At 68.4% G+C, this 110919-nt stretch carries 117 protein-coding genes and 2 tRNA genes (2 of these 119 only partly in view); 65 read left to right on the top strand and 54 right to left on the bottom strand.

Annotation, left to right across the window (positions count from 1 at the left end):
- Positions 1–1871, top strand: partial view of an ABC transporter ATP-binding protein gene (locus C438_RS00960; protein WP_004967349.1) — the 3' portion only. Its footprint begins 28 nt before the window's first position; only the last 1871 of its 1899 coding nucleotides appear in the window; its start codon lies off the left edge, out of view; its stop codon occupies positions 1869–1871.
- A gap of 96 nt (positions 1872–1967) precedes the next feature.
- Here the strand turns inward: C438_RS00960 and C438_RS00965 are convergent, their stop codons facing one another.
- From C438_RS00965 to C438_RS00980, 4 genes are all read right to left on the bottom strand, one after another.
- Positions 1968–3023, bottom strand: a complete 1056-nt coding sequence (locus C438_RS00965; RefSeq protein ID WP_004967350.1) for a DUF4350 domain-containing protein — start codon at positions 3021–3023, stop codon at positions 1968–1970.
- Positions 3010–3909, bottom strand: a complete 900-nt coding sequence (locus tag C438_RS00970; RefSeq protein WP_004967351.1) for a S49 family peptidase — start codon at positions 3907–3909, stop codon at positions 3010–3012. Before C438_RS00970 ends, C438_RS00965 begins: the two co-directional genes overlap by 14 nt.
- Before the next feature lie 161 nt (positions 3910–4070).
- Positions 4071–4856: an ABC transporter permease gene (locus tag C438_RS00975; protein ID WP_004967352.1), complete on the bottom strand. Its 786-nt coding sequence runs from the start codon at positions 4854–4856 to the stop codon at positions 4071–4073.
- Positions 4853–5806, bottom strand: a complete 954-nt coding sequence (locus tag C438_RS00980; protein WP_004967353.1) for an ABC transporter ATP-binding protein — start codon at positions 5804–5806, stop codon at positions 4853–4855. Before C438_RS00980 ends, C438_RS00975 begins: the two co-directional genes overlap by 4 nt.
- A 347-nt stretch (positions 5807–6153) precedes the next feature.
- Here C438_RS00980 and C438_RS00985 point away from each other — a divergent pair, with 347 nt between their 5' ends.
- The 5 genes from C438_RS00985 to C438_RS01005 all read left to right on the top strand — a co-directional run bounded on the left by C438_RS00985 (position 6154) and on the right by C438_RS01005 (position 10232).
- The gene (locus tag C438_RS00985; protein ID WP_004967354.1) at positions 6154–6408 is read left to right on the top strand and encodes a hypothetical protein; all 255 of its coding nucleotides are present in this window, start codon (positions 6154–6156) and stop codon (positions 6406–6408) included.
- Positions 6405–7442 carry an isocitrate lyase gene (gene aceA, locus C438_RS00990; RefSeq protein WP_004967355.1) on the top strand — a complete coding sequence of 346 codons (1038 nt, stop codon included), beginning with the start codon at positions 6405–6407 and terminating at the stop codon, positions 7440–7442. Before C438_RS00985 ends, aceA begins: the two co-directional genes overlap by 4 nt.
- Complete coding sequence (gene aceB, locus C438_RS00995) at positions 7435–8736, top strand: malate synthase AceB (protein ID WP_004967356.1); 1302 nt, start codon at positions 7435–7437, stop codon at positions 8734–8736. The genes aceA and aceB overlap by 8 nt, the downstream gene beginning before the upstream one ends.
- Before the next feature lie 175 nt (positions 8737–8911).
- Positions 8912–9499 (top strand): DUF4112 domain-containing protein, encoded by a 588-nt coding sequence (locus C438_RS01000; RefSeq protein ID WP_004967357.1) that lies wholly within the window; start codon positions 8912–8914, stop codon positions 9497–9499.
- A gap of 100 nt (positions 9500–9599) precedes the next feature.
- On the top strand, positions 9600–10232 hold the full coding sequence (locus tag C438_RS01005; RefSeq protein WP_004967358.1) for a twin-arginine translocation signal domain-containing protein: 633 nt from the start codon (positions 9600–9602) through the stop codon (positions 10230–10232).
- A gap of 140 nt (positions 10233–10372) precedes the next feature.
- On the opposite strand, the gene C438_RS01010 is transcribed toward C438_RS01005, so the two are convergent.
- The gene (locus C438_RS01010; RefSeq protein ID WP_004967359.1) at positions 10373–11350 is read right to left on the bottom strand and encodes a DMT family transporter; all 978 of its coding nucleotides are present in this window, start codon (positions 11348–11350) and stop codon (positions 10373–10375) included.
- Positions 11351–11598: 248 nt separating this feature from the next.
- Here C438_RS01010 and C438_RS01015 point away from each other — a divergent pair, with 248 nt between their 5' ends.
- Positions 11599–12882 (top strand): tRNA pseudouridine(54/55) synthase Pus10, encoded by a 1284-nt coding sequence (locus C438_RS01015; RefSeq protein ID WP_004967360.1) that lies wholly within the window; start codon positions 11599–11601, stop codon positions 12880–12882.
- A 108-nt stretch (positions 12883–12990) separates the two neighbouring features.
- Entirely contained in the window at positions 12991–13638 is a 648-nt protein-coding gene (rnhB, locus tag C438_RS01020; protein ID WP_004967361.1) for a ribonuclease HII, read from the top strand.
- A gap of 69 nt (positions 13639–13707) precedes the next feature.
- Here rnhB and C438_RS01025 read toward each other — a convergent pair whose 3' ends face one another.
- The 3 genes from C438_RS01025 to secF form a co-directional block, all read right to left on the bottom strand.
- Positions 13708–13938: a DUF7511 domain-containing protein gene (locus C438_RS01025; RefSeq protein ID WP_004967362.1), complete on the bottom strand. Its 231-nt coding sequence runs from the start codon at positions 13936–13938 to the stop codon at positions 13708–13710.
- 291 nt (positions 13939–14229) lie between these two features.
- On the bottom strand, positions 14230–15804 hold the full coding sequence (secD, locus tag C438_RS01030; RefSeq protein ID WP_004967363.1) for a preprotein translocase subunit SecD: 1575 nt from the start codon (positions 15802–15804) through the stop codon (positions 14230–14232).
- The gene (secF, locus tag C438_RS01035) at positions 15801–16664 is read right to left on the bottom strand and encodes a protein translocase subunit SecF (RefSeq protein WP_004967364.1); all 864 of its coding nucleotides are present in this window, start codon (positions 16662–16664) and stop codon (positions 15801–15803) included. Before secF ends, secD begins: the two co-directional genes overlap by 4 nt.
- Before the next feature lie 127 nt (positions 16665–16791).
- On the opposite strand from secF, the gene C438_RS01040 reads away from it, so the two are divergent.
- Positions 16792–17133 carry a hypothetical protein gene (locus C438_RS01040; RefSeq protein ID WP_004967365.1) on the top strand — a complete coding sequence of 114 codons (342 nt, stop codon included), beginning with the start codon at positions 16792–16794 and terminating at the stop codon, positions 17131–17133.
- A gap of 37 nt (positions 17134–17170) precedes the next feature.
- On the opposite strand, the gene C438_RS01045 is transcribed toward C438_RS01040, so the two are convergent.
- Complete coding sequence (locus C438_RS01045; protein ID WP_004967366.1) at positions 17171–17662, bottom strand: DUF5812 family protein; 492 nt, start codon at positions 17660–17662, stop codon at positions 17171–17173.
- Between the two features lie 114 nt (positions 17663–17776).
- Between C438_RS01045 and C438_RS01050 the strand changes: the two genes are divergently transcribed.
- The 4 genes from C438_RS01050 to C438_RS01065 all read left to right on the top strand — a co-directional run bounded on the left by C438_RS01050 (position 17777) and on the right by C438_RS01065 (position 20610).
- Positions 17777–18403: a GNAT family N-acetyltransferase gene (locus tag C438_RS01050; protein ID WP_049917629.1), complete on the top strand. Its 627-nt coding sequence runs from the start codon at positions 17777–17779 to the stop codon at positions 18401–18403.
- Between the two features lie 127 nt (positions 18404–18530).
- On the top strand, positions 18531–19229 hold the full coding sequence (locus C438_RS01055; protein ID WP_004967368.1) for a CDP-alcohol phosphatidyltransferase family protein: 699 nt from the start codon (positions 18531–18533) through the stop codon (positions 19227–19229).
- Entirely contained in the window at positions 19226–19930 is a 705-nt protein-coding gene (locus C438_RS01060) for a CehA/McbA family metallohydrolase (protein WP_004967369.1), read from the top strand. Before C438_RS01055 ends, C438_RS01060 begins: the two co-directional genes overlap by 4 nt.
- Positions 19927–20610, top strand: coding sequence for a TVP38/TMEM64 family protein (locus C438_RS01065; protein ID WP_004967370.1), 684 nt, complete (start codon positions 19927–19929; stop codon positions 20608–20610). Before C438_RS01060 ends, C438_RS01065 begins: the two co-directional genes overlap by 4 nt.
- 31 nt (positions 20611–20641) lie before the next feature.
- Here C438_RS01065 and C438_RS01070 read toward each other — a convergent pair whose 3' ends face one another.
- The gene (locus tag C438_RS01070) at positions 20642–21175 is read right to left on the bottom strand and encodes a hypothetical protein (protein WP_004967371.1); all 534 of its coding nucleotides are present in this window, start codon (positions 21173–21175) and stop codon (positions 20642–20644) included.
- Positions 21176–21247: 72 nt separating this feature from the next.
- Between C438_RS01070 and C438_RS01075 the strand changes: the two genes are divergently transcribed.
- Together C438_RS01075 and C438_RS01080 are read left to right on the top strand one after the other, a co-directional pair.
- On the top strand, positions 21248–22540 hold the full coding sequence (locus C438_RS01075; protein WP_004967372.1) for a hypothetical protein: 1293 nt from the start codon (positions 21248–21250) through the stop codon (positions 22538–22540).
- Positions 22541–22876: 336 nt separating this feature from the next.
- Positions 22877–23614: a CPBP family intramembrane glutamic endopeptidase gene (locus tag C438_RS01080; RefSeq protein ID WP_004967373.1), complete on the top strand. Its 738-nt coding sequence runs from the start codon at positions 22877–22879 to the stop codon at positions 23612–23614.
- Positions 23615–23655: 41 nt separating this feature from the next.
- On the opposite strand, the gene C438_RS01085 is transcribed toward C438_RS01080, so the two are convergent.
- Positions 23656–24114 (bottom strand): NOB1 family endonuclease, encoded by a 459-nt coding sequence (locus C438_RS01085; RefSeq protein ID WP_004967374.1) that lies wholly within the window; start codon positions 24112–24114, stop codon positions 23656–23658.
- A gap of 18 nt (positions 24115–24132) precedes the next feature.
- The gene (locus C438_RS01090; RefSeq protein WP_004967375.1) at positions 24133–24378 is read right to left on the bottom strand and encodes a PRC-barrel domain-containing protein; all 246 of its coding nucleotides are present in this window, start codon (positions 24376–24378) and stop codon (positions 24133–24135) included.
- Positions 24379–24575: 197 nt separating this feature from the next.
- Here C438_RS01090 and infB point away from each other — a divergent pair, with 197 nt between their 5' ends.
- Together infB and C438_RS01100 are read left to right on the top strand one after the other, a co-directional pair.
- Positions 24576–26378, top strand: a complete 1803-nt coding sequence (infB, locus tag C438_RS01095) for a translation initiation factor IF-2 (protein ID WP_049917630.1) — start codon at positions 24576–24578, stop codon at positions 26376–26378.
- Positions 26379–26494: 116 nt separating this feature from the next.
- A complete protein-coding gene (locus C438_RS01100) occupies positions 26495–26818 on the top strand; it encodes a hypothetical protein (protein ID WP_004967377.1) in 324 nt (107 codons plus the stop codon).
- Positions 26819–26843: 25 nt separating this feature from the next.
- On the opposite strand, the gene C438_RS19565 is transcribed toward C438_RS01100, so the two are convergent.
- The 6 genes from C438_RS19565 to C438_RS01125 all read right to left on the bottom strand — a co-directional run bounded on the left by C438_RS19565 (position 26844) and on the right by C438_RS01125 (position 31321).
- The gene (locus C438_RS19565; protein ID WP_004062940.1) at positions 26844–27005 is read right to left on the bottom strand and encodes a hypothetical protein; all 162 of its coding nucleotides are present in this window, start codon (positions 27003–27005) and stop codon (positions 26844–26846) included.
- A gap of 170 nt (positions 27006–27175) precedes the next feature.
- On the bottom strand, positions 27176–27559 hold the full coding sequence (locus C438_RS01105; RefSeq protein ID WP_004967378.1) for a DUF5811 family protein: 384 nt from the start codon (positions 27557–27559) through the stop codon (positions 27176–27178).
- Positions 27560–27657: 98 nt separating this feature from the next.
- Complete coding sequence (locus C438_RS01110; RefSeq protein WP_004967381.1) at positions 27658–28506, bottom strand: sensor histidine kinase; 849 nt, start codon at positions 28504–28506, stop codon at positions 27658–27660.
- Positions 28507–28596: 90 nt separating this feature from the next.
- Complete coding sequence (locus tag C438_RS01115; protein ID WP_004967383.1) at positions 28597–29070, bottom strand: pyruvoyl-dependent arginine decarboxylase; 474 nt, start codon at positions 29068–29070, stop codon at positions 28597–28599.
- A gap of 96 nt (positions 29071–29166) precedes the next feature.
- On the bottom strand, positions 29167–30405 hold the full coding sequence (pan2, locus tag C438_RS01120) for a proteasome-activating nucleotidase Pan2 (RefSeq protein WP_004967385.1): 1239 nt from the start codon (positions 30403–30405) through the stop codon (positions 29167–29169).
- A 442-nt stretch (positions 30406–30847) separates the two neighbouring features.
- Positions 30848–31321 carry a deoxyuridine 5'-triphosphate nucleotidohydrolase gene (locus C438_RS01125; RefSeq protein ID WP_004967387.1) on the bottom strand — a complete coding sequence of 158 codons (474 nt, stop codon included), beginning with the start codon at positions 31319–31321 and terminating at the stop codon, positions 30848–30850.
- A 272-nt stretch (positions 31322–31593) separates the two neighbouring features.
- Here C438_RS01125 and C438_RS01130 point away from each other — a divergent pair, with 272 nt between their 5' ends.
- From C438_RS01130 to C438_RS01165, 8 genes are all read left to right on the top strand, one after another.
- Positions 31594–33561, top strand: a complete 1968-nt coding sequence (locus C438_RS01130; protein WP_004967390.1) for an aconitate hydratase — start codon at positions 31594–31596, stop codon at positions 33559–33561.
- Between the two features lie 163 nt (positions 33562–33724).
- On the top strand, positions 33725–34213 hold the full coding sequence (gene rimI / locus C438_RS01135; protein ID WP_004967391.1) for a ribosomal protein S18-alanine N-acetyltransferase: 489 nt from the start codon (positions 33725–33727) through the stop codon (positions 34211–34213).
- 82 nt (positions 34214–34295) lie between these two features.
- Positions 34296–37505 carry a GAF domain-containing protein gene (locus C438_RS01140; RefSeq protein WP_004967394.1) on the top strand — a complete coding sequence of 1070 codons (3210 nt, stop codon included), beginning with the start codon at positions 34296–34298 and terminating at the stop codon, positions 37503–37505.
- A 161-nt stretch (positions 37506–37666) separates the two neighbouring features.
- Positions 37667–38014, top strand: coding sequence for a HalOD1 output domain-containing protein (locus tag C438_RS01145; protein WP_004967396.1), 348 nt, complete (start codon positions 37667–37669; stop codon positions 38012–38014).
- Positions 38015–38248: 234 nt separating this feature from the next.
- Positions 38249–38785 (top strand): DUF5810 domain-containing protein, encoded by a 537-nt coding sequence (locus C438_RS01150; RefSeq protein WP_004967398.1) that lies wholly within the window; start codon positions 38249–38251, stop codon positions 38783–38785.
- Positions 38786–38809: 24 nt separating this feature from the next.
- A complete protein-coding gene (locus C438_RS01155) occupies positions 38810–39295 on the top strand; it encodes a DUF5809 family protein (RefSeq protein ID WP_004967400.1) in 486 nt (161 codons plus the stop codon).
- Complete coding sequence (locus C438_RS01160) at positions 39292–39855, top strand: NUDIX hydrolase (protein ID WP_004967401.1); 564 nt, start codon at positions 39292–39294, stop codon at positions 39853–39855. Before C438_RS01155 ends, C438_RS01160 begins: the two co-directional genes overlap by 4 nt.
- A gap of 1 nt (position 39856) precedes the next feature.
- Positions 39857–40207: a rhodanese-like domain-containing protein gene (locus tag C438_RS01165; protein WP_004967402.1), complete on the top strand. Its 351-nt coding sequence runs from the start codon at positions 39857–39859 to the stop codon at positions 40205–40207.
- 120 nt (positions 40208–40327) lie between these two features.
- Here the strand turns inward: C438_RS01165 and yciH are convergent, their stop codons facing one another.
- The 6 genes from yciH to C438_RS01195 all read right to left on the bottom strand — a co-directional run bounded on the left by yciH (position 40328) and on the right by C438_RS01195 (position 47549).
- Entirely contained in the window at positions 40328–40621 is a 294-nt protein-coding gene (gene yciH / locus C438_RS01170; RefSeq protein WP_004041826.1) for a stress response translation initiation inhibitor YciH, read from the bottom strand.
- Positions 40622–40687: 66 nt separating this feature from the next.
- Positions 40688–41812: a DUF7096 domain-containing protein gene (locus tag C438_RS01175; RefSeq protein WP_239640623.1), complete on the bottom strand. Its 1125-nt coding sequence runs from the start codon at positions 41810–41812 to the stop codon at positions 40688–40690.
- Between the two features lie 147 nt (positions 41813–41959).
- A complete protein-coding gene (locus C438_RS01180; RefSeq protein ID WP_004967404.1) occupies positions 41960–43258 on the bottom strand; it encodes a helix-turn-helix transcriptional regulator in 1299 nt (432 codons plus the stop codon).
- Positions 43259–43309: 51 nt separating this feature from the next.
- Positions 43310–45562 carry a transglutaminase TgpA family protein gene (locus C438_RS01185; protein ID WP_004967405.1) on the bottom strand — a complete coding sequence of 751 codons (2253 nt, stop codon included), beginning with the start codon at positions 45560–45562 and terminating at the stop codon, positions 43310–43312.
- Positions 45559–46587 carry a DUF58 domain-containing protein gene (locus tag C438_RS01190; RefSeq protein WP_004967406.1) on the bottom strand — a complete coding sequence of 343 codons (1029 nt, stop codon included), beginning with the start codon at positions 46585–46587 and terminating at the stop codon, positions 45559–45561. Before C438_RS01190 ends, C438_RS01185 begins: the two co-directional genes overlap by 4 nt.
- A gap of 5 nt (positions 46588–46592) precedes the next feature.
- Positions 46593–47549, bottom strand: coding sequence for an AAA family ATPase (locus tag C438_RS01195; protein ID WP_004967407.1), 957 nt, complete (start codon positions 47547–47549; stop codon positions 46593–46595).
- Positions 47550–47733: 184 nt separating this feature from the next.
- Between C438_RS01195 and mutS the strand changes: the two genes are divergently transcribed.
- Together mutS and mutL are read left to right on the top strand one after the other, a co-directional pair.
- Entirely contained in the window at positions 47734–50562 is a 2829-nt protein-coding gene (gene mutS, locus C438_RS01200) for a DNA mismatch repair protein MutS (RefSeq protein ID WP_004967408.1), read from the top strand.
- Positions 50559–52262 carry a DNA mismatch repair endonuclease MutL gene (gene mutL, locus C438_RS01205; protein ID WP_004967409.1) on the top strand — a complete coding sequence of 568 codons (1704 nt, stop codon included), beginning with the start codon at positions 50559–50561 and terminating at the stop codon, positions 52260–52262. Before mutS ends, mutL begins: the two co-directional genes overlap by 4 nt.
- Positions 52263–52382: 120 nt before the next feature.
- On the opposite strand, the gene C438_RS01210 is transcribed toward mutL, so the two are convergent.
- On the bottom strand, positions 52383–52637 hold the full coding sequence (locus C438_RS01210) for a DUF7573 domain-containing protein (protein ID WP_004967411.1): 255 nt from the start codon (positions 52635–52637) through the stop codon (positions 52383–52385).
- 140 nt (positions 52638–52777) lie between these two features.
- Between C438_RS01210 and C438_RS01215 the strand changes: the two genes are divergently transcribed.
- Entirely contained in the window at positions 52778–53014 is a 237-nt protein-coding gene (locus tag C438_RS01215) for a hypothetical protein (RefSeq protein WP_004967412.1), read from the top strand.
- Here C438_RS01215 and C438_RS01220 read toward each other — a convergent pair.
- The 3 genes from C438_RS01220 to C438_RS01230 all read right to left on the bottom strand — a co-directional run bounded on the left by C438_RS01220 (position 52968) and on the right by C438_RS01230 (position 55411).
- Positions 52968–53954, bottom strand: coding sequence for a 5,10-methylenetetrahydromethanopterin reductase (locus C438_RS01220; RefSeq protein ID WP_004967413.1), 987 nt, complete (start codon positions 53952–53954; stop codon positions 52968–52970). The genes C438_RS01215 and C438_RS01220 overlap by 47 nt on opposite strands.
- Before the next feature lie 74 nt (positions 53955–54028).
- Positions 54029–54784 (bottom strand): coenzyme F420-0:L-glutamate ligase, encoded by a 756-nt coding sequence (locus C438_RS01225; RefSeq protein ID WP_004967414.1) that lies wholly within the window; start codon positions 54782–54784, stop codon positions 54029–54031.
- Between the two features lie 132 nt (positions 54785–54916).
- The gene (locus C438_RS01230) at positions 54917–55411 is read right to left on the bottom strand and encodes a metallophosphoesterase family protein (RefSeq protein ID WP_004967415.1); all 495 of its coding nucleotides are present in this window, start codon (positions 55409–55411) and stop codon (positions 54917–54919) included.
- Positions 55412–55471: 60 nt separating this feature from the next.
- Here C438_RS01230 and C438_RS01235 point away from each other — a divergent pair, with 60 nt between their 5' ends.
- Positions 55472–56713 carry an NUDIX domain-containing protein gene (locus C438_RS01235; RefSeq protein ID WP_004967416.1) on the top strand — a complete coding sequence of 414 codons (1242 nt, stop codon included), beginning with the start codon at positions 55472–55474 and terminating at the stop codon, positions 56711–56713.
- A 235-nt stretch (positions 56714–56948) separates the two neighbouring features.
- On the opposite strand, the gene C438_RS01240 is transcribed toward C438_RS01235, so the two are convergent.
- Both C438_RS01240 and C438_RS19230 read right to left on the bottom strand, forming a co-directional pair.
- Positions 56949–57413, bottom strand: coding sequence for a hypothetical protein (locus C438_RS01240; protein ID WP_004967417.1), 465 nt, complete (start codon positions 57411–57413; stop codon positions 56949–56951).
- Positions 57391–58884, bottom strand: a complete 1494-nt coding sequence (locus C438_RS19230; protein ID WP_152421726.1) for an EVE domain-containing protein — start codon at positions 58882–58884, stop codon at positions 57391–57393. Before C438_RS19230 ends, C438_RS01240 begins: the two co-directional genes overlap by 23 nt.
- A 232-nt stretch (positions 58885–59116) precedes the next feature.
- On the opposite strand from C438_RS19230, the gene C438_RS01250 reads away from it, so the two are divergent.
- Both C438_RS01250 and ddh read left to right on the top strand, forming a co-directional pair.
- On the top strand, positions 59117–59887 hold the full coding sequence (locus C438_RS01250) for a DUF3179 domain-containing (seleno)protein (RefSeq protein ID WP_004967419.1): 771 nt from the start codon (positions 59117–59119) through the stop codon (positions 59885–59887).
- A gap of 84 nt (positions 59888–59971) precedes the next feature.
- Complete coding sequence (ddh, locus tag C438_RS01255) at positions 59972–60898, top strand: D-2-hydroxyacid dehydrogenase (protein ID WP_004967420.1); 927 nt, start codon at positions 59972–59974, stop codon at positions 60896–60898.
- A 36-nt stretch (positions 60899–60934) separates the two neighbouring features.
- Here ddh and engB read toward each other — a convergent pair whose 3' ends face one another.
- Positions 60935–61552 (bottom strand): GTP-binding protein EngB, encoded by a 618-nt coding sequence (engB, locus tag C438_RS01260; protein WP_004967421.1) that lies wholly within the window; start codon positions 61550–61552, stop codon positions 60935–60937.
- Between the two features lie 137 nt (positions 61553–61689).
- Complete coding sequence (locus C438_RS01265) at positions 61690–62022, bottom strand: DUF7344 domain-containing protein (RefSeq protein ID WP_004967422.1); 333 nt, start codon at positions 62020–62022, stop codon at positions 61690–61692.
- Positions 62023–62501: 479 nt separating this feature from the next.
- Here C438_RS01265 and C438_RS01270 point away from each other — a divergent pair, with 479 nt between their 5' ends.
- From C438_RS01270 to C438_RS01285, 4 genes are all read left to right on the top strand, one after another.
- Entirely contained in the window at positions 62502–63164 is a 663-nt protein-coding gene (locus tag C438_RS01270; protein ID WP_004967423.1) for a helix-turn-helix domain-containing protein, read from the top strand.
- An 85-nt stretch (positions 63165–63249) separates the two neighbouring features.
- Positions 63250–63981, top strand: coding sequence for a 5-formyltetrahydrofolate cyclo-ligase (locus C438_RS01275; protein ID WP_004967424.1), 732 nt, complete (start codon positions 63250–63252; stop codon positions 63979–63981).
- Positions 63982–64023: 42 nt separating this feature from the next.
- A complete protein-coding gene (locus C438_RS01280; protein ID WP_004967425.1) occupies positions 64024–65328 on the top strand; it encodes a TIGR00341 family protein in 1305 nt (434 codons plus the stop codon).
- 90 nt (positions 65329–65418) lie between these two features.
- Positions 65419–66162, top strand: coding sequence for an SIMPL domain-containing protein (locus C438_RS01285; RefSeq protein WP_004967426.1), 744 nt, complete (start codon positions 65419–65421; stop codon positions 66160–66162).
- A gap of 138 nt (positions 66163–66300) precedes the next feature.
- On the opposite strand, the gene C438_RS01290 is transcribed toward C438_RS01285, so the two are convergent.
- Entirely contained in the window at positions 66301–67278 is a 978-nt protein-coding gene (locus C438_RS01290; protein WP_004967427.1) for an NOG1 family protein, read from the bottom strand.
- Between the two features lie 225 nt (positions 67279–67503).
- Here C438_RS01290 and C438_RS01295 point away from each other — a divergent pair, with 225 nt between their 5' ends.
- On the top strand, positions 67504–67866 hold the full coding sequence (locus tag C438_RS01295; RefSeq protein WP_004967428.1) for a DUF5518 domain-containing protein: 363 nt from the start codon (positions 67504–67506) through the stop codon (positions 67864–67866).
- A gap of 45 nt (positions 67867–67911) precedes the next feature.
- On the opposite strand, the gene C438_RS01300 is transcribed toward C438_RS01295, so the two are convergent.
- Positions 67912–68409 carry a DUF367 family protein gene (locus C438_RS01300; RefSeq protein ID WP_004967429.1) on the bottom strand — a complete coding sequence of 166 codons (498 nt, stop codon included), beginning with the start codon at positions 68407–68409 and terminating at the stop codon, positions 67912–67914.
- A 120-nt stretch (positions 68410–68529) separates the two neighbouring features.
- Here C438_RS01300 and C438_RS01305 point away from each other — a divergent pair, with 120 nt between their 5' ends.
- On the top strand, positions 68530–68883 hold the full coding sequence (locus tag C438_RS01305) for a nuclear transport factor 2 family protein (RefSeq protein ID WP_004967430.1): 354 nt from the start codon (positions 68530–68532) through the stop codon (positions 68881–68883).
- Positions 68884–68966: 83 nt separating this feature from the next.
- Here C438_RS01305 and serS read toward each other — a convergent pair whose 3' ends face one another.
- The 3 genes from serS to C438_RS01320 form a co-directional block, all read right to left on the bottom strand.
- The gene (serS, locus tag C438_RS01310; RefSeq protein ID WP_004967431.1) at positions 68967–70352 is read right to left on the bottom strand and encodes a serine--tRNA ligase; all 1386 of its coding nucleotides are present in this window, start codon (positions 70350–70352) and stop codon (positions 68967–68969) included.
- A 177-nt stretch (positions 70353–70529) separates the two neighbouring features.
- On the bottom strand, positions 70530–72098 hold the full coding sequence (locus C438_RS01315) for an SLC13 family permease (protein WP_004967432.1): 1569 nt from the start codon (positions 72096–72098) through the stop codon (positions 70530–70532).
- A gap of 140 nt (positions 72099–72238) precedes the next feature.
- Positions 72239–72499 (bottom strand): hypothetical protein, encoded by a 261-nt coding sequence (locus tag C438_RS01320; protein ID WP_004967433.1) that lies wholly within the window; start codon positions 72497–72499, stop codon positions 72239–72241.
- An 84-nt stretch (positions 72500–72583) separates the two neighbouring features.
- Here C438_RS01320 and C438_RS01325 point away from each other — a divergent pair, with 84 nt between their 5' ends.
- The 3 genes from C438_RS01325 to C438_RS01335 all read left to right on the top strand — a co-directional run bounded on the left by C438_RS01325 (position 72584) and on the right by C438_RS01335 (position 77635).
- Positions 72584–73492: an MBL fold metallo-hydrolase gene (locus tag C438_RS01325; RefSeq protein ID WP_004967434.1), complete on the top strand. Its 909-nt coding sequence runs from the start codon at positions 72584–72586 to the stop codon at positions 73490–73492.
- Positions 73493–73591: 99 nt separating this feature from the next.
- On the top strand, positions 73592–75598 hold the full coding sequence (locus C438_RS01330) for an AMP-dependent synthetase/ligase (RefSeq protein ID WP_004967435.1): 2007 nt from the start codon (positions 73592–73594) through the stop codon (positions 75596–75598).
- A gap of 129 nt (positions 75599–75727) precedes the next feature.
- Entirely contained in the window at positions 75728–77635 is a 1908-nt protein-coding gene (locus C438_RS01335; protein WP_004967436.1) for a cation:proton antiporter domain-containing protein, read from the top strand.
- Between the two features lie 52 nt (positions 77636–77687).
- Here C438_RS01335 and C438_RS19570 read toward each other — a convergent pair whose 3' ends face one another.
- The 6 genes from C438_RS19570 to nasA all read right to left on the bottom strand — a co-directional run bounded on the left by C438_RS19570 (position 77688) and on the right by nasA (position 84313).
- Positions 77688–77858, bottom strand: a complete 171-nt coding sequence (locus C438_RS19570; RefSeq protein WP_004967437.1) for a hypothetical protein — start codon at positions 77856–77858, stop codon at positions 77688–77690.
- A gap of 159 nt (positions 77859–78017) precedes the next feature.
- Positions 78018–79151: a thiolase family protein gene (locus C438_RS01340; RefSeq protein ID WP_049917633.1), complete on the bottom strand. Its 1134-nt coding sequence runs from the start codon at positions 79149–79151 to the stop codon at positions 78018–78020.
- A gap of 130 nt (positions 79152–79281) precedes the next feature.
- Complete coding sequence (locus C438_RS01345) at positions 79282–79461, bottom strand: hypothetical protein (RefSeq protein ID WP_004967439.1); 180 nt, start codon at positions 79459–79461, stop codon at positions 79282–79284.
- 2 nt (positions 79462–79463) lie between these two features.
- Positions 79464–81218 (bottom strand): nitrite/sulfite reductase, encoded by a 1755-nt coding sequence (locus C438_RS01350; RefSeq protein WP_004967440.1) that lies wholly within the window; start codon positions 81216–81218, stop codon positions 79464–79466.
- A 265-nt stretch (positions 81219–81483) separates the two neighbouring features.
- Positions 81484–82116, bottom strand: a complete 633-nt coding sequence (locus C438_RS01355; protein ID WP_004967441.1) for a molybdenum cofactor guanylyltransferase — start codon at positions 82114–82116, stop codon at positions 81484–81486.
- 58 nt (positions 82117–82174) lie between these two features.
- Entirely contained in the window at positions 82175–84313 is a 2139-nt protein-coding gene (nasA, locus tag C438_RS01360; RefSeq protein WP_049917634.1) for an assimilatory nitrate reductase NasA, read from the bottom strand.
- 322 nt (positions 84314–84635) lie between these two features.
- Here nasA and C438_RS01365 point away from each other — a divergent pair, with 322 nt between their 5' ends.
- The 4 genes from C438_RS01365 to C438_RS01380 all read left to right on the top strand — a co-directional run bounded on the left by C438_RS01365 (position 84636) and on the right by C438_RS01380 (position 87404).
- Positions 84636–86060: an ATP-binding protein gene (locus C438_RS01365; protein WP_004967443.1), complete on the top strand. Its 1425-nt coding sequence runs from the start codon at positions 84636–84638 to the stop codon at positions 86058–86060.
- A gap of 66 nt (positions 86061–86126) precedes the next feature.
- On the top strand, positions 86127–86951 hold the full coding sequence (locus tag C438_RS01370) for an MBL fold metallo-hydrolase (RefSeq protein ID WP_004967444.1): 825 nt from the start codon (positions 86127–86129) through the stop codon (positions 86949–86951).
- The gene (locus tag C438_RS01375; protein ID WP_004967445.1) at positions 86948–87160 is read left to right on the top strand and encodes a hypothetical protein; all 213 of its coding nucleotides are present in this window, start codon (positions 86948–86950) and stop codon (positions 87158–87160) included. The genes C438_RS01370 and C438_RS01375 overlap by 4 nt, the downstream gene beginning before the upstream one ends.
- Before the next feature lie 61 nt (positions 87161–87221).
- On the top strand, positions 87222–87404 hold the full coding sequence (locus tag C438_RS01380) for a hypothetical protein (protein WP_239640624.1): 183 nt from the start codon (positions 87222–87224) through the stop codon (positions 87402–87404).
- 47 nt (positions 87405–87451) lie between these two features.
- Here the strand turns inward: C438_RS01380 and C438_RS01385 are convergent, their stop codons facing one another.
- On the bottom strand, positions 87452–88435 hold the full coding sequence (locus tag C438_RS01385) for a DUF5787 family protein (RefSeq protein ID WP_193363620.1): 984 nt from the start codon (positions 88433–88435) through the stop codon (positions 87452–87454).
- A 225-nt stretch (positions 88436–88660) separates the two neighbouring features.
- On the opposite strand from C438_RS01385, the gene C438_RS01390 reads away from it, so the two are divergent.
- The 12 genes from C438_RS01390 to C438_RS19575 all read left to right on the top strand — a co-directional run bounded on the left by C438_RS01390 (position 88661) and on the right by C438_RS19575 (position 96593).
- Positions 88661–89368: a DUF6517 family protein gene (locus C438_RS01390; RefSeq protein WP_083899912.1), complete on the top strand. Its 708-nt coding sequence runs from the start codon at positions 88661–88663 to the stop codon at positions 89366–89368.
- A gap of 237 nt (positions 89369–89605) precedes the next feature.
- Positions 89606–90841 (top strand): translation initiation factor IF-2 subunit gamma, encoded by a 1236-nt coding sequence (locus C438_RS01395; RefSeq protein WP_049917635.1) that lies wholly within the window; start codon positions 89606–89608, stop codon positions 90839–90841.
- Between the two features lie 22 nt (positions 90842–90863).
- Positions 90864–91232 carry a hypothetical protein gene (locus C438_RS01400; RefSeq protein ID WP_004062994.1) on the top strand — a complete coding sequence of 123 codons (369 nt, stop codon included), beginning with the start codon at positions 90864–90866 and terminating at the stop codon, positions 91230–91232.
- A 7-nt stretch (positions 91233–91239) separates the two neighbouring features.
- Complete coding sequence (locus C438_RS01405; RefSeq protein ID WP_004041780.1) at positions 91240–91812, top strand: DNA-directed RNA polymerase; 573 nt, start codon at positions 91240–91242, stop codon at positions 91810–91812.
- Complete coding sequence (gene spt4, locus C438_RS01410; RefSeq protein ID WP_004967450.1) at positions 91812–92009, top strand: transcription elongation factor subunit Spt4; 198 nt, start codon at positions 91812–91814, stop codon at positions 92007–92009. The genes C438_RS01405 and spt4 overlap by 1 nt, the downstream gene beginning before the upstream one ends.
- A gap of 2 nt (positions 92010–92011) precedes the next feature.
- Positions 92012–92551 (top strand): GTP-dependent dephospho-CoA kinase family protein, encoded by a 540-nt coding sequence (locus C438_RS01415; RefSeq protein ID WP_004967451.1) that lies wholly within the window; start codon positions 92012–92014, stop codon positions 92549–92551.
- Between the two features lie 68 nt (positions 92552–92619).
- Complete coding sequence (locus C438_RS01420) at positions 92620–92931, top strand: 30S ribosomal protein S24e (RefSeq protein WP_004967452.1); 312 nt, start codon at positions 92620–92622, stop codon at positions 92929–92931.
- Positions 92932–92964: 33 nt separating this feature from the next.
- Positions 92965–94623, top strand: a complete 1659-nt coding sequence (locus tag C438_RS01425) for a bifunctional N(6)-L-threonylcarbamoyladenine synthase/serine/threonine protein kinase (RefSeq protein WP_004967453.1) — start codon at positions 92965–92967, stop codon at positions 94621–94623.
- Positions 94624–94688: 65 nt separating this feature from the next.
- Positions 94689–94967, top strand: a complete 279-nt coding sequence (locus C438_RS01430; RefSeq protein WP_004967454.1) for a DUF5808 domain-containing protein — start codon at positions 94689–94691, stop codon at positions 94965–94967.
- A 54-nt stretch (positions 94968–95021) separates the two neighbouring features.
- On the top strand, positions 95022–95654 hold the full coding sequence (locus C438_RS01435; protein WP_004967455.1) for a non-canonical purine NTP pyrophosphatase: 633 nt from the start codon (positions 95022–95024) through the stop codon (positions 95652–95654).
- A gap of 151 nt (positions 95655–95805) precedes the next feature.
- Positions 95806–96213, top strand: coding sequence for an ACT domain-containing protein (locus C438_RS01440; protein WP_004967456.1), 408 nt, complete (start codon positions 95806–95808; stop codon positions 96211–96213).
- Positions 96214–96419: 206 nt separating this feature from the next.
- Positions 96420–96593 carry a hypothetical protein gene (locus tag C438_RS19575; RefSeq protein WP_004967457.1) on the top strand — a complete coding sequence of 58 codons (174 nt, stop codon included), beginning with the start codon at positions 96420–96422 and terminating at the stop codon, positions 96591–96593.
- A 24-nt stretch (positions 96594–96617) separates the two neighbouring features.
- On the opposite strand, the gene C438_RS01445 is transcribed toward C438_RS19575, so the two are convergent.
- Complete coding sequence (locus C438_RS01445; protein ID WP_004967458.1) at positions 96618–97094, bottom strand: PIN domain-containing protein; 477 nt, start codon at positions 97092–97094, stop codon at positions 96618–96620.
- Between the two features lie 231 nt (positions 97095–97325).
- Here C438_RS01445 and C438_RS01450 point away from each other — a divergent pair, with 231 nt between their 5' ends.
- The 3 genes from C438_RS01450 to C438_RS01460 are packed head-to-tail and all read left to right on the top strand — an operon-like array spanning position 97326 to position 99934.
- Positions 97326–98363, top strand: coding sequence for a substrate-binding domain-containing protein (locus C438_RS01450; protein ID WP_004967459.1), 1038 nt, complete (start codon positions 97326–97328; stop codon positions 98361–98363).
- Between the two features lie 24 nt (positions 98364–98387).
- Positions 98388–99086, top strand: coding sequence for an ABC transporter permease (locus C438_RS01455; RefSeq protein WP_004967460.1), 699 nt, complete (start codon positions 98388–98390; stop codon positions 99084–99086).
- Entirely contained in the window at positions 99083–99934 is an 852-nt protein-coding gene (locus tag C438_RS01460) for an ABC transporter ATP-binding protein (RefSeq protein ID WP_004967461.1), read from the top strand. Before C438_RS01455 ends, C438_RS01460 begins: the two co-directional genes overlap by 4 nt.
- A gap of 292 nt (positions 99935–100226) precedes the next feature.
- Here the strand turns inward: C438_RS01460 and C438_RS01465 are convergent, their stop codons facing one another.
- Positions 100227–100880: a potassium channel family protein gene (locus C438_RS01465; protein ID WP_004967462.1), complete on the bottom strand. Its 654-nt coding sequence runs from the start codon at positions 100878–100880 to the stop codon at positions 100227–100229.
- A 42-nt stretch (positions 100881–100922) separates the two neighbouring features.
- Positions 100923–101540 carry a hypothetical protein gene (locus tag C438_RS01470; protein ID WP_004967463.1) on the bottom strand — a complete coding sequence of 206 codons (618 nt, stop codon included), beginning with the start codon at positions 101538–101540 and terminating at the stop codon, positions 100923–100925.
- A gap of 98 nt (positions 101541–101638) precedes the next feature.
- On the opposite strand from C438_RS01470, the gene C438_RS01475 reads away from it, so the two are divergent.
- Positions 101639–102250: a hypothetical protein gene (locus C438_RS01475; protein ID WP_004967464.1), complete on the top strand. Its 612-nt coding sequence runs from the start codon at positions 101639–101641 to the stop codon at positions 102248–102250.
- Positions 102251–102395: 145 nt separating this feature from the next.
- The gene (locus tag C438_RS01480; protein WP_004967465.1) at positions 102396–103019 is read left to right on the top strand and encodes a class I SAM-dependent methyltransferase; all 624 of its coding nucleotides are present in this window, start codon (positions 102396–102398) and stop codon (positions 103017–103019) included.
- A 20-nt stretch (positions 103020–103039) separates the two neighbouring features.
- Here the strand turns inward: C438_RS01480 and C438_RS01485 are convergent, their stop codons facing one another.
- Entirely contained in the window at positions 103040–104365 is a 1326-nt protein-coding gene (locus tag C438_RS01485; protein ID WP_004967466.1) for an MFS transporter, read from the bottom strand.
- A gap of 153 nt (positions 104366–104518) precedes the next feature.
- Here C438_RS01485 and C438_RS01490 point away from each other — a divergent pair, with 153 nt between their 5' ends.
- Positions 104519–105568 (top strand): pectinesterase family protein, encoded by a 1050-nt coding sequence (locus tag C438_RS01490; RefSeq protein ID WP_004967467.1) that lies wholly within the window; start codon positions 104519–104521, stop codon positions 105566–105568.
- 88 nt (positions 105569–105656) lie between these two features.
- Here the strand turns inward: C438_RS01490 and C438_RS01495 are convergent.
- Positions 105657–105728: transfer RNA gene (locus C438_RS01495), tRNA-Thr, on the bottom strand.
- Positions 105729–105806: 78 nt separating this feature from the next.
- Positions 105807–106484, bottom strand: coding sequence for a DUF7114 family protein (locus C438_RS01500; protein WP_004967468.1), 678 nt, complete (start codon positions 106482–106484; stop codon positions 105807–105809).
- 60 nt (positions 106485–106544) lie between these two features.
- On the opposite strand from C438_RS01500, the gene C438_RS01505 reads away from it, so the two are divergent.
- Entirely contained in the window at positions 106545–107240 is a 696-nt protein-coding gene (locus C438_RS01505) for an enoyl-CoA hydratase/isomerase family protein (RefSeq protein WP_004967469.1), read from the top strand.
- A 36-nt stretch (positions 107241–107276) separates the two neighbouring features.
- On the opposite strand, the gene C438_RS01510 is transcribed toward C438_RS01505, so the two are convergent.
- Complete coding sequence (locus C438_RS01510; protein WP_004967470.1) at positions 107277–108107, bottom strand: NAD+ synthase; 831 nt, start codon at positions 108105–108107, stop codon at positions 107277–107279.
- A 324-nt stretch (positions 108108–108431) separates the two neighbouring features.
- Between C438_RS01510 and C438_RS01515 the strand changes: the two genes are divergently transcribed.
- Positions 108432–108502 (top strand) — tRNA-Gly (locus C438_RS01515).
- A gap of 196 nt (positions 108503–108698) precedes the next feature.
- Here C438_RS01515 and C438_RS01520 read toward each other — a convergent pair.
- From C438_RS01520 to C438_RS01530, 3 genes are all read right to left on the bottom strand, one after another.
- Positions 108699–108878, bottom strand: coding sequence for a hypothetical protein (locus C438_RS01520; protein WP_004967471.1), 180 nt, complete (start codon positions 108876–108878; stop codon positions 108699–108701).
- Positions 108879–108928: 50 nt separating this feature from the next.
- Positions 108929–109225, bottom strand: a complete 297-nt coding sequence (locus C438_RS01525; protein ID WP_004967472.1) for a DUF7577 domain-containing protein — start codon at positions 109223–109225, stop codon at positions 108929–108931.
- Between the two features lie 114 nt (positions 109226–109339).
- Positions 109340–110257, bottom strand: a complete 918-nt coding sequence (locus C438_RS01530; RefSeq protein ID WP_004967473.1) for an acyltransferase — start codon at positions 110255–110257, stop codon at positions 109340–109342.
- 190 nt (positions 110258–110447) lie between these two features.
- Between C438_RS01530 and C438_RS01535 the strand changes: the two genes are divergently transcribed.
- A protein-coding gene (locus C438_RS01535) for an aldo/keto reductase (RefSeq protein ID WP_004967474.1) crosses the window boundary here: on the top strand, positions 110448–110919 show its 5' end (the start). Its footprint extends 602 nt past the window's final position; 472 of the gene's 1074 nt are visible here — the first part of the coding sequence; it begins with the start codon at positions 110448–110450; the stop codon falls past the right edge of the window.

Genomic DNA, 110919 nt, shown 5'->3' on the forward strand with positions numbered 1-110919 from the left:
GCGAGAACCTCGCGTGGTTCGTCGTCGGGCTACTGGCGAGCGTCCTCGGGCGGCTCGTCGCCATCGTGCCGGCGCTCGTCCTCGGGGTCGCCATCGACGCGGTGTTCTTCCGAAACACGGCGTACGCACTCCCGTTGGTCCCGTCGGCGTGGCTCCCGACGACCGTCTCCGGGCAGTTCTGGCTGAGTTTCTGGCTCGTCATCGGGGCGTTCGTCGGCGGCGTCGCGCTCTCGTGGGTGCAGGGTCTCGGCCTCGCCGTCTACTCGAATCGCGTTCAGCACGCCGTCCGCGTGGATACCTACGACGCGCTCCAGCGCCTCGACATGGCCTTTTTCGACGACAAACAGACCGGGCAGGTGCTGTCGATTCTCGACGGCGACGTGCGCAACCTCCGGACGTTCCTCGACAGCACGCTCTCGGGCGGCCTCCAGTTGGTCGTCGCCGTCGTCGGCATCGCGGGCGTGCTGTTCTACCTGAACGCCCAGCTCGCGGTCGTCACGCTCGTGGCCGTCCCCCTACTCGCGGTCTTCACCGTCTGGTTCATGCGGACGATTCGGCCGCTGTACCGCGCGCTCCGCGAGAGCGTCGGCGCGCTCAACACCCGCATCGAGAACAACGTCTCGGGGATGGAGGTCATCAAGGCCTCGGCGACCGAGGACTACGAGACCGACCGCGTCGCCGACGCCTCCATGGACTACTACCGGCGCGCCCTCGCGGTCGTCAGGCTCGACTACCTCTACCAGCCGTCGATGGAACTCCTCGCGGGCGTCGCGTTCGCGGCCACGTTCGCCATCGGCGGCGTCTGGCTCATCTTCGGCCCGCCCGCGCCCTTCACCGGCGACCTGCTGGTCGGCGAGTTCGTCACGTTCCTGTTCATGACCCAGCGGTTCATCGACCCCTTGTCCGGCGCGGGGCGCATCGTCAACTCCTACGAGAACGCCCGCGCCTCGGGCGAGCGCATCTTCGGACTGGCCGACCGCGAGGCCGTCGTCCGCGACGCGCCCGACGCCGCCGCCCTCGACGCGGTCGCCGGCCGCGTGGAGTTCGACCGCGTATCGTTCGCCTACGCGACCGGCCGCGAGGTGCTCCGCGAGGTCTCGTTCGCGGCCGAACCGGGCGGCACCGTCGCGCTCGTCGGCCCCACGGGCGCGGGGAAATCCACCGTCGCGAAGCTCCTCCTCAGGCTCTACGAACCCACGGACGGGGCGGTCCGCGTGGACAGCCACGACGTGCGCAACGTACGCATCAGAGACCTCCGCGAGGCCATCGGCTACGTGAGCCAGGACGTGTACCTCTTCGACGGCACGGTCAGGGAAAACCTCCTGTACGGGGCGTTCGACGCGACCGAAGCCGAGATGGTCGCGGCCGCGGGGGCCGCCGAGGCCCACGAGTTCGTCTCGCGGCTCCCCGACGGCTACGACACCCGCATCGGCGAGCGCGGCGTGAAGCTCTCGGGCGGCCAGCGCCAGCGGCTCTCCATCGCCCGCGCGATGCTCCAAGACCCGCGGATTCTCGTCCTCGACGAGGCGACGAGCGCCGTCGACACCGAGACGGAACTGCTCATCCAGCGCGCGCTCGACCGCCTCTCGGCGGGTCGGACGACGCTCGTCATCGCCCACCGGCTCTCGACGGTCCGCCGCGCCGACGCCATCGTCGTCCTCGACGAGGGCGAAGTCGTCGAGTCGGGCACCCACGACGAACTGGTCGAACTCGGCGGCCTCTACGCGACGCTGTGGGGTATTCAGGCAGGCGACGTCTCCGGCGTCTCGGCGGACATCCTCGCGCGGCTGGTCGAGCGAAGCCGCGCGGCCGACGAGGGCGACGCCGACCGCATCGCCGACAGGGTCGCTGACGGCGGCGACGACGCCTGACGGCGGCTCAGCGGTCGCTCGGAGGCGAGTGACGAAAAAGTCGAGTTCGAGACGGGAACGCCGGCGGCCGGCTTCGGTCGCGTCGGGGCGACGCAGTTACGCCGGCGTGGGCGTGGTTCCTCGGGTGGGTGCCGAGCCGGTTGTCGAACCCGGTGCCGGACCGGGCGCTGAACCGCCCGGACCGCCGGCTTCGGGCGTGGCCGGTTCGGGCGCGCCGGACTCCTTGTCGCCGGAGACGAGGAAGTCCGCGAGGTTGCCCACGAGCACCTCGTTGTCGGCCTCGTAGGCCGACTCGGGCGCGAGGAAGTCGGCGTCGCCGATGGCGACGACCGTCTCGCTCTGGGCGGCGACCGTGTACGGACCGGTCTTGCGAACCGACTCGACGCGGGTCTCGCCGCCGGAGACGAGCGCGGGCGAGACGCTGTCGTCCGAAATCGAAAGCGGCGCGGCGTCGCGGAACACGACCTCGTCGACGCCCTCGGTCAGGGCGGTGTCGCCCTCGGGCGCGGCGTAGACGTTCTCGTAGTTGAGGTAGTAGTCGTGCATGTTGTACAGCGACGAGGAGCCGAACGAGACCCCGTAGTCGGAGGTCAGGCCGGCGTCGCCGCCGGTGGTCCCGGACGACACCGAGACGGTGATGAGACCGAGGATGCTCGTCGTGCCCGCGGACTGCGGGTCGCCGAGGAGGGCAACGCGACCGCCGGCGTCTTCGAACGACCGGAGGCCGTCGAGCTGGTCGCTGGTGTACGGCCGTTCGGGGTTGACGACGACGAAGGCGTCGGCCCGCCGGAGCGAGGCGTTGAAGTCCCGCTGGGCGTCCTCGCGGGTGAGGTACTTCACCTGATGGCCGTTGGCGACGAGAGCGTCGACGAGCGGTTGCACGTCGGACTCGCTCACGTCGTTCTCGTGGGCCACGTCGATGAGGACGGTCTTCGGCGCGGCGTTCGAGTCCATCGTCACCTCGCCCGATTCGGGGCCGGGCGTGGCGACGAGTTCGTCCGCGTCGAACGCCTGTTTCGCGGCGTTTTGGGTGTCTGCCGAGTCGTTACCGCCGAGTTGGACGGCGTAGGGTGCCACCGCGGCCCCGACCAAGATGAGGGCGAGCGCGACCGCGAAGACGGCCGCCCCGCGGAGTAGGTTACGCTGAGACATTGCCGATCACCTCGTCTTCGTACTGCACCTGTCCGTACACCATCAGGAACTGCGGGGCGCGAACGCCGTCGTAGCCGATGGGACTCTCGTCGATGACGACCGTCGAGTTACCGCGCTCGGAGCTGAGAAGGATGATACCGGAGCGGGTCGGCGGCTCCTTCTCGACGACCTCGTAGTTTTCGAGGCCGGCCTCGGAGGCGGCGCGGTCGATGGCCGTCTGGAGCGTGCCGATATCGTCTGCGTAGCCGTTCTGCGTGGCGCGAGCGCCCGTGTAGACTTTCGCGTAGGCGACCTCCTCGCGCGACAGCGAGAGGTCGTCGCCGCGGTGCTCCATGACGCTACCGACGAAGGCGTGTTTCAGCGTCTCAATCTGGGCTTCGCGTTGGTCGACGGTCATCGAGGCCTTGTCCGGCCCGGTGCGAATCTCGTTGGACGAGCCACCGTACGGTGCCGAGCCGCGGACGCCGACGCTCCCGACTACCGAGGAGGGCGTCACGTAGATGCTCTCGGAGGGGAGCATCGTGTAGTACGCGCCCGACGCGCCCGCGCCTTGGACGCTCGAAACGACGGGCATCTCTTGGGCGGTCCGATTGACCGCCATGTACATCCGCTCGGAGGCGGCCGCGGAGCCGCCGGGGCTGTCGACCTGCAGGACGACCGCCTTTACCGATTCGTTCTCTCGCGCTTCGTGGAGGTCCTCTTCCAGCTGGTCAGCTGTGTAGGAGGTGATGGTCCCGTCGACCGAGATGACCGCGACCCTGTCTGGGGTGGGCGCGGCCGCGTCGTAGACGACGGGGGCGAGGAATGCTCCAACCAGGACGGCCGCGACGAGGGCGAGGACCGAGACGGTCCGCGTCGACGCCGCGGAGGAGGGTTTTGATACCATACTGCGGACGAGAGTTCTAGAGCCGGTGTCAAAATAGTTGTCATTGGAAAAGACAGTTCTGCAGACAAGACCGTCGGCACGCGTCGGGTCGTGAGTGAAGCCGCGACGGAGAGACGCCAGACGCCGCGACGCTGAGACACCGGAAACGGGAGTCGAGCGGTTCAGTCGGTCAGTCCGTAGCCGCGCCGGAACAGCACGACGTTGAGACCGACGACGCCGAGCGTGAGCGCCGTCAGCACGCCGAGAGAGAGGTTCGGGTCGACCTCGGTGACGCCGAGGAAGCCGTAGCGGACGCCGTTGACCATGTACACCATCGGGTTGAGGAGCGACGCCTGCTGGAAGGTCTCGGGAATCTCGTTGAGCGAGTAGAAGACGCCGCCGAAGAACACCAGCGGGCGGAGGATGAACTGGTTCATCATCGTCAGGTCGTCGAAGTCGTCGGCCCAGAGGCCGCCGACCACGCCGAGGCCCGCGAAAAGCAGGGTGATGACGAGCATAAAGGCGACGAGGTAGAACGGTCGGGCGACGCCGACGGACGTGAAGAACGCGCCGATGAGGGCGACGAGCGCGCCGACGAGTACCCCGCGGGTCGCACTGGAGAGGACGTACGCGCCGACCATCGAGGAGTACGAAAGCGGCGAGGTGAGCGCCTCCTCGATGTAGCGGTTCCAGCGGCCGTGGAAGATAGAGAAAGAGGCGTTCTCGAAGGCGTTCGAGACGGCCCCGAGGACGATGAGGCCGGGGAGGATAAACAGGATGTACGGGACGCCCGCGATTTCGTCGATGCGCTCGCCGAGGATGACGCCGAACACGGAGAAGTACAGCACGTTCGTGATAAACGGCGGGACGAACGTGTTGCGCGGGCGGCGGACGAACCGGAGGACCTCGCGGCGAAGCAGGGCGTAAAAGCCGGTCACGTCGAGGCTCGTGAGGCTCGTGAGGCTCATTGGTCGACCTCCGCGGTGGCGCGGCCCTCGCCCCGTCTCGTCATCTCGACGAACACCTCTTCGAGCGACGTGCGGGAGATTTCGAGGTCGACGATTTCGTGGCCCTGCCGGTCGAGCGCCTGCACCACGTCGGGGGCGACGAGGCCGCCCTGCTGGGCCGTCACGACGAGGCGAGTGCCGTCCAGTTCGACGGCCTCGACGCGGTCGTCGTCGGCCGCGAAGTCCGGAACCGCAGTCGGCGGGTCGCGGAGTTGGACGACGATGTCGTCGGTGCCGCGGTCCATCAGTTCCTCGGGGCTGGCGACCTCGATGACGGAGCCGGAGTCGAGGATGGCGACCTCGTCGCAGAGGCGTTCGGCCTCCTCGATGTAGTGGGTCGTAAGGAGGATGGTCGTCCCGCTGTCGTTGAGGTCGACGATGGTCTCCCAGAGTTCGTGGCGCAGTTGCACGTCGACCCCGGCGGTCGGCTCGTCGAGGATGAGCAGGTCGGGGTCGGTGATGAGCGCCCGCGCGAGCATGAACCGCCGTTTCATCCCGCCGGAGAGCCAGTCGAAGCGGGTGTCGCGCTTGTCGTAGATGCCGACGCGCTTGAGCACCTCGTCGGCGCGCTCGCGGGCCTCGTCGTGCGGAATCCCGTGGTAGCCCGCCTTGTGTTCGAGCACTTCGCGGATGGGGAAAAAGCGGTCCACGTTGAACTCCTGCGGCGCGAGACCGATGCGGTCGCGGGCCTCGCGGTAGTCGTCTTCGACGTCGTAGCCGAAGACGCTCGCCTCGCCGCCGGTCTTGCGGACGAGGCCGACGAGGATGTTGATGAACGTCGTCTTGCCCGCCCCGTTCGGTCCCAACAGCCCGAAGAACGAGCCCTCCGGAACGTCGAGGTCGACGCCGTCGAGGGCGCGGACGTCGCCGTAGGACTTCGTCAGGTCGCGTATCTCAATCGCGGATGCCATTCGTTGGTGCGTCGTCGGGCGTGGACGCGATTAAGCGTAGTGTCCGCGGAACGCCCCGTCACGGCGTGGCACGGCCGGTCGCCGACTGGACCCGATAACGCTCTGACCCTGCGCGACGGGATAGGTGTGTTACCACGTGTCAAATTAGGGCCTAATATGCGTCTGTACAGAACTAAGTCATTAACTAATATTATCATTATCAATCATTAACTATTAGTAGTTCTCGGCAGTCGAACCGGGTGAGGAGACATCCGATGGTAGTATCCGAAGCACACCACGCACCCGACCGCTCGACGACCGCGACCCGCACCGACCGCTACCGACCGCCGACCCCACCGACGTAACCGATGACAGACCGCGACAACACGACCCGAACCGACACGACGACCCGCACGCCGACCACCCCTCGCTCGACGGCGACCCGTCCCCGCGCCACGCGGCGCTACCCCAACAACGAGGAGAACATGGACGCGCCGCTCGTCCCCTTCATCCAACGGCCGGACGAGGACGACGGGATGACGACCATCCGGCGCGAACTCGCCGCGCTCCGCGCCCAACTGAACCGCATCGAGCGAACGATGCAGACCACCGACACCCAATGAACCCGACCGAACTCGACAGCGACGTCTTCGCACAGGATGTTGACAACCAGAAGGCCCGCGAACTGCGGGAGATGCTGAACACGCAGGACTTCGTGTTCGCCCCCGGCATGTACCACGCGCTGGACGCCCGCCTCGCCGAGATGACGGGCCACGACGCCGCCTACATGTCCGGCTACTCGACGGTCCTCGGGCAGTTCGGCTTCCCCGACTTGGAGATGGTCACGATGACCGAGATGGTCGAGAACGCAAAGCGCATGGTTGAGGCGACGAACCTGCCGGTCATCGCCGACTGCGACACGGGCTACGGCGGCATCCACAACGTCCGCCGCGCCGTCCGCGAGTACGAGAAGGCCGGCGTCGCCGCCGTCCACATCGAAGACCAGACGACGCCCAAGCGCTGTGGCCACATCGCGGGCAAGCAAATCGTCTCCCGCGAGAAGGCCCGCGCCCGCTTCGAGGCGGCGGTCGACGCCAAGCAGTCGGAGGACACGGTCGTCATCGCCCGCACCGACGCCTACGGCTCCTCGAACGGCGACTGGGACGAACACGTCGAACGCGGCCGCATCTACGCCGACGCCGGCGTCGACATCGTCTGGCCCGAGATGCCGAACCCCTCCCGGGAGGACGCCGTCGCCTACGCCGAGGAGATTCACGAGACCCACCCGGACCTGAAGCTCGCGTTCAACTACTCGTCGTCGTTCGCGTGGTCCGAAGAGGAGGACCCGCTGACGTTCCAGGAGCTGGGCGACCTCGGCTACAAGTACATCTTCATCACGCTGTTCGGCCTCCACTCGGGCGCGCACTCCGTCTACGAGGACTTCAAGAAGCTCGCCGAACAGGACGAGGAAGGCCAGTTCGACCTCGAACAGCGCTACCTCGACCACCCGACCGAGAGCCACCACGAGCTGTCGTTCGTCTCGCGGTATCAGGACATCGAGACGCAGTTCGACCCCGAGGCGCGCCGGCGCATCGAGGAGTCCGAAGGGTTCAGCGAGGAGCAGGCCGACCCCATCACGAGCAACGACGATGACTGAGCGAAGACACGACCGCGAGTTCGTGCGGACGTTCTTCACCTCGCCGACGGCCGTCGAGGGCGAAGACGACTCCGCGAAGATGCTCCGACGGGCGGCCGGCCTCCGCGGGATGCAAGCGCCCGACGTGTGGGTCCCCGACAACGAGGACGCCACCGCGCCGTCGATGCGCGACGAGGGAGCCGAGAACATCGTCAAAGTCATCTCCGAACACGGCGCGGAGTTCCCCGGGGAGATTCACCCGCGGATGGTCTGGCACCGCGACAGCCCCGAGACCCGGTATCAGGGCTTCCAGCACATGCTCGCCATCACCGACCCCGAGCGGGGCGCGGTCGAGCACATCGACGGCTTCGTCATCCCCGAGGTCGGCGGCATCGACGACTGGAAGAAGGCCGACGAGTTCTTCACCATCGTCGAGAACGAACACGGCCTCGACGAGGGGAGCCTCGCCATGTCGGTCATCATCGAGAGCGGTGAAGCCGAACTCGCTATGGGCGACCTCCGCGACGAGATGGGCAAGCCGACGAACAACCTCGAACGGCTGTTCCTCCTCGTCGACGGCGAGGTCGACTACACGAAGGACATGCGGGCCATGACGCCGACGGGCGAACTGCCGGCGTGGCCGGAGCTTCGACACAACACCTCGCGGGGGGCCAGCGCCGCCGGCTGTATCGCCGTGGACGGCCCCTACGACGACATCCGCGACGTGGAGGGCTACCACGAGCGCATGACCGAAAATCAGGCGAAGGGGATGCTCGGCATCTGGTCGCTCACCCCCGGGCAGGTCGTCGAGGCCAACACCTCGCCGCTCCCGCCGAAGACCGGCAGTTGGCTCCTCGACGCGGACGGCGAGGAGGTCGAACTCGCGTCCGAGGACGGCGTCGAGGCGTACGACGGCGACCGCCTCTCGCTCGAACCCACCGACGGCGGCTACGAACTCCGCGTCGGCGGCGACGCGCGGGAACTCACCGATGACGAACTCCGCGAGGAACTGCTGGGCCTGACCTCGTACGTCCCGAGCATGGACGACATCGTCGACTCCATGGAGGAGTTCGAGGCGGCCAAGGAGGCCGGCCGCGGCGCGATTGCCATGACCCAGTCGGCGACGCTCCGCATCGGCGGCACCGAAATCGACATCGCCAAGGACCGCATGTGGGACGAGGCGACCTATCAGGCCGCGATGACGCCCATCAGTCTGTTCCAAGACGTGTACGAGAACCGCCCGGACCAACACGAAGAGCTGGAAGACCGCTACGGCGCGGGCGTCGTCGAGCGCGCGATGGAGGTGGGACTCTAAACTCGGCCGCCGACCACAGGGGGTCCGCCGTCGGCCCCGCGTCCGGCTTGGTCAGACGACGGCGTCCGGTTTCGTAGCTCTGCGACGCGCTCGCCCGAACCGTGGGGGCGACGCGTCGCGCTCGTTTTTCTCACTCGACGCTATCCTCAAGTTCCGCCCGCGCGACTCGCCGGGTGTGGACGATTCGACGAACTCCTCGGCGACGCCCGCGGCGACGAGCGATGGCGACGGCGTCGGCGTCGGCGACGAACCGTTAGAACCCGACGCAGTCGTCGACTTCGAGTCGGCGGGCGTCGCGGACGAGGAGACCCTCGCGCGACTCCGCGCGGTGAGCTTCTACCTCGACGAGGCGTTCGAGATTCCGGGGACGAACTACCGCGTCGGCCTCGACCCGATACTGGGGCTCGTGCCGGGAATCGGCGACGCGACGGCCTCGGCGCTCTCGGCGTACATCCTCGTCGAGGCCGCCATGCTCGGCGTGCCGCGGACGACGCTCGCGCGAATGCTCGGCAACGTCGTCCTCGACGCGACCGTCGGGTCGCTCCCGGTCGTGGGCGACGTGTTCGACGCGGCGTGGAAGGCCAACGCCCGGAACGTCCGACTGTTGGAGGCCCGGTACGACGACGCCTCCCCCGCGGCCGCGGCGGCCGACCGGCGCTTCCTCTTGGCCGCGGTCGTCGCTATCACCCTGCTTCTCGTCGCACTCGGCGTGGCCACGGCGCTCGTCGCTCTCTGGGTGCTCGGACAGGTCGGATTATTGTAATTACTCGATATACAAACTACGAGAACCCGTTGTGTGCGTCGTTATCTAGCCCCAAACTGTAAACTACAAGACATATATAGTAGCTTGCAAATCGTGGCGTATGGAACGACGTACCTTCCTGAAGAGCGTCGCCGCGACGGGAGCCCTCCTCACCACCGCCGGTTGTATGGGCGGTGGCTCCGAGTCACAGCCGACCTCGGGTAACGAGACGGGTAACGGCACCGCCGGGGAAACGACGACCGAGGCCGAGCCGGCCGAGGTTCCCGACCCCGAGCTCGCCTTCCGCACGAACGGCGGCGTCCTCCGCGTCGTCCACATGGGCGGCGAGAAAATCACCGACGAGTCGACGAGCGAGGTCTACGTCACCGTCGACGACGAGCGCACCGCGACGTGGGTCGCCGACGACGAGGAGAGTCAGGAGTACCCCGTCTCGGTCGGTAACTTCCTCGAAATCGAGTCCGCCGAGAGCGACTCGACGGTCGAGGTCGTTTGGGTCGGTCGCGCGGGAACCGAGGAAGTCCTCGCGACCCGCGAGCCGACCGAGGGGACCGCGACCACCACCGCGACCGAGGAGACGACCACGACCACGACGTCCAACGAGACGGTCACCGAGACGACCACGACGACTGCGAACGAGACGACCACGACGTCCAACGAAACCGCGACCGCGACGGCTACCGAGACGACGACCAACGAGACGACCACGTCGTCCGGCAACGAGACCAGCAACTAACCACGACGGCCGACGCGGACGCCGGCGTCGGACGCGCCGGGACTTTTTTCGACTGGAGGCGGTTCGTATTCGCGCTGTCGCACTCGGAGCGACGCGGATGTGGGACCGACCACCCCTGCGGAGTCGGCGGCGGAGCCGGCTCAGTCGTCGGCCGGGAGGGTGTCGGGGTCGGTCGCCGGGTCGGACGTGTCGAGGCCGGCGCGGACGCCGAGGCGGCGACCCAGCGGGCCGAGCGCGTCGCGCTTCATGAACGCGAAGCCGAGGAGGATAAGCGCGAAGCCGGCGACGGTGACGGGGCCGAGGCGCTCGCCGAGGAACGCCCAGCCGGAGACGGCGGCGACGACCGGCGTGACGTAGTTGACGAGGCTGATTTCGACCGCGCCGATGCGGTCGAGCAAGACGAAGTAGGCGATGAAGCCGACGGCGCTACACAGCACGGCCAAAAACAGGAGCGCGGCGACGACAAGCGGCGACCACGCCACGCTCGCGAGGCCGGATTCGCCGAGGACGGGACTCGTGACGTGGAGCATGCCCGCGCCGAGGAGCATCATCCACGCCTGCATGGGGACGACCGGCGGGTTCCCGGGCAGTCGCTTGACGAGCACCGAGCCGAACGCCCACGCCGCGGCGGCGAGAAACAGCAGGACGACGCCGAGCAGTTGGCCGCCAACCGACCCCGAGGCGAGGGCGATGAGTACCGTTCCGGCCAACCCCAGCAGGACGCCGAGGAAGCCGAACGCGTCGAGGCGCTCGTCGGGGAGCATCGGCCACGCGAAAAGCGGCGTGAGGACGGGTGCGAGGCTGATGACGATGGCCGAGACGCCGCTCGTCACGTACCGCTGGCCGGAGAACAGAAGCGAGAAGTGCGCGCCGATGAGGAGCGCGCCGCCGACGAAGACGACGACCCACTCGTCGCGGCCGCGGGGCCGCCAGTCCTCCGCCGCGAGCAGGCCGTAGACGAACAGCACGACGCCGGCGACGTCGTACCGGAGGGCGGCGAACAGCACGGGCGGGAGGGCGTCGAGGCCGACCTCGATAGCCATGAAGGAGGTCCCCCAGAGGACCGCGATGGTCGCGAACAGTGCGAGCGTCCGATTCGTTTGCGTATTGATAGACACGAGATATCGACCGTAAACCCAGGTGTTGAAGCGGCTACCACGCCGCCGTACATCAAATTTCTCGGAGCCGAGATAGCACTCCACTCGGGTCGTGTTGACAAACGTCTCAGTTCGACTGAACGTCGGCGAGACCGTCGAGGACGACGGGTCGCCGCGGCGGCGACGCGACGACTGCGGCGGCGAGTCGGTGAGCCGGCGACCCGGCGAACAAAGTAAGCTAGTTACGCGCGCCCCGATAGAGACCGACCATGAGCATCCTTGAGGACGCGCGAGCGCTCGCGGAGAGCGGGCCGGTCTGCGACGCCTGTCTGGGCCGGGCCTTCGCCGAGCGCAGTTTCGGGCTGACGAACGCCGAGCGGGGCAAGTCGCTCCGGGTCGCCGCCGCCCTCGACGACGACGAACCGTACGAGGCCGTCGACACCGAGGACTGCTGGGTCTGCGAGGGGGCCTGCGCCGAGTTCGACGACTGGGCGGAACGCTGTGCAGAGGCCATCGAGGACGTCGAGGTCGAGACGTATCAGGTCGGCACCCGCGCGCCGCCGCTCGTCGAGGAGAACGAACTGCTCCTCCGCGAGGGCGCGGGCCTGCCCGAGGACGCCGGCGAACTGTTCAAATCCGAGTTCAACCGCGAGGTCGGAAAGCGCGTGGGGCGACTCACCGGCACCGAGGTCGACTTCACCCGACCCGACGTGCAGTTCCTCCTCGACATCGAGGCCGACACCGTCGAGGCGCAACTCAACTCCGCGTTCGTCTACGGGCGCTACCGGAAGCTCGCCCGCGACATCCCGCAGACCGAGTGGCCCTGCCGCGAGTGCGACGGCTCGGGCTACAAGGGCAAAGAGCCGTGCGACTACTGCGGCGGTTCCGGCTACCTCTACGAGGACAGCGTCGAGGGCTTCGTCGCCCCCGTCGTGACGGACGTGATGGACGGGGTCGACGCGAAGTTCCACGGCGCGGGCCGCGAGGACGTGGACGCCCTCATGCTCGGGACGGGCCGGCCGTTCGTGGTCGAAATCATGGAACCGCGTCGCCGCACCATCGACGTCGAACAGCTCGAAGGCGACATCAACGCGATGGCCGACGGCGAAATCGAAGTCGAGGGGCTTCGACTCGCCACCTACGACATGGTCGAGCGCGTGAAGAAACTCGACGCGAGCAAGGAGTACCGCGCCGCCGTCGAGTTCGACGACGACGTGACCGACGGGGAGTTGCAGGCCGCGCTGGACGAACTCACCGGCGCGACCATCGAGCAGTACACCCCCCACCGCGTCGACCACCGCCGCGCGAGCATCACCCGCACCCGCCACGTCTACGACGCCACCGGCGACCTCGAAGACGCGCGCCACGCGACCGTCGAAATCCACGGCGAGGGCGGCCTCTACATCAAGGAACTCATCTCCGGTGACGAGGGCCGAACCAACCCGAGCCTCGCCGGCATCCTCGACACGGGCGCGGTCGTCACCGCGCTCGACGTCATCGCGGTCGAAGGCGAGGACGAACCGTTCGAGGACGACGAGTTCTTCAAGGACTGAGTCGAGACCCCGGCGAGCGTCGGCCGGCGTCGGCCGGCGTCGGCCGGCGTCGGCTGGCGTCATCGCGGACCGCAACCTCTAATTCTCCGCCCCAAGACCCGACCAGATATGCACGTCGGCGTCGACGAAGCCGGAAAGGGACCCGTGTTGGGTCCGATGGTCGCCGCGGCGGTCCGGGCGGACCCCGACGCCCTCCCGGAGGGAATCGCCGATTCGAAGCGACTCAGCCCCGAGCGGCGCGCGGAACTCGCCGCGAAACTCCGGGAGCGCGACGACGTCGAAGTCGGCGTCGCGTTCGTCGAACCAGAGACCATCGACGACCCCGAGACGGACATGAACCTCCTGACCGTCCGTGCGCAGGTCGAAGCGGCCGCCGAAGTCGCCGTCGACGCCGACGAACTCGTCTGCGACGCGGGCGACGTGAGCGAGTCCAGATTCGGCCGTCGCGTCCGCGAGGGAGTCGCTGAGGCGGGCGTCTCGGTCGAGGTCCACGCCCAGCACCGCGCGGACGACGAACACGCCATCGTCGGCGCGGCGAGCATCGTGGCGAAGGTCGAACGCGACCGGCGGGTCGAAGCGCTCGCCGCGGAGTACGGCGAGGTGGGGAGCGGCTACCCGAGCGACGGGACGACCCGGAAATTCCTGCGGGAGTACGTCCGCGAACACGGCATCCTCCCGGACTGCGCGCGGAAGTCGTGGTCGACCTGCGCCGACCTCATGGCCGCGCACGAACAGTCGTCGCTGGGGGATTTCTGAGGCGTCGCGGGACCGGCGCTCGAAAAAGTGGAGGGTCGGAGCGGTTCGAAAGCGAGTCGCGAGCGGGACCTACCGCATCTCGGCGAGCGCGACGTACCCGCCTTCCTGCGCGGAGAGCCACGTCGTCAGCAACTCGTCTTCGGAGAGTCCTGCGGGGAAGATGGTGCACTCGTCAGGTGCGTCGTCGTACGGGGCGACGATGGCGACGAACTCCTCGTCGTCGCCGGCGGACCGCCGCGAGGCGTCCGGCCGGGTCGTCGTCGCGTCCGTGTCATCGTGTCGAAGTGGCGTGTCGTCCATGAGTGGAGTGCGTGCACCGTGATTACCGACGGGCGGCGGTTGCTTGGTTGCCGCTTCAAGCAGTATTTTATAGGCAGTCTATATGATTCTATCGGCGAATTCCCCCCGGTGGGGACGAGCGAAATCGCCGCAGTCTGTCGATTCTGAAATAGGGAACGTCCGAGAGCGTCGGAGTGCTATCAACTGCGAGAATCGCGTGAACGGGCCGAGCGGCGAGCGCGCCGACTCGTGAGACACGAATCGGAGCGGCGAACGAAAAGGGAACGCGCGTCGGCCGAAGCGGGGTCGGCCTCAGCGGTCCTCGGTCAGGAGGAGTCGGAGGATGTCACCGTACGCCGGGCGGGTGACGAGCACGCCGACGATGACGCCGAGGATGGTGAAGATGGCGAAGCCCTGGAGGTCGCCGAGCGAGAGCACGGCGAGCGGACTCATGGCGATGATGGTCGTCGCGGCGGCCGCGCCGATGACCCAGAAGGCCCGGCGGAACCGCGACTGGAAGACCTTCCGCGAGGTCACGGAGCCTTCGGCCATCACCTCGTCGGCGATGATGATGAGGTCGTCCACCCCGGTCCCGATGACGGCGATGAAGCCGGCGATGACCGAGAGGTCGAGCGGATAGCCGATTGCGGCGGCGAACCCGAGGAGGATGTACACCTCGGAGAGGCCGGTGACGACCATCGGCAGGGCGACCTGCGGTTTGCCGTAGCGGACGAAGACGACGCCGGCGACCGCGAGGACCGCGATGATACCCGTGATGAGCGAGTCGAACTTGAAGCTCTCACCCTGACTCGGGGAGATGTACGACGAGGTGCCGCTGTCCTCGCCCGAGAGGTCGAGGCTGGCCGGGAGCGCGCCGGCGCGGAGGTTGATGGCGATTTCCTGTGCCTCGGAGGTGTTGCGCGTCTGGAGCTGGAAGCTCGGCGCGTCGGCCCACTCGCCGGCCCGCATGGTGTCTGCGAGCCCGCCGCTCATGCCGAAGGCGTTGACGACCTCGCCGTTGACGACGAGCAGGAGACAGCCCTCGGTCGTGTTCCGGCCGCCGTCTTCCATGTAGGTACACCGCGTCCCGCCGGGTTGGGCGAGGCCGGTGTCCTGAACCGCCGTCTGGAACTCCGACGCGGGCTCGTCGCGGACGGAGACGGGGACGAACGCCCCGCTTCCCGTCTGGGACTCCTGTGCGGTCCCGATGGAGGTGAAGTCGGCCTGCGTCAGGACGGCCTCGCGCGTCTCGTAGGTCCGCGACCCGTTGTCCGTGCCGGTCGGGTAGTAGATGTCTATCTGGACCGTCCCGCGCTCGCCGACGAGGTCGACGACGTCGGACTGGTCGCGGTTCGGGACCTCGACGAGGATGAAGTGCTCGCCCGTCGCCGTGGTCACCTGCTGGACCGTCCCGCCGGAGAGACCGGCCTCGTTGATTTTCGACTGGAGGACGCGGACCGTCTCCTCGCGGGTCGTCGCGGTGACGCCGTCTCTGACCTCGCCGTGGCCGTAGCCAGCGGCGTCGAGCGCGGCGCTCAGGTCGTCGGTCGTGACGTTCTCGATGGTCGCTTCGACCGTGTTGGACTCCGCGCCCGTGCGGGCGATGACGTCCGCGGCGTCGGCGCCCGCTATCTGGGCGGCGACCTGCCGTTCGACGACGCGCTCGGAGTCGCCGTTGAACTGGACGTCCTCAGCCGTGACGCCGACGAGCGGCGCGCGGATGCGCGTCCCGCCGTCGAGTTGGAGGCCGAACTGGAGGTTCGTCGCGCTGTTGTCCTCGCCGATTGCGGACTGGTTCCCCATCGTCGGCGAGAAGAGGGCGAACGTCGAAAACAGGATGGCCACGACGAGGAAGATGACCCGCCAGTTGTCGCGGAGCGTGCTCATCGGGCCACCCCCTCGAACTTGTACCAGCGAAGGAGGGTCACGTTCAGCATGTAGGTGTTCATCAGGTCGGCGGTGAGGCCGAACACGAGGACCGTGCCGATGGCGGCGAGCAGTTGGATTCCGAACAGCGTCGCCGTGATGGTCATGACGATCATCGCCGCGATGGACGTGAGCGTCATGGTCACGCCGGTCCGCATGGCGCGCGCGGTCGACTCGTAGAAGTCACCGGAGCGCCGGAGGACGTGGTTGTTCAGGAGGATGTCCGAGTCCACCGAGTACCCGATGAGCATCAGGAGGGCCGCGACGGTCCCCAGCGACAGTTCGATGCCGAAGAGGTTCATCAGCGCCACCGGGATGACGATGTCGGAGAACGCCGAGAGGACGACCGCGATGGAGGGGACAAAGGAGCGGAACATGGCGAACACGAGGACGCTCATGCCCGCGAAGGCGACCGCGAGGCCGCCGAGCGCGAGCAGTTGCGTCTCGCCGCCGAAGTTGGCCGACACGGCGTCGATAGACCGGACTTCGAAGCCGGCGTCCTCGGCCTGCGTCTGGAGTTCGGTCGACGTCGCGCTCCCCGACTGGAACGTCACGACGTAGGTTCCGTCGGCCGCGACGGAGCGAATCGACTCGGGCTGGCTGTCGAAGGCCGCCGTGACCTCGCTTTGCGGGGCATCCGTTGCGATGCGGAGTTCGGTACCGCCGGTGAAGTCGACGCCCGGATTCACCGGCGCACCAGTCGCGACGTACCACCCTCCGATGACCAGTAGGGCCACCGCGAGGACCGCGAGGGGGACGGCCGCGAGTTGGCGATTCGTGTACCGGGTGTAGTCTACCTCCGGTACCGTAAACTCAACCATGGGTTGCGGTCCTGAGCGGTGCGGAATAAGGTTTCTTATCCGCGGACGGTCTCGGCCGCGGCGCGGTCTGGCGAGCGCCCGGCGAACCCGCGACAGGCCCATAGTCGTTGGCCGACAATCGTGAACTATGACGACCGAACCGACGGCGACCCGCGTGGTCGTCTCCTTCCCCGACGAACTCAGCGCGTGGGGCCGCGACCAGCTGACCACGGACCATTTCGTGACCTACCTGCGGCGGGTCCACGAGGACGCCGCGCCGGGCGACGAGTGGGAGGAGTTCCTCGACGTGGGCTGTTGCGGCGACGCGCTGACGCTGACGCTCCGCGTGGAGGAACTCGACCCGGCGGACGCGACCCACGTCGGCGAGGGGACGGCAGTCGAGTTCGTCGAGCGCGAGGGGAGCGTCCACGGCGGGTGGTGCGTCCAGAGCGCGGACGGGCCCGTCTCCTCGACCGGAAAACAGCGGTAGGAACGCGAGACGGAAGCCGGGGTGAAAAAGCGCCCTGTCAGGGCATGTAGCGGACCGCGACGACGCCCGGTTGCGAGCGGATTTCGACGCGGTTCACGTCGAGTCTGGCGGCCCGCGAGAGCAGGCCCTCTCTGTCGTCGAGGATGTCGTCGACGGCCTGTTCGGTCATGTCGTCGGGGACCGACAGGACGTGAATCTCGCCGGTCCCGGCGCGTTCCTCGCGGACGAGTTCGCCGTCGGGGTTGTCGGCGGCGATGTCGCGGGAGTTCGTCGTCGGCGACTCGGTGGAGCGCTCGACGGAGACGGTCCAGCGCGACTCGACGTCGACGAGTTGCCACGAGACGTTCATCGGCGGGTCGGGCGCGACGGTCCCGCGGACGGCTTCGTCCTCGGAGACGCCGGGGTTCGACGAGAGCGCGTGGACCTGCCCGGAGTGAACGTCCTTCAGGACGGCCGACTCCTCGTCGGCGGCGGTGACGAGAAACGTTCCCGTTCGCTCGGACTCGGTCTCGGACTCGGACTCGGTCATCACCCGCTGTAAGCCACCGGGCCTTTTCCCCGTTTCGGGCGCTCACGACGGCGTGTGCCACCGACACTCACGGCGACGGTGGGCTTTTCTCGCGGCGCGCCGACGCGACTGACGATGCCCGCGCTCTGGCGGTTGACCCGGACCGAGACGGCCCGCCGCGTCTACGACGCGCTCAAGGCCCGCGGCCTCACGGCGACGCAGATGGACGAGTACGTCGCGGACGCCGACGCGGCGGACGCCGACCGCGACCCCCCGGCTGGCGTCGAGATTCGCGCGCTCGACCCCGAGGACGCCCGCCGGTTCGAGGCACGCGACGACGCGTTTTCCGAGCTTCGAGACGACGAGACGGCGGTGTGCGCGTTCGACGCCGGAAGCGACGAGAGCGACGAGACGAACGGCGAAGCCGCGGACGCCGACCCCGTCGGCTACCTCTTTCTCGGCGACCCCGGCCTGACGTACCACATCCACCCGCTGGAGGCCGACGTGACCGTCCCCGGCGGCTACGTCCGCCGGGTGTTCGTCGCGCCCGAGGCGCGGAACCGCGGCATCGCCACCGCGCTCGTCTCGCGGGCCGTCGCCGTCGCCGGCGAGCGCGGGGCCGAGACGGTCCACGCGCTCGTCGCCCGCGACAACCGACCCTCGCAGTGGACCTTCGAGAGCGTCGGCTTCCGAGTCGCCCGGACCCGGGCGTACTACCGGGTCGGACCGTGGCGACGCCGACGCGTCAAACCGCGTTCATAGCGGTACAGAGCGCTCAGTTCCGTCCCGAGCGCTCCGTTCGGGAACTTAGGTATATAGATATTTGTTTTATATATACTATAGCGGTTAAATTTATACTCAATCGGTCGAGTGTGTCGGACAGACAGGCATGACGGACGAACTCAGGTCAGCAGTTCGCGGGAGGCTGGACGCGGTCGACGCGCGGGCGAGCGAGGTCGTGCGCTCATCGACGGGGGAGAACATGATTTCGCGGCTCGGGACCGCGGACTGGTTGAGTCTGGGCGCGCTCTTCTGGGCGTGGGTCGGCGCGGTACTGTTCGTGTCGGGCGAGCCGAACTGGGCCATCGTGGCCGTCCTCGCCGGCTTCGCCTTCGACAAGGCCGACGGCTACTACGCCCGCAGGACCGGGACCGCCTCGGCGTTCGGCCGACAGATAGACTCCTTTATCGACATCTTCGCGTACCTCGTGTCGGCGGCGCTCCTGTACCACGTCGCGCTCGCGCCCAACCCGGTCGTGAGCGCCGTCGTCGGCTTCGTCGTCCTCACCTTCGGCGGCCTGCGACTCATCCGCCACAACAGCGAGGGGTTCGGCGACGACTCGGGAACCTCGTACTACCACGGGACGACGGTCGTCCACACGCATCTCGTCGTGCTGGCGAACTACTTCCTCCTCCAGTTCGTCCCGCTGTGGAACGGCTGGGTCGCGGGCGCGACCATCGTGGCGGTCTGCCCGCTCATGACCTCCGACTACAAGGCGTACAAAACCGACGCGGGACACGTCCTCGTCGGCGTCGCCGGCGTCCTGACGGTCGTCGGCTGTCTCGCGCTCGAATTCGGCGTGATATGAGCGGTCCGGCGCAGGGCTCGCGGGGACCGCGGACGCTCGCGGTGGACCTCCACGTCCACACCGACGCCTCCTACGACTGCGAGATGTCGGTCGAAGCGGTGTTGGCCCGCGCGGCGGCGGTCGGCCTCGACGCGGTCGCCATCACCGACCACGACTCGGTCGGGTCGCTCCCGCGGGCGTTCGACATCGCCCACGAGTACGGCGTCCGGGTCGTCCCCGGCGTCGAGGTCTCGACGGCCGACGGCCACCTCCTCGCACTCGGCGTCGACGACCCGCCGACGACGGGGCGACCGCTCCCCGAAACGGCGCGAGCGGTCCGCGAGTCGGGCGGGCTCGCGGTCGTTCCACATCCGTTTCAGACGTTCCGCCACGGCGCGTCCCGACGGGCGATTCGAGACGTCGACGCCGTCGAGGTGTACAACGCCCACACGCTCACCGGGTTCAGAAACGGGCAGGCGCGGCGCTACGCTCGCCGACGGGGATTCCCGGGCACGGGCGGGAGCGACGCGCACCGACCCGCGCTGGTCGGACAGGCGTACACGACCGTCTCTGTCGAGGCGGACGGCGGCGTCACGACCGACGCCATCTTGGAGGGGATTCGCGCCGGGCGAACCGTCGCGCGCGGGACGCGAACGACCGCCCGCCAGTACCTACGGAAGTACGCGCTGAACGCCCGGCTCAAGACCGCCTCGTTCCTGTGACCGGGCGGCCGTTCGACTCGACCGACGCGCGGAACGCGGCGCTCGTCAGGCTCGGCGTCGTCGGAATCGCCTTCGCCGCCGTCGCGGTCGGCGTCGCCGTGTTCGCCCCGCGCCTCGCCGACCCGGCGTGGGTCCGCTCGGCCGTCGAATCGACCGGGGCGTTCGCCCCGCTGGCGTTCGTCGGTATCCAGACGATTCAGGTGATTCTCGCACCGATTCCCGGCCAAGCGCTCGCCGCCGTCGGCGGCTACCTCTTCGGGACGGTCGCCGGCACGGTCTACAGCATGGTCGGCGTCGTCGCCGGGAGCGCCATCGTCTTCCTGCTCGCCCGGCGCTTCGGCCGGCCCGCGGTCGAGCGTCTCGTCGCCGACGACGCGCTCGCGCGGTTCGACGGCTTCGCCGACCGCCGGGGCGTCGCCGGGCTGTTCGTCCTGTTTCTCCTACCGGCGTTTCCGGACGACGCGCTCTGTGCGCTCGCCGGGCTCTCGCCGCTTCGACTCCGGACGCTCGTCGTCCTCGTCGCCGTCGGTCGCCTGCCGACGTTCGCCCTCGCCGCGGCCGCCGGGCGGAACGCGGGCGCGGCGAACTACGAGGCGGTGGCGCTCCTCGTCGGAATCGGCGTCGTCGCCTCGGCGGTCGTCTACCGCTATCGCGACGAGTTGGCGGCGCGAGTCGGGTGAGGCCAAGTCGAAAAAAGCGAGCCGGCGACGGTTATCGGAGCAGTCGGTGAAGCCCGTAGATGCCCGCCGCGCACGCGACCGGCGGGACGAGGCCGTAGACCGCGGGCAGGTCGTAGAGCAGTCGCACGACGGGGACGAGCGCCGAGACGGTCACGGGACCCACCGTGAACGGCTCGGCGGGCGTCTGAAGTTCCGCCGGCACCGACGCGAGAAGTCCCACGTACACCGAGAGCATGAACACGAAGCCCGCGAGCGCGAGGCTCAGGTCGTACCGCGGCTCCGAGCCGGTGCGGCGGTGTCGTCGGGCGACGAACAGTACGGGAGCGACCAGCGGCGCGACGACGAACAGCCCCACGAGGACGTAGAACGACCGCGAGAGGGTGAGCGAGCCACCGGGGACGCCGGCGGTCGCGCCGATGAGGACCACGAGTCCGAAGACGACGAACAGCGAGACGACACCCGTCGCCAGCGCACCGACGAGCACGTAGCACTTGAACAGCCACGACTCGCTGTGCCGGAAGGCGTACGGGAACGCGCCGATGACGCCGCCGTAGTCGTCTGCCATCGGTCGCCCTTGGGAGCGGCCGCGATTAAAGCGACCGGTGTCGTTTTGACGCCGGGCGACGCGGCATCCTGTATGCAGGTAGACCTCGGGAACGTCCTCGACACGGCGTCGGCCCACGGCGTCTCGCGCGAGGCGCTCGACCGACTCGACGGCCGCGTCGCGGCCGCCCACGACCGCATCGAACGCGGCCGAGAGGCCGGCGAACACGGCTACGAATCGCTGAATCTCCCGAACAGCACCGACCCCGCGGCGATTCGCGACGCGGTGAGTCGGTTCGACGACCCCTCGGCGGTCGTCACCGTCGGCATCGGCGGGAGCGCCCTCGGCGCGGCCACCCTCACCGACGCCCTCGAAAGCGACGTGGACGCCTACTACCTCGACAACGTCGACCCCGAGGCCGTCGAGCGCCTCCTCGACTCGCTTGACCTCGCGTCGACCGTCGTCAACGTCGTCTCGCGGTCCGGCACGACCGCCGAGACGCTGGCGAACTTCCTCGTCGTCCGGGAGGCGATGGCCGACGCGGGCGTCGACTGGGCCGACCGAACCTTCGTCACGACCGGCGAGGAGGGCAACCTCCGCGACCTCGCCGACCAGCACGACCTGCCGTCGCTCCCCGTCCCGGACGGCGTGCCCGGCCGGTTTTCGGTGCTCTCGACGGTCGGCCTCGCCGCCGCGGCCCTCTGCGGTCACGACATCGAGGCGGTGCTGGAGGGCGCGGCCGCACAGGAGGCGCGCCTGTCGGACTCGCTTTTCGACTCGCCGGCGTACGCCTACGGCGCGGTCTCCTACGCCCTCGCCGAGCGCGGCCTGCGGCAGAACGCGATGATGCCCTACGCGGAATCGCTCGAAACGTTCTCCGAGTGGTTCGCCCAGCTGTGGGCCGAGTCGCTCGGGAAAGACGGTCTCGGCCAGACGCCCCTGCGGGCGCTCGGCGCGACCGACCAGCACTCCCAGCTTCAACTGTACCGCGCCGGCCCGCGCGACAAACTCGTGACGCTCGTCCGCGCCACGGAGCGCGAGGACGTGGCCATCCCCGAGACCGACCTCGACGGCCTCGCGTACCTCGGTGGCTCGTCGCTCGGCGAACTGCTCGACGCCGAGTTCGAGGCGACCGAAGCGAGCCTCGCCGCGGCCGGCTGTCCGAACGTCCGCATCGAACTCGACCGCGTGGACGAGTACGGACTCGGTGAACTGCTCTACGCGATGGAGGCCGCCTGCGTCCTCTACGGCGAACTCGCCAGCGTGGACACGTTCATCCAGCCGGCGGTCGAGTGGGGCAAGCGCGCCGCCCGCGGCCTGCTCGGTGGCGGCGATTTCGAGGAGGCCGAGGCGGTCGAAGAGAAGTCGCGGCTGGTCGTGGAGTAGTCACGGTTGGTCGTCGGGTAGTCGGAGCGAACGGCTCACGGCGACCACGGCCGAGAATCGGCTTTTGCGACGGCTCCCGAACAGCCAACCAGCGACGGCTCCCGAACAGTCCACGGGGCGGGACTGAAAGGGGCCGCGGTCGAGGGCGAACCCCGGACCGGTGAGGACCGCAGGCCGAAGGCCGAGGACCGCGCCGGTCCGCGGGAGTCGTCGCCCGCGGGGGCTTTCGAGATATCGTCGGTGCTGCACTCCTTCCCGATGGCAGACGAATCACCGCCGCAGAAAACCGATATTCGACCCGAATCGGTTATCCGACCCCGTTCCGAAGGGAGGGCAATGGCACACGACACCGCCCGCACGTCTGCGAGCCTCGCAGACCACCTCCAGGCGTACGGTGGCATCATCATCGTCGTCGCCCTTTCGCTCCTCGTCGGCGCGACGTTCGGCTCGGTCGCCGGCGGCCTCGCTCGCGGCGTCGTTCCGGGCGACACCGCGCTCATCGGCGCGATTCAGAGCGCCGGGCAGTTCGTCGGCTTCGGCGTCGTCGGCGCGGGCTACCTCTCCATGCGCGACGATTGGGACCTGATTCGGTTCGAGCGACCGACCGCGCGCGACGCCCTGTGGATTGCGGGCGGCTTCGTCGCCGTGATGGGCGTCTACCTCGGCGCGTCGGCGCTGATGACCGCCCTCGGCATCCAGAGCGGCGACAGCGTCATCGCCCAGCAGGGCCGCGAGAACCCGGTGTACTTCCTGTATCTCACGGTCGTCACCATCGTTCTCGTCGGCCCGGCGGAGGAGCTGATTTTCCGCGGCGTCGCCTTCGGCGAACTCCGCCGACTGTGGGGGCCCGCCCCGGCGGTCGTCCTGTCGAGTCTGGTGTTCGCGTCGATTCACGTCTGGTCGTTCTCCGGCGAGGGTGCCTTCGTCTCGCTCGGGATGGTGTTCCTCCTCGGGAGCGTCCTCGCGGTCGTCTACGAGAAAAGCGGGAACCTGCTCGTCGCCGCGCTGGTCCACGGGCTGTACAACGCGGTCCAGTTCCTCGTGAGCTACGCGCAGGCGACCGGCATGGTCTGACGGTCTGAAAAAGGAACAGCCGAACCGCTGGCTCGGCCGGCTTACGCCGGGTTCTTCCGCGACAGCTCCATCCCGCAGATGGGACAGCGCTCTTTGTGCTCGTCGAACTCGCGGCCACAGCCCTGACACTGGAACTTCCAGCTTCGCTGTTCTGCGATGCCGTCTTGGGCGATGACTTCGACGCCGACGTTGAGCCGCTCGGCGACGTTCTGCATCGCGTAGTCGTCGGTGACGAGCGTCGCGTCGAGTTCGAAGGCGGCGGCGATGAGGCGCGTGTCGGTCTCCGAGAGCACGTCGCGGTCGCCGGTCTCGCCCGCGGCGCGGAGCACCTTGTCCACGGTTCCCTGTCCGGGGATGTGGACGTACATGCCCGCGCCTTCGAGGGCGTCGAAGCGGAAGGCGTGCTCGCCGGTGAGTTCTTCCTTGACGAGGGGAATCGAGGCCGTCTCGTCGTCGGTGTGGTACTCGTGGATGAACGCAGAAGCGTCGAGAATCCGCATTGAGAATCTATCCTGAGTCTACCGTTGGACGACGATGTAATCCTTGACCGCCTGCACGCGGTTCACCGGGACTCGGAACCGTCCGCGGTCGTCCCGGTCGAACGAGACGCGACCGGGGGATATCTGCTCGTTCGGCTGGACGAGCAGGTCGTGAAGCTCGCCCGACTTCATGTCCATCGTGATGTTGTACAGCATCCCGAGTTCCGTTCCGTCGGAGCCCATGACGGCCTTCCCGGAGAGGTTCTCGGCGAGTATGTCGGCCATACACACCCCTTCCTCGTCGGTTCACATAAACGGTACGGGCACGTCTGACGGGCGACCGACGAACGCCCCGACTCGCCCACGGGCCGCGAGAACAGTCGACACGGTGACTCGCGGACTCGTGGGCGCGGGCGTGACGATGGACTTAACTTGAGTCACCGACTCGATTCCGGTAAGAGCTTTCTCCGGGGCGATTCTCCATGTCCGACACTGATTCGACGTCACAATCCGATACGCTTCGCACACCCATCGTGGCCGTCCTCGGCCACGTGGACCACGGGAAGACGAGTCTTCTCGACAAGATTCGCGGCTCCGCCGTCAGCGAGGGCGAAGCCGGCGCCATCACCCAGCACATCGGCGCAACCGCGGTCCCCTTAGACACTGTCTCGCAGATGGCCGGCAGTCTGGTCAAGCCCGAGGACTTCGACCTCCCGGGGCTGTTGTTCATCGACACGCCGGGCCACCACTCCTTCAGCACGCTCCGCTCGCGCGGCGGGGCGCTCGCCGACATCGCCATCCTCGTGGTCGACGTGAACGACAGCTTCCAGCCGCAGACCGAGGAGGCCATCGACATCCTCAAGCGGACGGGAACGCCGTTCATCGTGGCCGCGAACAAGATAGACACCACGCCGGGCTGGAACCCCCAAGAGGGGGCACCCATCCAGAAGACCTACGAGGAGCAGTCCCAGCGCGCCCGCTCGAAACTCGACGAGAAGCTGTACGAGATTATCGGCGAGCTCTCCGAGCGGGGCTTTTCTTCCGACTTCTACTGGCGCGTCCAGAACTTCCAGTCCAACATCGGCGTCGTCCCCGTCTCCGCGCTGACCGGCGAGGGCATCCCCGACCTGCTGGGCGTCCTGATGGGGCTGTCCCAGCGCTACATGAAAGACGAGATGGCCATCGACGTGGCCGGTCCCGGCTCCGGGACGGTCCTCGAAGTCAAGGAGGAACGCGGCTTCGGCGCGACCCTCGACGTGGTCCTCTACGACGGGACGATTCGCGCGGGCGACACCATCGTCGTCGGCGGCGCGAACGACCCCATCGTCACCGAGGTCCGCGCGCTCCTCCAGCCCCGCCCGAACGCGGAGATTCGCACCGAAAAGCGGTTCGACAAGGTCGAGGAGGTCCGCGCCGCGGCCGGCGTGAAAATCGCCGCGCCCGACCTCGAAGACGCGATGGCCGGCGCGCCGGTCCGCGTCGTCGGCGACCGCGACCTCGACGAGGTCGTCCGCGAGGTCGAAGCCGAACTCGCGGACATCGAGGTCACCACCGAAGAGGAGGGCGTCGTCGTCAAGGCCGACACGCTCGGCAGTCTCGAAGCCATGGCGAACGCCTTACAGGAGGCCGAAGTGCCCATCCTCCGCGCCGAGGTCGGCGACATCGCCCCGCGCGACGTGGCGGTCGCCTCGACCGCCCGCGAGCCCGAGCACAAGGTCATCCTCGGGTTCAACGTGGACGTGCTCTCGAACGCCGAGGCCGAACTCGAAAAGAACGACGTGAAACTGTTCGAAGACGACGTCATCTATCAGCTCGTCGAGGAGTACGAAGACCACGTCAACGAGATGAAACGCGCCCAGCAGGAGACGATTCTCGACAAAATCGTCCGCCCGTGTCGGTTCCGCATCCTCCAGGACCACGTCTTCCGGCAGAACAACCCCGCCGTCGTCGGCGTCGAAATCATGTCCGGGACTATCAAGAACAACATGAACGTCGTGAAGTGGGAAGACGGCGAGGCGAACCGCGTCGGCCAGCTCTCGGGCATCCAAGAAAACGGCGAGGACGTGTCGAGCGCCCGCGCCGGCTCGCGCGTCAGCGTCGCCATCGACGGCCCGACGGTCGGCCGCCAGATTGAGGAGGGCGACGAACTCTGGATAGAGCTTCCCGAAAAACACGCGAAAATTCTCGAACAGGAACTCCGCGACGACATCCCCACCGACGAACTGGAGGCGCTGTCGGGCTACCTCGAAAAGCACCGCCGCCGCGACCCCTTCTGGGGGAAGTAGGCGACTCGCCGCGCCCTGATTGTCCCGTTTTCTCACTACCACTGTGAGCCGCACGGCCGTCCCGTCCGGCGAAATAGCTAATATTCACACCTTCGTACTCGTCGCCGAGTGGTATCATGCGCACACGAACACCCCACAGCGACAGCATCGTCTCGGAAACGACGCGGTACGACGCCATCCTCGCGACACTGCCGCTCCCACTGCTCGTCGGGACGGCGGTCGGCGCGCTCTCGCCGCTCCCGATTTCGCCCGTCGTGGGCGCGAGCGGCCTCGTCTCGGCGGCCGTGCTCGCCTACGGGTTGTTCGTTGCGACACCGAAGTCGGTGGCGGGTCCGACCAGTGGGTCAGCCGCGGCCGCCGAGACCGACGCGCCGCTCGACGGCGTTACGTCTCGCGTCCGCGACGACGCCGGTCGAAACCGGCGTCGCGGGAGCGTCTGAGTGAGGTCGCTCGCTCGCCTCGCGCTCAGGGGCGGTTCCACTCCCAGAACCAGTACGCCGCGCCGAACAGCATCAGCCCGGCACCGAGGGCCGATGTCGCCGGTTCGGGGAAGACAAACAGCAGGAAGCCGACGATGATGAGCGTCGTCGGACCAATCTCGTCCGCGTAGCCGAAAAGCGAAACCATACCTCCCTTTCGACGGCCTCCGTGAAGTGTATTGTTCTCGTTCTGAGATGACGAGAGTACGAGCTGAAACGAAGGACGAGACGACGAAGCAACGACGAGAAAGCGGTCGGCGGGTCACAACGGCGCGTCAGTCGCCACTCGGACCGCGACGGCGACGGGGTCGGTCGAGGTTACCGCGCGGCGGGCGTGAGGTCGTCGCCGACGGCGCTCATGACCTGAAACGCCGCGGTGGCGGCCAGCCCGCGGGCGACCTCGTTGCGGTCTTCGTCGGTGAGCCCGGCGTCGAGTTCGTCGGCGTCCGGCGAGAAGCCGGCGCTGACGGGGTGGCCGACCGGCGGGTGGACGGCCACGGTGGCGAGCGGCCCGGTCGAGCCGGTCGAGAGCTCCGACCCGACGGCGAAGCCCTCGGGGAGGTACGACTCCGTCCGCGAGACGATACCGGCGACCGCCCGCCGGAGCGCGTCCATCTGCTCGACGGTCAGTTCTCGGTCGGCCGACGCCTGGCCGGCCCCAGTCACGCCGGGAGCGCCCGCATATGGGTTGTTCCCGTTCATCAGTCGTCTGCGATAGGGGAAGGACGTGTAAAAAGCCGTCGTCGGTCGGCAAGGCGGTGACGGAATCGAAACCGGCTGACCGCGCGGTGACGCCGCCGTCAGGCCGGTCGCGGGAGCGAGACGGTGACGACGGTCCCGCGGGGCTTCGGCGTCGAGATGGCGAGCGACCCGCCGGAGGCGTCGACGATGGCGCGGACCAGCCAGAGGCCGACGCCGCTCGTGTGCGAAAGCGGCGTCTCCGCGCCGGACATGAGGGCGTCCCGCTCGGCGTCCGGGATGCCGGGTCCGTTGTCGGAGACGGTCACGCCGACGGACCCCTCGAGTTGCCAGACGGCGACGTGAACCTCCGGTTCGTCGCAGTCGGCGTGGACGACGGCGTTGTCGAGCAGTTCGGCGATGCTCCGCGGGAGCGCCGGATGCGCCCGCACGGTGAGCGTCTCCACCGACGAGGCGACCGACACCCGCACCCCGGAGTGCTCGAGTTCGAGGTCCTCGACGGCGTCGGCGACCGCAGACGAGAGGTCGACGTCGACCTCGTTGCCCTCCGCGAGTTCGACGGTCCGGAGGAGCGCGACCTCGTCGCTCACCTCGACCAGTCGGTTCGCACGCTCCCGAATCGCCTCGACGGGGTCGGTGTTCGAGTCCGCATCGTCCCGTGACTCGACGAGTTCGGCGTAACCGAGGATGGCGGTGCAGGCGTTCCTGATGTCGTGTCTGAGGATTCGATGCAGGACGCTCGTGTGCGCGAGCGTCGACTCCAGTCGCTCGGAGGTCCGGTCCAGTTCGGTCTGGCTCCGACCGACGAGGTCGTACACCAACAGCGCCGACAGGACGACGAACAGCCACCCCTTCGCCGTCTGGACGAGCTCGTGGTTCGGAAGTCCCTCCACGAGGCTGTCGCTCGTCGCGACCCAGAGGAACCCGAACGCGGCGTAGATAAGCGCCACTCGCCTCGGAGACAGGTCGAACGGCGCGTCACCACTCATGACGGAGCAATACTCACAAACGCTGATGAGTCCGTCGGTCAGCGCGGAGTGTCAGAAGATAGATTCGCTTTGCCCGTAGGCCGCGACCGTGACGGCGGTGGTGTAGCCGTCGCCCTCGTGGGTGCCGGTGGTGAGCGCGACTTCCTCGTCGTCGAACGACCACTCGCGGAGGTTCCGTCCCGCGTCGAGGCCGTCGAGGACGGCCGCGCGGACGCTGTCTTCGTCGGTGCCTGACGCCTCGTAGAACAGGCCGGGGCCGGAGCCGGTCGCCCAGCCGAGACCGGCGACGGCCGTCTCGCCGGGGGTCGAAGTCGTCTCGCGGGCCTGCACCACGGTCAGACGGTTGCCCGCCGGACCGAGGTCGGGTGCCACGTCGACCGCCTCGACCGTCGCGTCGGCGGGGACCACGGAGGAGACGGCGACGAGGTTGTAGTTGTGGACGTTGGCGGCGGCGAGCGCGGCGTCGTACGACGCCATCTCGGTGGGGGCGGTGCCGACCCCGCGGACGACGCGAATCGTGTTCATGTCCGAACTCTCGCGGCGGCGGAAAAGGGGGTTACGAATAGTGGCGCTCGAAAGCCGGGGGTCGGCGACCGCCTCCGGCGCTCGAAAGCCGGCGACTCAGTACTGGTAGTCCGTGAAGCCCGAGATGGGGCCGGTGCCGGACTCCTCGACGTTCGAGAGCTTCTCGTGGGCGGCGTCGAAGTCCGCGCCCGTCACCTCGGTGCGGCCCTCGCGGATGGCGAACATGCCGGCCTCGGTCGTGAGCGACGCGATGTCCGCGCCGGAGTAGTCGTCGAGTTCCTCGGCGAGCGCGTCGAGGTCCACGTCGTCGGCGACGTTCATGTCGCGGGTGTGGATGTCGAGGATGCGGCGGCGGCCCTCGACGGCGGGCTTGGGCACCTCGATGAGGCGGTCGAACCGGCCGGGCCGGAGGATGGCCTCGTCGAGCATGTCGAAGCGGTTGGTCGCCGCGATGATGCGGATGTCGCCGCGGTCGTCGAAGCCGTCCATCTCCGAGAGGAGTTGCATCATCGTGCGCTGGACCTCGGCGTCGCCGGAGGTCTTCGAGTCCGTCCGCTTCGAGGCGACGGCGTCGATTTCGTCGATGAAGATGACCACCGGTTCGCGCTCGGCGGCGAGCTTGAACAGGTCGCGGACCAGCCGCGCGCCCTCGCCGATGAACTTCTGGACGAGCTCGGAGCCGGCCATCTTGATGAACGAGGCGTTGGTCTCGTTGGCGACGGCCTTCGCGAGCATCGTCTTCCCGGTGCCCGGCGGGCCGTAGAGGAGCACGCCCGACGGCGGGTCGATGCCGACGCGTTCGAACATCTCGGGGTTTTCGAGGGGTTGTTCGACCGCCTCGCGGACCTCGCGGACCTGCTCGTCGATGCCGCCGATGTCGTCGTAGGTGACCGTCGGCGACTCGACGACCTCCATCGCCTGCGCCCGCGCGTCCGTCTCGTCGTCGAGGACGGTCTGGACGGCGAACGAGTCGTTGATGGCGACGCGGTCGCCGGGCTCGATGTCGTCGATGTTCAGGTTCGGTGCGAACTCGGTCAGGACCTCCTGGTTGTTGCCGTGCTGTTTGATGATGACGCCGTCGTCGGTCAGCTCCTCGACCGTGGCGATGTAGTACGAGGCCGTCTTCAGGGCCTCGTTGCGCGCTTTCATCTGGTCGACTTCGTCGACTAACTCGGCGTGGCGGTCATCGGCGTTCTGGAGCCGCTGGTCGAGTTCGCGGTTGACGTCGACCATGCGTTCGAAGTGCTGGCGGAGTGCAGACAGCCGCTCTGCATCCGACATCTCGGGGTCCAGGTCGAGATGAGGACGTTCCGGGAGAGATGGACTCCGTGACATCAGTGATTGGCCACACTTAGGCATGCGCGTAAATGTGCCTTTGGGTCAGAGAACCCGACTGCCGCGCTCGAAGCGGCTTTAGGTGACGGCGGTCCCGCGGCACTCGGCCGCGGCGGCGAATCGGACGCGGACAGAGCGACGCCGCGGCTCACGGGGACAGCGCTGTTCGCAGGAAACGCGCGACGTGACGAAGACGAAGATGTGGTAGGAGGAAGTTGCGGAGGTTCAGTGTGTACAGGTCGCCCCTCGTTTCGGCCCGACGTGCCCTCCGCGAGAAGGGATACGACGCCCAACGACTTGAAAGGAATTCGTCATCGCCGAGAACGTCCCGTAAATCGGGATGTGGGTATTCATCCGGTATCATCCGACGAGCGACCGGCGAGCGACCGGCGAGCGACCGCTTCCGACAGTCGCGGTCGGCGGTCGTCAGCGGATGCGTTCGTCAGCGGGTTCGCTCGCCCTGATAGCTCCCGTCGTAGGTCTCGTCGTGGGTCGCGTCCGCGAGGACGATTTGGGCGACCCGCGCGCCGCGTTCGAGTTCGACCGGGTGGTGGACCTGCAGGAGGCCCTCGCCTTTCCCCTCGTAGCCGGCGTCCCAGACGGCCGTGTTCAGCATACAGGAGTTCCGCATGAGCGACGACCGCGGGTAGATGAAGCCGACGTGGTCTTCGGGGATGTGGACCGTCTCAGCGTACTGGAGGACGTAGCCGCCGGGGTCGAGCCGGTACGTCTCGGTCTCCGGGTCGGTGAAGTCGAGGGCGCGGCGCTCCCCGACGGTCTTCCCCTCGCGGCCGAGGCGGCCCGGTTCGACCTGTTCGAGGACCGCTTCGAGCGTCAGGTCGACGCCGTTGGGTTGGACCTGTTCGGCCGTGACCGGCGAGATGTGCTGTGCGACGAACGAGCCAGCGCGGTGCATATCCGAACCCCGTTCAGCGGGCGCAAAACTGTGCCGGACCTCGGCCGTCGTCGCCCCCCGAAACGCACCCCTGATTCGGGGCCGCGACGGGGGTGAAATCGCACCCCCTTTGGGGCGGTGACGACCCCCGCGGTGACAAGTCACATGGGAGAACCAACAAGGAGTTTAATGGCCCTTAGACGCTACAAACCCCGAGACGGCGCTATCGTTCACGTTCGAAGATAGGGAAGTACGCGGGATTTATATCCGAGGACCATCGAGGTTCGGGTGTTATGGGACAGACGCTCACGGAAAAGATTCTCTCGGACCACCTCGTCGAGGGTGACCTCACCCCCGGAGAGGAGATCGGAATCGAAATCGACCAAGTCCTGATGCAGGACACGACTGGGACGATGGTTTGGCTCCAGTTCGAGGCGCTCGACCTCGACGAGGCGCAGACCGAGCTCGCCGCCCAGTACTGCGACCACCAGACCTACCAGTTCGACTTCAAGAACACGGACGACCACCGCTTCCTCCGTTCCGCGGCCGGGACATATGGTGCCCACTTCTCCCGCCCCGGCAACGGTATCTGCCACAACGTCCACAAGGAGAACTTCGCCGCGCCCGGCAAGACGCTCCTCGGCTCGGACTCCCACACGCCGACCCCCGGCGGCCTCGGCCAGCTCGCCATCGGTGCGGGCGGCCTCGACATCGCCGTCGCCATGGGCGGCGGCGCGTACTACGTCGAGATGCCGGAAGTCGTGAACGTCCGCCTCGAAGGCGAACTCCCCGAGTGGTCCTCCGCGAAGGACGTCATCCTCGAGATGCTCCGCCGCGAGACCGTCAAGGGCGGCGTCGGCAAGGTGTTCGAGTACACCGGCCCCGGTGCCGAGTCGCTCAGCGTGCCCGAGCGAACCACCATCACCAACATGGGGACCGAACTCGGTGCCACCTCGTCGCTCTTCGAGACCGACGAGAAGACCAAAGACTACCTCGAACGCCAGGGTCGCGGCGACGAGTACGTCGAGCTGACGGCCGACGACGACGCCGAGTACGCCGACGAAATCGTCATCGACCTCGGCGACCTCGAACCGCTCATCGCCTGCCCGTCGATGCCGGACAAGGTCGTTCCCGTCCGCGAAGTCGCCGGCGAGAAGGTCGAACAGGTCCTCGTCGGTTCCTGTACGAACGGCGGCTACGAGGACATCCTCCCGGCCGCGAAGATGTTCGAGGGTCGCGAAGTCGCAAAGCACCTCGAGATGATCGTCGCACCCGGTTCGAAGCAGGCCGGCGAGATTCTCGCCCGGCAGGGCTGGACGGCAGAGATGATGGCCGCCGGCGTCAACGTCTCCGAGGCGACCTGTGGTCCGTGTATCGGTATCGGCCACGTGCCCGCCTCCGACTCCATCTCGCTTCGCACCTTCAACCGCAACTTCGAGGGTCGCTCCGGTATCGAAGACGACAACGTCTACCTCTGCTCGCCGCAGGTCGCCGCCGCCGCGGCGCTCAAGGGCGAAATCATCGACCCGCGCGACCTCGCCGACGAACTCGGTGACCTCGACGCGCCCGGCGTCGAGCTCCCCGAGAAGTACGACGGCTCGAAGACGGACCTCATCTACGCCGAAGACGCCATCGACGACGAGCTCATCAAGGGCCCGAACATCGGCGAAGTTCCCCTGCAGGACCCCCTCGGCTCGAACATCTCGGGTGAGACCCTCCTGAAGATGGAGGACAACATCACGACCGACCACATCATCCCGGCGACGTCCGACATCCTCAAGTTCCGCTCGAACATCGAGCGCCTCTCGGACTTCACGCTCTCGCGCGTCGACGAGACGTTCGCCCAGCGCGCCAAGGAAGCCGGCACCGGCGTCCTCGTCGCGGGCGAGAACTACGGTCAGGGCTCCTCCCGCGAACACGCCGCGATGTGTCCGATGTACCTCGGCATCGAGGCCGTCCTCGCGCAGTCGTTCGCTCGCATCCACAAGGCGAACCTGTTCAACTTCGGTATCGTCCCCCTCGCCATCGACGAGGAGACCTACGAGAAGATCGAACAGGGCGACGACGTCGAAATCGTCGACGACGTTGCCGAAGCCGTCGAATCCGGCCAGGAAGAGTTCACCATCCGCGTGAACGACGACTGGGAAGCGACGGCGAACCTGCACGCCTCCGAGCGCGAGCGTCGTATCCTCACCGCCGGCGGCAAGCTCCCCCTCACGAAACAGCAGGCCGAGGGCGGCGCCGCCCCCGCGGACGACTGAGCGCGACCAACCACCTTCTCACTTTTTCGCCCGGCGAGCGGCGGCCATCGCGCGAGCCGAGGGTCGCACCGGCCGCTCCCGTGAGCGTCCTCCCGCCGGCCCGATTGCGCCCTCGCGGCCCCGTGCCGTCGGGCTTTTGCGTGCCAACCACGTAGCGCCGTGCGTGACGGCGTTCGACGACGCGCTCGCCGACGACGTTGTCGTCCGGCGGGTCGACCGGGCGGACCTCCTCGACGTGCTCCGCATCGAGCGGACCTGTTTCTCCGAGCCGTGGCCGTACTCCGCGTTCGAGCTGTTCGTCGACGAGCCGGCGTTCCTCGTCGCCGTCCGCGGGGGCGAGGTGCTCGGCTACGTCGTCGCCGACGTGATGCCGAATCACGGCAACGACATCGGCCACGTCAAGGACCTCGCGGTCCGTCCGGCGGCCCGCGGGAACGGCCTCGGGCGGCGGTTGCTCGTCCAGTCGCTGACGGCGATGGCCATCGCGGGCGCGGCGGTCGTGAAACTCGAAGTGCGCGCCTCGAACGAGCCCGCCATCGGGCTCTACCGGAGCCTCGGCTTCGACCCCGCCCGCCGGGTGCCGAGCTACTACGGCGACGGCGAGGACGCCTACATCATGGTCCTCGACATGGCCGAGTGGCAAAGCGGCTGACAGGACCGAACGCGGCCGAACGAGGGCTTATCAGGGCAAGCCACGTACACGAGTTGTGTTACCGTCCCCCACCGTGCTCTGTGTGAGTGACGACGACGAGTTCGTGGCGGCCCTCGACTCGGCGCTGTCGTCGGTCGGCGAAGCGACGGCCGTCCGCCACGTCCGCACCCCCGCCGCGGCGCGCGCGGAACTCGTCTCCGCCTCGGCGGCCGTCTCGTGTGTCGTTCTCACCGCGCCCACGGCGGCCGGCGACGAGGCGGCGTTCGTCCGCGACGTTTACGCGCAGGGCCTCGACGTTCCCGTCGTCGTCGTCGCCGCCGACAGCGAGGTCGCGGCGCGCACGGTCGACGCCGGCGCGACGGACTACGTCGTCCGCGACGGCGACCCGGGGACGATGTCGTGGGTGGCCGCCCGCGTCGAGCGGGCGCTCGGCGAGTACACCCTCGCGCGCGACCACAGAGACCGCATCGAGCAACAGCGCGTCGTCTCCGAGGTGGGCACCCGGGCGCTGACCGCCGTCGACCTCGACTCGACGCTCGACCACGCCGCACACCGGGTCCGCGACGTGCTCGGGGCGGACTCGGTCACGGTGTTCGAGGGCCTCGACGACGGCGCGTTTCGGGTCGCCGCCGCCGCGGGCTGGTCGGCGAGTCGGGGTCGCGGCCCCACCGCGACCGAGGGGACGCAGGCGGCCGAGACGTACCGGACCGGGCGCTCGACGCTCGTCGACGACGCCGACGCCGACGAGCGCTTCGAGCCCGCGGACGACGCGGGGGCGTCGGGGCCGAAAAGCGGGATGAGCGCGGCCATCGGCGGGGACGGGACTCGGTGGGGAGTCATCACCGCCCACGCCGTCGCCCGCGGGCGGTTCTCCGACGACGACGTGCTGTTCTTGGAGAACATCGCGGCCGTCGTCGGCGCGGCGACCGAGCGCCACGAGCTCAAAAGCGCGCTTTCTGAGGTCTTAGAGCGGATGGACGAGGCGGTGATGGGGTTCGACGCGGACTGGCGGGTCACCTACGTCAACTCGACGGCCGAACACGGGCTCGGGATGTCCGCCGCGGCGGTGCTGGGGACGCGCATCTGGGACTCTGTCCCCGAGACTGCCGTCTTCCGCGAGGGGTTCGAGCGCGCGATGGAACGACAGGAGCCCGCGACGTTCGAGACCTACTACGACCGCCTCGAAACGTGGTACGCGGTTCGGGCGTACCCCTCCGAGACGGGGCTTTCGGTCTACTTCACCGACATCACGGAGCAGTTGGAACGCGAGGCCGAAGCCGAGCAGTACGGGCGGATGGTCGAGGCCGTCGCCGACGCGGTGTACGCGCTGGACGACGAGGAGCGGTTCGCGGCGGTCAACCCGGCGTTCGAGCGGCTCACCGGACTCGACCGCGACCGCGTCATCGGCTCGCCGACGAGCCTGCTCGCCGAGAACGCGACCCCGACAGACGGGAGCGACGAGGCGTTCGCGGCCACGTCGCGGGGCATCGTCGAGTTCGAACTCCGGACGCCCGACGGCGAGGTCGTCCGCGTCGAGAACCACCGGACGCCGCTCGTGGTCTGCGGCGAGGAAATCGGCTCCGTCGGCGTCCTCCGCGACGTGACGAAGCGACACCGCTACGAGCGACTGCTCGCGACCCTCCACGACCGGACCCGCGAGATGATGGGCGCGACCGACAGACAGGCGGTCCTCCGGGCGACGGTCGACGCCTGCGACGAGGTGCTCGGCGACGCCCGGACGGAGCTGTACGTCTTCGACGAGTCGGACACGAGCCTCGTCCGCGTGGGCGCGGCCGGGACCGGGCTCGGCGACAAGCCGTTCGAGGGCGGGCTCGACCACGGCGGCGTCTGGGACGCGTTCGTCTCCGGCGACGTCCGCGTGGTCGAACTCGCGCCCGACGGGGGCGTCGTCGACGGCGTCGAGCGCGTCATCGCCGCGCCGCTGGGTCGCCACGGCGTGCTCGTCACCGGCCACCCCGGCACCGTCGCGCCGAACGAAGTCGACGTGGAGCTCGTGAATCTGCTGTCGGCGACCGTCGAGGAGTTGCTCGACCGAATCGACGCCGAGGCGGAGCTCCGCGAGCGCGACAGCCGGCTCGAAGCCCAAAACGAGGCGCTCACGCGACTCGACCGAATCAACGCGACCATCCGGAGTATCAACCGGTCGCTCATCCGCGCGCCGACCCGCGGCGAGGCGCTGTCGGCCGTCGCCGAACACCTCGTCGACGTCGACGGCGTGGCCGTCGTCTGGCACGCCGAGGCCAGCGACGTCGACGAGACGTACCGCCCGCCGAGCGACGCGGTCCACGGCGCGGACACCGCCTACGCCGACCGACTGGGGGAGGTGGCGACCGCGGAGCCGCTGTTTTCGCTCCTCGAAGCCGCCATCGAGAGCCGAGAGATGCAGGTGATAGCGGACGTGCTCGACGACCCCGCGTGGGCAGACCACCGCGGCGACGCGCTCAGCTACGGGTTCCGCGCCATCGCGGTCATCCCCGCGGTCGCCGACGACCGGGTGGAGGCGGTGTTCGTCGTCCACGCGACCAACTCGGAAACGTTCGAAGACGACGACGGTCTGCTCTCCGAACTGGGGGAGGCGGTCGGCTACGCGCTCGCGGCCACGGGGCGCGCCGACGCCATGCTGACCGAGCGCCGGGCGGACGTGCAGATACGGCTCGGCGGCGACCGACTGTCGATATCGCGGCTCGCCCGGCGGGTCGGCGAGGCGGTGAGCCTCGGCGGCGTCATCCCGCAGTCCGACGGCTCGGTCATCGCGTTCGTCGCCAGCGACGCGGCGCCCGAGGACGTCGTCGCCGCGGGGCGGGACATCGCGACGCGCGTGCGCCACGTCTCGACCGACGACTCTGGGTCGCTGTTCGAACTCCGCCTCCCGCGGGAGTCGCTGTTCGAGACGCTGTACGCCTCGGAGGCGACGCTACGGGCGCTCGACGCGACGCCGACCCAGACCACGCTCACCGCCGAGGTCCCCGAGCGAATCCGCGTCCGGTCGTTCGTCGACGCGCTCGACGCGAACTACCCCGGGACGAGTCTGCTCTCGCGGCGGACCGCCGCCGGTGCCGAGTCACCGCAGACGTTTGCCGCCGAGATGCGGGAGGCGTGGACGAGTCGGCAACACGAGTCGATTCGGGCGGCCCACCTCGCCGGCTTCTACGAGTGGCCGCGCCGCAGTACCGCCGAGACGCTCGCCGAGACGTTCGACATCAGCGCGCCGACCTACCAGTACCACCTGCGCGCGGCCGAGCGAAAGCTGGTCGAACGGGTCTTCGAGTGAGGGCGTGCCACGTGCAGACCATCGATACCAACTGCTGTTCAGGTTCGGTTCTAGGTACCTAGAGGTGGCGCGCGCGCCACCACTAGTTGGATAGCAGAGACCGATATATCCCCGAGCGTCGTCGGCACGGGTGTCGGCGAGGCGCCGACGCGAACCGAACCATGGACGAAACTCGCGTGTTACCGGGCAACGATGTGGGATGGAATACGGGGACGACCGACGAGGTCGTCGCCAGACACGATTGGGGCGGACGAGACACCCTCGCGGTGACCGTCGTCACCGCGACCGCCCAACTGAGAGGCGTGGACGCCATCGACCTCCCACCGCTGTCCGAGGCTATCGACCCCGACGCGCTGTGTCAACTGTTCGCTCCGCCGGCGCGGGTACCGGTGACCGACGGCGGCACTCGCGGGTCGGTAGCGCCCTCGCGCGGTCGAATCGGGTTTCGGTACGCCGCCTGCGACGTGACCGTCTGGGCCGACGGAACGGTTATCGTCACGTCCGCCTGACGCATCGACACACGAACGAATCGGTATCACCACACCACCACACCACCACAGGACGCGGCGCCCAAACGCGGCGCCGTGACGGCCGCTCGCCCGCGACCCACCCACCACCATCACCACGCGGGCGACGCGGCCGCATTTCTTCGACGACCGACGCCGACGCGATGCGCCGCACCGCGACGCGGGGCGACGCGAGAGTGCGACGGGTTTTGGTACACAGAGCCGCTACCGGAGGGTATGGGATACGCCTGTCCGGTCTGCGACGCGCCGCAACGCGACGAGACGCACCTCGCGAACCACCTCGCGTTACAGGCCATCGTCCACGGCGACGACCACGAGACGTGGCTGGACGAACACGCCCCCGAGTGGGCCGACCTGAACGCCGACTCGCTCGGCCCGCTCGTCTCCGACCTCGCCGAGGAACGCGAGTTCGACGAGGTGTTCGAGGACACGGTCGACCGCACCGGCGGTCACGGACACGGCCACGCGCACGGACAGGAACACGACCACGACATCCCCGACCGACAGCCGCAACCGTTCGGCGGCTCCGGCGGGTCGCAGTCGCTGTCGGGCGACGCGGCGCAGATTTTCGAGGAGGCGCGGTCGCTCACCCGCGAGATGGTCGCGGACGACGGCGAGGACGGCGAAGACGGCGAGACCAATGACGGCGAGACCGATGACGCGCCGCGGGAGGGCGACGACCGCGGCGCCGGCTCCGATGCCGACGACCGCGGCGAGGAGAGCGACGACGACACCGACAGGAAAGAGTCGTAAGTCCGGGCCCCGAACCGACTGGCGATGGAAACCCACGGGACGATTGCGCCGGCGTCGCTCGACGAGGCCGAGGCCGCCTTCGACCGCGTCGGACCGACCGCACAGGTGGTCGTCCGCGAGACGGCCAAGGCGATGGAGTTCGACCGCGAGGAGTACCGAGAGCGCGTGACCGGCGACGTAATCGAGACCGTCCGGAACGCGCTTTTCGCCGAGTCGCTTTCGGTCACGGTCGGCACGCGCGCCGAGTTCGACGACTGGCGCGCGGCCCACGAGGAGTACGAACTCGTCGAACTCGGCAACCCCGACGTAGAGCGCGTCGCGTGGCACGCGGTCCCCTTCGCCGAGACGGTGCTGGCGACGACGTTCCAAAACGAGGAGGACGCCGCCGTCAGCACCCTCCGACGGAACGCCTTCGGCCGCGTCTACCGCGACGCGCTCCTCGGCGAGGAATCCGAGGACGACAGTAGTGGGGCAGGTTCCGAGAGGGGCGCGACCGGAGCGGACCGATGACCGACGACGGCCGCCGACACGAGCGCCTGCCCGACCCCGAGTGGCCCGTGCTGGAATCCGAAATCGAGTACGACACCGGCTGGTTCACCGGCGGCTACGACCTCGTCGAACAGCCCAACGGGACCACGAAGCGCTACTACTGGGCCGAGTTGGCGACCGCGGTCGTCGTCGTCGCGGTCGCGGACGACCACGTCGTCTTCGTCGAGCAGTACCGGCCGAACATCCGCCAGACTCAGCTCGAACTCCCCGCGGGCGTCGTCGAAAGGGGCGAGTCGTTCACCGACGCCGGACTGCGCGAACTCCGCGAGGAGACCGGCTTCGCCGCCGACTCGGCGTCGGTCATCGGCGACGTGTGGTGTTCGACGGGCGTCCTCCGGCACCGCCGCGGCTTCGTCTTCGCCGAGGGCCTCACGCCGGTCGAGCGCGACCTCGACGACAACGAGTTCCTCTCGGTCCGCGCCGTCCCCGTCGAGGAGGCCATCGAGCGGGCGACCGAACCGCCGACGAACGACGCGACCGTCGAGGGCGTGCTCCTCGCCCGCGACGAGGGCCTGCTGTAGCATGGTCGACGAAATCTCGCCCGAGGCGGTCGCGGAACTCCTCGACGGCGAGGACCCGCCGCTCGTCGTGGACGTGAGCACGGAGGCGGAGTTCGCGCTCGGGCACGTGCCGGGGAGCATCAACGTCCCGCTTGCGAACCTCGTCTCGCACCTCGACCGCGTCGCGGGCGCGGAACACGTCGTCGCCGTCTGCCCGCGGGGCGAGGCGAGCGTGCAGGCCGTCCGCCTGCTTTCGGCCTACGAGGGGACCGAAGACGCCCGCATCGAGAGCATGGCCGGCGGGCTCGCGGCGTGGGACGGCCCGCTCGAAGAGGGTCTCGACACGGGCGCAAACGGCGACGAGCGGAGCTGAGCGGCGGCGTCGCTGGACGGTGACGCGACTGGAGACCAAAGGCGTGGAATTGGCGGACTAACGGCTCGCGCGCGCTGACTCGCTCGAAAAATCTCGACGGCGGGCTAACTCAGAGGTCGGTCACGCGACGTTGAACCCCTTTTCGCGGAGGAAGTCCTCCACGCGGCCGCGGTGGTTGCCTTGGAGTTCGATGGAATCGTCTTCGACGGTTCCACCGCAAGCGAACTTCGACTTGAGGTCCGACGACAGGCTGTCCATGTCGACGTCCCTCGGGTCGAATCCCTCGATGACTGTAACCTCTTTTCCGTAGCGGCGCTCGTCGATGCGGATGACTATCTCCTGAGACTCTTTCGCCACGTCCTCGCAGACGCAGAGCTCTTCAGGGAGCCCGCACGTCGAGCAGACTTCCGACATTACAGTGTGGGTCTACAGGATGGGGATATTAAACAGTATCGGGAGGCGGGGTCGCCGTCCCCGGCCTCAAGCGCCCGAGTCGCCCGTGGACGACGTTTCCGAGTCGCCGTCCGCCGTCACGTCGTCGGTCGGGTCGGTGCCGTCGGTGTCGGACTGCCCGTCGTCAGTGTCCGCGGCGGGGCCGTTCCCGTCGGCGTCCCTCGCGCGCTTGTCGTTGCCGGGCGGCGTCTCGGGGGCGTTGCCGCGGTCGGGACCGTCCGAGGCGCGCTCGGACGCGTCGCCGGTCGCGCCAGTCCCGTTTCCGTCGGCCGCGTTCCCATCAGTCGCGTTGCCGTTGGATGCGTTCCCGTTGGGCGCGTTGCTGTTGGGCGCATTGCCGTTGGATGCGTTGCCGGCGTCGGCGCGAACGTCATCGGCGCGGCCGCTCGCCTCGGAACGCGAGTTTCCCGGGGCACCGTCCCGTCCCGGGTCGTCCGGTTGTCCGCCGTTGTCGGTTCCCGTCTCGTTTGCGGCGCGCTCGCGGCCGATGCCCTTGCCGGGGTTCCCCGCGATTCCGCGGGCGATTTCGGCCACTTCGGGACCGGTGAGTTCGCTGGCGTTCGTGCGAAGCCTGTCGAGTTCGGCCGTCTCGACGCCGCGCGCCGAGAGGTCCTCTGCGGGGACCGTCGAGGCGGCGTCGGCCGTCCGGTTCAGCATGCTCCGGGTGCGCTCGATGTCGGCGACCGTCTGGGTCAGTCGCGCGCGGTACTGTCCCTCAGAGAGCGTCCCGTTTTCGCGCTGGGCTTCGAGGCGGTCCCTGCGCTGTTCGAGTTCGGTGAGGCGCTCGCGGACCGTGTCGACCTGCGTGGCAACGACCGCGGCCTTCGAAGCGTTCGAGTTCGCCTTGGTGAAGCGCGCCTCGAAGGTGCGGCGTTCGAGTTCGCCGTTGGTCTCGGAGCCCTGCACGCCGATGACGGCGGACAGGCGCTGACCGGGAAGCGTCTCCGACGACGCGGCGCTGTCGTTGGCCGCCGTGTCGTTGGTCGCGCTGTCGTTCGCGGTCGTCTGTGCGACGGGCGCGGCGACCGAGCCATCGGTGGCCGCGGCCGTCGTTCCTGTCGGTCCGGCCGGGGCGGCGAGAGCGAGCGGTGCGCCCACCGTCGCCAGCAACACGGCGGCGGCGACGGCGAGCACAGCGGTTCGTCGACTCATCACTCCCGCTTTGGAACCCCGTTCCGATATAAGCGTGCGGTCGTGCCCCCGAATCAACCCCAGTCAACGGCAGTTTGAGAGCCGCGTTCGGGGCGACGCCGTCTTCCGATTAGGGACCGTCCACCGACCGAAACGGTCGTAAGAAATTTATACTCCTTCCGCGTCGCCGTCGCCCGCGTCCGCGCCCTCGTCGTCTTCCGGCAGGCGGAGGACGTTCTCGCGGCCGAGGCGGAAGCCCTCGATGGTCCCCTCGTCGCGCATCCCGCGGACGACCTTGCTCGTCTTCGCGTCGGTCCAGTCGAGCGCGCCGGCGACCTCCTGTTGCTTGATGCGGCCCCCGCGGGACTCGATGAGCCGGAGGACGCGCTCTTCGTTGCTGAGGAGTTCCGGCGGCGGACTCGACTCGCCGCCGCCGTCGCCCGCGTCTGACTCGTCCTCGGACGCGCTCGCGTTGGCTCCGGCACCGGCACCGGCCCCGGCGCTCGCCGCGGCCGCGGCGTTGTCGCCCGCCGGCTCCGAGTCGGCGTCGCCAGCGCTCGCGGAAGTCGCCTCGCCGGGCGCGACGGCGTCCGTCCCGCCGGCCGCGCCGGTCGCGTCTGCATCGCCGTCGCCGCCGCCGAGCGCGCCCCGCGAGCGGAGGTAGAGCGCGCCGGCACCGACGAGAGCGACGAGAACGACCGCGACGAGCGCGGTCGTCGTCGGGAACGGGTCGTCGCCGGCGGCGGGCGTCTCCGAGCCGGCCGGCGTCGGGGTCGGCGACGCCGTCGCCGTCGTCCCCGGCCCGCCCGCGCCGCGTTCGAGGACGACGCTCGGCTCGCCCGAGACGAACTCGGTCTGGGAGCCGCGCCAGATGACCGTGTGCTCGCGCGTCTCGTCGCCCGCGGGTTCGACGGTCGTCGCGCCGTAGTCGTCGGGCCACGAGAGGATGAGCCGGGAGCTACTGTCGAGGAAGAAGCCCTCGATGGCGTCGCCGACGACGAGGCGGTCGCCGTCGACCCCCGCGAAGTTGGACCACTCGAAGGAGTAGGAGACGACCCCGAAGCTGTCGGGGAGCGACCGCGTCTCCGCCGAGACCGAGACGTTCGTCGCGGCCATCTCCCGGCCGGTGGCGTTCTCCGCGGCCCCGACGGTCGAGGCGATGCGCTCGGCGAACGCCGAGGTGTAGTCGTCGGGGTTGGCACGCACGTCGTCCCGGAGCGACTGGAAGGCCTCGGTGGTGTTCTCGTCGTCGAGGCGGGTCCAGTACTGAATCTCCCAGCGGGCGTCGCCGTTCTCGGAGACGTCGACGACGATTCGCGTGCTGTCCGGTTCGACGCCCTGCTGGACGAGCGGCTCGACGCCCGGACCGCTCGCGGGGGCCTCCTGTGCGACCGCGGTCGGCGCGACCACGGCGAGCACACAGAGGGCGGCACACAGGACTGCGAAGACAGCGTCTCGTGTCGCCATTGCCCGTTCGTGCGAGCGCACGCAGAAAAAGTGACGCGGTTCTTCGCGCTCTCAGTCCGTCCAGCGTCTGACGAGCGGCAGACGGGCGCGGACGACGGCGTTCGCCGCGGCAACCGCCTCGTCGGCGTCGGCCCGGGTGACGCCGTCGCCGTACTTCGCGCGCTCGTAGAGTCTCCCGACCTGTCGGGTCCGCTCGTCCACGCCGACGCGGGAGAGCGAGTCGAGGTAGGACCTGACCGTCTCGCCGGGGCGACGCGGCCGGTACTCGCGTTCGAGGGCGAGTTCGAGGCGGTCGTACGCGCGGAACACGTCGTCGGCCGGCGAGTCGGTGCGCCGCTGATACGCCGCGGTCGCAAACCGGAGGTGCGCCGGGAGCCGGGTCCGCCTGACGCCGGCGACGACGCCGAGGAGGCCGACGAGACCGACGAGAATCGTCTCCCGAGACGGCATCTCGGGGACGAGGCCGCCGCCCTCGTCGTCGTCGACCGCGCCGTCGCCCGTCGGCGTGACGCCGAGGCGCTCGTCGATGCTGGGACCCGGCGGGCTACCGCCGGCGGGCGTCACGTTCGTCTCGTTTCCGTCTTCGGTCGGCGTCTCGGTGTCGGTCGCGGTCGTCGTGGGCTGTTCTGTCTCGTTGGACTCGACGTTCGTCTCGTTGGTGTCGACGCCCGTCTGGCCCTCGTCGCGGGCGTCGCTGAGCGTCGTCGACTCCGCGTCCTGCCGGGGACCGGCGGGCGTTGGGTCGAAGCGCACCCAGCCGGTGTCCTCGAAGTAGACCTCGACCCACGCGTGGGAGTCGAGGCCGCGGACGACGTAGCGGTCGCCGCCGACGCGCTCGCCGGTCGTGTAGCCGGTGACGAACCGCGCGGGGACGCCCTCCGAGCGGAGGAGCACCACCATCGTCGAGGCGTAGTAGGTGCAGTAGCCGGCGTCCATCTCGAAGAGGAACGACTCGGCGATGTCGCCGTCGGGTCGGGACACCCGAAGGGAGTACTCCTTGTTGGCTTCGAGCCACTCCTCGACCGCGACGGCCTTGTCGTAGGGCGTCTCCGCGTCGCCCGCTATCTCGGCGGCGCGGTCGCGGACGCGGTCGGACGTGCTGTCGGGGAGCGCGAGATACCGCTCGCGTATCTCGTCGGGGTAGTCGGTTCCCGTCCGCCGGAGCGACGCCGCGGTGTACTGCGGGACGGCGCTCGTGACGTTGTAGGTCTCGCCGATTTCGACGGCCCGGTCGGGGCGGAGGTTCCCCTGCTGGGTGACGAGCGTCTCGTTTTCGATGTCGCCGGAGACGGCGACGGGCCGCCACGCCGCGGGCATCGAATCGAGCGGCGTCGCCGGCGTGACGGTCTGGCGGACCAGCCGCGACGGTCCCTCGGGACCGGCCAACCGGCCGCCCTCGTAGTCGCGGGTGTCGCCGGTCCTGACCCAGCCGTCGCCGGTGTAGCGGTCGAACGTCGCCGTCTGCCAGTAGTCCGGCGACGTGCTCTGGACCTCGAAGCGGACCTGCGGCGAGAGGCTGATGCTCCCGACGACGGAGATGCGGTCGTCCGCGCTCACGAGGCTGGCCTCGACGGTCGGCTGTTCGGCCACGCCGCCGTCGGCGATGACCGGCGACCCGCCCGCGCCGGGGAGGACCGTGACGGTGGCCGACAGCACGACCATCGCGGCGAGGACGACCGTCAACACGTCGAGTTGGCCGCCGGCACTCCCGAAGCGGTCGATGCCGTCGAGGCCGACCGCGGCCATGCCCGCGCCGACGCCGAGGAGCGTGAGCGTCCCCGAGGCGTCGGTCGTGAGGACGAACAGGCCGAGGCCGCCCCCGGCGACCGCGACGGCCGGCGCGATTCGCCCGCGGACCGCGAGGTACCACGCGAGGAACACCGGCCCGGGCGTCACCGCGAGCGCCCACACGTCGGCCGACAGGAGCCGGAGCGCCGAGAGGCCGCTGAGGAGCGCGAACGTGTCGGCCAAGAGGCGCTCCGGCGAGAGCAACGCGACCTGGCTCTCGGGGAGCGCGAGGAAGTACGCCGCGAAGCCGCCGCCGGCGATGAGAACCGCGAGGCCGAGCGCGTATCTGGGGCGGAGCGTCCACCCCACGACGGTGGCGAGGGCGAGCGTCCCCGCCGCGAGGAGGACGAACTGGTCGCGGCGACCCACGACGTTCGTGATGTCGTAGACGACCGCGAGGAACGCGCCGATGAGGACCAGCGAGGCCGCCGCCGCGAGGAGGCCCGCGGGGACGCCGAAGACGGTGTTCGTCGAGCCGGCCGAATCAGCCGACGCCGACTCGCCGGCGACCGTCACGCCGACACCCCCGAGTCGGCACCGCGGCCCCCGGCGGGACTCGCCGGGTTCGGGGTCGAGCCACCCACCGCATCGCCGTCGGCGCGCAGGCGGTCGAACGTGGTCTCGCGGCCGCCGAGCGCGACGCGCGTCTTCCCGGCGTCGCCGTTGACGACGACCTCGGCGGTCTCGTCGGGGACCGACCCCGGACGGAGCCGCGAGAGGTGGCCGAGGACGCGCCGTCGGTCGCCCGGCGTCGCCTCGACGACTCCCTCGGGCGAGGTGAGGTTGACCGGAACGCCGGCGTCGAGGAGCGCACAGCAGAGCGTCGCGGCCGCCTCCGCCGCGTCGTCCTCGTGGCCGTCGGTCGCGCCGACCGAGACGCGCACCGCGTCGGCCGTGACCCGGTCGTCGTAGGCCTTCACCACGAGGTCGCCGGACTTGGCGCTCGACTTCCAGTGGATGTCGCGGAGCGGGTCGCCGGGGACGTACTCGCGCAGGCGGTCGAACTCGGCGCGCTCGTCGGTTCGCCCCGCGTCGGCGAGCGTCGAGAGGTCGCGGCGGGCCGCCACGCCGAGCGACCGGACCCGCGGGAAGACGAGCACCTCGGTCGTCCCGCCGGCGGTGAACGACTTCGAGAACAGGCCGAGGATGTCGCGGGCGACGACGGTCGCCGGGCCGAGCGTCGCCGGCCCGCGGTCGCGGTAGGTCACCTCGTAGTCGACGCGGCCGTCGCCGACGACCGCGTCAACCGCGGTGTCGCCGTCGAGGCCGGAAGAGAGGGCGTCGGAAACGGTCGCCGGAAACGGCCTGTCGGCGTCGATATCGAGCGAGACGGTGCGCGTCTCGCCGGGGAAGCCGTCGTCGGGCGCGACGCGCTCGGCTCGGGGCGGCGAGACGCGCCAGACCTGCACCGCGCCGACGGCGAGGCCGACGGCGACCGGGACGACGACGGCGTTGAGCGCTCGCGGGCCGTAGGCGACGGCGTTGGCGACGCCGGCGACCACGACCGCGACCGCGACCCAGCCGCGGAGCGTGAGCCTCATCGGTCTCACTCGACCGCGACGGTGTCGATCGCCCGCTCGACCACGTCGCGACCGGCGCGCTCGTCGGTCGTCCGGATGCGGTGGGCCCAGACGCTCCGCACCTCGCGTTGCACGTCGTCGGGGACGACGTAGTCGCGGGCGTCGAGGGCGGCGCGGGCCTGCGCGGCGCGGACGAGCGCGATGGAGCCGCGGGGGCTCACGCCGAGGTCGGCGCGCGCTCTGGTGTCGGCGGCGAGCCGAGAGACGTAGCGGCGGACCGGCTCGCTCACCGTCACGTCGAGGATGCGCTCGCGGGCGTCGCGCACGTCGCCGGCCGACGCGACGGGTTCGAGCGACTCGATGGGGTGGTGGCCGGAGACGCGGCCGAGCAGTTCCGTCTCTTCGGCCTCGTTCGGGTAGCCGAGGTGAATCTTCTTCATGAACCGGTCGAGTTCGGCCAGCGGGAGGTCGTACGTCCGGTCGGGTTCCACGTCGTTCTGCGTGGCGATGACGGTGAAAGGGTCGGGGACGCGGCGGGTGACGCCGTCGACAGTCACCTGTAGCTCCTCCATGACTTCGAGGAGCGCGGCCTGCGTCTTCGGCGGCGCGCGGTTTATCTCGTCGCCGAGGACGACGTTCCCGAACACCGGTCCCTCGCGGAACTCGAACTCGCTGGTCTGTTGGTTGAACACGTTCACGCCCGTCACGTCGGACGGGAGGAGGTCGGGCGTGAACTGGATGCGCTCGAACGAACCCTCTATCGAGGTGGCGATGGCGCGGGCGAGCATCGTCTTGCCGACGCCCGGCACGTCCTCCAACAGGAGGTGGCCGCGGGCGAACAGCGCCACGATGATGTCTTCGATGGCGTCGTGGTGGCCGACGATGACCCGTTCGACGTTCTCGGAGATTCGTGTCGCGAGGTCCGACACCGCCTCGACCGAGGGCGCGGAGTCGAAGTCGGCGTCTGCATGTGCATCAGTCATTGATATCCCGGATGCCCCGCCGACTGTCCGCACCGCCGACGGGTCTCTGCGTGTTAGTATTGCCTCGGCCTACCTAACCTTGCTGGGTGTCCACACGCCTCAGTCGCGGGCTGGCGGTTCGCGCGGACGGCGGCGACCGGGCCGTTCCCGGGCGTTTTTATCGCTCGGCGACCCGGGTGTGAGTATGAACGCGGACGCCCAGCGGGAGGCGGTGTACGGCGCGCCGCCGGAGATGCTGGCAGTGCGGGACGACCTGACGCCGATGCTCTCGCAGTACGCCGACCTCTGCGAGGAACACGACGACGCCGTCGTGCTGTTTCAGGTCGGCGACTTCTACGAGGCGTTCTGCGGCGCGGCGGAGGCCGTCGCCCGCACCTGCGAGGTGACGCTGACCCAGCGCGAGGACTCCACCGGGACGTGGCCGATGGCCGGCATCCCCATCGACAACGCCGCGGGCTACCTCGAACGCCTCCTCGACGCCGGCTACCGGGTCGCGCTCGCGGAGCAGGTCGAAGACGCCGAGGAGGCGTCCGGCCTCGTCGACCGCGCGGTCACCCAACTCATCACGCCCGGCACCGTCGTGGACGAGGAACTACTCGACGCCGGGCGGGCGACCTACCTCGGTGCGGTCGCTCGGGGCGGGAGCGGGGGAGAGAACGGAAGCGACGACGACACCCAGAGCGACACCTACGGCCTCGCCGTCGTGGACGTCTCGACCGGCGAGTGCCTCGTCACCGGGGCCGACCGCGCGCTGGCGCTCGAAGAACTGGAGCGCCTCGCGCCCGCCGAACTCGTCGTCGGTCCCGACTGCGACCTCCCGGACCTCTCGTTCGACCCGATGGAGACGCCGTTCGAGCCGGGGGCGTTCGACGCCGACGCGGCCCGCGAGACGCTGTCGGCCTACGCGCCCCGGCCGGACGCCGTGGTCGAATCGGACGCCGAACTCCGGGCGGTCGGCGCGGCGCTCGCCTACGCCGAGTACGCACAGGGCGACTCGAAACTGGCGTACGTCACCCGCGTCACGCGGTTCGACCCCCGCGAGTTCCTCCAGCTCGACGCGACGGCCATCAGAAGCCTCGAACTGTTCGAGTCGCGGAGCGCCCGCGCCGGGAGCACGCTGTTTTCGGTCCTCGACGAGACGGCCTGCGCGCTCGGCCGCCGCCGACTGGAGGCGTGGCTCCGCCGCCCGCTCGTCGACCGCGACCGAATCGAGGCGCGACTGGACGCCGTCGAGGCCCTCTGCGACGACGCGCTGGCCCGCGCCGACCTCCGAGAACACCTCTCGTCGGTGTACGACCTCGAACGGCTGGTCGCCCGCGTCTCCCGCGAGCGCGCCGACGCCCGCGACCTGCGCTCGCTGAAGACGACGCTCGACCGGGTGCCGAAGGTCCGCGAGGCGCTCGCCGGAACCGATTCCGACCTCCTTTCGGACCTGCGCGACTCGCTGGACGAACTCGAAGACGTGCGCGACCTCGTCGGCGACGCGGTCGTCTCCGACCCGCCGCAGGAGATTACCGAGGGCGGCGTCATCGCCGACGGCTTCGACGCCGAGCTGGACGAGGTCCGCGGCACCGCCGAGGCGGGCCGCGAGTGGGTGTCGAACCTCGAAGCCAGAGAGCAGGAGCGCACCGGCATCGACTCGCTGGAAGTCGGCTACAATCAGGTCCACGGCTACTACATCGAGGTGACGAACCCGAACCTCGACCGCGTCCCCGACGACTACCAGCGCCGCCAGACGCTGAAGAACTCCGAGCGGTTCTACACGCCCGAACTGAAGGAGCGCGAGGACGAGATTCTCCGCGCCTCGGACCGCGCCGACGCCCTCGAATACGACCTGTTCTGCGAGGTGCGCGCCGAGGTGGCGACCGAATCGGCCCGGATTCAGGCCGTCGCGGACGCCCTCGCCGACCTCGACGTGCTCCGGACGCTCGCGGACGTGGCGGTGGCGAACGACTACGCTCGCCCCGAGTTCCACGCGGGCGGCGAGCGCGCCGGCGACGGCGCGGCCGACGACGCCCCGGACGACCCGAACGACGGGACCGCCGAGACCGGCGGCATCCGCATCGACGCCGGCAGACACCCCGTCGTCGAGCGCGCACAGGACGAGTTCGTCCCGAACCCCGCCGACCTCCCGCGGGGGAGCGTCGCGCTCGTCACCGGCCCCAACATGTCCGGGAAATCGACGTACATGCGGCAGGTCGCGCTGGTCTGCGTCCTCGCGCAGGTCGGGAGCTTCGTCCCGGCGAAGTCGGCCCGACTGCCGGTGCTCGACCGCGTGTTCACCCGCATCGGCGCGTCCGACGACATCGCGGGCGGCCAGTCCACCTTCATGCGCGAGATGAGCGAACTGACCGAAATCCTCCACAACGCCACCGGCGACTCGCTCGTCCTCCTCGACGAGGTCGGGCGCGGCACCTCCACCGCCGACGGCCTCGCCATCGCCCGCGCGGCCACCGAGTTCCTCCACGACGAGGTCGGTGCGACGACGCTGTTTGCGACACACTACCACGACCTCACCGACGCGGCCGACGACCGCGAGGGCGTGTTCAACCTCCACTTCACCGCCGCGCGGCGCGACGGCGAGGTCACGTTCCTCCACAGCGTCGCCGACGGCCCCTCGTCGTCGTCCTACGGGGTCGAAGTGGCGCAGTTGGCCGGCGTGCCGGCCAGCGTGGTTGGGCGGGCGCGGGACCTCGTGGACGAAACCGACGCTGTGGACGAGACTGGCCCCGAGAGCGCGGCCGACTCCGAAGCGGACGGCGTCGCCGCCGCCACGAACGGCGAGGTCGACGAGGCCGCCGAAGACGGGACGCTCGCGGCCTACGTCGATGGGCTGGAGAACGGTCACGGCGAGAGCGAGAATCCGAACCAAGCAACTGCGACGGCCGCCGCGGCCGAACCGAACCCCGAACTCGAAGCCGTCACCGAGGCGCTCCGCGAGGCCGACCTCGTGGACACCACGCCGCTGGAGGCGCTGAACCTCCTGTCGGAGCTCAAAGGAAGACTCGAATGATTCGCCGACTCGACCCGGAGACGCGCTCGAAAATCGCCGCCGGCGAGGTCGTCGCCCGCCCCGCGAGCGTCGTGGTCGAACTCGTGGAAAACGCCCTCGACGCCGGCGCGCAGACCGTCGAAATCGAGGTCGACGGCGACGGGACCGACCGACTCCGCGTCGCCGACGACGGCCGCGGAATGGCCGAGTCGGACGCCGCGCTCGCGGTCGAGCGACACGCGACGAGCAAGCTTTCTGCGGCCGACGACCTCGAAACCGTCGAGACGCTCGGCTTCCGGGGCGAGGCGCTCCCGAGTATCGCCGCGGCCGCCGCCCGACTCGAACTGACGACGAACGACGGCGGCCCGCGGGGGACGCGAGTCGTCGTCGACGGCGGCGAGGCGGCGACGGACGGCGACCGCGAGAAGACGAAGACCGTCTCGCCCGCGGGTCGGGCGCGCGGGACGACCGTCGAAGTGACCGGCCTGTTTGCCGACCGCCCGGCGCGGAAGAAGTCCCTCGCGTCGCCGAAAGCCGAGTTCGCCCGCGTCTCGGCGGTCGTCACGCGCTACGCGCTCACGCGGCCGGACGTGCGGTTCGTCCTGCGACACGACGGCCGCGAGACGCTCGCGACGCCCGGAACCGACCGCTTCTCGGACGCGCTCTTGGCGGTGTACGGCCGCGACGCCGCGAGCCACGCCTCGGCGTTCGACGCGTCGCGGGAGGTCTCCGCGGCCGGCGAGACGGCCGCGGTCGAAGTCGACGGCGCGCTCTGTCACCCCGAGGTGACGCGCTCCCGACGCGACCACGTCCACGTCTCGGTCAACGGCCGCGCCCTCGCCGAACCGCGACTCCGCCGGGCGGTCGCCGACGGCTACGGGACGCTCCTGCCCGACGGGCGCGAACCGGTCGGCGTGGTCAGCGTCCGCCTCCCGCCCGCGTGGGTCGACCACAACGTCCACCCCGCGAAGGACGAGGTGGGCTTCAGAGACGCCGACGCGGTCGCCGAGGCGGTCGAGGCGAGCGTCCGCGACGCGCTGTCGACCGCCGACATGCGGCGGAGCGGCGAGGTGGCGATGGACCTCGATAGCTCGCTCGCGCCCGTCGAGGCCGCGTCGGTGTTCGACGACCTCCGCGTCATCGGTCGGTTCCGCGGCCTGTACCTGCTCTGCGAGGCCGGCGACGAACTCCTCGTCGTCGACCAGCACGCGGCCCACGAGCGCATCAACTACGAGCGACTCCGCGAGGCCGTCGAGTCGGCGGGCGTCGACTCGGTCGCCGTCGACCCGCCCGCGACCGTCTCGCTGTCGCCGACCGACGCGGCGCTCCTCGACGCGAACCGCGACTTCGTGGAGAGGTTGGGCTTCCGCGTCGCCGAGTTCGACGACGGGAGCGGGACCGGAACCGGAACGTACCGCGTCGAAGCGGTCCCGGCACCGCTCGGCCGACCGTTCGCCCCGGACGCGCTCGCCGACGTGGTGGCCGACGTTGCTTCGGGCGACGACACCGACCCGCGGGACGAACTGCTGAAAGACCTCGCGTGCCACCCGTCGATTAAAGCCGGCGACGATCTCACCGACGACGAGGCCGCGCGGTTAGTCGAGCGACTCGGCTCGTGCGAGACGCCCTACACCTGCCCGCACGGCCGACCCACGGTGCTCTCTATCGACGAGAAGACGTTCGTCCGCGGATTCGGCCGGCGAAGTGGCCGGCTTGGGTAGGAATTGGGGACCACCTCGGGAGCAACGTTGCCGAGCCACCTCGGTACTGTCGTGCGAAATGGCGCGGTGGCTCGTGCAGAGATAGATACCGAATAGTTATAGAGATGGCTCGCCCGGCCGCTACCAGTCTTTGCAGTCGAGACAGACGTACTCGTCGCCGTCGAGCCAGCGCTTCTGCACCGACTCGCCGCACTGGGGGCACGGAGTGGCTTCGGGGGTCCATCGGTACGTGGCGAGCGTGCTCACGTCGCGGGAATCGGCGTCAGCGTTGGCGTCGGCGGAATCGGTGGCGTCGGCGGGTTCGTCGGCGCTGGGCGGGGTGTCGACCGATTCGTCGTCGCCGGCGGCGAAGTCGTCGAGCGAGCGGTTCGGCATGACTCAGCGTCCGTGGGCGCGGTCCTTATCGGTGCCGACCGAGCGCGGCACGGAGAGGAGGACCTCGTCCGTCGCCCGCGTCGGGGTGCGCGCCGTGCGAAACCCACACAATCAATACCCCCGAATCCCGAGAGTCGCGCATGGCAACACTCACGGACTTCGTCATCGCGCTCTTCACGAGCGTCCTCGAACTGGTGGTGACCTTCGCCGACGTGGCGCTGAGCGACCCGCTTTCGACGGTGAGTTTCCTCTTCGGCAACGTCTTCATCCTCCTCGCCGTCGGCGCGTTCGCCTACGTCGTCCTCGGCGCAATCGGCGCGGAACTCGGGATTATCGGCGTCGGCTCGTCGAGCGGTAGGCCGCCGCGGCGAGAGTAATCGCGTCTTCGAGGTCGGGGCCGACCGGCGACCCGACCACGACGCCGTCCGCGTGTTCGAGCACCGCGTCCATCCGGTCGGCCACGTCGTCCGGCGTGCCGGCCATCGAGAAGGCGTCTATCATCGCCGGCGTGACGAGGCCGAACGCCTCGGAGAACGCGCCGGCCGAAATCTTCTCGCCGATGTCGCTCGCGCGGTCGGCGTCGATGCCGTGTCTGTCGAGGACCGGCGGGGCCGCCCCGGCGGTGATAAAGGCGACCGGCGGGCGGGCGGCCTCGCGGGCCGCGTCCTCGTCTTCCGAGACGGAGACGCTGGCGTAGGCGGCGAGGGTGAACTCGCCGCGGGAGTCGGGGCGGTCCTCGACGCCGATATCGACCTGCTGTCTCGCCCACGCGAGGTCGTCGGGGTGCGAGCCGTTGAACAGCAGGCCGTCGGCGTGCTTGCCGGCCATGCGGCACATGTGCAGGCCCTCGCCGCCGACGTACACCGGCACCTCGCCGGGCACGTCGAAGTTGAGACCGGCGTCGGTCGCCTCGAACGTGCCGTCGTGGGTGACGCGCTCGCCGTCCCAGAGCTTCTGTGCGACCTTGAACGCCTCCAGCACGGAGCGGAGGCCCCGCTCGTCTTCGAGGCCGAGGTTGCGGAGCGTCGAGGGGTCGCCCGGACCGATACCGAGGAGGCCGCGACCGCCCGAGGCCTCGGCGACGGTCGCCACCTTGCCGGCGAGCGTCACGGGGTGTAGCTCGTAGGGGTTGGCGACGCCGGGGCCGAGGCGGATGTCGTCGGTCTCGGCCGCGAGCCGCGCGAGGACCGCGAAGGGGTCGCGGTTGTTGTAGTGACACGAGACGAAACACGAGTCGTAGCCCTCGCGTTCCGCCTGCGTGCCCAGTTCGACGAGGTCGTCGACGGGGTGTTCCGGGGTGAGTTCGAGTCCGAGCATTGTGTGAGCGTGGTGTGTACGTGATGTGTACGTGGTGTGTACGTGGTGTGAGCGTGAACTGGTGAATCGGGTCGTCAGGGGTCGTAGCGCCACTCGCGGAGCGCCTGCCGCACGAAGTCGCCGTCGATGTCGCGGAAGTGGGCGTCGCTTTCGCCGTGGTCGCCCCACTCGAAGCCGCGGACGACGACGACCGGCGTGCCGCCGTCGCCCTCGCCCTGCACGAGGTTGGCGGCCGCGGCGAGTTCGTCCACGACGCTCTCGACGGTGACGCCGAGTTCGCGGCCGTCGCGGTCGGCCTCGCCGCGCCAGTCGCGGGAGGCTTTCAGCCCCGCCCAGCCGATGGCGACGCCGCGCTGACCGTGTCGAAACGGCCGGCCGCAGGTGTCGGTGACGACGACCCGGTCGGCGTCGACGCCGGCGCGGATGCGCTCTGCCGACTCGCTGGGGCGCTTCGGGAGCAACAGCAGGTCGTGGTCGGGGACGTTCGAGCGGTCGATGCCGGCGTTGACGCCGACGTGGCCGAACCGCGTCTCGGTCAGGAGGAACGGCTCGGACATGACGAGGTCGACGCTCTCTTCGAGGACCGCCTGCGCGAACCGCGGGTCCTTCTCGTCGCCGGTCAGTTCGGCGAGGCGGGCGGCGAGTTCGCGCGCCCGCGGGCCGGCCGGGAAGTCGTCGAGGTCGGCGAACCGCCCTTCGGCCTTCGAGACGACGGTGGAGGCGACGCAGACCACGTCGTCGGGCCGGAGGTCGACGCGCTCCGAGACGAGGGCGGCGAGGTCGTCGCCCTCGCGGACCTCGGGCACGTCGGGGACGGGAAACAGCTCCATACCGAGTCGGAGGGAGAGGGCGGTGAAAAACGACGGGATGCTGGCGAACCGGGCCGGTATCGCAGGCGGGCGGGGAGGCTCGGTTCGACGGCTGGCCGCTCCGCCCGGCGCGACGACGACGACGAACCGACCTCAGTCGTCGCGGACGACCTCGACCGACAGCGAGCCGTCGGCGACCGTGCCGACCATCATCGTCGCGTCGTCGCCCGGATTCGCCGCCGTCGCGGTGCCCGGATTGAGGACGCGGACGCCGTCGACCGTCTCGTCGACCACCTCGTGGATGTGGCCCGCGACGCCGACCGCGCCGTCGCCCGCGGCGTCTCTGACCGCGTCGGCGACGCGGGACTCGTAGCCCGTTCTCGTGCCCGTGCCGTGGGTGACGACGAACGTGAGCCCGTCGACCTCGACGACCTCGACGAACGGGAGGTCGATGGCCGGCGGGTCGATGTTCCCGCGAACGCCGACGAACCGCGCCGAGAGGTCGCGGAGGCGGTCGAGCGTGTCCGGCGAGTCGAAGTCGCCCGCGTGAATCACGAGGTCGGCCTCGCGGACCCGGTCTTCGACCCAGCCCGGAAGCCCGTCGGCCCGCCCCGGAACGTGCGTGTCGCTCAGGATAGCGAGTCGCATACCGACACCACGCGACCGGCCTGAATAGTCGTTTTGTCAGTGGCGGACGTAAGTCAGGATATGCCACACGTCGTCACCGTCTTCCTCCGAAACGGCGGCCGCGTCCTCCTCGCCCGCCGGAGCGACGCCGTCGGAACGTATCAGGGTCGCTGGGCCGGCGTCTCCGGCTACGTCGAGGGCGACCCCGCCGACGCCGAGCGCGACGCCCGGCGCGAACTCGCCGAGGAGGTCGGCGTCCGCGAGGCCGACGCCGACCTCGTCCGTGCTGGAGAACCCCTCCCCGTTTCCGACGGGGGCCGCGAGTGGACCGTCCACCCGTTCCTGTTCGACGCGGGGAGCCGCGAGGTCGACCCGAACGAGGAACTCGCCGCGGTCGAGTGGGTCCACCCGACCGCGATTCGAAAGCGCGAGGCGGTCCCCGGACTGTGGGCGGCCTACCGCCGGGTCGCGCCCGCGGTCGAGACCGTCGCCGCCGACGAGACCCACGGGTCGGCGTGGATTTCGCTCCGGGCGCTGGAGGTCCTGCGCGACGCCGCCGCCGAGGCGGACTCGCGGGACGCAGTCGCGTCGGTCGCCCGGCGACTCCGCGACGCGCGCCCGAGCATGGCCGCCGTCGAGAACCGCGTCAACCGCGTGATGTCGGAATCGGACTCCGAGCCCGAATCGGTTCGCCGCCGCGCCGAGGCGGCTATCGACGACGCGGCGGAGGCGGACGACGCGGCGGCGGCCCGCGCCGCCGAACTCGTCGGAGCGCGCGGCTACGACCGACTCGCAACCCTCTCGCGGTCCGGGACGGTTCTCGCGGCGCTCGAAGCCGCCGAGGCCGCCGACGCCGCCGTCCTCGTCGCCGAGTCCCGACCGGGCGGCGAGGGCGTCGGCGTCGCGGAGCGCCTCGCCCGCGACGGGCGAGACGTGACGCTGACCACCGACGCGGCGCTCCCCGGACTCGTCGTGGCTGGGGAAGCCGCCGCCGTCCTCCTCGGGGCCGACGCGGTGCTCGCGTCCGGCGGCGTCGTCAACAAGGTCGGAAGCCTCCCCGTCGCGCTCGCGGCCGCCCGCGCCGACGTGCCCGTCTTCGCCGTCTGCGCCCGCGACAAGGTCCGCGGCGACGACCGGTTCGTCGGCGAGGACGCCGGCGCGCTGTACGACGGCGAGGCCGCGATAGGGACCGCAAATCCGCTTTTCGAGGTCGTTCCCGCGGACCCGCTCTCGGGCGTCGTCACCGAAGACGGCGTGTTGGACGCGGACGAAATCGGTGCGGTCGCGGCCGAGCACGCCGCGTTGGCGTCGTGGGACGAGTGAGTCGGGAGCGTGGGGTTTCGGGGAACCGTCACTCCCGCCGCCCGGCGGGCGAAAAGGGTGGATTCTTGAGCGTCCGACTCGGACTCCGACTCGGTGGCGATGACGAAGGTTACCCCCACTCAGCCCCTTGTGATGATAGATTTCATCCGAGCCACCACTCACTAACACGACGAACCGGTACCGGGATACTCTGTCTGCTAACAGTATTAGAGTAATACGATCGTCTTTAGATAGACTAATCAGAAGAGAACTGTGGTAACTGAGTCATTTCTGTTTCTACGGATTCCGGAAAATACGTCCGGAGAACAGCATCCATCTCTGGACCAGGATAAAAGAAAGAGACAGGAGGAACGAAATCTTCGAATATCTCCGTAGGAGTAATCGGTTTCTGAAGGGGGTAGGTCGTATTAATCTCGATAGCATAACCGGTCTCAGCGCCCTCATAGTAGTCCATGAACCGGTCTTGGTCCTCAATGCCGGATTGGTCACCAAATAGTTCCCATAATTCGTCAGGGGAGGCTTCGATTATCCGATTGTAGGTGAAACCACCAATAATCTGCATCACCGGAGAGGATGCGTACAGATAAATGAAATCGATAGAATTTGCGTCGCTGAAAGTCGTCCGACGAAATTCATATTGTTTCTCGCCAGCCAGAATTTTCTCCCCAAACTCTGGCTTAATCGAGAGCAAAGCGTTCATCAATTCCTCCTTCTTGTTTTATATACTTATAGTCTTCTTCACTAATCGACTGAATCGTCTGTAGAGGGCCAGAAAGTACATTATTCTCGAGTAAACACTCATATGAGACTGGGTTTTTGAGATCAAAATGCCACGAAAATCGAATGACCGTGGTAGGTGATTTCGCCATATTCTCGATTTCCTGCTCGGAGAATACAGACCGCTTACCTACAAACTTCTGGATTTCGTCTTGGTTAGCAGTACGGAACAGTACATTTTCGCAGACCCCGATGGACGTGACTTCTCTGTAATCTTTTGATCGGTAGAACAGCAATAGGTCACCGGGAGATATTTTCCTGATATTCGAGTGGGATAAATACGCTTTATGAATTGCATTCCCCTCTGAATTGAATCTTCCCGCAAATTCGTTGAGACCCGGTTGTCGTTTAGAGTATCCCGTAAATAACTTGTTGTGGTATTGTGGCTGAATTGGAATGAGGTATTTTCCTATATTTTCTCCATCACAAAAGGAGGGATAGTAGCGGCGTGCAATCTGTGAAGGTTCTAAGCTTGTATCTGGTGGGGGAGTTAACCGCTTCACGAAGATTGCTTCCCCATCTTTGCGGTTAGATGCATGCTCAAACCCATAGTTTTCGATGAGCCTCACCAGATAATCCTCATCCTCTTGGATGAAATGTGTAAGATAAACTTGTTCAACCTCATAACCAATTGCCTCACGAATGGCAATAGAAATCAAAAGCTCGCCGAGTTTGGATCCCCACTGTGCCTCGCTAACTTTCAAAGTAGATATTTTAAGCCGTTTCTCCCGCCCAAGTGATGGAGTGGTGCCTATGTTTTCAACCTCTTCTGGTTTAAGAATCAACACCGCACCAAGTTGGCCATCTTCTGTATAATTAACCCAGGCAGGACGTTCAGACTTTGATTTTGCCCATTCAATGAACTCATATTCTTCTTTTAATGAATCAAAGATAGGATCATTGAGGTCCAAGTCACCGAAAGTAGTCCTACGAATAGATGCCGGACCGCGAATCGCTGGGCGGTCTGGTTCAAAGTAATCTCTTCCCTCTTTAATAGTGAATACGCGGTCTTCAATACTCAGATCAAGAGCTTTTTTATGCATTCCACGATCCTCAGTAATCAAGAAATCAACAGCATCGGTAAAGACCGCGTACAACAGCATATTATCCACCCGGTTGTTGCCCGATGATTTTGGGATATGTCTCCGGAACTCCGACTCACCATCACTCGGTGTAGGAGGATACGCTAATTCAACATATGTCTCAATACGAGACTCGTTCCTTTCTCTTCGTTTCCTGTTGGGATCCTTGCGGATCTCCTTAACGGAGAACGGATGTATCTTAATTGTGTGTCCGCTCTTCTTCAATGATTGCTCTAACTTACGCAGGGGCTTCGGAACAATTTCATCATCTTCTCGATGAATGAATATATTTGTATCAATTAGAATTTGCATATCTGATGACCCTCGAGTATACTACAATTGAGACACATATTACTACTTAGTATTTTGTTTCTCACGTCTAGATGTCGGATTTAGTTATGGATACTTTCGTTAATTAGACTTGACCCCTGTTCACATCCATAATAAGTACGGATCTCATATAGAGCGTCAAGAGCGCTACAACGAAGCATCGAACACCCGGAATCAAGCTAGCTATTTCCCGTCAAACGACCAATAGAGAGGTATGTACCGCCGCACGTTTCTCGGAGTCGCGAGCGCGGCGGCCGCCGGACTCGCGGGCTGTACCGAGGGGGGCGTGCGGCCGCCGAAGGCCGGGTTCCCCGCGCCGGGGAACCCCGACCCGGTCGTCGCGCAGGGCTTCCCGAAGACGGTGTGTGGCGCGCCGCCGAACCCCGTCGACGGCGTCCGCGCCATCGTCGACCCCGCGGTCGCTTCCGGGTGGGCGGGCCGGCGAGTCGACGCGAAGTACCGCTTCGGCGACGACCCCGAACCCGGACTGTACGACGGGTCGTTCGTCGTCGGCGTCGAGCGCGGCGGGGCGGCCCGCGCGTACCCGCTTTCGGTGCTCTGGTGGCACGAGGTCGTCAACGACAGCCTCGGCGGCGACCCGCTTTTCGTGTCGTACTGTCCGATGTGCCAGTCCGGCCTCGTGGCCGAGCGGGTCGTCGACGGCGCGCCGACGACGTTCCTCGTCTCGGGGCAACTGTGGCAACCGCCGGCGACCCGCGGCTTCACGAGCGCCGCCGAGGGGCGGGTGTTCGGCGCGTCGGTCCTGACCGGCGACGCCGAACTCCGAAACGCCGCGAACCTCGTGCTCTACGACGAGGCGACCGGAAGCTACTGGAGCCAACTGCTGGCGACGGGTATCTGTGGCCCGCAGTCCGGCGAGGAACTGGCGGTGCTCCCGTCGTCGGTGACGACGTGGGCCGAGTGGCGCGCCGACCACCCCGATACCGACGTGCTCCTCCCGCCGCCGTGGTCGGAGACGACGTAGGGAACAGGGGGACGCCGGACGCCCGAAACCGGCCACCCGCGCCGAAGGCGCAACTTCCTTCGTGAGCCGCCGCGACCCTCGGCCATGCACATCGAACGCATCGCGGTCGACGAGTCGGTCGGTCGGACGATGCCGCCGGGACTGTTCGCCGAGGCGCTTTCGGGCCACGGCGTCCCCGTCGAGCGCGTCGGCGACGACGAGGAGTTCGGGCCGGGCGACGCGGTCGCCACGTTCGGCCACAGAGACGCCTTCGTCGACGCCGACTGGGTCCACTGCGTCCGCGCCGGCTACGACGAGTTCCCCGTCGCCGACTACGAGGCCGCCGGCACGGCGCTGACGAACAGCACCGGCGTCCACGGGACGACGGTCGGCGAGACGGTCGTCGCCTACATGCTGACGCTCGCCCGCCGCCTCCACGCCTACCGCGACGCCCAGCGCGACCGCGAGTGGGACCTCCCGCGCTACACGGAGCCGTTCACCCTCGACGGCGAGCGCGTCTGCGTCGTCGGCCTCGGCACGCTCGGCCGAGGCGTCGTCGACCGCGCGGCCGCCCTCGGCATGGAGGTCGTCGGTGTCCGGCGCTCCGGCGACCCCGTGGAAAACGTCTCGACGGTGTTCACGCCCGACCGACTGCACGAGGCCGTCGCCGACGCCCGGTTCGTCGTGTTGGCGATGCCGCTGACCGAGGAGACGGAAGGCATGGTCGCCGCACCGACGTTCGAGGCGATGCGCGAGGACGCCTATCTCGTGAACGTCGCGCGCGGCCCCGTCGTCGACGAGGCCGGCCTCGTGGCGGCGCTCGACGACGGCGACATCGCGGGCGCGGCGCTCGACGTGTTCGCCGAGGAACCGCTCCCCGCGGAGTCGCCGCTGTGGGACTTCGACGAGGTGCTCGTCACGCCGCACGTGAGCGCCGCGACGGGGAAGTACCACGAGGACATCGCGGCGCTCGTGGGGGAGAACGTCGAGAAGATAGCCGCCGGCGAACCGCTCACGAACCGGGTGGCGTGAGGGTCGACACGGAACACAGCACCGGCCGCGCGGCGCTCAGAGGAACTTGAACAGGTCGTCGCGGCCCTGCTCGTGGAGGTGCGACCGCAGGGCCTCTTCGAGGGCCGAGATGTCGCCGCGCTTGGCCGTGATGGGCGCGATGACGTTCCGCCACTGCTTCCACGGCGGGAACAGCCCGAGGCGGTCACAGAGGTCGTTCAGGCGCTCGTCGCGGTCGTCGACCTTGTCCATCTTGTTGACCGCGACCACGGTCGGGATGTCGAGTTCGTCGAGGAAGAAGAACATCTCCACGTCGTGGGGGATGGAGTCCTCGGTGGTGTGGCGGTCGATGATGTCGATGACGCTTTTTCCGTCGACGACGAGGACCGCCGCGAGGATGTCGTCGGCGTGTTCCTCGATGTACTGGACGACGTCGGTCTTGATGGCCTCGCGGGTGTCGCGGTCGACGCCGGACATGAAGCCGAACCCGGGGAGGTCGGTAAACATGAACTTCTCCGCGTTCCAGTCGAAGTGGTTGGGCTTGCGGGTGACGCCGGGCTTCTTGCCCGTCGTGAACTTGCTGTGACCCGTCAGCTCTCGCATCAGCGTCGACTTCCCCACGTTCGACCGCCCGACGAGGACGATTTCGTCGCGGTCCGGTCGGTCTTCGAACATACCGGTGGTTCGCCACCGCGACGGATAAGGTGGGCGGAACGGACTCGACGCTGGCGGCGTCGGTCGCGAAAAATCACGTCTCCGGGCGAGCCGCCCCCACGACGACTCGCCGACGACGCGTGAATGAAGCGGCCGCGTCAGTCACAGCCGCCGGCCGATAGCTCGCCCGCGTCCTCGTCGAGAAATCGCAACAGCGGCTCGATTTCGTCGAATCGAGGGCCGCACGCGACGGAACCGCGACGACGGTTCCACTCGACGAAGCCCGCGTCGGCGAGTTTCGGCAGATGAACGTGGAACAGTTCCACCTTCAGTCGGTCGCGGTCGCGGCCGCCACCACCGGCCGCGTCCCGCGTTGCCGCGTCGAGGCGCGCGCGTCGCCGTCGGCGCAGGCCCATCAGCAACCGTCGCCGATGGACGTTTCCGAGAGCGTCGAACGCCTCGTCGAGGCGGGGGGGCGCCGCGGCTACCATCAGCGCAACCCCCGTCGGGTCCCAACGGGCGTCGCGCGACGGGCGCGAGACGCCGAGGTAACGCGTCTCCCGCGAGTCGCCGAACGGTCGCGCTCCGGGCACCCGGCGAGCACCACCCGATACCGGTACCGTCGAGAGCGCGACCAGTCAATCACACGTCCGCACGCCTCTGCGCCGTCGCGGCGCGTCTGGACGGCGTACGGCTGTCGATGTCTGTGTGTGTTCACAACTACGTCCCCCGAGAGTGCATAGCTAGCAAGTCAGCATTCTTTTTCTGCTTTCACAGTCCGGTCATTGAAATAGTGCATCCGGAAGCCGACGTTACATGTCATGAACCGAATCTGGTCACGAACGGGTTCTATCGGCCGAAATGCTAGCGGAAGGGGGTGAATTCCGGCGTTCGAGCGCCGTTTTCGGTCGCTCATGGAACTCGACTGACACGGGAGTTCAATACGGCGGCCGCTGAAAGACAGCCAGTAATGGCCGTAGTCGTCGAGTTGACCATCGACTCAGAGAGCTTCGACCTCGGGAGGGTCACCGCCGTCTCGAACGGCATCCACATCGAGCTAGAGCGCGTCGTCCCGACCGGCGGCGAGGTCATGCCGTTCTTCTGGGCGCACGGCACCGACTTCGAGGCGTTCGAGCGCGCCGTCCGGCACAACCGCATCGTCGACGACCTGACGGCGGTGGCCCGCATCGAAGACCGGGTGCTGTACAAAGTCAACTGGGGTGGGACCACGTCGAGTCTGACTCGGATACTCACCGACAGCGAGGCGACGATTCTCGAAGCCCACGGCAACGACCCGTGGCTGTTCCGCCTCCGGTTCAACGACCACACCGGGTTGACCGAGTTCCACAACCGCTGTCAGGACGAGGAGATCGAGTTCCACGTCGAGCGCATCTACACCCTCGCGGAGGGCGAACCGGGCGTCTACAACTTCGACATCACCAACGAACAACAGGAGGCGCTTGTCACCGCCGTCTCTGAGGGCTACTTCAAGGTCCCCCGTCAGACCACGCTCAACGAGGTGGCCGACCGACTCGGAATCAGCCCGCAGGCCGCCTCCGAGCGCGTCCGCCGCGGGGCCGACACCGTCCTGCGGAAAGTGCTGTTGTCGCAGTCGGCGTCCGACTTCTCGTAGCCGGGGACTGCGCGCGACGACGGGAACCGCTCGCGGCCCGAGCGGGGGAGCTATTGGCCCGGCGCGAGTACGCGACGGCGACGCGATGGACAAAGCGACGCTCCGAACGACGGTGTGGGACGACCTCGAATCGTCGGGCGCGGCCCGGTTTCCCTTCCCGCCGCACGGCCGCATCCCGAACTTCGCCGACGCGACGGCGGCCGCCGAGCGACTGGCGGCGACGCCCGAGTGGGCCGCCGCCGACGCGGTGAAAGCCAACCCGGACGCCCCGCAACTCCCCGTCAGGCGGCGGGCGCTCCGCGAGGGGAAGACCGTCTACATGGCCGTCCCGCGGCTCCGCGACGAGGAGTGTTTCTACGAACTCGACCCCGCGCGCATCGACGACGACGACCTCGACAGCGCGCCGACCGTCTCGCACGTCGAGACCTACGCCGACAAAGTCGGCCCCGACGCCCTCCCGCCCATCGACCTCGTCGTCTCGGGGTCGGTCGCCGTCTCCGAGGCGGGCGCTCGCGTCGGCAAGGGCGAGGGCTTCAGCGACCTCGAATACGCGGTGTTGCGGGGGCTGGGGGCCGTCTCCGCGGAGACGACCGTGGCGACGACGGTCCACGAGCGACAGGTCCGCGACGACCTGCCCGAGCCGGACGCCCACGACGTGCCGATGGACCTCGTCGTCACCCCCGAACGGCTGGTCCGAACCGAGACCCCGTACCCCCGGCCTGAGGGTATCGACTGGGACGCGCTCCCCGACGAGCGCCTCGACGAGATGCCCGTCCTCCGGCGGTTGCACGACGCGTCCGACGAGTCGGGCGAGTAGCCGAGCCCCTGCTTATTTCACCGCCCGGACCGACGTGAGGCCGTGCGACTCGTACAGGTGTTGGTGCCGACCGGCAAGCGCGAGGCCGTCCTGCGGACGCTCGACGAGGAGGGCGTGGACTACGCCGTCTCCGAGGAGACCTCCGGGCGCGGCTTCGTCGCCGTCGTCACCTTCCCGGTCCCGAAGGAGGCCGTCGAACCGGTGTTGGCGCGGCTCCGCGAGGCGGGCGTCGAGCGCGACGCCTACACCGTCGTCGTCGCCGCCGAGACCGTCGCGTCCAAGCGGTTCGACCAACTGCGCGAGCAGTACGAGGAAGACGACGAGAACGGCGACCGCATCGCCCGCGAGGAGCTGGCCTCGAAGGCCGCCGACCTCGCGCCGTCGGTGCCGACGTACGTGCTCATGACGGTCATCTCGGCGCTCGTCGCCACCGCGGGCCTGCTTCTCGACTCGCCGGCCGTGGTCGTCGGCTCGATGGTCATCGCCCCGCTCGTCGGCCCCGCGATGTCCGCGAGCGTCGGCACCGTCGTCGACGACGACGAGATGTTCGCCCGCGGGGTGCGCCTGCAGGCGCTCGGCGGCCTCCTCGCGGTCGGCGCGGCCGCCGTCTTCGCCTTCCTGCTCAGGCAGACCGGGGCGGTCCCGCTGTCGCCCGCGGAGGTGCTGTCGATTCCCGAGGTTGACGAGCGCCTCGCGCCCGACGTGCTGTCGCTCGTCATCGCGCTCGGCGCGGGGGCGGCGGGGGCGATTTCGCTCTCCTCGGGCGTCTCGACCGCGCTCGTCGGCGTCATGATAGCCGCCGCGTTGGTCCCGCCGACCGCCGTCGTCGGCATCGGCATCGCGTGGGGCGCGCCCGAGGCCGTCGTCGGCTCGGCCATCCTCGTCCTCGTCAACATCCTCTCCGTCAACTTCGTCGCCATCGGCGTCCTCTGGCGACAGGGCTACCGACCCGAGCGCTGGATTCGCCGCGACGAGGCCCGCCGGGCCGCCTTCTTCCGCATCGCCGTCATCGGGGTCGGACTGCTCGTGCTCTCGTCGTTCCTCGGCGCGGTCACCTACACGACCTACCGGAACGCCGACTTCCAGACCGACGCGCGCGACGCCGTCGAAGACGCGCTGTCGGACACCGACGCGCGACTGCTGTCGATGGAACTGCAGTACGACAGCGGCCCGCTCCAGGAGCCGGAGGGTATCGTCGTGACCGTCGGCTACGACCCGGCGTCGGACCCCCCGGTGGTCGAACGCGAACTCACGAGGCGGGTGAACGCCGTCGCCCCCGAACCGCTGTCGCCGTGGGGGGCGAGCGAAATCGACGTGCAGGTGCGCTACGTCGCCGTCGTGGAGTAGCGCGGCGACGATTCTGTCACCCGTTTCGAAGGCTACAGTCGCTCTTTGTCTCTAGCGCGGCTTGAATAGCTGAACCCGCGTATGCTGGGTATGCAACGACGCACGATTGCACCGATATTCCTCGTCGGCCTCGTCCTCCTCGCGGGCTGTCTCTCGGCACCCCTGCAGGCGACGACCGACGGCGGCACAGACGCGACGAACGCGACCGACGCGACGACTATCTCCACGACCGGCACCGGCGAAGTGACCGCCGACGCCGACCTCGCCGTGGTCTCCATCGCCGTGACGACCACCGCCGACTCGGCGGACGAGGCCCGCGGCACCGTCGCCGACGACGTGGCCGCCGTCCGCGCCGCCCTCACCGACGCCGGCGTCGCCGAGGACGCCATCCAGACGACCGGCTTCAACATCTACCCCGAGTACGACTACAGCGGACAGGAGCGCGAACTCCTCGGCTACCGCGCCACCCACACCCTCCGCGTTGAGGTCGCCCCCGACCGCGCCGGCGAGGTCATCGACCTCGCGGTCGGTGCCGGTGCCAGCGAAATCCGCGGCGTCGCCTTCACGCTCACTGACGAGAAGCGCGCCGAACTCCGCGAGGAGGCCCTGACCCGCGCCGTCGACTCCGCGAAGGCCGACGCCGACGCGGTCGCCAGCGCCTCGGGCCTGACCGTCGCGGGCGTCCACACCGCCACCGTCGGCGGGAGCGCCTCGCCCGGCCCGTACCCGGTCGCCTACGCCGAGGACGCCGCCCGCGCCTCCGGCTCGACCGAACTCTCTCCCGGCCCCGTGACCGTCTCGGCGACCGTCCAGATGGTCTACGAAGCCGAGTAAGTACTCGCGCCCCGCTGACCGAACTCGCGGTTCGACCCACCACGCATCCGCTTTCTCCGACACCCACCCCGTAGCCGCGGCTCTCTGGGCTTGCGGCGTGACGAAAACGACGGAACTCGAAAATCCGCGTCGATTCGATTACTCGTTGCGCGACGGCGGGATGTCGGGTTCGAACCCGATGGCCTCGACCGCGGCGTCGAGGACGGCCTCGACGTTCTCGCCCGTCTCGACGCTCATGTAGAGGTCGGCCTCCATGTCCGTCGAGCGGTCGCTCTTGTTACAGACGGTGAGCACCGGGATGTCGCGCTCTTCGAAGCGCGCTTTCACGGCGTCGCGGAGTTCGAGCTGTGACTCGATGGGGTAGCCGCACGCCCCGCTGGCGTCGGCGACGAAGATGACGGCGTCCGCGAGGTGTTCGAGGGCGCTCACGGCCTGCCGCTCGATGTCGTTGCGCTCGTCTTCCGGGCGGTCGAGCAGTCCCGGCGTGTCGATAATCTGGTAGCGGATGCGGTCGCGGTCGAAGTGCCCGATTTGGACGCCCTTCGTCGTGAACGGGTAGCGGGCGATTTCGTTCGACGCGCGGGTCACGTCGTTGACGAACGAGGACTTGCCGACGTTCGGGTAGCCGGCGACGACGATTGCCGGCTCGTCCGGGCGGATGTCGGGGAGGTCCTTCAGGGCGTCGCGCGCCTCGCCGATGCGGAGCAGGTCGTCTTCGACCTCCTCGACGACGCTCGCCATGCGGGCGAACGCCTGCTTTCGGTGCTTGCGCGCGAGGTCCGCGTCGGTCTTGCGGAGCTTCGGCTGGTACTCGCGGGCGATGTTGTCGACCTGCCGGGAGGCCCACATCACTTCCGAGAGGCTCTTTCGGACCTCGTCGACGTCGACGATGGCGTCGGCGAGCTCGTAGTAGAAGGGGTCGACCGTCCCGAAGTCGGGCCACTCGACGACGACGTTTTCGAGGTTGTCCGAGAGGATGTTCGACGCCGTCTGGAGCATCGACTGCTGAGCCTCCAACTTGTTCTGCTTCGCTCGCCCCGTGCGCGCGGCCCGCGAGAAGGCCTTGTCGATGAGTTCGTCCGACCGGGGCGTGGTCGGGAGAGACTCGAAAATCATTGCAGTCCGCTACATGGCCGAGCCGTAAAAGCGCGTCCGTTTGGGGCTCGGCGCTTCGAGCGGGGGATTCGCCGTGCAGGTCTCCCGCACGGTTCGACCGGAAGCGAAGGGGTCGCGGGCGACCGGCGCGCGGGCGCTGACGGACGCGAACGGACGCGGACCGCCAAACCGTCAACCCCCGCGACCGCCACGAAGTTCTTGACCGCCCGCGGCCTACCTCGACCCATGACTGACTGGAAAGCGGTCGCCGTCGGCTTCGTCGTCATCGTCGTCGTCGGCACGGGCGGGCTCGCGCTCCCCGTCGTCGGCCAAATCGGCGCGGGCCTGCTCGGCGGCTTCGCGGCGGGCTACCTCGCGGGCGGCACGCTCGGTAACGGCGCGTGGAACGGTCTCGTCGCGGGCTCTATCTCGGGTGTCGTCGTGACGCTCTTCGCGGCGCTCCTCGGGAGTCTCCTCGGACTCGCCGGCGGCCCGCTGGGCGGCCTCCTCGGCGGCGTCGGCGTCCTCGTCGCGGGCGTCATCTTGACGCTCGTCTTCGCAATCGACAGCGCCATCGCCGGGGCCGTCGGCGCGTGGGTGAAGGGCTGAGGCTGAGCTGAATCTGAGGCGGAGGTTGGAGGGCGTCGCAACGGGCTACTCGCCGCGTTCGAGGTACTCCCGCTGAATCTCGACGACCTCGGTCGAATCCGCGCACTCCGAGTACCGGCGGAGCGGCTCCTCGTTGAGTTCGAGGAACGTGTGCCCCCAGTTGAACTTCGAGAGCACGTCTTCGGCCCGCGTTTTCTCGCCGAAGATGACGAGCGCGGCGGCTATCGCCTCGACGGTCGTCAGTTGCATCGGCCGGCCGAAGTTCACGGGGTTGGCGGCGACGAGATACGGGAGCGCGCGGTGCTCGCCGGGGAGCGAGAACATGGCCTCGCCGGCCGACTCCCACGAGCAGTCGAGCGCGACGAGCGCGCCCGTGTCCGCGTCGGCTGGCGACAGCGCCCTGTCGGCGTGGGGGTTGAGCACGACGCCGTAGGGGGTCTCGCGGTCGGAGCCGTGGAGGGCGGCCATGTCGAAGCGTTCGAGCTTCTTCGCCGTGCACTTCTTCGGGTCGTCGTCGCCCTCGTATCGAACGTGCAGGTCCACACCCGGGGTACGCGACTGGCAGAGAAAAGCGTCCCGAACGCGGTGTCGGCGCACGCGAGGGGTTCGAGGGGCGAGGCGAACCGGCGTCGGATTCTTCCCGTCGGCCGACGAAGAAAGCGCGTGCATCCCGACGCGACGTATCTGGCCCGGCAGTACTACACGGCGCTCGACCACCACGGATACGACATGCTTCGGAACATCCTCGAACCGGGGTTCGTCCAGCACCGCGGCGACATGACGCTCTCGGGGCGCGAGGAGTTCGTCTCGTTCATGCGCGACGACAGGCCGCAGAAGGACACGCGACACGTCATCGAGCGCTACATCCAGTCGAAGTCCGACGACGAAATCGTCGTCCGCGGCCACCTCGAAGACCGCGACGGCGACGAGCTGTTCGTCTTTCTCGACCGGTTTCGGGCGCGGGACGGGAAGCTCTCGGAGCTGAAGACGTTCGTCAAGTCGTCGACGGCGAACTGACGGGAGGAGACGCGGGAAACAGAGAGACAGGGAGCGAAAGAAGCGAGAGAAACGAAACGCGCGTGGCGGCGCGGGTCGGTCGCTCAGTCCTTCTTGCCGGCACCGACGGCGGCCTCGCCGACCGGCTCGTGGCCCTCGATGACCTCGCGGCCGCCCATGTAGGGCTGGAGCGGTTCGGGCACGTCGACCGTGCCGTCCTCGTTCTGGTAGTATTCGAGGAGCGCGACCATGACGCGGCCGACGGCCGTGCCCGAGGCGTTGAGCGTGTGGAGGTACTCCGCCGACTCGTGGCGCTCGGGGCGGTAGCGGAGACCGGCGCGGCGCGCCTGGAAGTCCTCGAAGTTCGAGGCCGACGACACTTCCAGCCAGCGGCCGCCGAGGTCCTCGGGGCCGTCCTCGGACTCCGTCCCGGGGGCCCACACTTCGAGGTCGTAGGTCTTCGCCGACGCGAAGGTGAGGTCGCCGGTGCAAAGCGAGAGGACGCGGTACGGCAGGCCGAGTCGGTCGAGCACTTCGGCGGCCTCGTCGACGAGCGCTTCGAGCCGGTCGTACGACTCCTCTGGCTCGACGAAGTTGACGAGTTCGACCTTGTTGAACTGGTGGACGCGGACGATGCCGCGGGTCTCGGTGCCGTGTTCGCCCGCCTCGCGCCGGAAGTTCGGCGTGTACGCCTGATGCTTCAGCGGGAGGTCGTCCTTCAGGAGAATCTCGTCGCGGTACATGTTCGTCACCGGGACCTCCGCGGTGGGACAGAGCCACAGGTCGTCGTCCTCGTAGTTCTCGGTCTCCGAGCCGCCGATGCGGTAGGCGTCCTCGGCGAACTTCGGGAGCTGACCGGTGCCCTCCATCGAGGTGGTCTTGACCGGAATCGGCGGGAACAGGTCGACGTACTCCTGTTCGCGGTGCACGTCGAGCATGAACTGCACGAGCGCGTGTTCGAGCATCGCGCCCTCGCCTTTCAGGAAGTAGAATCCCGAGCCGGTGGTCTTGGCCGCGCGACCCTCGTCGATGATGTCGAGTTCCTCGCCGAGGTCGTAGTGCGGCGTCACCTCGTCGGGAAGCTCGCGGCGGTCGTCGAAGCCGACGCGGCGGACCTCCTCGTTGTCGGCCTCGTCGGCCCCGACGGGGACCGACTCGTGGGGGAGGTTCGGAAGCTCCATGAGCGCCTCGTCGAGTTCCGCTTCGAGTTCGTCGGCGCGGGCTTCGAGCTCCTGTAGCTCCGTCTTGAGTTCGCCCGAGCGGTCGATGGCCGCCTGCGCCTCCTCGTCTTTGCCCTCCTGTTTCAGCTGGCCGATCTTCTGGCTGACCTCGTTGCGCTCGTGGCGGAGGTCGTCGCCTTCGGCCTTCAGCGAGCGCCACTCGTCGTACACGTCGAGGACGCGGTCGATGTCCACGCCCTCCATGTTGCGGGCGGCGAGCGCGTCGCGAACTCGCTCCGGTTCGTCGCGGAGCAGTTGCCTGTCAATCATTGGGCTGTGGTTTCCGGGCGGGCGGGAAAATCGTATCGCATCGCCGAGGGGCGGGGGCGAGAACGCGGCGGGAGAGCGCGACGAATCAGCGTCGGAGAAACGGGACGAAACGGCGTCGAACGGACGCGACTGAACCGCGGTGAGAGCGGCCGCCGCGGTCGGGAGCCGACGGACCGACTACCAGAGGAACGCCGGCCAGACGAACTGGAAGAGGAACCAGATGAGGATGGTCAGGACGCCGGTCATCACGACGTTGAGGACGGTCCCCGCCCGCATCATGTGCGACTGCTTGATGTGGCCGCTCCCGAAGACGATGGCGTTCGGGGGCGTCGCCACCGGGAGCGCGAACGCGAACGAGGCCGCGATGGCTCCGCTGACCGCGAGGAACACCGCCGCGGAGACCTCGGTGAGGCCGAGCGTCGCCGCGAAGATGCTCCCGATGCCGATGAGCACGGGGACGATGATGGTCGCCGTCGCGGTGTTCGAGGTCATCTCCGTGAGGAAGATGACGAGGAGGACGATAGCGCCGACGACGAGGATGATGGGCGCGCCGGTCAGAGAGCCGAAGACGGCCTCGGCGAGCCACCGCGTCGCGCCCGTGGAGGCGAACGCGTCGGCCAGCGAGATGCCGCCGCCGAAGAGGAGAATCGTCCCCCAGTCGATGTCGGCCAGTTCGTCCCACTCCATCGTGTCCGCGAGGACGAGCGCCGGGATGGAGACCATCCCGACCATCACGTAGTACAGGAGGCCCTGATGGCCCTCGACGCCGAGGAGCGTCATCCCCTCACCGGTGCCGAACAGGGTGTTGAACACCGGGTCAGAGAGGACGCCCTCGAACGCGAGGTCGAGGCCGCCGACGACCCACAGCCCGGCGGTGGCGGCGAAGATGTACGCGACGCGGCGGCCGCGGGTCGAGAGCGCGCCCTCCTCGGCGAGGTACTCGCGCGCCTGTTCGCGGGCCCCCTCCACGTCGTCGACCTCGGGCGGGTAGAACCGGAACGTGAGGAGGTACCAGACGATGGGGAGGGTGATGGCGACGATTGGGAGGCCGACGAGGAGCCACTCGGCGAAGCCGATGTCGTAGCCGAGCAACGCGTTGAGCTGGGTGGCGACGACCGCGTTCGGGGGCGTGCCGATGAGGGTGCCGACCCCGCCGACGCTCGCGGCGTAGGCGGTGCCGAGGAGCGTCGCTATCTGCATGTTCGAGAAGGAGCCCTCAGTGGCGTCGGCCTCGTAGACCTCGTCGCGGCCGAGCACCTGCGCGAGGACGCCGAGCGCGATGGGCGTCATCATCGCCGTCGTCGCGGTGTTCGAGACCCACATCGACAGGAACGCCGTGGCGAGCATGATGGCGAGGATGAGCCGCCGCGGCGACGACCCCATGACGGCCATGAGCCACAGCGCGATGCGGCGGTCGATGTTGTACTTCTGGAGCGCGTTCGCCAGCATGAAGCCGGCGATAAAGAGGAAGATGAGGTGGTCGGCGAAGCCGGCGAGCGCCGGGTCGATGTCGCCGTAGACGCCGTACGCCGTGAGCAACACCGGTATCGACAGCGCCGTCACCGCGAGGGGAAGCGCGCCGGACACCCAGAGGATGCCGGCGAACACCATCGTCGCTAATGCGTACTGTCCCCGCGTCGAAAGCCCCTCGAGCGACGGCCCGAAGGCCAGCGCGAGGGACGCGACGAGGGCGAGTGTGAAGACGGCAAATCGTCCGCGAGCAGTCTTTGTAACACCGCGTATCATTGATACACGCTATCTCTAACGATAGTCTTACTTAATTATTTTCAATACGGTAGCGAATGGCGGTATATCGGTGTCGACAGCCGCGTTCCCGTCGGAATCGGCAGGCGGAAGCGAGATTCGGCGTCGCGTCTCGGGGAGAGTTAAAAGTGTTCGACGAGCGTGCGGACCTGTCGGTCGTCGAGTTCCGCGGCGTACAGCGAGAGCAGGGCGCGGCGGCGCGACCGCGAGAGGCCGCGGCTCCCGGATTCGAGCATGGAGACGTGCGCCTGCATGAGGTCGTCGACGGCGCGCTCGACGGCCCGCTGGTTGTAGCCGGCGGCGACTCTGAGCAGTCGCCACGCCATCGGCGAGACGTCCGCGATGTCGACGTCCGGGAGCGGGTCGCCGCCCTGTTCGGACATGGGGACGGCTTTGCAGTCGCCCGTAATCAACGTGGGGGGTCGGGGCGACCGAACGCTTTTCTTCCCCGGAGACGGCCGTCAACTATGGCTATTGGCGACGTCGAACCCGTCCCGGACAGCACGGACCTCTACTACGTCGACACCGGCATGTACGAGGTGGAGAAGTACGGCTCGGTCTACCTCGTCGACGCCGAGAGGCCGGCGCTCGTCGACACCGGCATCGCCGCCGACAGGGAGGCGGTCTTCGGGATGCTCGACGAGGTCGGCGTCGACGACCTCGCGTACGTCCTGCCGACGCACGTCCACCTCGACCACGCGGGCGGCGCGGGCTACCTCGCCGAGCGCTACCCCGACGCGACCGTCATGACCCACGAACTCGGCGCGCCGCACCTCGTGGACCCCTCGCGGCTCATCGAGGGCACGAAGGCGGCCGTCGAAGACCAGTGGCGGTTCTACGACGAACCGCTTCCCATCGAGGAAGACCGCGTCGAGGGCCTCACCGACGGCGACGAAATCGACCTCGGCGACCGGACGCTCACGGTCCACCACGCGCCCGGCCACGCGCCGCATCAGGTGATGTTCCACGACGACGGCGACGACGCGCTGTTCGTCGGCGACGCGCTCGGCATCTGGGAGCCGCGGTCGCGGACGCTCCGACAGACCTCGCCGCCCTCGCAGTTCCACCTCCAGAAGGCGCTCGACGACGTGCGGACCATCGAGGACATCGACCCCGAGACGGTCTGTTTCGGCCACTTCGGCCCGAGAGCCTTCGACGCCGACCTCGCGGCGGAGTACAAGCGCGTCCTCGTGGAGTGGGTCGAGGCCATCCGACAGAAGCGCGCGGAACTCGGCGACGACGAGGCCGTCATCGACCACTTCGTCGAGCACACCCGGATGGACGAGGTGTGGGGCGCGCGGAAGGCCCGCGACGAGGAACGTCTGAACACCCGCGGCGTGCTCGGCTACCTCGACTACGTCGGCGACGACGCGTGACGCGACCGGGGTCGCAATCAGCGTTTCCCCGCGGTACCGCGGGCTTTCAACAGACGGCACGTACATAGTTTTTAAATGTTGAATTGTTAGTAATAGAACATGGACTGGCGGGACGCGGAGGCGGCGTTCGACGACCCGGTCATCGAGCGGACGACCCTCCCACGGATGTTCGAGGCGAGCGCGTCGCGGAACGCCTCGCGAGTCGCACAGCGCTACAAAGGCGGCGTCTACCGGCGGTCGCTGGTCGCCGAGGGCGTCGTCCCGGCGGCTCCCGACGGCGACTACGCCGACCTGACCTACGAGGAGATGCGGGGCGTCGTCCGCCGCCTCGCGGCCGGGTTCCGCGACCTCGGCATCGAGAGCGCCGACCGGGTGGGCATCCTCTCGCACACGCGCATGGAGTGGGCGCAGACCGACTTCGCGGTCCTCGGCGCGGGCGGCGTCGTCACCACGGTCTACACCTCGTCGTCGGAGCGGCAGGTGCAGTATCTGCTTTCCGACCCCGGGGCAAACGCCGTCGTCGTCGAGAACGAAGAACTACTGGAGCGCGTGCTCGCCGTCGAAGACGAGTTGGACCTGCGGTTTATCGTCGTCATCGACGAGTACGACGGCCGCGACGACCGCGAGGACGTGCTGACACTCGGCGAGCTGTATCGCCGCGGTGAAGACGTGTACGACGAGGCGGCCTACGAGTCGTGGCTTGACGAGCGCGACCCCGAGGACCTCGCCAGCCTCATCTACACCTCGGGGACGACGGGCCGGCCGAAAGGCGTCCGGCTCACCCACTGGAACTTCCGGTCGAACGTCAACGAGAGCTATCGGCGGTTCGGCCCGCGCCCGGACAAAGGCGACACGCCGGTCATCGGTCCCGACGCGGTGACGCTTTCGTTCCTGCCGCTGGCGCACGTCTTCGAGCGCATGGCCGGCCACTTCATGATGTTCGCGGCGGGCGCGACCGTCGCCTACGCCGAGAGCCCCGACACGCTCCGCGAGGACTTCCAACTCGCCCGGCCGACGGTCGGGACGAGCGTCCCTCGCGTGTACGAGAAGCTCTACGACGCGATTCGGACGCAGGCCAGCGAATCGCCGGCGAAAAAGCGCGTCTTCGAGTGGGCCGTCGGCGTCGGGCAGGCGTACCACACGACCGACGCGCCGGGCTACCTGCTCTCCGCGAAACACCGCCTCGCCGACCGCCTCGTGTTCGGGCAGGTGCGCGAGGCGCTCGGCGACAACATCGACTTTTTCATCAGCGGCGGCGGGAGCCTCTCGGCGGAACTGTGCGCGCTCTACCACGCGATGGGCCTGCCGATTTACGAGGGCTACGGCCTCACCGAAACCTCGCCGGTCATCTCGGTCAACCCCCCAGAGGAGCCGAAAATCGGCACCATCGGCTACCCGCTTCGGACCGTCGAGACGGAACTCGACGCGACCGTCGTCGGCGACCGACTCGGCGACGCGGGCGGCGAGGTGGGCGAACTGCTCGTCCGCGGGCCGAGCGTCACCGAGGGCTACTGGAACGACCCCGAGGAGACCGAGGCGGCGTTCGTCGAGGACGACGAGGGCGAACGCTGGTTCCGCACCGGCGACGTGGTCGAACGCCGGCCCGACGGCTACATCGCCTTCCGCGAGCGCGCCAAGCAGATTCTCGTCCTCTCGACGGGGAAGAACGTCGCGCCCGGTCCCATCGAGGACGCCTTCGCCTCCTCGCCGGTGGTCGAGCAGTGCATGGTCCTCGGCGACGGCCGCAAGTTCGTCTCGGCGCTCATCGTCCCCAGTTTCGACGGCCTGCGGGAGTGGGCCGACGAGGAGGGTATCGACCTCCCGGACGAGCCGAAAGCCATCTGCCGCGACGACCGGGTGTACGAGCGCATCGAGGCCGAGGTGGACGCGGCCAACGAGAACTTCGAGTCCTACGAGCGAATCAAGCAGTTCCGCGTCGTCCCCGAGGAGTTCTCCGAGGGCAACGACCTGATGACGCCGACGATGAAGAAAAAGCGCCGGAACATCCTCGACCGCTACGCCGACGAGGTCTCTCTCATCTACGACGAGGAGCGCCGGGGCGAAACGGAAACGGGGCGGGGCCGCGAACGGGACGCGACCCAGTGAAATCTGACAGACTAAACTTTTTTGGGATTTTTGCGGCCATACGTATCCACAAGACCGCGGAAATACCGCCCGAGATGTATGGTTTTATCTTCCGTCGTCACATGAACCGAATCCATGGAGGCGATATAGGTGGCCGCAGCAGGAGGGGCGAACCTCATCCCGCTCGTCGCCGCGATAATCGGCATCGGCGTGGTCTCGCAGGTGCTCTCGGACCGGTTTCAGGTCCCAAGCGTCGTGTTCCTCATCGCGTCGGGCATCCTGCTCGGCCCCGAGGTTCTCGGCGTCATCTCTCCCGACTCGTTCGGGAACGCACTACAGGCCATCGTCGGTCTCTCAGTCGCGATCATCGTGTTCGAGGGCGCGTTCCACGTTCGAATCGACAAGCTACGGGAGGCGCCGGCCGCGACGTTCCGACTCGTCACCGTCGGGGCGATAATCTCGTTCATCGCGACCGGCGTCGTCGTCCACTACGCGCTCGGCGCGCCGTGGCCGGTGTCGTTCCTCGTGGGCGCGCTCCTCGTCGCGACCGGGCCGACGGTCATCGCGCCGATTCTCGAAGTCGTCCCGGTCCGCGACCGGGTCGGCGCGGCGCTCGACACGGAGGGTATCGTCAACGACGTGACGGCGGCCATCGTCGCCGTCGTCATCTTCGAGGCCATCCTCGAAGGCGTCAGCAGTCCCGACGCCCTCGTGACGCTGTTCGCCGAGCGCCTCGGCGTCGGCGTCATCGTGGGCGCAATCGTCGCCGGGACGCTGTACTACGCGCTCCGGTACGTCGACCTCTCGCCGGGCAACGCACCGCAGAACGCGCGCCTGCTCGTCCTCGCCGGCGCGCTCGTATCCTACGCGGCCGCCGACTACGTCGCCACCGAGGCCGGCATCGCCGCGGTGGCGACCGCCGGCATCCTCCTCGGCAACGCGGACGTGCCGTACGAAGAGGAGATTTCGGCGTTCAAAGGCGACATCACGTTGCTCGTGCTGTCGTTCGTCTTCATCGCCCTCGCGGCGCTGTTAGACTTCCAGAACCTCCTGAACCTCGGCGTCGGCGGCCTCGTGGTCGTCGCCGCCGTCGCGCTCGTGATTCGGCCGCTCTTGGTCTTCGTCTCGGCCCGCGGCGACCGCTTCACGAGAGAAGAAAAGCTCTTCATGAGCTTCGTCGGCCCGCGCGGTATCATCCCCGCGTCCGTGGCCTCGCTGTTCGCTATCGCCCTACAGGAGGAGGCGACGCGGCTGGCGGCCGAGGGAATGGCCCAGCAGGCCGCCGCGCTGAACCAGAGCGCCTCGATTCTCGTCGGCACGGTCTTCCTCGTCATCCTGACGACCGTCGTCTTCGAGGCCGGCTTCGCTCGCCAGATCGCAGAATACCTCGACGTCATCCCAATGCGTGTACTCATCATCGGAGGCGGGAAAGTGGGCCGTGCGCTCGCCGAACGCCTCGCAGACCGCGGAGAGAACGTGGTCCTCATCGAGCAGGACCAAGAAGTAGTCCAGACAGCCCGGAACATGGGCTTTACCGTCCACCACGGCGACGGCGCCGACACGAGCGTCTTACGCTCCGCGGGGGCCGCGAACGCCAAGTTCGTGGTCGCCGCGACCGGCGACGACGACGTGAACCTGCTCGTCGCGCAGTTGGCGAACTCGAAGTTCGAACCCGAGAGCGTCCTCGCGCGGGCGAACAACCCCGACAACGTCGAGGCGTTCGAAGAACTCGGCGTGCGGACCATCTCGTCGACCATCGCCACGGCGCAGGCGCTCGACAACTACATCGAGCGCCCGTCGATGTCGAACTGGATGGGCGAAATCGGCCGCTCCGGCGACGTCCAGGAGGTCGAGGTCACCGCCGAGCGACTCATCGGGCGGACCATCCGCGAGATCGGTCCCGAACTGCCCGACGGCTGTCTCGTCACGCTCGTCTCGCGGAACGGCGACACGACGGTCCCCAACGCGGAGTACACCCTCCAGGAGGGCGACCGCATCACCATCATCGGCGAGCGTGAGGCCGTCCGGGACGCAGAAGAACTCGTCAACCCCGAGTAACGGCTCTCGCCGCCCGCCGCGCGGTCGAATTTTTCGCGTCGTTCCCGACCGGTCAGCGCCGAGCCCACCGGACGAACACCGTCCAGTAGCCGGCGGTGAGCGCGACGAGGACGTACCAGACGGGCGCGCCGAGGTCGGGGCTCGGAGCGACCCCCGCGGAGGCGACCCCCGCGGCCGCCAGCGCCGCGACGCCCCCCGAGAGAACGGCCGTCGTGAGATTCATCACCGGGACACTCTCGATTTCTGGAGTATGAACGTGACGAAAGGCGCACGTATATTCGTGAGCGTTAGCCGAGGTCGGCGGTTCGGGGAATCACCGACGCGTGATCCTCGGATGTCGCTCGCTTCCCGCGACGAACCGGGATGAAAACGCGGGGCGACCTTACCGGCTGAACTCGATTGCCGCACCTTGGCCGAAACCGACGCAGAGCGACGCGAGGCCGCGGTCCACGTCGCGCTTCTGCATCTCGTGGATGAGCGTTACCGGCAGGCGCGCGCCGGACGCACCGAGCGGGTGGCCGAGGGCGATTGCGCCGCCGTTGACGTTGAGGTTGTCCGCGTCGATGCCGAGTTCGCGGCGGGAGTACTCACACTGGCTGGCGAACGCCTCGTTGATTTCGACGAGGCCGTAGTCGTCGATGTCGGTGCCGGCGCGGTCGAGGAGGCCGCGGGTGGCCGGGACCGGGCCGATGCCCATGACCGTCGGGTCGACGCCGGCGACGTTGTTCGTGCCCACCGAGGCGAGCACGTCGAGACCGCGTTCGTCGGCGAACTCGCGGCTGGTGACGAGCACGGCGGCCGCGCCGTCGGTTATCTGCGAGGAGTTGCCGGCGGTGACCGAGCCGTCGCCCGAGAAGGCGGGGTCGAGGCCGGAGAGCACCTCCATCGAGGTGTCGCGGCGGATGCCCTCGTCTTCGGTGACGACGCCGTCGGCCGTCTCGACCGGGACGATTTCGTCGTCGAAACGGCCCGAGTCGGTCGCGTCGGCGGCGCGCCGATGGCTCCGGAACGCGAACTCGTCTTGGGCCTCGCGGGAGACCTCGTACTCCTCGGCGACCTTCTCGGCGGTCATCCCCATCTGGAGTTGGAAGATGTTGTACTGCTCGCTCAGTTCCGGGTGGAGGTGCTCGTAGGAGTCGCCGTCCATCGGGACGCGGGACATGCTCTCGACCCCGCCGGCGACGATGCACTCGCGGTTGCCGGCGGCGACGGCGTCGGACGCCGAGATGATGGCCTGCATCGAGGAGGCGCACCACCGGTTGATGCTCGTCGCGGGCGTCCCCTCGCCGAGGGCCGACAGGAGCGCGATGACGCGGGCGACGTTGTTGTCCTGTTCGGTGCGCTGTTGGGCGACGCCCCACATCAGGTCCTCCACGTCGTCGGGGTCGACGTCGTGTTCGTCGAGGATGTGGTCGATGAGCGTGACCGAGAGGTCCTCGCTTCGAACGTCTTCGAACACGCCGCCCGCCTTGCCGAACGGCGTGCGGTACGCGGCCGCGATGACTGGCTCTGGCATGGCACGTTGTCGGGGTTCGAACACCATAAATAGTTTAGAACTCGCTATTCGTCGCGACGAGTTGTTCTCCGGGTCGAAAAACGCCGAGAAAACGGTGAAAGTGGAGACGACGGCACCGAGTCTCGGAACGTCAGGAACTGGTGGCGGGGTCGCTGTCCGGCCGACCGGGGATTCCGCCGGTACCCGCGTCGGCGACCGTTGGCTCCGCCGGGAAGAGCTCCGGCGCGACGTCGGCCGAGGCGTGCTCGAAGCCCGCGTCGGCGGCGTCTGCGTCGTCGGCCGGGTTCTCGGAAGCGATGCGTTCGGTCATGCTCAGTCGCTCGTGACCGTCTGTTCGGCCTGCGGTTCGTCCTCGGCGAACGGGTACCACGACTGCTTCGCGTCGTGCATGTACGGCGCTTCGAAGTCCGTCTCCTCGGGGACGCAGTACTCCGTGACGGCCTCGGTCCCCTCGGCTTCGACCCACTCGCGGAACGTCTGTCCGGGCTCGCGACGCTCGGCGAACGCCTCCACGAGCGACGCGATTGCGCCCGGCACCTCGTCGGCCGGGATGCGCTGTCGGACCCATTCCACGAACGACGGGTCCTCGCCGATGCCGCCACCGACGCCGATGTCCATCGCCTCGACCATCTCGCCGTCCTTCTGGGCGCGCATGCCGAACAGGCCGATGTCGGCCGTGTTCGCCTGCCCGCAGTCGGCGGTACAGCCGGAGTAGTGAATCTTCAACTGGCTCACGTCGTCGGGCACGTCCACGTTGTCGCGGAGCCACCGGAGCATCCGGGCCGTCCGCGCTTTCGTCTCCGTGAGCGCGAGCGAGCAGAACTCCGTGCCGGTGCAGGCGACCGTGCCGCGCTGGAACGGGTTCGGGACGGGCGTGTGCTTGCCGAGGAGCGGTTCAGAGAGCAGGTCGTCGAGCTTCTCTTCGGTCACGTCCATGAGAAGCGGGTTCTGGCGGCGAGTGAGTCGGACCTCGCCGGACCCGTACTCGTCGGCGATGTCGGCCAGTTCGATGGCGTCCGACGCCGTGAGTCGGCCGACCGCGACGCTGAGGCCGACGTAGTAGTCGCCGTCGGCCTGCTCGTGGACGCCGACGTGGTCGTGTTTGCCGGCGGACTCCGGGCGGCCCGCGTTGTAGGTGTACTCGCCGCGGATGTTCTCGCCCGCAGAGCGGAGTTCGAAGTCGACGTACTCCTCCTGCAGGAGGTCGCGAATCTTCTCCGTGCCCCACTCGTCGACGAAGAAGCGACTGCGGGCGCGGGCCCGAACGTCGCGGTTGCCGTGTTCGTGGTAGAGTTCGACGAAGCCGCGGACGACCTCGTAGGCGCGGTCTTCGTCGGCGACGAAGATGTCGAGGTCGCGGGCGACGCGCGGCTTTCGGGAGCCGAGGCCGCCGCCGACCCGGACGTTGAAGCCGGTGACCGTCTCGCCGTCGACTTCCTTCTTCGCGGGTTCGAGCCCCACGTCGTTTATCGAGTCCTGCGCACAGCCCTCGCGACAGCCGGTGACGCTGATGTTGAACTTCCGCGGCATATTCGACAGCGCGTCGTTCCCGCGGAGGTCCTCCTGGAAGCGGTCGAGGAGCGGCTGGGACTCGACGAGTTCGTGCTTGTCGCGGCCGGCGACCGGACAGCCGGTGATGTTCCGCATGGTGTCGCCGCCCGCGGACCGCGAGGAGACGCCCGCCGCTTCGAGCTTCTCCCAGACCGCGGGGATGTCTTCGAGTTCGAGCCAGTGGAGCTGAATCGACTGGCGCGTCGTCAGGTCGACCCACGCGTCGCCGAACTCGGGGTTCTCGACGGGGCCGGAGGCGTAGTCGCGCGCGACTTCCCCGATGGCCCGGAGTTGCCCCGGTTCGAGGACGCCGTTGGCGTTCGTCAGCCGCATCATGAAATAGGAGTCCTGACCCGTCCGTTGCTGGAAGACGCCCCAGAACTTGAAGCGGGTGAACCACTTGTCGCGCTCCTCCTCGGGGATTGCGTCGACGCCCTTCTCGGCGAACTCCTCGATTTTCTCGCGAACCTCGTCGCCGTAGAGCTCCGACTTCCACGCTTCCTTCTTACTCGCCATTTCCGACCACCAGTGGGCAATTGTCCACTATCTGTGTGCGTTTGTTTGCGAACTTGGTCATGTTTCGTGATAACACGACTCGACAGAGGTTGATAAGAGTATTCGTTGAAAACCTTTAGAAATTGACCCTATTTCCCGTATTCGTCCATTCTATAACCAGATATTCCGAATATAAGGTCGTATTTTGAGCAGATAGTCGGCAGATTATTGGATAATCGAAACAGACCGTCATGGACGATAATGTGGTATGGCCCTCGAACGCGGTTCACCGACGAGGGGTGAGCGCGCGCAAGTCGTCGAAGGAGTTCACGTTGTGAAACACGTGCGTTCCGGCGTGAGCCTCCACTTCTCGGTCGTCGAGGACGGTGACGTCGAGGGCGGACATCACGGTCTGGAGGCGGTCGTCGCCGGCGCGGATGGTGTCCGTGCAGGCGACCTCGGCGGCGCGGCAGTGAACGACCGCGGGAAGCGGTTGGGTCGTCTCGGAGATCCGCGGGACGACGCCCGCGCCGCCCTGCAGGCGGCCGAAGAGGTGCGAGATGAACCCGCTCGGGACCAGCGGCATATCGGTCGGAAGGACCGCCGCGTACTCGGCGCTCGTCGCCCGGAGCGCGGTCCGCAGACCGAAGACGGGCCCCCGGTCGGGGTGGGCGTCCTCCGCGAACCGGACGTCGAAGTCCAACAGCGCGCCGGCCAGCGAGTCCCGCTGTTCGGCGCGGCAGTTGACGACGAGTTCGTCGACGACGGGGTCGAGCGAGGCGGCGACCCGGTGAATCATGGGCTGGCCGCCGACGGTGGCCGTCGCCTTGTCGATGCCGCCGAATCTGGTCGAGCGGCCGCCGGCGAGGATGATGCCCGCGCGGCCGGTGTCGAGGTGTGGGTGCGACGCGTCGGCCATTCTCAGGCGGCGGTGTGTTCGAGTTCGCGATGCCGTCCGCCGGCGGCGACGGGCACCATCAGTCGCTCACCTCGGCCGCGAGGAGGTCGGTCGACGCGGTCGTCTCGGGGTGTTCGAGGCGGACGGCGCACTGCTTGAAGTTCGGTTCGTTCGACTGCGGGTCGACCGCGGGGCTGGTGAGTCGGTTGGTCATGGGGTGGTGAATAGAGAGCCAGACGAGGCCCGGCGGGACGGCGTCGTCGGGGTCGAGCGTCACCGGAACCGATGCCCGGCGGGAGACGACGGTGGTTCGACGGTCGCCCTCGGGGTCGGCGACCGCGTCGCGGTGCGCGTCGATGGTGTCGGGGTGCGCGCGGGCGACCGGCTGGTCCGGCGTGTCGCTCCGCGTGCGGACGCCGGTGTTGTACCCGTCGGCCTCGCGGCCGGTCGTGAGCGTCAGCGGGTACGACTCGTCGGCGGGTTCGGGGAGCGACGACCCCGAGAGCGCGCTGAACTGCGCCTTCCCGGACGCCGTCGGGAACGACCACTCCGGGGCGTCCGACCCTTCGGCGTCGTCGTAGTAGCGATAGCCGCCCTCGCTTTTCGGGTCCGGCGCGGGCCAGCGGACGGCGCGCTCGCCGTCGAGTCGCGTGTACGACAGCCCCGAGCAGTCGGCGTCGGTCCCCTCGGTGAGCGCGGCGAACTCGTCGAACAGCTCGCTCGGCGAGACCGACGGCCGCGGGAGCAGTCCGGGCGCGACGCGGGCGGCCACGTCGGCGATGATGTCGAGGTCCTGCCTGACGCCCGGCGGCGTCTCGGTGGCCGGGCGGACCCGCGAGACGGTCCGCTCCATGTTCATCGTGGTCCCCTCGGCCTCGCCCCACGTCGCCGCGGGGAGCACCACGTCGGCGAGTTCGACCGTCTCGGACCGGAAGGCGTCCTGCACGACGAGGAACGAGTCTTCGAGGACCTCGCGGGCGGCCGTCGCGTCCGGGAACCCCGCGAGCGGGTTGGTGGCGACGGTCCAGACGACCGACGGCGACGACTCGAACATGCCGACCGGTCCCGGCCCGTTGTCGTCGGGGAGCCGAGAGACGGGCACGCCCCACGCCTCGGCGACGGTCCGGCGGTGGTCCGGGTGCTCGAACGGCCGATGGCCGGGCCACGTTCCCTTCGAGGAGACGACGCGAGTGCCCATCGAGTTCGCCTGTCCGGTGAGAGAAAAGGGGCCGGAGCCGGGGCCGAGGTTCCCCGAGGCGAGACAGAGGTTCACGAGCGCGCCGGCGGTCGCGGTGCCGCGGACGCTCTGGTTGACGCCCATGCCCCAGTAGACGAGCGTGGGCGCGTCGAGGAGCGACGCCAGTTTCTCGACTTCGTCGAGGGTGACGCCGGCCTCCGACGCCGCCTCCTCGACCGGGGGGAGTTCGTCGACGACGCGGTCGAACCCCTCGGTGTGCTCGCTGACGAACGCCTCGTCCACGGAGTCGGTCTCGACGAGGTGTCCGAGAACCGCCTGCGCCAGCGCGAGGTCGCCGCCGGGGTCGATGGCGACGTGGTCGTCGGCGACCGCCGCGGTCTTCGTCTCGACGGGGTCGACGACGACGAGGTCGCCGTCGTCGGCCGACTGGCGAATCCACCGGAACATCACGGGGTGGGCGACCGCCGGGTTCGCCCCCCAGACGAGGTGCGTCTCGGCCTCGGGGATGTCGTCGTAGGTCGGCGGCGGCGCGTCGCTCCCGAAGGCGCGGTAGTAGGCCTTGACCGCGCTCGCCATGCAGAGCGTCGTGTTCGCGTCGTAGTTTCGGGTGCCGATACCGCCGCGGGCGAGTTTTCCGAGGGCGTAGGCCGCCTCGTTCGTCTGCTGACCGCTCCCGAGGACGGCGACCTCGTCGGGGTCGTCGGCCATCGCGTCGGCGATGGCGTCTCCGGCGCGCGCGAGCGCGTCAGACCACGAGGTCTGGCGGAGTTCGCCGTTCTCCCTGACGAGCGGTCGCGTGAGCCACGACCCGTCGGGGTCGGCCGACTCGCGGATGCCGCGACCGCAGGCCAGCCCGTTGTTCACGGGGTGCGAGGGGTCGCCCCGGACCGCGTCGAGACCGTACGCCGTGTCGGAGCCGAGATGGACGTGGCCACAGCCGACCGCACAGCGCATGCAGGTCGTCGGAACTTGTTTCGCCACGCGACTCACCACCCACCGTCCGCGTCGAACGTACCGCATTCGGGCATATATCCCGTGCCGTTCGTGAATATCATTTCACTTTCTTGGCTCACAGTGGCGGAAGATAACCATAAAGACCTAATCGTTTAAGAAAGAATATTTTGTACCCGAATTCTGAATAAAGACACAATATGGGATCGGATGAAAGGAATATAATCGCGTAATACGCCCGATTTAGGATATATTTTTGGATTCTTTTTCTGAAATTAATTTCGTCAGACGGCGCCGCGCCGCGTTCCTTGCCATCGAGGTAGTTCGGTCGCGCGCGGCTCCCGGCGACGCTCCGACGCTCTTATGCGTCTCCCCGGGCAATTTCTGGGGGATGAGTGAACGGGCGCTCGAGGTTGTCGAGTTTCTGCTGACGGCCCACCTCTACACTGACGACCGAACGCTTGACGAAAACGACCTTCCCCCGCGGTATCGACGCGTCTTCTGGGCGGACGCCGAGGACGACGGCGACGAGGACGAGTCGTCGATGGGCGGCATCGAGCGACCGCTCGTCGTGACCGAGTCCGTCGCGCGGAAGGCGACCGGTGTCGAACACCCCTGGGACGCGATTTCGGACCTCATGTTCACCCAGCGTGAGGAGTTCTCCGGGCGTCTCTCGCTGACCCAACCCGAGATGGCGTTGGAGTGGTTCGTCAAGCGAGCCGACCACGACCGGCTCGTGACGAACCCGACGGTCGCGAAGTCGGTCGAGGACCGCGACGACGTGGACGTGACCCACGCGGACGCGAGAGAACAGACCCGACCGATTCACGCCGACCGCGTGTGGATAGACAGCCTGCTCGACGAGTACTTCGACGACGAGGACGACGCCGAGATGCTCGACCTCGTGCAGGTCCGCGCGCCCGAGGAAATCGAGATGACCCTCGACGACCTCGTGCTCACGTCGGACCAGGAAGGCGAGATTCACAAGCTGATGAAGGCCATCGAGCACCGCGAGTACCTCGCGGACATCGGCCTCCGCGAAATCGGGAAAATCCTGTTCGTCGGGCCGCCGGGGACCGGCAAGACCACCGTCTCGCGGGCGCTCGCCCACGAGCTCGGCCTCCCGTTCGTCGAGGTGAAGCTCTCGATGATAACGAGCCAGTACCTCGGCGAGACGGCCAAGAACGTCGAAAAGACCTTCGAGGTCGCAAAGCGGCTGTCGCCGTGTATCCTCTTTATCGACGAGTTCGACTCGGTGGCGAAGACCCGCCGGTCGGACGAGCACGCGGCGCTCAAGCGCGCGGTCAACACGCTACTCAAGAGCATCGACGACATCTCGCTGATTCGCGACGAGGTCATCCTCATCGGCGCGACCAACCACCCCGACCAGCTCGACTCGGCGGCGTGGCGGCGCTTCGACGAGATCGTCAACTTCCCCAAGCCGGACCGCGGGATGCGCGCCGACATCCTCCGGGTCATCACGAACCGAATGGACATCGACGAGTTCGACCCCTCGGCCATCGCCGACGTGACGGAGGGCCTCACCGGCTCCGACCTCCGACTCGTCCTCCGCGAGGCCGTCCTCGAAGCGCTCACCGAAGAGCGGATGGAACTCACGCAGAACGACCTGCTGGAGGCCGTCGCCGACTTCGAAGAGCGCGACAACCTGAAGAACCTCGACATGATGTCCGACTCGTCGGAACTCGTCGCGGGGTCGGAGTCCGGAGACGGTCACGACCACAGCCACGACCACGACCACGACCACGCGGACGAACACGAAGGCGAGACGCAGAAAGACGCCGGCGCGGCGCAGTAAGCGGGCGACGGGGGAGCCCGCCGCCGTCGGCCACGTTTATACCTCGCCGTCCCCGTGGTTGACTCAATGCGCGTGACCCTCCTCGGGACCGGCGACACGACCGGGACGCCCACCGTCGGGTGCGACTGCGAGACCTGCCTCGCGGCCCGCGAGCGAGACATCGAGCGGACGCGCTTTTCGGTCCACGTCGAAAACGAGCGGACCGGCGAGTCGCTCCTCGTGGACTTCAGCCCCGACTTCCGCCACCAGTTTCTCACGCAGGACGTTGCGCTCCCGGACGAGGCCTTAGTCACCCACATTCACTTCGACCACCTCGACGGCCTCGGGAACGTCTACCGCCTGCTCGACGACCTCGCGGTCCACGCCGCCGACGAGGTCGACCCGGTCACGGGCGAGAGCGTCGCCGACGCGATTCGCTCGAAGTTCGACTACCTCGACCGCATCTCGGTCGAAGACCAGACGCCGTTCGAGCCGTTCCGCGCCTGCGGCCTCGACGTGACGTTCGTGCCGGTCGTCCACCCGCCGCTGGTCTGTTACGGCGTCGCCATCGAGGACCCGGAGACGGGCGCGAAGCTCTCGCTTTCGGGCGACACCACCTACGCCATCCCCGAGGCGTCCCGCGACGTGCTCCGCGACCCCGACCTGCTTCTCGCCGAGGCCATCGTCCCCGCGTCGGTCTGCGAGTACCACCCCATCGGCGGCGACGACTACGACGAAAACGGGGTCGCGCGGACCTTCGGCACGAAGCACATGACCCGCGAGGGGGCCATCGCGCTCGGCGAGGAACTGAACGCCGGCGAGACCCGCCTCGTCCACGTGGCGCACTTCTACCCCGCCGACGAGGCGTTCGAGGAGCCGCTGGCGGTCGACGGCGAGGTGTACGAGCTGTGAACCTGCGAACCATCGCCGAGGACAGGGCGTTCAGGTATCTCATGGTCGCCGGCGTCGTCGCGGCCGCGGCCAACTTCGTCCTGACCTACGTCGACACGGGCCGACTCGACTTCTTCGCCGTCGCCGTGCAGGTCGTCTTCGTCGCCGTCATCGGCGTCGCACTCGTCGCCTACTGGAACTACATGGCGCGGCGGGCCGACGCGGAGTGAGAGCCGGGGGCGAACGCGGCGGTCCGGTGCGGTTTTGCGGCCGGAGCGCGTCGAGACGGTCGTGTCCGATATCGTCGCGGCGCTCCGATACAGCACGCCGCTGGCAGTCGTCGCCGGAGTCGTCTGGTACCTCGTCGCCTCGTGGACCGGCGAGCCGAACTGGGTCGAGGGCGCGGTGTTCGTCGTCGGCTTCGGCGTCGTCGCGACGCTCGGCTGGGTCTACTCCGACGAGCGAGGCGACTAGCGGTCCACGAGCGAAACGAGTAGCGGCCCGACGAGCGGCCGGCCGAGTCAGACGAACCGGTCGAGTCCCGACTGTCTGCGGACCGCGCCGGGCGGGTCGGCGACCCAGCCCGTCCGCGACTCGCGGAGGCCGTCGCGGTCCAGTTCGGGCGGGTCGGCCGACTCGAACGCCGGGCAGTCGGCACCGCACTCCGAACCGGGGTCGACCACGCGCTCGAAGTGGTCGCAGACCGGGCGACCGTCGGCGTCGACGCGGGCGTTGGCACAGCCCGGCGGGTCGTAGGCGCGCCACCCCTTCCCGTAGGCGCGCTCGGCGAGCCGGATGCGCGCGGTTCGCTTTTCTTCGGGTGGGACGAGCGCCACGTCGGTGTGAAGCGAGTGGTACTCGACGGGTTCGACGCCGGTCGAATCGGGCGAAAGCGGGCGGGGGTCGCGGACGACCTCGCGGTCGCCGGTGTCGGGGTCGAAGCGCCAGACGCCGACCTCCTCGGGGATGCGGTTGAGATGCGCGCCGGTGACGTAGCTCTCGGTCGTGAGAATCACCTCGTCGAAGACCGCGAGGCTCACGTCGAGGCGGAGCTGTCGGAGCAGGTCGCCGGGGCTTCCGAGGTCGGGCTTATTTTCGATGCCGACGAGCCGTGAGAACCAGTCGTCTGGATAGCGGGCGGCGCGGCGGACGTACTCCCGGCTCCGGCGGCGCTCGGACTCGAAGAATCCGACGTCGACGGCGCGGTCGGTGGCGCGCCGGGCGCGACCGGGGTGACAGTCGAAGCCGTCGCGCCAGAAGATGGCGCTCCCGGCTCCCACGTCGCTCTCGATGGCCGCCGCGGGAATCGCGCGGTCGGTGATGCGGGCGCGGTCGTCGAACCCCGGCCCCGGGACGACGGCGCACACGTCGATGATGCGGCTCCCCGGCGAGGCGACCGACGCGCCGAGTTGGCGCGCGGGGAGCCAGTCCGTCGTCTGTTCGAGGTGGGCACAAAGCGCCAGTTCGAAGGCGAACTCCGAGGGCGACGACACCGGTCCGGGCACGTGAAACGCTCGGGTGCGGAGCGGCAAAAAGGTCGCTCCCACGGCCGACGAGTCGTGTCGGTGTTCTCGCATCTGATTTTCGGGGAGGTACCTATTTGAGACAGAGCGCGGCAGTACCGACTGATGACGGGGGAAGAAAACGAAACGAGCAGTATCAGACGGAGAGCGTACCTCGGTATCGCGGCTAGTGCGGGGCTCGCGAGTCTCGCGGGCTGTAGCTCCGGAATGACCGCGAGCGCCGCGCGAGCACCGCCGCGGGTTCCCGAGGCGGCGCTCGAAGCCGGCGGCTGGGAGTACATCGGGGGACACTCGCTGGACCCCGCCTTCGAGCGGTCGGTCGGCCCGGCGAGCGTCTCTGCGGCGTTCGAGACGCTCGTCTACGAGGACATGGGCCTCTCGGAGACGCTGAAGGAGAAGACGCTCGGGCAGGCCGAGGGGCAGTTCTCGCTGTTCTTCGCGACGCGCGTGACGCTCGACCCGAGCCTGTCGAACCTCCCGGAGGCGGTCCGCGGGACGGTCGTCGACTTGGTCGAAGAACACGCGCGGGCGAACTACGAGGGGCAGTTGGAAGACGTGGACGTCACGGACATCGAGCAGACCGACACGCGGACGACGACGGTCGACACCGGCGAGTCGGCGCGCGTGACCGACTACGAGGCCACCATCGCCTTCGACGAAATCACCTTCCCGTTCACGGACGAAAAGGAGTTCACCATCGAGGGACAGGAGTTCGACGTCAGCGGGATGCTGGCCGTCTGGGAACACGACGGGACGATTCTCGTCGCGGGCGGCGCACACCCCGGCGAGAACATCGAACTCAGCGTGACCAAGGAGCCGACCGAGGCCATCGAGGTCTCGGTCGACATCGACCTCGGGCTCACGCCCGACGCCTACCGCGAGGAGCTTCAGTCGCTCGTCACGGGCGTCGAATAACCGGCGAAGCCCGGAGCCGACAGCGGTTCGAGGGGTTACTCGAATCGGTCCGCGAACCGTCGTGCTGGGGGGCGCGACGGACCATTTTTCGGGGCGTCGCCGGGACCGGGAGACGCGGCTGAATCGCCGCGCGCGGTGTGTGACCGCCCGACGCGGCCACAGCGTCGCCGCTCCGAGAACAGCACCTTTATCAGTCGTTCGGAGCCAAGTTCACGCAAGATTACTCTCAGGAGGTCAATGGTGACGAAAAACCCACAACAACCGGAGGTGAACATCGGACTCGTCGGTCACGTCGACCACGGAAAGACGACGCTCGTCCAAGCGTTGTCCGGCTCGTGGACGGACCAGCACTCGGAGGAGATGAAGCGCGGTATCTCCATCCGACTGGGGTACGCCGACGCGACGTTCCGTCAGATTCCCGGCGTCGATGCGCCGGAGTGTTACACGGTCGAAGAAGAGACAGAAGACGGCGAGGAGACGGACGTACTCCGCACCGTCTCGTTCGTCGACGCGCCCGGCCACGAGACGCTCATGGCGACCATGCTCTCTGGTGCCGCCATCATGGACGGGGCCATCCTGCTCGTGAGCGCGACCGAGGACGTGCCGCAGGCCCAGACGGCGGAACACCTGATGGCGCTCGATATCATCGGCATCGAGAACATCGTCATCGCGCAGAACAAGGTCGACCTCGTCGACCGCGAGCGCGCCCTCGACAACTACGAACAGATCAAGGAGTTCGTGGAGGGAACGGTGGCCGAAGACGCGCCCATCGTCCCCATCAGCGCCCAACAGGAGGTCAACCTCGACCTCCTCATCGAGGCCATCGAGGAGGAGATTCCGACGCCCGACCGCGACGAGACCGAAGACAGCCGGATGTTCGTCGCGCGCAGTTTCGACATCAACCGCCCGGGGACGACCTGGGACGGTCTCATGGGCGGCGTCGTCGGCGGTAGCGTCGTCGCCGGCAAGCTCGAGGAGGGCGACGAACTCGAACTCCGCCCCGGCCGCGAGGTCGACGAGGAGGGCCAGACCGAGTGGCGCTCCATCACGACCGAGGTCCGCTCGCTCCAGGCGGGCGGCAACATGGTCGACGAGGTCCGCCCCGGCGGGCTCTGCGGCGTCGGGACCGGTCTCGACCCGAGCTTCACGAAGGGCGACGCGCTCGCGGGACAGGTCGCCGGCGAGCCCGGCACGCTCCCGCCGACGCGCGAGCAGTTCACCATGGACGTGGAGCTTCTCGACCGCGTCGTTGGCGGCGAGGAAGACGGGGGTATCGACGAGATATCCACCGGCGAGCCCCTGATGCTCACCGTCGGCACCGCGACCACGGTCGGCGCGGTGACGAGCGCGCGAAGCGGCGAGGCGGAAGTCTCGCTCAAGCGCCCCGTCTGCGCCGCCGAGGGAGCGAAGATAGCCATCAACCGCCGCGTGGGCGCTCGCTGGCGGCTCATCGGTATCGGGACGCTCAAGTGACGTGACCGCCACCGTAGTCGTCATGGACACGAACGCGCTCATGATGCCGGTCGAACTCGACGTCCGCGTGTTCGACGAACTCGACCGGTTGCTCGCGGCCGACGCGGACCTCGTGGTCCCCACGGCCGTCCTCGACGAGCTGGAGAAGCTCTCGTCGGGCGGCGGGACCGAAGGCGTCGCGGCGAGCGTGGGCGCGGACCTGGCGACCCGGTGCCGGGCGGTCGAAACCGAGGAATCGTACGCCGACGACGCGGTCGTCGAACTCGCCGAATCGGGCGAGGTCGACTACGTCGTCACGAACGACAAGCCCCTCCGTGACCGGGTGCTCGACTGCGGGATTCCCGTCGTCGGCATCCGGGGGCACGCCACGCTGGCAATCACGGAACCTTAACGAAACTATGTACAAACGGGTACGACTCAAAGATACAGTCGAAGTCCCACCCCGACACCTGGGCGACGTGACGCCCGAGCGGGTCAAGCGACTGTTGCAGGACAAGTTGGAAGGACGGATGGACGAGGACGTGGGGAGCGTCGTGAGCGTCGTGAACGTCAACGACATCGGCGAGGGCACCGTACTGCCCAACCGCCCCGGCGTCTACTACGAGGCCGACTTCGACGCCATCACCTACGACCCAGACATGCAGGAGGTCGTCGACGGCATCGTGGTCGAAGTCGTCGAGTTCGGTGCCTTCGTCGGCATCGGCCCGGTCGACGGACTGCTCCACGTCTCGCAGATATCCGACGAATACCTCGCCTACGACGGCGAGAACCAACAGCTCGCGTCGACCGAGTCCAACCAGACGCTCGCCGTCGACGACGAGGTTCGCGCTCGCATCGTCACCAAGAGCATCGACGAGCGCAACCCGCGCGACTCGAAGATCGGCCTCACGGCCAAACAGCCGGGGCTCGGCAAGCACGGCTGGCTCGAATCGAAGCGCCAGCAGAGCGAGGCCTCGGCGGAGGGTAACTGATGGCGAAGCCCCGTCTCGCCTGCCGCGAGTGCCACTTCGTCAACGAGCCGGACAAACAGACGTGTGAGAACTGCGGGTCGAGCAGTCTCACCGAGGACTGGGCGGGTTACGTCGTCATCACCCACCCCGAAGACAGCGAAATCGCCACCGAGATGAACGTCACCGAGCCCGGTGGCTACGCGCTGAAGGTCCGCTGAGCATGCTCACCCTGCCGACGGCGCTTCGGGCGGCGTTCAAAGAGCCGTTCGGCCCGGTGTACACCGAGGCCGACGACCTCCTCGCAGACGCATCCAGCGAGGACGCGGGCGCGCCGCTCGTCGCCGTCGGCGACGTCGTCACCTTCCACCTCCGCCGCGCCGGTCGCCCGCCGGACGTGGCTGTCATCGACGGCAAGACGAAACGCGAGGCCGTCGGCGAGGAGATTCGCCGCGCGGTCGAGACCGGCCGCCTCGTCGAGGTCGAAAACGAACCGGGCGCGGTCTCCGTCGCCCTCGTCGAGGCGCTCGTGGCCGCGCTCGACGACCCCGAGCCGACGACGCTCCTCGTCGCGGGCGAAGAGGACCTCGCCACGCTCCCGGCGGTGCTCGCCGCGCCCGTCGGCTCGACCGTCGTCTACGGCCAGCCCGACGAGGGAATGGTCCGCGTGACCGTCACCGACGCGACCAAACGCGAGATGCGGGACCTCCTCGCGCGGTTCGACGGTGACTTCGACGCCGTCGTCGCGCCCATCGACGCCTGAGACGCGGGCGCGCTCGTCCCTTCGAAATCCTTTTACTTGCTTCGGGGGGAATTACTGGTAACTGAACCATGGATATCGAAATCATCTCCGAGGAGGAGAACCCCATGTTGCACCGGACGGACGTTCGATTCGAGATCGTCCACGAGGAAGCGACGCCGTCTCGTCTGTCGGTCCGCGACTCGCTCGCGGCCAAGCTGAACAAGGACTCCGACGAGGTCGTCGTCCACGAACTCGACACGAAGTTCGGCATGCGCAAGACCGCGGGCTACGCGAAGGTCTACGAGAGCCCCGAGTTCGCGCGCGACGTCGAACAGGACCACATGCTCGAACGCAACAAGATCACCGACGCCGACGCCGAAGTCGAAGCCGAAGAGGCGTAACCCCGGCTTCGACCCGTCGTTTCTTCACACTCGATGCGCATTCTCGGAATCGAAGGTACAGCGTGGGCCGCGAGCGCCGCGGTTTTCGAGACCGACGACCCCGACGCGCTCCGCTCTGAGACCGGGCGGGCGCCCGACCCCTCGGCCGACCACGTCTTCATCGAATCGGACCCCTACCAGCCGGACAGCGGCGGCATCCACCCGCGCGAGGCCGCAGAACACATGGGCAACGCCATCCCCGAAGTCGTCGAGACGGCGCTCGCGCACGCCGCGGCGCGACACGACGGCGACGGCCCCGTCGTGGACGGCGTCGCCTTCTCCCGCGGCCCCGGACTCGGGCCGTGTCTCCGCATCGTCGGCACCGCGGCCCGCTCGGTCGCCCAGACGCTCGACGTGCCGTTGCTGGGCGTCAACCACATGGTCGCGCACCTCGAAATCGGCCGCTACCAGTCCGGCTTCGACTCGCCGGTCTGTCTGAACGCCTCGGGCGCGAACGCCCACCTCTTGGGCTACCACAACGGCCGCTACCGCGTCCTCGGCGAGACGATGGACACCGGCGTCGGCAACGCCATCGACAAGTTCACCCGCCACGTCGGCTGGACCCACCCCGGCGGCCCGAAGGTCGAGAACGCCGCGAAAGACGGCGACTACGTCGAACTGCCGTACGTCGTCAAGGGGATGGACTTCTCGTTTTCCGGCATCATGAGCGCCGCGAAGGACGAGGCGGACGCGGGCACGCCCGTCTCCGACATCTGCGCCGGCCTGCAGGAGACGGTCTTCGCCATGCTCGCCGAGGTGGCCGAGCGCGCGCTGTCGCTGACGGGGACGGACGAACTCGTCCTCGGCGGCGGCGTGGGCCAGAACGCCCGCCTCCGCGAGATGCTCGCCGAGATGTGCGACCAGCGCGGGGCGGAGTTCTACGCGCCCGAACCGCGCTTTCTCCGCGACAACGCCGGCATGATAGCCGCCCTCGGCGCGCGGATGCTCGCCGCGGGCGACACGCTCGCCGTCGAGGAGTCCACCGTGGACCCGAACTTCCGCCCCGACCAGGTGGCCGTGACGTGGCGCGGCGCGGACGAGTCGGTCGCGCGCGCCCACACGGACGACGGCGCGATTCGCGGGGCCGAGGCGACCGTCGACATCGGCTCCGAGGAGGTCGTCAAGCGGCGCGTCCCGAAGACGTACCGCCACCCGGAACTGGACGACAGACTCCGACGCGAGCGAACCAAAGCCGAAGCGCGGCTGACGAGCGACGCCCGGCGCGCCGGCGTTCGCACGCCCGTCGTCCGCGACGTCGACCCCGTCGACGGCGTCATCGCGTTCCAGCGGGTCGGCGACGCGGACCTCGCCGAGCGACTCGACCCCGAGGCCGTCCGCGTCGTCGGCGAGTACCTCGCGCGACTGCACGAGGCCGGCATCGTCCACGGCGACCCGACGACGCGGAACGTCCGGGTCGGAACGGGACCGGACGGCGACCCGCGCGTGTACCTCATCGACTTCGGCCTCGGTTTCCACACGGGCCACGTCGAGGACCACGCGATGGACCTCCACGTCTTCGCTCAGAGCGTCGAGGGGACCGCCGCCGACGCCGACCCGCTTCTCGACGCGCTCGAAGCGGGCTACGAGGCCGTCGGCTCCGAGGAGGTCATCGCCCGGTTGCGCGAGGTCGAGTCCCGCGGCCGGTACCGGTAGGTCGCCGCGGCCGGACTCGTCGGAAGGCCAAAACGATTTATCCCGAGCCGGCGTATTCGTCTCACATGGCAGACAAACCGCAGCGCGGAACGCTTTTCGGAATCCCGTACAACTTCGAGCGACCGAGCGCCGGCCGACTGCTCTCGTCGTACTGGCAACCCGGCAAGGGAATGCTGGTCGAAAAGCCGTTCGGCATCGGCTACACGCTGAACCTCGCGAGCTGGCGGTCGTGGGTCGTCCTCCTCGTCGCCGGCGGCCTCCTCTGGAACGAGCGCCAGAAGGCAGAGGAGAAAGAAGACGAGGCCGAGGCCGACGACGGCCCCGTCGAAGTCATCGTCGACTGAAGCGAAGCGACCGACACCGACGACTTTTCCACGTCCGCCCGCGGAGGGGCGGGCATGCTCCGATACGTCACCACGAACGCGGGGAAGGTCCGCGAGGCGCTTTCGTACCTCGACGACGACGTGACCCAACTCGACTTCGACTACACCGAGGTGCAGGCGTCCGACCTCGGCCCCATCGCGGCCCACGGCGCGCGCGAGGCGTACCGCTACGCCGACGAACCGGTGCTCGTGGACGACGCCGGGCTCTTCATCGACGGCTTCGAGGGCTTCCCCGGCCCGTACTCCTCGTACGTCGAAGACACCCTCGGCGTCGAGGCGGTCCACCGACTGGCCGCGGCCGAACTCGACGAGCCGCGTCGGGCGTCGTTCCGCTGTGTGCTCGCGTACTGCGACGGCGAACCGTTCGAGGCGAGTCCGGACCCGATAGACCGCGACGACCGGACCGTCGCGGCCGCCCGCGGCGCGGAACAGGACACAGAGGAGACTGAGGCGCTCCCGGTGAAGCTCTTTACCGGAAGCGTCAACGGTCGCATCGTCCCGCCGCGCGGCGAGGGCGGCTTCGGTTACGATCCCATCTTCGAACACGACGGCACGACGTTCGCGGAGATGAGCGCCGAGGAGAAAAACGGCATCTCCCACCGCGGGCGGGCGTTAGCGAAGTTCGCGACGTGGTACGCCGAACGTTAGTGAGGCGTACGTCGTCGGGCGCGAAGCGTCCGACGGAAGTTCGCCGAGCGGTAGCGAGGCGAATCTCATCGGGCGAACGGCCTGAACGGGAGCGGCCGGCGACCCCGCCACCGGCCGCTACGTTTACCCCGCCGGAGCGACCCCGAGACGCATGGACCCGAGCGACTTCTTCGAGGGCGGGACGGTCACCGTCTCGGCGGCGACCTACGCGGTCGTCAAGGCCGAGCGGGGCGACCCGGACGCCTTCGCGACGATTCGAGACGACGAGGAGACGACGGTGGTCGTCGAGGAGGAGCGCGTCGACGAGGCGACCGCCATCGACGTCGAGCCGGGCTGGAAGCGACTCACCTTCGAGATGGTCCTGCCGTTCGAACTCGTCGGTTTTCTGGCGCGGGTCGCGGGCGCGCTCGCCGAGGAGGACATCTCGGTGTTCGCGCTGTCGGCGTACTCGACCGACCACGTGCTCGTCCGCGAGGGCGACGTGGCGGCGGCCGAAGCGAAGCTCGAATCCCTCGGCTGTGCCGTCGAGCGCGCCGAGGGGTTCGGAGACGGGAACTGACGCCGAAACCGGCGCGCGGGCGAACAGCTTGATACGTTCGGCGGTGAGACATTAGCCACGATGTCCCCCGCCTGCGACGAGCACCCTCCGCTCGTCACCGACCCCTCCAGCGGTATCGACTGCACGCGCTCCACGACAGCCGGCCCCGTCACGCCCCGCAATCGACAGGGTCCGCACTCAGGGACGACGGGCGCGTACGGAGACGCATGAACCGAGCGAACGTCGTCGCCGCCGGCGCGGCCAGCGGCTACGGCATCGCCGTCTTCGCCGCCATCGCGGTGTTCTTCGGCGACGCCTCGCGGGGCCTCGGCGTGGCCGTCGGCTTCGGTCTCGTGACCGTCCTCGCCATCTTCGCGGTGACGCGCGTCCTCGGCGACTGAGCCGGCCGGCCGCGACCCGTCTCGCTACGCCCGCGGGTCGCGGTCCGGGCCGGGGTACGACCCGCCTTCGACTTCGACGTAGAGGCTCTCCGGCGCGAACAGCGACGCGAACGCCTTCGGATGGCGGATGCTGACCGGGAAGCGACCGCCGAGCGCCGCGCCCGCCCGCGCCGAGCTGAGTCGGTCGTCGAACGTCAGCAGGTGCATCGCGCCGCCGCGGTAGGCCGACGCCAGCGCGGGGTTGTCGCCGTCGGGGTGGGAGACGAGTTCGGCCCACGAGTCGACTTTCTCGCGCCAGTCGGCCGCGAGGTCGGCGTCCGCGAGCGACGAGACGACCGCCTCGGCGTCGTCGAGAAGCGGGTCGCTGGCGACGAGCGTCGTCCACGAGTGCCGCCGGAGGTGGTCGAGCGCCGCTCTCGCGGGGCCGTCGGCGAGGAGGTCGGCCGCGAGCACGTCGGCGTCGGCGACGACCCGCGCGGGCGAGGGCTCCGTCTCAGGCATCGTCGCCCCGGCGGGCGCGGAGCGCCTCGGTGATGTCGGCTTCGGTCGTCTCGTAGGCGGCGGCGCGGGCGAAAAGCGATTCCCAGCTCATGGGCGCTAGCACGGAGGGGGTCGAAAAGAATCCGACGCAACCGATTTTCGGCGCGAGTCGTTTCGAATCCGCGCAATTGAAATGAGTTGTGGTTACGTCACATGGGAAACAGTTATTCCCCGTTCGGCGAACCACAATGCATGGCGATAGAGCGACGGCGCTTCTTACAGGCGGCCGGTGTCGGTGCGGTTCTCGGACTGAGCGGATGCACGGGGAACACGAGTCCCACGGAGGCGAACAACGAAACCTCGGAGGCGTCCGGGGGGAGCCAAAGCGAAGGCGAGAGCGGCGCGGCCCGTGAACTCACGCTGGCGACGACGACGAGCACGTACGACACGGGACTGCTGGACGCCCTGAATCCGGTGTTCGAGGAGAAGTTCAACGCCCGGGTGAAGACCATCTCGCAGGGGACCGGCGCGGCCATCGAGACGGCGCGAAACGGCGACGCCGACGTGATTCTCGTCCACGCCCGCGGCGCGGAAGACGAGTTCCTCCGGGAGGGCTACGGCGTCAACCGCCGCGACGTGATGTTCAACGACTTCGTCATCGTCGGGCCGGCCGACGACCCCGCGGGCATCTCGGGGATGGAGAGCGCGACCGACGCCTTCGCGACCATCGCCGAGGCCGGAGCGACGTTCGTCTCCCGCGGCGACGACTCGGGGACGAACAAGAAGGAACTGCTCATCTGGGAGGCCGCCGGCGTGTCGCCGTCGGGGTCGTGGTACCGCGAAATCGGGCAGGGCATGGGCGACACGCTCGTGCAGGCCGACCAGTCGGGCGCGTACACGCTCTCCGACCGCGGGACGTTCCTCGCGACGCAGGACAACATCGACCTCGAAATTCAGGTGCAGGGGCCGCTCAAGGACGGCCCGACCATCCTGAAGAACCCCTACGGCGTCATCCCGGTGAACCCCGCGAAGTACCCCGACGTGAACTACTCGCTGGCGATGGCGTACGCCGGCTTCCTCACGGGGCCGGAGGGACAGGAGATAATCAGCAACTACACGGCTAACGGGTCGCAGTTGTTCTTCCCCAACGCGCTCTCGGAGGAGCCGCAGTTCGGCCAGTACGTCCCCGAGGACTACGACGGCGGGGAGAACGCCTCCGAGTCGTCGGCGTCGGTCTCCGACGCGCAGTTCGAGTCGTGGGTTGCACAGCACGTCCCCGAGGACTTTTAGTCCGACCGGACCCCACCACCGACCGTGTTCGGCCTCGGCGACCTGAACCTCACCTACCTCGTCAGCATCACGGCTGTCTCGCTGTACGTGAGCACCGCGGCGGTCGCGCTCAGCGCCGCAATCGGCCTGCCCCTCTCGCTTTTGGTCGGCTTTCGCGACTTCACCGGGAAGTCCGCCGTGACCTCGCTCATCTCGACCGGCATGGGCTTTCCGAGCGTCGTCGTGGGGCTCGTCGTGCTCTTGACGCTCTCTCGGTCGGGGCCGCTCGGGGCGTTCGAACTGCTGTTTACGCCCGAGGCGATGATTCTCTCGCAGACCATCCTCGCGCTCCCCGTCCTCGTGAGCGTCTCGCTGTCGGCGGTCCAGTCGGTGCCACAGGACCTCAGAGACGCCGCGTTCGCCGCCGGCGGCACCTCGACGGACGTGGCCCTGCTGGTCGTCCGCGAGGCGCGCTACGGCATCGTCACGGCGCTTCTGGCTGCCTACGGCCGCGCCATCAGCGAAGTCGGCTCCGTGCTCATCGTCGGCGGCAACATCGTCTTCTCGGACAGCACGTCGTTCACGCGGACGCTCACGACGGCCATCACCGTCGAGGCGCGGAAGGGGAACATCGAGACGGGCATCGCCCTCGGAGCCATCCTGCTCGCGCTCGTCCTCGGCGTGAACGCCCTCGGCGCGCGCTTCCGCGACCGGACTCCCGGACGGAACGGGAGGGGACGATGACGGCCGGAGTCCCCGGCGGCGGCGCGTCCGGCGCGTCCGACGGGTCTGACTCCGCATCGACCGGCGCGCGACGCAGTCGGACCCGACTCGCGGCGCGCGGCCTCAGCCACGGCTTCGGCGACGGCGCGGTGCTGGACGACGTCTCGCTCACCGTCGAACCGGGCGAGATTCTCGCCGTCGTCGGTCCCTCGGGAACCGGGAAGACGACGCTGTTTCGACTGCTCGCCATGTTCGAGCGACCCGACGAGGGGGCGGTCGAAGTCGGCGGCGACGACGTGTGGGACCTCCCCGAGGCCCGTCGGCTGGCGGTCAGACGCAGGGTCGGGATGGCCTTCCAGACGCGGAGTCTGTTTTCGACGACGGTCGAAGAGAACGTCTCCTACGGGCTCCGGGTCCGCCGGCCGTGGTCGGCTCGCGTCCGCGACGCGGTCGAGGGGCTGTTCGGCCGCGAGGAGCCGTCAGAGACGGTCGAGGATGCGCTTCGGACAGTCGGGATGTTCGACAAGGTCGACCGCGACGCCGGCTCGCTGTCGGCCGGAGAGGCCCAGCGCGTCGCCATCGCTCGCGCGCTCGCGCCCGACCCCGACGTGTTACTGCTGGACGAGCCGACCTCGAACCTCGACCCGCGGAACACCGCCGCCATCGAGTCGGCGATGCGGGCCGCCCGAGACCGGGGCATCGCCGTCGCGCTCGCCACCCACGACATGCAACAGGCCCGGCGGGTGTCGGACCGAACGGCCGTCATCCTCGGCGGGACGTGCATCGAATCGGGGCCGACCGACGCGGTGTTCGAGTCGCCGGACGACGACCGGGTCCGCCAGTTCGTCGAGGGGAAACTCGTCTACTGAGCGCGGGGTGACCGCGGCAACCTCGCCGTCGGTATAACAGCAGATATTGCGTGTAGATGGCGTGTGACTCCCGTCTGACGCAGATTTAAGGTCCCCCGTACGTACCCGAGCATAGGGCGCGAATTCGGCCTCAGTTCCCATCCTCCCACCGACGCGCCCGGCACGAAAACCACCACCACCATCGTCGTTCTGGTTCCCCCGGTACGACACTCGGCGCCGCCACCACGGCGCTGTTTTCCGAGACCGACTACTCGCCCAGTGACGTCTCGGCCGCGGCGGTCGGCGGGAGGGGTCAGCCGAGCAGTTTCGACCGGACTCGCTCCAGCGCGGTTCGCTCCGTGAGGAGCGCGAGCTGGTCGCCGGGCTCGACGACGGTTCCCGGTAGCGGAATCGTCATCGGCTCGCGCTCCCGGCCGTGGGCGTAGACGCGGCCGTCCGCACCGAGGTCGATGTTGGCGACGTGTTCGCCGACGACGGGCGCGCCGTCGGGGACGCTGACCGTCGTCAGCCGAAGCTGGTCGGTCAGGTCGCCGATGGCGTTGAAGTCGCCGCCGAGAAGCGCCGTCTTCGCGCCGGCCGCGCCGAGGCGTTCGGGGTAGATAATCTCGTCCACGTCGTCGGCGTAGCGCTCGTAAATCTCCTGCCGGTAGTCCTCGCTGATGCGCATGACCGTCCGGCAGTCGTACTCCTTGCCGAGCATGCAGGCCGCGAAGTTGACGTTCGGGTCGCCGGTCAGTCCGCCGACGGCGTCCGCGCCCTCGATGCCCGCCTCCGTCAGCACGCTCTCGGTCCCACCGTCGCCGAGTACGGCTTCGAACCCCTCGTCGCGGGCGCGGTCGACCTTCTTTTCGTCGTTGTCGACGACCGTCACGTCGTGGCCCTCCTCGCGGAGCACGCGAGCGGTCCGCGAACCCACGCGTCCGTACCCAACGATAACGAGTTTCATGGTAGTAGTATACACATCAGGTGGCTAAAAGATGGTCCCCCGTCAGGGGCCGGTCCGTTCGAGTCGCTCCCTGATCGAATCGATGGTGTCGGCGAGCGGCGGCGCTCCGAAGAGGGCGACGAGCACCGCGCCGACCGTGTCGAAGACGAGGTCGACGATGGTGTCGGCGAGTCCGTACTGGACGAGGACGGCCTCAGAGCCGATGGCCTCGGCGGCGAGGCGCGCGCCGAACTCCAGTACCTCCCAGAACACGCCGGCCGCGAGCGTGAAAAGCAGGATGTAGACGAACATGAAGCGGTCGGGGAGGTAGACGGTCTCGGTGTACTCGTCGACGGCCCGCGCGGTGACGTACCCGACGGCCGCGACCACGGTCGCCGAGAGCGTGTGGGTGACGTGGTCCCACCAGTCGATGTAGTTGTACGGGCCGAGCATGCCGACGGCGTGGAGCAACACCGCCAGCGTCAACCAGAGGCCGAGAAGCGGGTGGAGCCGAATCTGCCAGTCGCGGCGGAGCACCGCGGGGAGGAACGTCGCGCCCAGCGCGAGAACCGCGTTGACGACGACGCTCAGGTTCCGCGTGTAGACGCCGACGAGGAAGATACACAGGATGACGACCTGAATCGCCAGCCCCGCGAGTCGCTCGATTCGACGGGGGACCATTACGGTGCGCTACGGCCTGAGCACCCTAAATTCGACCGTGTGACTAGCTAGCACGACCACCGACACCGTTTTTCCTTCAGATTGCATACGACCCACCGATGATGGCCACCACTCACGCCCTCGCGGGTGTCGTTCTCGGCACCGCCGTGTGGGCGCTGGTCCCCGAGGCCGGGATGCTCCCGGTGCTCGCGGCCGCACTCGGCGGCCTGTTCCCCGACTTCGACCTGTACGCGGGCCACCGGAAGACCCTCCACTTCCCCGTGTACTTCAGCGCGCTCGCCGTGCCCGCAGTCGCGGTCGCCGCGCTGAACCCGACCACCACGACGCTCGCCGTCGCGCTGTTCCTCGCGGCGGCCGCGCTCCACTCCGCGTCCGACGTGCTCGGCGGCGGCCTCGAACTCAAGCCGTGGCTCGGCACCTCCGAGCGCGCCGTCTACGACCACTGGAACGGCCGCTGGCTCGCCCCGAAGCGGCTGATTCGCTACGACGGCGCGCCCGAGGACCTCGCGCTGACGCTCGCCTTTGCCGTCCCGCCGGTCCTCGTCTTCGACGGCCTCGCCGAGACGCTCGTCATCGCCGCGGTCGCCGTCTCCGGCGTCTACGTCCTGCTCCGCAAGCCGATGGTCGCTATCGCCGAGACCGCAGTCGACGCGATGCCCGACCACGTCGTCGACTACATGCCAGAGCGGTTCGTCCGCGACTTCCGCTGAGCCGCACCCGATTTTCGAACGCGTTTCGACCCTCGTTACTCCGTGTTCCGGCCGTCGCCGCCTCGAGCCGACGGCCTGCGTGGGTTCTGTCACGGGACAAGACACTTACCCGGCGGCCGCGGGGTCGAACCTGATTACGTCCAGCATGACAGACCAGCGCCGCATCGTCAGAGACGCGTACGACAGCCTCGCCGACGACTACCGCGACCAGCGGAGCGACGACGCGCCCGCGGTGCTCGACGAACTCGCCGACGCCCTCGACTCGGGCGCGCGGGTCCTCGACGCCGGGTGCGGACAGGGGACGCCGGTGACGGACGCCCTCGCCGCCGACTTCGACGTGGTGGGCGTCGATTTCTCCCGCGAGCAACTGCACCTCGCCCGCCAAGACGTCCCGGCGGCGCGGTTCGCACAGGGCGACATGACCGCGCTTCCGGTCCGGTCGGACTCCTTCGACGCCGTCTGCGCCTTCTACTCCGTCATCCACGTCCCAATCGCGGAACACGAGCGGGTGTTCGCGGAGTTCGCCCGCGTCCTCCGACCCGGCGGCACCCTGCTTTCGACCGTCGGCGGCGAGGCGTGGAGCGGCTCGAACCCCGACTGGCTCGACAGCGGCGTCGAGATGCGCTGGAGCTTCCCCGACATCGAGGAGACCTACGAGACGCTCGACGCGGCCGGGTTCGCGGTGGAAGCCGAGTTCGTCGTGGACGACGAGCTGGGGAGTCAGTACCCGTTCGTACTGGCGCGGTACGAGGGCCGAGGCGACTGTTAGCGCGGAGGGGGACACGTCCCTCAGTCGGTCGGCTCCGCGGTCGCCGATAGAGCCGCGTCGGTCCGGGACTCCCGCCGGTGGAGCAGGTACGCACAACACACCGCCACGACCCCCGCGGCGGTGGCGATGCCGAACGCGACGCGGTAGCCGGTCGCCGTGTAAACCCGCGCCCCGGCGACGGTCTCGCCCGTCCAGTAGGCGTCGAGGGCGAGGCCCATCACCGCCGGGAACAGCGCCGCACCGAAGTAGCCCATGCTGTTTATCGCGCCCGTGACGGTCGCGCTCGCGGTGGCGTCGTGGCGCTCCTTGGCGACCGTGAAGGCGATGACGGCCCCGCCCATGACGAACAGCGCCGAGAACAGCAGGACGCCGACCACGAGGAGCGGCGGCGTCACGAGGAGGAAGACGAGCCCGTAGGAGAGGGTGAAGACGGCACAGGAGGCGACGATGAGTTCGGTTCGGTAGCCGATGCGGTCCGAGAGCGTCCCGAGCACGGGCGATCCGAGGAGGAAGCCGACGTTACCGACGAAGACGAAAAGCGAGGCCGTCCGGACCGACACGTCGTAGAGGTCGGCGATGTAGGGGACGCCCCACAGGCCGGTGACGGTGAAGTTCGTTCCCAAGACGAGAAACAGCATCGTCCCCATCAGCCACGTCTCGCCCTCGCGGAGGACGCGCCTCGTGTTCTCGACGACCGCCCCGAGTTCGACCGACGACGCGGGCGGGCGGACGCCGTCGAGGGGGTCGAACCCGGCGTCTCGCGGCCGGTCCCGGACCGCGAGGAACGTCACGACGGCGAGGCCGACGCCGCCGACACCGACCCCGAGGAGGACCGAGCGCCAGCCGACCGCGTCGATTGCGACCGCGAGCGGCGTCGTCGCGAGCACGCCGCCCATCCCCGCCGCGGCGACGGTCCACCCGGTCATCGTGGCGAACTCGTCCGGTCGGTACCAGTTCGCGAGGAACCGGAGCGTCGCCGTGTAGAGGACGCTCCCGCCGAGGCCGAGGAGCGCCCGCGAGGCGAACGCCACCTCGTAGGTCGGCGCGAGCGCGAAGCCGAAGACGCCGAGCGCCATCACGGCGAGTCCGCCGGCGGCGACCCGGCGCGACCCCGCGCGGTCCACGAGGATGCCCGCCGGTAACTGCAGGCCGGCGTAGATGTAGAAAAAGGACGCGTGGAGCATGCCGAGCTCCGCGCCGGTCGTGTCGAACGCCCGCGCGAGGTCGTCGGCGAGGACCGCCGAGGTCACGCGATGGAAGCTGACGAGGAGAAAGCCCGTCGTCAAGAGCGCCCAGAGCGCCCACCGGAGACGTATCGGCGTGGACCGGACTGAGAACCGTGTCATGGCTCAGGCGACACCGCGTGCGTGTAAATGTCTGTCGCGGTCGTTCGTGACGGTCGGAGAGTTATAGTTACCGTGGAGAGGTCGCTCCCCGCGCCGCCGTGAGTTCCACCGGTATCCCCCAAGCGTATAGCGTCGGGGAGGGTGATACGGCCCATGCTCGCATTACTCACGGCTCTCGCAGTCGCGGTCGGCTGTCTCGGCGTCGCCGCCGGGGCGGTCGGAACCCTCGGGGACGCTGACGACGGCGACGACGCCAGCGAGCCTGACGACTCCGAGGATGCCCGCGATTCCGACGACTCCGACAAGTACGATTACGTCGTCGCGAAGGACGGGACCGGAGACTACGAGACGATTCAGGCCGCCATCGACGGTGCGAAGTCGTTCCCGCCGGACCGCATCCGCATCCTCGTCCGCGCGGGCGTGTACGACGAGAAGGTCGAGGTCCACGCGTGGAACCCCGACGTCACCCTCGTCGGCGAGCGCGCCGGGGAGACGGTCATCACCCACGACGACCACTTCGAGAAAATCGACCGCGGGCGCAACAGCACCTTCTTCACCCACACGCTGAAGGTCCGCGGCAACGACTTCCGCGCCCGAAACCTGACCGTCGAGAACAGCGCCGGCCCGGTCGGACAGGCCGTCGCCCTCCACGTCGACGCCGACCGGGCGAGTTTCGAGAACTGCCGCTTCCTCGGCCACCAAGACACCGTCTACGCCGCCGGCGAGGGGGCGCGCCAGTACTTCTCGGAGTGCTACGTCGAGGGGACGACCGACTTCGTCTTCGGCGGGGCGACCGCCGTCTTCGAGAACTGCCGCGTCCACTCGAAAGCCGACTCGTACGTGACGGCCGCCTCCACACCCGAGGACGAACCCTTCGGCTTCGTCTTTCTGGACTGCGAACTGACCGCCGACGCCGACGTGTCAGAGGTGTATCTCGGCCGCCCGTGGCGGAATCACGCCCGAACCGCGTTTCTCCGCACCCGGATGGACTCGCACGTGCTCCCCGCCGGCTGGCACAACTGGTCGCGACCGGAAGCCGAGTCGACGGTCGAATACGTCGAGTACGACAGTCGAGGACCGGGTGCGGAGGGCGAGCGGGTGTCGTGGGCGACGACGCTGACTGAAGACGAGGTAGGGTGGTATTCGAAGGGGAACGTGTTGAGTTCGGAGGGTGATGGAGAGTGGTGGGACTGGGAGGAGTAAGGGTTCGAGCAGGACGGTTCAGTTTCAACCGGAATCTAGCAACCGCTCGGCGACGAGACGCCTCGCTCAACAGTTGAATTTCAAGAAGAGCCTAGGCCGGGATTTGAACCCGGGGTCTCGTCCTTACCAAGGACGCGCTTTACCGCTAAGCTACCCAGGCAGGCATTCCTTGGTTGTCCGGGTTCCTCTTTAGGGGTTTCGATTCGAATCGCCCCGGAACCGTGGTAGCGTATGTCGATTAGCGGTCCGCGGCGGAGGTGACCGCGTCGTCGCCACCGCCGCCTCGGTAGAGGGCCGCGATGCGCTCGACAGTCCCTTCGGAGACGGTCTCGTCGGCCGGGGGGAAGTCGCCGTCGTGGGAGTCGGCCAGCCCGGCGGCGTACTCCACGAGGGCGGTCGGCGGGGCCGAGCCGACGGCCGTGGTGCCGGCGACGACGGCGAGCGTGCAGATGTTCACTTCGAGTTCGCCGTCGAGGCTCGGGCGCTCCGATTCGACGGCCGAGCGGCGGCGGGTCTGGTCGCGGCCGAAGGCGCGGACCGTCTCGACGGCGTGGTCGGCGGCCTCGGTTCGGGCGAGGAGGTAGAAGCCGCGCGAGACGAGCACGTCCGCCGCGAGGATGTCGAGGTCGGCGTCGGTGTCCGCCTCGGGGGAGTCGAGGTGCGACCACGGCTCGTCGTGGGCGAGCGACCGGGTGAGCCGGAGGCCCTCGTAGATGAGTTGCACTCCGGCCGCGCGGGAGGCCAGCCCGTTCAGGTCGACCTTCGGTTCGACGGCCCGCGCGCTCACGAACGTGAGCACTGCCGGCGTCAAGGAGGCGGCGTCGAGGCGTTCGTCCAGCGCCGCGCGGAGGGCCTCGGGCTCGATGTCGGAGAGGGCCTCGCGCGCGGCCTCGCGGGCTCGCACGGCGTCGTCCATCGGCCGAGACTTACGGTTGGGAGGGCAAAGACCTTTGGAAAACCACGGCACAACGGGCGTATGATACGGACGACGGACGACGGCGACCTCCGGGTCGTGACCATCGACCGCCCGGCGCGACGGAACGCCCTCAGACCGACCGACCTCGACGCGCTCGAAGCCGCGGTCGCCGACGCCGACGCGCCGGTCGTCCTCCTCCGCGGGAGCGGCCGGGCGTTCTGCGCCGGCGCGGACCTCGACAGCGTCGCCGACCTCGACGACCCCGAGGCGTTCGCAAAACATGGCCAGCGCGTCGCCGACGCCATCGAATCGGCCGAATCGGTCGTCGTCGCCGGCATCGACGGCGCGGCCCGCGGCGGCGGTGTCGAACTCGCGCTCGCCTGCGACGTGCGGGTGGCCACCCCGCGTGCGACCCTCGGCGAGCCGGGCGTCCGACTCGGCCTGTTCGGCGCGTGGGGCGGGACCGTTCGCCTCCCGCGCGTCGTCGGCGAGGGTCACGCCCTCGAATTCTCGCTTTCGGGCCGCGTCGTCGACGCCGACGAAGCCCTCCGAATGGGTCTCGTCTCCCGAATCGTCGACGACCCGCGTTCGGTCGCGGCCTCGATGGCCGACAACGACCACCGGTCGCTCCGAATCGTCAAGGAGCGACTGCGCGACCGCGGCGACCGGGAAGCACGACTCGACCGGGAAGCCGCCGACTTCGCGGAGTTGCATCGGGCGAACGCCGACGACATCGCGGCGTCGCGCGAAACGTGAGTTTGAGTTCTGTGGACGGGGCGGTTCGACGGCTGGTTAGATATCGAGCGCCGACGGCGCGGGCGGCATCGACCGCTTGTGGGCGCTCCCCTCGACGAGGCCGACCACGCGGTCGACCTGTTCTTCGGTCACGCCGAGGTGCCGGACCGTCGCGGACTTCGAGAGCGGGCCGTCCACGTGGAGCGCGAGAATCGCGTCGAGCGCGTCGTAGGTGAGGCCGAGTTCGCCCTCGTCAGTCTGCCCGGACCACATCTCGGCCGAGGGGGTCTGCAACACGAGGTCTTCCGGCACGCCGACGTGGGCGGCCAGCTGGCGAACCTGCTGTTTGTAGAGGTTCCCGATGGGGTTGCAGTCGACCGCCTGGTCGCCGTACTTCGTGAAGTAGCCGGTCATCGCCTCGGCTCGGTTGCCCGTCCCGAGCACGATGCGGTTCTCGTGGTTGGCGACGAAGTAGTTGAGCACCGCCCGCGTGCGGACGTAGACGTTTCCGGCGGCCATGCGGTCGTCGGCCGCCTCGGGGAACGTGTCGAAGAACGTCTCCGCGATGGGCTGAATCTCGACCACGTCGTACTCGATGCCCAGCATTTCGGCGACGCCCTCGGCGTCGCTCATCATGTCCTCGTCGTTCGCCACGCTCGGCATGACGAGTCCGTGGAGGTTCTCCTTCCCGAGCGCCTCGACGGCGAGGAAGGCGGTGAGCGTCGAGTCGATACCACCGGACAGCCCGATGACGGCCCCATCGGCACCGGCGGCCCCGACGGTGTCTTCGATGAAGGTCGTGATGTGCTCGCGGTGCGCTTCGAGTTCCTCGTCGGACAACAGGAGGTCGAACGGGGCGTCCTCCGAGAGAACGTCGACGGATGTCATGAACCCCGGTTGGTACCGGGGGCCCAAATAGTCACGTGTCACGCGAAAACAATGGACGGCCGTCCAGTTTTCGCGGGGGTTCGATGGGGTGAAGCGCTACGTTCAAGTGCCCCCGCGGTCTACGAATTTTTGCTTCGGAACGCGGTTCGAAGCGGAGCGCGCCGATGTGTTGTCGAGCGAAGTGAGACAACGCGCGGGGCGAACGAATGTGAGCGCCGATGGTCGACTGAACGGAGTGAGGTCGAGTCAGGGGCGCAAGCGAAGCGAAGCGCGCCGATGGGTGACTGAACGAAGTGAAGTCAGCCACGGGGCGAACGAATGTGAGCGCCGATGGTCCAGTGGTAGGACACGAGCTTCCCAAGCTCGGAGCCCGGGTTCAATTCCCGGTCGGCGCATCTTCTGAACGGAACCAGACGAGGAGCCGAACGGCTCCGAGTCCCGTGGAGTGAAGCGATGCGACCGACCTTCGCAAACCTTCGGTTTGCTCAGTTCTGGCGAGAGACCATCTCGCCAATGTGCCGCTCGTTTCACTCGCGGCACTCCCGGTCGGCGCACGAGTCCCGTCTTCGAACAGTAGCCCGCCTCGCCGACTCAGAAAAACAGGTTCTGCACGTCGTCGAACTGCGGCGACTCCGACCGGAACACCGGCTCGCGGGCGGTCTGGCGAATCATCGCGTGGCGTTCGAGGGCCGAGTCGAATTCGAGAATCGCCCGCTCGATGTCGCGGGCGAGCGCGTCGATTTCGCCGTGGAGTTCGTCGTCGTCGGCCATGATACGCGTAGTTAGTCGAGGGCTGGTAAAACGGACTCGGCTACGGGTCGTCACCGGAGCCGCCGGGTGCAGTTCCAGCAGAGGTCGAACGTGGTGTCGGCCTCGTTTTCGGCCCCGCAGTTCGGGCAGATGCGCTCGCCCGTCGGCGTCGTCTGCACGCCGGCCTGCGAGCCGTCGTCGAACGACGCCGCGATTTCGGGGTGGACGTAGCGGTCCGTCCGGGCGGAGTCCCGGCCGGTCCCCTCGCCCATCGTCGGCTCACCGCCGTTGACGAGGTACCGATAGACCAGAAGCTGGAGCAGGGTCAACCCGAGGGCGTAGACGACAATCCAACCCCAGACGTCCATCACACATTGACTTACGTTAGCATGCTATATCGGTTCTTCGGTCGAACGGGTCTGCTGACGCTCTCGGCGGTGGTCGCGGGCGATGCCGGCGGGGCGGCTTCGCGTCGAAAAGGGTTACTCGCGCCGGTGGGAGTCCACCGGGCCGTCGAGGTCGCGGTCGAACTCGTCGAAGGCCTCGATGTCGTCGGGGAGCTCGTAGGGAATCTCGCGCTCGTCGGCGCGGCGCTCGCCCCCGGCGTCGAGCGGTTCGGCGACCTCCTCGAAGCCGGGCTTTACTTTCACGCTCTTGGCGGGGGAGCCGACCGCGATGTGGTGGGCGGGCACGTCGCCCTGCACGACCGACCGCGCGCCGACGATGGCGTTCTCGCCGACCGAGACGCCGGCGTTCACCATCGCGTCGTAGGTGATGCGCGCGTCGTCGCCGATGGTCGTGTGGTAGTTCCTGACCTCGGTCTGGTCGACGGTGTCGTGAGAGTGGCTGTAGATGTGGGCGCTGTCGGAGATGGAGACCCGGTCGCCGATGGTGAGTTTCCCGCGGTCGTCGAGGTGGACGTCGTCGTGGATGACCGTGTTGTCGCCGACGGAGATGTTGTGACCGTACGAGAAGGTGACGCCCTTGAAGATGCGGAGGTTGTCGCCGGCCTCCGCGAACAGGTGGTCGGCGAGCATCTGTCGGAACCGGAGGGCGAAGGCGACGTTGTCGGCCATCGGCGTCGCGTCGAACTGCCGCCAGAGCCACTGGAGGTGTTTCGAGCGCTTGAACTTCTCGTCGTCCTTCTCGGCGTAGTACTCGGCTTCGAGCGTCGCGTTACAGGGGTCGTATCCCTGCAGTCGGACCCGCGTCGCGGGCGAGACGGGCTTGCCGTTCTGCCAGCGCTCCCACGCCTCGCGGTCGCCGAACAGGTCGATGAGAGTGTCCCGAACGACCGTGCAGGTGTCTTCGTCCGAGGCGAGCCGACCGTCGACCTCGTCGATAAACGCCTGTAAGCCTTCTTCGGCGTCCTCCGGAAGCGAAACGTGGACCTTCGTCATTGCACCGTCGTAAGCCGTCGAGATTCAAAGGGATTCGGTTGTGCGAACCCCGCGTCAGGCCTCCTCCGGGCAATACTGGCTGGTTCCGGGCGTTTGCGATGCGTGAAATCGAGCGCCCGCCCGCGGCGGGATTCCCAGCGTACGGGAACAAAACACACGGAATAAGTCGCCCCAATTCGTAGGGCCGGCCATGCACTACCGCGAACTCGGCACCTCCGGCATCGAAGTCAGCGAGGTCGGCTTCGGTGCGTGGGTCGTCGGGACCGACTGGTGGGGCGACCGCTCGGACGAAGACTCCATCGAGATGCTCCACCACGCCATCGAGCAGGGCATCGACTTCTTCGACACGGGTGACGTGTACGGCCACGGCCACTCCGAGGAGGTCGTCGGCGAGGCGCTTGCCGACTACCGCGACGAGGTCACCGTCGCCACCAAAATCGGCTACGACTTCTACAACAACCCGCAGGCCGGCCACGGCGAACTCCCCAAGGAAATCACCGGCGAGTGGGTCCGCGAGGCGACCGAAAAGAGCCTCGAACGCCTCGACATGGAGTACGTCGACCTCCTGCAACTCCACAACGCGAACGTCGACGAGGTCACGCCCGACGTGCTCGAAGCCCTCGACGAACTGAAAGAGGAGGGTCTCATCGAGGCCACCGGCT

It is taken from the genome of Haloferax denitrificans ATCC 35960, assembly GCF_000337795.1.
GTDB lineage: Archaea > Halobacteriota > Halobacteria > Halobacteriales > Haloferacaceae > Haloferax > Haloferax denitrificans.

Coding starts and splice junctions, on each gene's coding strand:
- C438_RS00965 (WP_004967350.1), bottom strand. CDS start 3,023: ATGTCTCAGCGTAACCTACTCCGCGGGGCGGCCGTCTTCGCGGTCGCG.
- C438_RS01080 (WP_004967373.1), top strand. CDS start 22,877: ATGGCACACGACACCGCCCGCACGTCTGCGAGCCTCGCAGACCACCTC.
- C438_RS01510 (WP_004967470.1), bottom strand. CDS start 108,107: ATGACATCCGTCGACGTTCTCTCGGAGGACGCCCCGTTCGACCTCCTG.
- C438_RS01525 (WP_004967472.1), bottom strand. CDS start 109,225: ATGGACGTCTGGGGTTGGATTGTCGTCTACGCCCTCGGGTTGACCCTG.
- C438_RS01050 (WP_049917629.1), top strand. CDS start 17,777: ATGCCCGCGCTCTGGCGGTTGACCCGGACCGAGACGGCCCGCCGCGTC.
- C438_RS01470 (WP_004967463.1), bottom strand. CDS start 101,540: ATGGTCCCCCGTCGAATCGAGCGACTCGCGGGGCTGGCGATTCAGGTC.
- C438_RS01350 (WP_004967440.1), bottom strand. CDS start 81,218: ATGGCGAGTAAGAAGGAAGCGTGGAAGTCGGAGCTCTACGGCGACGAG.
- C438_RS01435 (WP_004967455.1), top strand. CDS start 95,022: ATGCTCCGATACGTCACCACGAACGCGGGGAAGGTCCGCGAGGCGCTT.
- rnhB (WP_004967361.1), top strand. CDS start 12,991: ATGCACGTCGGCGTCGACGAAGCCGGAAAGGGACCCGTGTTGGGTCCG.
- C438_RS01315 (WP_004967432.1), bottom strand. CDS start 72,098: ATGATACGCGGTGTTACAAAGACTGCTCGCGGACGATTTGCCGTCTTC.
- aceA (WP_004967355.1), top strand. CDS start 6,405: ATGAACCCGACCGAACTCGACAGCGACGTCTTCGCACAGGATGTTGAC.
- C438_RS01040 (WP_004967365.1), top strand. CDS start 16,792: ATGACGACCGAACCGACGGCGACCCGCGTGGTCGTCTCCTTCCCCGAC.
- C438_RS01220 (WP_004967413.1), bottom strand. CDS start 53,954: ATGCTCGGACTCGAACTCACCCCGGAACACCCCGTCGACGACCTCGTC.
- C438_RS01210 (WP_004967411.1), bottom strand. CDS start 52,637: ATGCCGAACCGCTCGCTCGACGACTTCGCCGCCGGCGACGACGAATCG.
- C438_RS01250 (WP_004967419.1), top strand. CDS start 59,117: ATGTACCGCCGCACGTTTCTCGGAGTCGCGAGCGCGGCGGCCGCCGGA.
- C438_RS01025 (WP_004967362.1), bottom strand. CDS start 13,938: ATGGACGACACGCCACTTCGACACGATGACACGGACGCGACGACGACC.
- C438_RS01225 (WP_004967414.1), bottom strand. CDS start 54,784: ATGGAGCTGTTTCCCGTCCCCGACGTGCCCGAGGTCCGCGAGGGCGAC.
- C438_RS01230 (WP_004967415.1), bottom strand. CDS start 55,411: ATGCGACTCGCTATCCTGAGCGACACGCACGTTCCGGGGCGGGCCGAC.
- C438_RS01325 (WP_004967434.1), top strand. CDS start 72,584: ATGGCTATTGGCGACGTCGAACCCGTCCCGGACAGCACGGACCTCTAC.
- C438_RS01265 (WP_004967422.1), bottom strand. CDS start 62,022: ATGGTAGCCGCGGCGCCCCCCCGCCTCGACGAGGCGTTCGACGCTCTC.
- aceB (WP_004967356.1), top strand. CDS start 7,435: ATGACTGAGCGAAGACACGACCGCGAGTTCGTGCGGACGTTCTTCACC.
- C438_RS01400 (WP_004062994.1), top strand. CDS start 90,864: ATGGACACGAACGCGCTCATGATGCCGGTCGAACTCGACGTCCGCGTG.
- C438_RS01415 (WP_004967451.1), top strand. CDS start 92,012: ATGCTCACCCTGCCGACGGCGCTTCGGGCGGCGTTCAAAGAGCCGTTC.
- secD (WP_004967363.1), bottom strand. CDS start 15,804: ATGAGCACGCTCCGCGACAACTGGCGGGTCATCTTCCTCGTCGTGGCC.
- C438_RS01055 (WP_004967368.1), top strand. CDS start 18,531: ATGACGGACGAACTCAGGTCAGCAGTTCGCGGGAGGCTGGACGCGGTC.
- C438_RS00980 (WP_004967353.1), bottom strand. CDS start 5,806: ATGGCATCCGCGATTGAGATACGCGACCTGACGAAGTCCTACGGCGAC.
- pan2 (WP_004967385.1), bottom strand. CDS start 30,405: ATGTCACGGAGTCCATCTCTCCCGGAACGTCCTCATCTCGACCTGGAC.
- C438_RS01190 (WP_004967406.1), bottom strand. CDS start 46,587: ATGAGGCTCACGCTCCGCGGCTGGGTCGCGGTCGCGGTCGTGGTCGCC.
- C438_RS01450 (WP_004967459.1), top strand. CDS start 97,326: ATGGCGATAGAGCGACGGCGCTTCTTACAGGCGGCCGGTGTCGGTGCG.
- serS (WP_004967431.1), bottom strand. CDS start 70,352: ATGATTGACAGGCAACTGCTCCGCGACGAACCGGAGCGAGTTCGCGAC.
- engB (WP_004967421.1), bottom strand. CDS start 61,552: ATGTTCGAAGACCGACCGGACCGCGACGAAATCGTCCTCGTCGGGCGG.
- C438_RS01075 (WP_004967372.1), top strand. CDS start 21,248: ATGCAGGTAGACCTCGGGAACGTCCTCGACACGGCGTCGGCCCACGGC.
- ddh (WP_004967420.1), top strand. CDS start 59,972: ATGCACATCGAACGCATCGCGGTCGACGAGTCGGTCGGTCGGACGATG.
- C438_RS01090 (WP_004967375.1), bottom strand. CDS start 24,378: ATGGCCGACATACTCGCCGAGAACCTCTCCGGGAAGGCCGTCATGGGC.
- nasA (WP_049917634.1), bottom strand. CDS start 84,313: ATGCGGTACGTTCGACGCGGACGGTGGGTGGTGAGTCGCGTGGCGAAA.
- C438_RS01370 (WP_004967444.1), top strand. CDS start 86,127: ATGCGCGTGACCCTCCTCGGGACCGGCGACACGACCGGGACGCCCACC.
- C438_RS01150 (WP_004967398.1), top strand. CDS start 38,249: ATGGGATACGCCTGTCCGGTCTGCGACGCGCCGCAACGCGACGAGACG.
- C438_RS01485 (WP_004967466.1), bottom strand. CDS start 104,365: ATGACACGGTTCTCAGTCCGGTCCACGCCGATACGTCTCCGGTGGGCG.
- C438_RS19570 (WP_004967437.1), bottom strand. CDS start 77,858: ATGAATCTCACGACGGCCGTTCTCTCGGGGGGCGTCGCGGCGCTGGCG.
- C438_RS01160 (WP_004967401.1), top strand. CDS start 39,292: ATGACCGACGACGGCCGCCGACACGAGCGCCTGCCCGACCCCGAGTGG.
- C438_RS01330 (WP_004967435.1), top strand. CDS start 73,592: ATGGACTGGCGGGACGCGGAGGCGGCGTTCGACGACCCGGTCATCGAG.
- C438_RS01195 (WP_004967407.1), bottom strand. CDS start 47,549: ATGACTGATGCACATGCAGACGCCGACTTCGACTCCGCGCCCTCGGTC.
- C438_RS01015 (WP_004967360.1), top strand. CDS start 11,599: ATGAGCATCCTTGAGGACGCGCGAGCGCTCGCGGAGAGCGGGCCGGTC.
- C438_RS01460 (WP_004967461.1), top strand. CDS start 99,083: ATGACGGCCGGAGTCCCCGGCGGCGGCGCGTCCGGCGCGTCCGACGGG.
- C438_RS00975 (WP_004967352.1), bottom strand. CDS start 4,856: ATGAGCCTCACGAGCCTCACGAGCCTCGACGTGACCGGCTTTTACGCC.
- C438_RS01520 (WP_004967471.1), bottom strand. CDS start 108,878: ATGGCCGACGACGACGAACTCCACGGCGAAATCGACGCGCTCGCCCGC.
- C438_RS01165 (WP_004967402.1), top strand. CDS start 39,857: ATGGTCGACGAAATCTCGCCCGAGGCGGTCGCGGAACTCCTCGACGGC.
- C438_RS01430 (WP_004967454.1), top strand. CDS start 94,689: ATGGCAGACAAACCGCAGCGCGGAACGCTTTTCGGAATCCCGTACAAC.
- C438_RS01530 (WP_004967473.1), bottom strand. CDS start 110,257: ATGACGAAGGTCCACGTTTCGCTTCCGGAGGACGCCGAAGAAGGCTTA.
- C438_RS01295 (WP_004967428.1), top strand. CDS start 67,504: ATGACTGACTGGAAAGCGGTCGCCGTCGGCTTCGTCGTCATCGTCGTC.
- C438_RS01235 (WP_004967416.1), top strand. CDS start 55,472: ATGCCACACGTCGTCACCGTCTTCCTCCGAAACGGCGGCCGCGTCCTC.
- C438_RS01270 (WP_004967423.1), top strand. CDS start 62,502: ATGGCCGTAGTCGTCGAGTTGACCATCGACTCAGAGAGCTTCGACCTC.
- C438_RS01345 (WP_004967439.1), bottom strand. CDS start 79,461: ATGACCGAACGCATCGCTTCCGAGAACCCGGCCGACGACGCAGACGCC.
- C438_RS01285 (WP_004967426.1), top strand. CDS start 65,419: ATGCAACGACGCACGATTGCACCGATATTCCTCGTCGGCCTCGTCCTC.
- C438_RS19575 (WP_004967457.1), top strand. CDS start 96,420: ATGAACCGAGCGAACGTCGTCGCCGCCGGCGCGGCCAGCGGCTACGGC.
- infB (WP_049917630.1), top strand. CDS start 24,576: ATGTCCGACACTGATTCGACGTCACAATCCGATACGCTTCGCACACCC.
- secF (WP_004967364.1), bottom strand. CDS start 16,664: ATGGTTGAGTTTACGGTACCGGAGGTAGACTACACCCGGTACACGAAT.
- C438_RS01130 (WP_004967390.1), top strand. CDS start 31,594: ATGGGACAGACGCTCACGGAAAAGATTCTCTCGGACCACCTCGTCGAG.
- C438_RS01175 (WP_239640623.1), bottom strand. CDS start 41,812: ATGAGTCGACGAACCGCTGTGCTCGCCGTCGCCGCCGCCGTGTTGCTG.
- C438_RS01420 (WP_004967452.1), top strand. CDS start 92,620: ATGGATATCGAAATCATCTCCGAGGAGGAGAACCCCATGTTGCACCGG.
- C438_RS00970 (WP_004967351.1), bottom strand. CDS start 3,909: ATGGTATCAAAACCCTCCTCCGCGGCGTCGACGCGGACCGTCTCGGTC.
- C438_RS01320 (WP_004967433.1), bottom strand. CDS start 72,499: ATGTCCGAACAGGGCGGCGACCCGCTCCCGGACGTCGACATCGCGGAC.
- C438_RS01005 (WP_004967358.1), top strand. CDS start 9,600: ATGGAACGACGTACCTTCCTGAAGAGCGTCGCCGCGACGGGAGCCCTC.
- C438_RS01100 (WP_004967377.1), top strand. CDS start 26,495: ATGCGCACACGAACACCCCACAGCGACAGCATCGTCTCGGAAACGACG.
- C438_RS01505 (WP_004967469.1), top strand. CDS start 106,545: ATGATACGGACGACGGACGACGGCGACCTCCGGGTCGTGACCATCGAC.
- C438_RS01105 (WP_004967378.1), bottom strand. CDS start 27,559: ATGAACGGGAACAACCCATATGCGGGCGCTCCCGGCGTGACTGGGGCC.
- C438_RS01045 (WP_004967366.1), bottom strand. CDS start 17,662: ATGACCGAGTCCGAGTCCGAGACCGAGTCCGAGCGAACGGGAACGTTT.
- C438_RS01115 (WP_004967383.1), bottom strand. CDS start 29,070: ATGAACACGATTCGCGTCGTCCGCGGGGTCGGCACCGCCCCCACCGAG.
- mutS (WP_004967408.1), top strand. CDS start 47,734: ATGAACGCGGACGCCCAGCGGGAGGCGGTGTACGGCGCGCCGCCGGAG.
- C438_RS00985 (WP_004967354.1), top strand. CDS start 6,154: ATGACAGACCGCGACAACACGACCCGAACCGACACGACGACCCGCACG.
- C438_RS01145 (WP_004967396.1), top strand. CDS start 37,667: ATGGACGAAACTCGCGTGTTACCGGGCAACGATGTGGGATGGAATACG.
- C438_RS01085 (WP_004967374.1), bottom strand. CDS start 24,114: ATGCGGATTCTCGACGCTTCTGCGTTCATCCACGAGTACCACACCGAC.
- C438_RS01445 (WP_004967458.1), bottom strand. CDS start 97,094: ATGCCTGAGACGGAGCCCTCGCCCGCGCGGGTCGTCGCCGACGCCGAC.
- C438_RS01340 (WP_049917633.1), bottom strand. CDS start 79,151: ATGCCAGAGCCAGTCATCGCGGCCGCGTACCGCACGCCGTTCGGCAAG.
- C438_RS01475 (WP_004967464.1), top strand. CDS start 101,639: ATGATGGCCACCACTCACGCCCTCGCGGGTGTCGTTCTCGGCACCGCC.
- C438_RS01155 (WP_004967400.1), top strand. CDS start 38,810: ATGGAAACCCACGGGACGATTGCGCCGGCGTCGCTCGACGAGGCCGAG.
- C438_RS01125 (WP_004967387.1), bottom strand. CDS start 31,321: ATGCACCGCGCTGGCTCGTTCGTCGCACAGCACATCTCGCCGGTCACG.
- C438_RS01490 (WP_004967467.1), top strand. CDS start 104,519: ATGCTCGCATTACTCACGGCTCTCGCAGTCGCGGTCGGCTGTCTCGGC.
- C438_RS19230 (WP_152421726.1), bottom strand. CDS start 58,884: ATGCAAATTCTAATTGATACAAATATATTCATTCATCGAGAAGATGAT.
- mutL (WP_004967409.1), top strand. CDS start 50,559: ATGATTCGCCGACTCGACCCGGAGACGCGCTCGAAAATCGCCGCCGGC.
- C438_RS01500 (WP_004967468.1), bottom strand. CDS start 106,484: ATGGACGACGCCGTGCGAGCCCGCGAGGCCGCGCGCGAGGCCCTCTCC.
- C438_RS01060 (WP_004967369.1), top strand. CDS start 19,226: ATGAGCGGTCCGGCGCAGGGCTCGCGGGGACCGCGGACGCTCGCGGTG.
- C438_RS01290 (WP_004967427.1), bottom strand. CDS start 67,278: ATGATTTTCGAGTCTCTCCCGACCACGCCCCGGTCGGACGAACTCATC.
- C438_RS01240 (WP_004967417.1), bottom strand. CDS start 57,413: ATGAACGCTTTGCTCTCGATTAAGCCAGAGTTTGGGGAGAAAATTCTG.
- C438_RS19565 (WP_004062940.1), bottom strand. CDS start 27,005: ATGGTTTCGCTTTTCGGCTACGCGGACGAGATTGGTCCGACGACGCTC.
- C438_RS01275 (WP_004967424.1), top strand. CDS start 63,250: ATGGACAAAGCGACGCTCCGAACGACGGTGTGGGACGACCTCGAATCG.
- C438_RS01365 (WP_004967443.1), top strand. CDS start 84,636: ATGAGTGAACGGGCGCTCGAGGTTGTCGAGTTTCTGCTGACGGCCCAC.
- C438_RS01390 (WP_083899912.1), top strand. CDS start 88,661: ATGACCGCGAGCGCCGCGCGAGCACCGCCGCGGGTTCCCGAGGCGGCG.
- C438_RS01215 (WP_004967412.1), top strand. CDS start 52,778: ATGGCAACACTCACGGACTTCGTCATCGCGCTCTTCACGAGCGTCCTC.
- spt4 (WP_004967450.1), top strand. CDS start 91,812: ATGGCGAAGCCCCGTCTCGCCTGCCGCGAGTGCCACTTCGTCAACGAG.
- C438_RS01465 (WP_004967462.1), bottom strand. CDS start 100,880: ATGAAACTCGTTATCGTTGGGTACGGACGCGTGGGTTCGCGGACCGCT.
- C438_RS01425 (WP_004967453.1), top strand. CDS start 92,965: ATGCGCATTCTCGGAATCGAAGGTACAGCGTGGGCCGCGAGCGCCGCG.
- C438_RS01395 (WP_049917635.1), top strand. CDS start 89,606: ATGGTGACGAAAAACCCACAACAACCGGAGGTGAACATCGGACTCGTC.
- C438_RS01180 (WP_004967404.1), bottom strand. CDS start 43,258: ATGGCGACACGAGACGCTGTCTTCGCAGTCCTGTGTGCCGCCCTCTGT.
- C438_RS01355 (WP_004967441.1), bottom strand. CDS start 82,116: ATGGCCGACGCGTCGCACCCACACCTCGACACCGGCCGCGCGGGCATC.
- C438_RS01405 (WP_004041780.1), top strand. CDS start 91,240: ATGTACAAACGGGTACGACTCAAAGATACAGTCGAAGTCCCACCCCGA.
- yciH (WP_004041826.1), bottom strand. CDS start 40,621: ATGTCGGAAGTCTGCTCGACGTGCGGGCTCCCTGAAGAGCTCTGCGTC.
- C438_RS01440 (WP_004967456.1), top strand. CDS start 95,806: ATGGACCCGAGCGACTTCTTCGAGGGCGGGACGGTCACCGTCTCGGCG.
- C438_RS01480 (WP_004967465.1), top strand. CDS start 102,396: ATGACAGACCAGCGCCGCATCGTCAGAGACGCGTACGACAGCCTCGCC.
- C438_RS01070 (WP_004967371.1), bottom strand. CDS start 21,175: ATGGCAGACGACTACGGCGGCGTCATCGGCGCGTTCCCGTACGCCTTC.